Genomic DNA, 115,343 nt, shown 5'->3' on the forward strand with positions numbered 1-115,343 from the left:
CTACGTAAAAGATTTAAATCTGTGATATTTCCTTGTACAGCTTGTGTTACATAAGGTTCAACACGTTCGACATTATCCATATCTCTATCGACCGCAATAACGTCACAATCAAATTCATTTAATTCTTTCGCAATTGATGATCCGAAGACTCCAAGGCCTAATACACCGATTGTTTTTACTGACATTTTTTGTACTCCTATCCAATTAATATGGTTGTTTTAGCATATAATTGATCTTTTGTAAGCTTACTTTTTCTACTCAAACTCAATAGTATAGTAATAGGCCCAATTCTTCCGACAAACATTAAGATCATTAATACGACATGACTAATATGTGACAATTCTGGCGTTAGATTCACACTAACACCCACTGTTGCTAAAGCAGATACAGCTTCAAATAACAAATATAAGAAAGGTTGATCTTCTACTAGCATGAGTACACTTAAACCAACAAATAAAAACAAAAAAAAGGTTGCAACAACAACGATTGCGCGACGAATAATTTCTATTGGAATGGTATGATGTGCATAATTAACATGTTTTTGTCCCTTAACTTCACTAATAATCAATAAAGCCACTAATGCGAAGGTTGTGGTTTTGATCCCACCGGCAGCTCCACCAGGTGATCCGCCAATAAACATTGTACCTATGAAAAATAGTAAAGAAAAAGGTTCGATTAATTCGTAATCTAATGTAGCAAATCCAGCTGTTCGCATAGTAACTGTTTGGAAAAACGAAGTTAAGATTTTTTCTGGAATGGTAAAATTGCCAATAGAATTTGGATTGTTCCACTCAACTGCAAGAAAAACCACTGTTCCAATAATAATTAATGTCTACTGAATAATAAACTATGCTTATTCTGCTGCCTTTTACAACTAATGATTGATATAATAGATGCAAGGGTTTTTATAGGATGTTAAACAAAACCTTGCACTTTTACTGAAATGAGGACAGAAACATGTATAAATCACAACCGTATTCACAAATCGCTTTCGAAGACTTCAACCAACCAATGGGACTAAAAATGAACCCGAAAAATAGATGGATTGAAAAAGCGGAATGGATCCCTTGGGCTGAACTGGAAAAAGGCTATGCCAAGAACTTTCGCAATCAAAAAGGCAATGTCGCCAAACCGCTTCGTATGGCTCTGGGTGCCCTTTTGATTCAAATAGAATACGGTTATTCTGATGAAGAGACTGTCCTTCAGATCCAAGAAAACCCTTATCTTCAATTCTTTATCGGCTTGCCCGGCTATCAAGAGGAAAAACCATTCGACTCTTCGACGATGGTTTATTTTCGCAAACGCTTGGACGCTGTTACACTGACCGAGATCAATGAAAAAATTACTGAGTACGCCTTAGCCAAAGACAAAGAAAATCAAGATAACGATAACGACACTGATGACGATACAGATTCGAATGATTCAGGGAATGCCGGAACATTGATCTTAGATGCAACTTGTGCACCTCAAAAAATCAAGTATCCTACGGATACAGAACTGCTCAATGAAGCACGTACGCATGCAGAAAAGATGGTAGACGACATTTGTGAAACCAACGGATTCTCTAAGCCTCGTATGTATCGCAAGAAAGCTAGAAAAGACTATTTGTCAATTGTTCGCCGCAAAAGAAAGTCAGCCAAATGGTTGCGCCCTAAAATACGGAAGCTGCTTGGATATGTGCGCCGAGATATCGATTACATCAAAGGCTATCTCGAGCATGGAATCAAACTGAACGAGAAACAACAAAAAACATTCGAAGTTATTTGTCGTATCTATGACCAGCAGAAGGAAATGTTCGATAAAAAGACGCATTCCGTAAAAGACCGGATTGTCAGCTTTTCTCAACCATGGCTGCGACCTATTGTTCGAGGGAAAGCCAAAGCAAAAGTTGAATTCGGCGCGAAGTTAGATCTGAGTATCGATTCAAATGGGATGGCACGGATTGAAAAGACCAGTTTTGATGCCTACAATGAAGCTTCTGTGTTGGTTCAAGCTGTCCGCCGTTTCTACGATCGAAACGGACGTTATCCTGAGCGGGTTCTTGCCGACAAGATCTATCGAAATCGAGAAAACAGGTCTTACTGCAAAATACGAGGCATTCGCCTAGCCGGACCATCACTTGGTCGTCCAAAGAAAGACCAAACCAGAGACAAAGAAATCGAATATCGCGATAATGCAGATCGTGTAGAAGTTGAGCGCGGCTTCAGTTTACTGAAGCGTTGTTTCGGTATGGAAAATATCCGCACCAAACTCCGCGAAACTACCTTGACTACGATTGCCTTATCCGTCATTGCGATGAATGTAGATAACATTAATCGCAATCGCTTGCGCTCTTTTTTTGGACAACTGAAAAATCGGAAAAAAAGCTGTTTAGTTCTATTGAACTTTTCTCCATTTCAAATTAGCCCAATTGTTCAGTAGGCATTAATTAAACCGATTGTCATATTAATAGCTAAACGCGTATGTATTTTCAACATACGATATGAACGCTTCCAGCCACTTTTACATTTGTTTTTTAAAATTGACTGAACGTTATGAGTGACATCAAACCAGACTGAGAAGCCAATACCGCCTAAAATGATTAAAGCAGTCACTACTAGATTGACTAAAGGATCATGCACATACTCTTGTAAACTGTATGCTCCTAGATTATCAAAACCAGCATTACAAAACGATGAAACAGCTAAAAATAAAGAGATAAAAAGACCACTTGCAAAACCAAATTCCGGTACAAATTTAAAAGCTAAAAGAATCATACCTGTACATTCAATAATAGCAGTATACCTAATAATAGATGCCAGATAGGACTTAAAATCCCCTAATTCATCTCTATTAAGAGCTTCTTTAATGGCCATAGTATCTGAAAACCGCATCTTCCTTCCCATTCTAGTAAGGAATGTTGCTAGGATGGTCATTAAACCTAATCCACCTATTTGCATGAGGATAATACACACTACTTGTCCAAAAAATGTAAAAGAAGTTGCAACAGGTAGTGTAAATAAACCTGTCACACATACCATAGATACAGCTGTAAATAAATTGTCAAAGTAGGTTGTTTCTGAACTTTCAAGATTGCTTATAGGTAATGTCAATAATAATGATCCTATAAAAATAACAATTGCAAAACTAATAATTATTTTACCAGCTGGAGGTATTCTCCTAAGCTTTTTTAAAAACATTCCTTTTCTCCTCATAACTTTCTTAAATTATCATATACGAATGTATTATATTCTTTCTAAAATAAAAGTAAAGCAATTTTAAATTTTTAAAAAAAGTAAGATTGGCAAAAGCCACTCTTACACGTTTAATCATACGATTTATTATTCATAACCCTCTACAATCAATTGACAAATGCGATGACTTTCAAGAGAAGATTCCATACTTACTGGATTGACTTGATTTTCAATACCTGCTATCGTTGCACGAATCAGCGGAGCAAAACCTCTTTTTTCAAGAGTTTGATCCCAATCACCAAAGGGTACAATTTGCTTATATTCAGCAGTTTCAATTTCATAATCTGTTAAGTTAACTACTCGATGTGTTCCAGTTGGCGACTGAACTTCTACGGATTCGAAATTAGCACCAGAAATATAATTCATTGTTGCGATACACTCGGAATGTTCTGTAGTAAGATGTAAAACACATGTTTTCAACTCACCATTTTCTTCTTTAATGCTAAAGTGTGTTTGTGTAATGGGTTCATCCAATAAAAATAAAGCGGTGTCAACTACATGAATAAACAAATCATAAATCGCATATTTCACACTGCCTAAACTGTTTGGCTTTGTTTTTTGAACTAAAATCATATTTTTATTGGAAACTTCTTTAACTTTTTGAATCATCGGCGCGAATCGGCGATTAAAACCTGTAATCAATAACGTCTTTTTTTCTTTTGCCAATTCCATTAACGCTTTTACTTCTTCAAGATTTTCGCTGATTGGTTTATCCACATAAACATGGATGCCTTTTTCGATACATTCTCTGATAAGGGCTTCATGGGTATGAGTGGCCGTATGTATAAACACAGCTTCAATACCGCTGCTCAATAACTCATCTATTGAAGGATATAAATTTGATATCCGGTATTTTTTACCAAGTTTGGCTAACTTTTCTTGATCACGTGTAAATAAATGCCATTCTATATCCTTATCCATTGCCATCATTACTGGTAAATATGCTTTTTGAGAAATATTTCCTAATCCAATGATTCCAATTTTCATTTCCTTACCTTCTCTCTTATTTTCTTTTTTCACTACTTATCCTATCATATTATATGCAAGATTACTCTTTTTAAAATGCGCTATAGTTTACTATTTAGTTATCTTTTGTACAATAAAGATACGATGTTACATTAGGAGGAATCTATTGATGAAATTTATCTCATGGAATGTCAATGGTTTAAGAGCCATTGTAAAAAAAGGATTTATGGAAATTTTCAATGAATTAGATGCTGATTTCTTTTGTTTACAAGAAACTAAGCTTCAAGAAGGACAAATAGATCTAGAACTTCCAGGTTACTATGATTATTGGAATTATGCAGAAAAAAAGGGGTATTCTGGAACAGCTATCTTTACCAAACATAAACCATTAGCTGTGGCTTATGGCATTGGAAAACCCGAACACGATCAAGAAGGACGAGTAATCACATTAAGCTATCCTGATTACTATGTGGTTACTTGTTATACCCCTAATTCTAAAAGCGAACTGAAACGTTTAGAATACCGTATGCAATGGGAAGAAGATTTCCAACTGTACTTAAAAACATTAGATTCCGAAAAACCAGTTATTCTCTGCGGGGATCTAAATGTTGCTCACGAGAATATCGATTTAAAAAACTGGAAAACGAATCAATTAAGTGCGGGTTTTAGCAAAGAAGAACGCATGAAATTTTCGGCTTTATTAGATGCTGGATTTATTGATACTTTTCGCTACTTCTATCCTGATTTGGAAGGGGCTTATACATGGTGGAATTATCGATTTAATGCCCGTAAGACGAATGCCGGCTGGCGCATTGATTATTTCTGTGTCTCTAATCGCCTACAAGATCAGTTGCAAGAGGCACGGATTCTAGACGATATAGTTGGTTCAGATCATTGTCCTGTAGAATTAATTCTAAAAGAAAATAGATAAGCAATTTTTATGCAAAACCAAATACCATCATCTAAGAGAATTTTTTTGTTGCAAATTTTTTTTATAAACTATATACTAATTAAGATGAAATCGATAGTTTTTCATAAGGGAGTAACTGGCAGCAACAGCTGTGGCAACGTCACCAACAAGTAGATTTGCAACGATCTTCTGGTGTTGTCTTAAATAGTGAGACTTATGCACATTGTTCTCTATAAGGACAATCCTGCATAAGTCTCTTTTTTTATCGATTTTACTAACCATCAATTAAAGGAGGATATTGAGCGTACAAAAACAAGCTTAGCTAATGATTCGACTAGTTTTTTACAAGATCATTGCCAATCAACATAAAACTTGTTTGATGATAGTGAATATGCTACTATTTTTGGCAACTGTACTATACTGGTACTATAACGAAATTATTTTTATTAGTTCTTATTAACAACCGTTTTTACAGACAACTCTGATTGTCTGTTAGTAAACCGTCTAATTTTTTTTACGAAAGGGTGTATCACTTGGAAAATTATCAAAAAGACCAAGAAACAATATTATCAGAATTACAGACTTCACCAAAAGGCTTGCAGGATGCCGAAGTCAAAACACGTCAGGAACGTGATGGCTTAAATGAATTGAAGCAAAAAGCTAAAGATTCCGTTCTTAAATTATTTTTAGCAACTTTTAAAGACGCAATGGTTATCGTGCTATTAATAGTAGCCGTTATCCAAATGGCTTTAGGTTCAGTAGTTGAATCATTGATCATTTTTGCTGTTCTAATGATCAACTCTGTTATCAGTGTTATTCAAACTAAAAAAGCTGAAAGTTCACTTGATGCGTTGTCCAGTCTCTCTGCTCCTGAATCGAAAGTAATCCGTAATGGCGTTAAAGTAACCATTCCGGCAAAAGAACTTGTTGTAGGAGATATTGTTATCTTAGATGCTGGGGATTATGTTCCAGCGGATGGACGTTTACTAGAAGCAGGATCACTTCAAATCAATGAAGGAATGCTAACTGGTGAATCTGTTCCGGCAGACAAAGATATTGAGATTGTTGAAAAAGAAGTACCTGTTGGAGATCGTTCAAACATGGTTCATAGTGGAACTTTAGTTACCTATGGTCGTGGTCTTGTAGTTGTTACAGGTACAGGTAACAATACTGAAATCGGTCAAGTTGCTAGCTTAATAGACAACGCAGTAGCTAAACAAACACCATTGCAAAGAAAATTAGACGACTTTAGTAAAAAACTAGGATTTGGTATTCTTATTCTTTCCATTCTTATCTTTGCTATCCAAGCCGCTCGTATCTTCTTTGGTGGAGCAACAGATGTGAATACTGAATTATTGAATGCCTTTATGTTCGCTGTTGCGGTAGCCGTTGCTGCCATTCCTGAAGCATTACAATCTATCGTTACTATCGTTCTTTCTACTGGAACAAACAAAATGGCTAAGAAACATGCGATCATTCGTAAGCTTCCAGCAGTTGAAACATTAGGTTCAACAAGTGTTATTTGTACAGATAAAACCGGTACATTGACACAAAATAAAATGACGATAGTTGATTACTTTTTACCAAATGGACAAACAGGCGACTTCAATTCTACTCCTGATACATGGACTACTGATGAAGCTCGTTTAATGCAAATTGCTGTATTAGCAAATGATTCTAACATCAATGACCAAGGTCAAGAACTTGGTGACCCAACTGAAGTTGCTATGATTGCTTTCAGTAATAAAGTGAACAAACCTTACCATGAATTACGTAATGCTTACCCTAGATTAGCTGAATTGCCTTTTGATTCAGATCGTAAGCTAATGTCTACTGTTCATGTCATTGACGGCGAAAACCTTATGTTAACAAAAGGTGGCCCCGATGTAGTCTTTAACCGCAGTTCAAAAATCTTGATTGATGGAAAAGTCGTTCCTTTAACAGATGACAACCTAAAATCTTTAGCTGATCAAAATGAAATCTTTTCAGATCGTGCTTTGCGCGTATTGGCTTTTGCTTATAAACCTGTTTCAGAAGGAGAAAACATTACTTTTGAAGACGAAAACGATTTGATTCTAGTTGGTTTAGTTGCTATGATCGATCCGCCTCGTGAAGCTGTTTATGGCGCTGTAGAACAAGCTAAAAAAGCTGGTATCAAAACAGTTATGATTACCGGTGACCACAAAACAACTGCACGTGCAATTGCTCGTGATATCGGAATCTCAGAACCAGACGACATCGCTTTGACTGGTCAAGAATTAGACGCTCTAAGTGAAGACGAGTTAAATGCTAAACTAGAAAAAATTTCAGTTTATGCTCGTGTTTCTCCAGAAAATAAAATCAGAATCGTTCGCGCTTGGCAAAATAAAGACAAGATCTCTGCTATGACTGGTGATGGTGTAAATGATGCACCTGCACTGAAACAAGCAGATATCGGAATCGCAATGGGTAGCGGAACAGACGTAGCTAAAGATGCAGCTGCAATGGTATTGACGGATGATAACTTTGTTTCAATCATTAGTGCCGTTGAAGTTGGTCGTAATGTATTTGATAACATCAAAAAAGCAGTTGCTTACCTATTTGCTGGTAACCTTGGTGCTATTATCGCAATCATTGTTGCGTTACTAATGAACTGGGTTAACCCATTCACTGCTTTACAATTATTGTTCATCAACTTAGTTAATGACTCTATTCCTGCTATTGCCTTAGGAATGGAAAAAGGCGAACCAAATGTTATGGAACGTAAACCTAGAGATCCAAACGAAGGTATCTTCGCAGGTGACACTTTAAGATCTGTTCTTTATCGTGGTGTGCTTATCGGTATCGCAGTAGTTATCTCACAATTTATAGGATTAGGTTATTCAAACGAAATGAGTATTGCTATGGCCTTTACGACACTTATCTTGGCTCGTACTTTACAAACTTTCCCTGCACGTTCAAATACACAAACTTCTATTGGAGCAGGTTTCTTCTCTAATATGTACGCTATATATGCTGTTTTATTCTGTTCTGTTTTATATGGTGTGACAGTTCTTCCAGGTGTTCGTTCAATCTTTAATATCCCAAATAATTTTGGTTGGGAACAATGGGGAATTGCTGCAGGCTTAGCTTTAGCAGCTGTCATTTTAATGGAATTAGCGAAATTTATTCCTTCTAAAAAGGAAGTTTAAGACAAATATCTGAGTAAAGAAGAAGAAATCTTTTGTCTGTTGATAAAATCAGCAGCTAGAGATTTTCTTCTTTTTTAGGTTGTATGATAGTGTTGATGCATCAAGCTAAAATTTCTTCTGGAATGATCGGGTTTGCTTGTGTAGAGCCATGAGAACGTCTGAAGCCTGTAGTCTTCAGAGCTTTCAAGCCTCAAACAAAGCGTAACCGCTGAAGTGTCAACGCTCTGTAATTCGCATTGAATCTTTTATACGGCTACAAGCAACCCCTATTCCTCCAAAAATTTTGTATAATCAATTTTAGAAATCTGCCAACACTAAAAATTATAGGCCTCTTTTTTATTGAAATTTATCACTAGCAAATTTCATTTAAATCCTTTATACTATTAACCGAATGCTTGTTCGAGGAGGAAAAAACATGAACTTTGTTGCATTGGATTTTGAAACAGCTAGCCATCAACGCCATAGTGCTTGTTCAATTGCACTGACAGTTGTACGAAATAGTCAAATCGTTGATCATTATTACTCTCTCATTAAACCTGAAACTGAATTTTTTTGGCGTAATGTTCAAATTCATGGCATTACCAAAGAAGATGTCCAAACTGCTCCATCTTTTCCAGAGGTTTGGGAAACGATAAAACCTTTCTTCAAAGAAAATAAACTGATCGTTGCTCACAATCTTCCATTTGACCGTGGTGTGTTACAAGGCTGTCTTGATTATTATCAATTGCAACAACCTCATTTTCAAACACTTTGTACGGTCCAATCGAGTCGGAAATTGATCACAGAAATTCCTAATCATAAATTGAACACGGTTTGTGACCATTTAGGTATCCGTTTAGACAATCACCATAATGCACTTGAAGACAGCAATGCTTGTGCAACTATTCTGCTGTATTTAGAAGATCATTTTGGAACAGACCCTTTAAAAAAACTGGTTAAACATGTTTAATTTCAATTAGAGCTAATGGTTTAAACTATTTTCCAACCACAAAAAAAGCTTTGCAAAAGTTATCTTTTGCAAAGCTTTTTTAAATTTCTCCAATCATCATACTCATCAGACAAACATCCAAATAAACTCCATTATCTTTAACCCCTCTTGGCATGATTGCTTCAAGTTCAAAGCCCATTTTTTCATAAAGGCGGCGTGCTCGTTCATTGCGAGCTTGAACGGTTAGTTCTAATCGTTTTAAATTACTTGATGGACCCTTTGCCCATTCAATCAATTTCTCCATCATTGTGGTACCTAATCGTAACCCCCAATACTCTTGTGCAATTGAAATACTGATATCTCCAATATGATTCAATTTCGGTTGATCTTTTCCATGAATTTCAGCCATTCCTATGATTTCTTCTTTATCTAAAGCGACTAATAAAAAGGTTTTATCAGATTCTAGAATAGCTTCAATTTCTTTATATTCTGCTTCTATAGTTTTACTTGGTCCCTCGGCTCCCATTGTCATAAAACCCGTTTCGCTTGCAATTCGCTGCAAATGTTTCAGCACATTTTGGGCGTCTCCAGGGATAGCTTCTCGAAAAATTATCGTATCTCTCATTTACTGTCACTCTGATCTTCGTCAAACGAGCGAAGCAATTCTTCGTATCTTTTCCCAACAGGATCAAAAGTCAGCTCACGTTCCGTTAAGTCTTCTCCAACAGGAACAAGCTTGATTTGCAAATATTCTTGAGGTAAATCTTCTGGAATAAATGTTGCCCATTCAATAATGGAAACACCATCTCCTTCAAAATATTCTTCTAATCCTAAATCCATCCCACCTGTTTCTTCTAGTCGGTAGACATCCATATGGTACAAAGGCAACCTTCCTTCAAGGTATTCTCTGATAATGGTATATGTCGGACTTTTGATTACTTTGGTGATTCCAAGTCCTTCAGCTAACCCTTTTGTAAAAGTTGTTTTTCCAGCTCCAAGATTCCCTTCTAAAAGAATGACATCTCCTGGTTCAAGAAATTTTGCTAACTCTGCAGCTGCTGCTTTAGTTTCTTCTTCATTATGTGCTTTTAGTCGTTTCATGTTATTCTCCTCTATCCGTTTCTACTTACCTTTTATTGTAATTCAAGTATGTAAAAAAAGCTAAATAAAAAATCAATCAAACCATTATCTGTTTGATTGATTTTTTATTTCGTACATTTATTCACTACATACTGTTATTCGTTGATTAATAAATTGTTGATTTTCGATTTCATCCACTAGCGCAAGAGCAAAATCAGCGTAACTGATCTCACTTTCCCCTTTGCTATTGGTTAACAACTGATCTTGGCCTAATTGGTATTTTCCAGTCCGTTTGCCTTCAGGATTAAAAAATGCAGAAGGACTTAGATAAGTCCAATTGATATCTTCAGATAATTTTAACTGGTCAAAAGCTTTTCCCATATTCATTGCTGTAGGTTTAGCTTCTTCAGGAAAATCCGGAGTGTCCATTAAGCGTGTTTTAGTTGCGTCATCAACATACAAACTACCCGCTCCACCAACAACGATTAGGCGTGGCGTATCATGCCCTTGGATTAAGGATACAATATAAGATAAGCTTGTTTGATGCAATTCTTCTTTCCCTAGTGGGGCGTTAAATGCATCAACCACTACATCCAACTCTTTGATATCATCAAAATCTAAGTCATATAAATCTTTTTCAATATAATGACTATCTTTACTGTCTGTTAACTTTGAAGCGTTTCGAACCAAAGGAATGACTTCGTGCCCTCTAATCAAAGCCTCTGCTGAAATTTTCGAACCTGATTTACCTGTTGCACCGATAATTCCGATTTTCATATAAATTCCTCCTTGTGCTACTGATTGTTCTTATTTAATTATAATGAGAAAGCATCCGATTGAGCAACTATTCTCTCTTTATCAAAAAAAACATTAAAAATTACATACCAAAAAAAGCTGACTCGATTGAGTCAGCTTCATTTGGTTTTATTAATTCATTAAAGTTTGGTTAGCAGTAATGATTGCTAATTTGTAGACGTCTTCTTCGTTACAACCACGAGATAAATCTGAAATTGGTTTGTTTAACCCTTGCAAAATGGGTCCAATAGCTTCGAAATTACCAAAACGTTGTGCAATTTTGTAACCGATATTTCCTGATTGTAGTTCTGGGAAAACAAATACACTTGCTTGTCCAGCAACTTTTGAATCTGGAGCTTTTTGTTCAGCAACAGAAGCTACAAACGCAGCATCAAATTGCATTTCACCATCAATTTCGTATTGAGGAGCAAGTTCTTGAGCAATCTTAGCAGCTTCTGCTACTTTAGTTGCTTCTTCAGCAACAGCTGATCCTTTTGTTGAAAAGCTTAGCATTGCAACTTTTGGTTCAATCCCAAACATTTCTGCTGTTTTAGCACTTTCAACAGCTATTTCAGCTAATTCTTGAGCATTTGGGTTTACGTTGATTGCACAATCAGAGAACAAGTATTTTTCTTGTCCACGGCCACGCATCATGATAAATGCGCCACTTGTACGGCTGACGCCTGGTTTAGTTTTAATGATTTGTAATGCAGGACGAACTGTTTCACCTGTTGAATGGATTGCTCCACTTACTAAACCATCAACTAGTCCCATGTAAGTTAACATTGTACCAAAGTAATTTTCATCTTTTAATAATTGAATCGCTTTTTCTTCAGTAACTTTTCCTTTACGGCGTTCTACGAAAGCAGCAACCATTTCATTTAATTTATCATAATTAGCTGGATCAACAATTTCAATATTTTCTACATTAAAACCACGGTTTTTTGCAGCTTCTTTTACAACTTCAGGATTTCCAATTAATACCGGTTGAATTAAATCTTCAGATGCTAAACGAACTACAGCACCAAGTATACGAGGTTCCGATCCTTCTGGAAATACGATACGTACTTTTTTTCCTTTAATCTTTCCTGATAAACTTTCAATTAGTTCCACATTAACAACCTCCGCAATTTGTGATTATATATACATTGCTATCATACTCTTATTTTCATGAAAATGACAGTCTTTTGAGCTCAAAACCTATAAGTATTCCTTATTTAACTGATTCAGGCAATTGCCAGTTTATTGGCTCTTCGCCGAATTTGATTAATGCCTCATTCGCTTTGGAAAATGGCTTCGATCCAAAAAAACCACGATAAGCAGATAAAGGACTAGGATGAACTGAAGTTATCACGACGTGTTTTGATTCATCAATCAAGGCTCTCTTTTTTATCGAAGGATTGCCCCATAGAATAAAGACCATTGGTTGATCACGGTCACTTAATTTTTTTATAACGGCATCGGTTAGTGTCTCCCATCCCTTTCCTTTATGTGAATGAGCTTGTCCTTTACGCACTGTTAATACAGTATTTAACAATAGCACACCTTGTTTAGCCCATGATTCTAGATAACCATGATTTACAGGTGAGATTCCTAAATCACTTTCTAGTTCTTTATAGATATTAACTAGTGAAGGAGGAATCTTCACAGTTGGCAACACAGAAAAACTTAATCCATGAGCTTGATTTGGTCCGTGATAAGGGTCTTGCCCTAAAATAACTACTTTTACTTCATTATAAGGTGTCCATTCAAAAGCTTGCCAAATGTGATCCATCTCTGGATAAACGATTGTTTCTTGATATTCTTGAACAAGAAATTCTTTCAGTGAATGGTAAGATGGTGTGTTTGTTTGTTCTAGCAAAATTGGCAACCAATCATTTTTTACAGTTACACTCATGGTTATTTCTCCTTTGTCCCTTTAAAGGTACATTCTTTTTAGTTTACTTCTATCCTACAAGAATTAGGCGTTTCACACAACTCTGCTCTTCACCTGTTCCTTATTTCTTTTGGATAAATTTAAGAAGAAAAAGGCATTATGTGTTTATTTTATCTCTATTAATGGTAGACTTATTAAGACAAATGAATCTTGGGAGGAACCAAAAATGATAGAACTTATTGTATCTGATATGGATGGAACATTATTAAATGAAAAAATGAAAGTTTCTGAAACAAATGCCACTGCTATTAAAGCGGCTATGAAACAAGGAATCCATTTTATGGTTGCAACAGGACGCGGCTTTACTGAAGCTCATCCGTTGCTTGAAGAAGTGGGCATTAACTGTTCATTCATCACTCTAAATGGAGCTCAAGTATACAACGAAGAAGGTAAAGTAATCCAAAATATTGGAATTGATAAGAAAACTGTTCATGAAATCGTTGCTGAAATAAAGAAAAGAAATCTTTATTGTGAGATGACGACATCAAATGGAATTTATTCAGATAATAAAGCTAAACGTATTGAATCTGTGGCTTCTTTATTATACGAAACTAACCCGGATACGACTTACAAAATGGCTGTTGTTTTAGCAGCTGCCCGTTTAGAAATTATGAACATCAATTATGTTGAAGATTACGAACAACTTGTGCATGATGATTCCATTGAAATTTTAAAAGTCATTGCATTTAGTGATGAAGGCCGCAAAGTACTTGGCCCACTTACTGAGGACCTTGAAAAATCTGGAAATCTTGCTGTTACAGCTTCTTTTGTTAATAATATTGAAATCAATAACATTAACGCACAAAAAGGGATTGCTCTTGAAGAAGCTGCAAAAAAATTAAATATCCCACTTGAAAATATCATGACTCTTGGTGATAACTTTAATGATGTCTCTATGTTGAAAGTGGCTGGTTATAGTTTTGCTATGGAGAATGCTGAAGAAGAAGTTAAAACATATGCAAAATATCGCACAACTAGTAATAATAGCAATGGTGTAGCTCATGCCATTACATTGGCTTTAAACAACAACTTGGAATCAGCTAAGGCCCCAAGTATCATGGAAAACGCAGAATAAAGATGATCCATTCAATCATAGATTTGAAACGTAACAGTTTGCTTTCTTTTTTCGTTATTAGTAGTAGGCTTATATTTTTTTAGCCTACCTACTGAATGAAGGGAGAGACTAATATGGATGCAAGTACACAATGGTTTTCCGCTGTAATAGAAATGGTCGGTAACGTTGGTTTTCCTATCTTTATCGCTTTTTTTCTACTTCAGCGTATGGAAACCAAACTTGATGACGTTGTAAAAGCTCTAAACGAACTCAGCCAAGTGATCAAATCAGCTGCATAAAGAAAACTCACCGCCGTTTTTTTACGGTGGTTTTTTAGTTATGTATTCCGTTTCACTATTCTTTTTGGTATAATTAATACAGATATGTATCCGCTTAATTTATCATTAGAGGAGCGTTCATTATGGTACTTTTGTATATGAAACAAAAATACGTTTCCAAACAAGAAAAAATCCTCGTAAAAAATGAACAAGGCAAAGACATGTACCTGATTTCAGGTAGGTGGGGCAGAGTCGGTGACAAAATATCTTTATATGCTATAGATGGAACTTTGCTTGTAGAATTCAAACAAACCGTATTATCCTTATTTCCTAAATTTGATATTTATATACAAGACAAAAAAATAGGCTCTATAGTGAAGCATCGTACTTTAAAGACGGTTTACTTTAAAGTCACTCCATTAAATTGGATTGTAACTGGAGATTTTTATAATCATCATTATTTTGTACGCTACGAAAATCAGCTTGTTATGGAACTGGATAAAACTTATACATCTATTGGAGACTATTACAGATTGTCTATCTCAGAAGCCCAGTATGCACCCATTTGTTTGTGTATCGCTTTGATTGTTGATAACCTCACTCTAACACGTTTGCCTAAACCAGCTCTAAAGAAAGTTAGCCGAGCTCTCCAAACATTTTAACTTACAAAAAATGACTCTTCGTCAACTGGTGTTGATAGAAGAAAATAACATTTCTTCTGGAATAGACAGGATTTGCTTGTGGAGAGACATGGAATCGCCTGAAGCCTTAAACAAAACGTAATCGCAATTGATGAAGCATCAACGCTTTGTCATTCGCATTGAATTCAATGCAAGCTACAAGCAAACCCTATTCCTCCAGAAATAACGTGCCATTAATTTAACTAAGCTATCAACACTAAAAAGTTTAGAGCTCTAAAAAAAGCATTGATCTGGTATTTTTTTACAGATCAATGCTTTTTTCATTCACATTCCATTGCATATGATCGTACAAATGATCACCTAAAGTACATTCCCAAACTTTTTTAAAACCTATTTTAAGGTAAAGTTGTTGTGCCTTTTTATTTTGTTGATCACAATTCAATCCAATAATTTTTTCATTTTCTGCCATTGCATTAACAGGCAATGCCTCTATCAATTCTGTTGCCACACCTTGTCCTCTAAAATTCTCATCTGTTACTAAAGAATCTAAGTACCACTCTCCCTTAAGTGTTTCAGCATCATTAAATAGTGGTTCCATTATTCCGTATTCTTTTAATTTTTCATTTAATGGATCATCAATTACAGCTTCCAACTCGCCTTTGTAACCAAAACATACTCCTGCTCTTTTTCCATCACGGACACAGATAAATGCACGGCGGTAACTATAACGGTAATTTTTATTTTCCATAGCTTTTTTCATCCAATTTTTTAGGACATCAGAATCTATTTCTTTTAGCAATGGCAGCTCCATGTCTTCTAAAATAATCCATACCCATTCTATTAATTGATCGATATCTGAATGTTCAGCTTTTCGAATCATTTTCCTACCAGCTTTCTTTAACGTAATTTCATTTCTATCATAGCGAATGAGAGATGCCTATTCAACCATTTAATCTATTCTTAAAAACATTTCCATGTCAGAACATATCACACGAGAGTATTACGTTACTGTTGCAATCGAGTTAGAATTAAATTAAAATGATACCTTAGACAAGGAGGCTTATTAATGAATTTACGAAAAAAATCATTTTTTACACTTATGACAGCTTTACTACTGACAGTCATTTTCACCATACTACTGCCTAGTACAGCTGCTGCCCAAGAAACAAACAAAACCTATATTATTGGAACGGACGTTACTTTTGCTCCATTTGAATACAAAGACGTTGATGGAGAATACAAGGGAATTGATGTGGATTTATTAGATGCTATTGCCAAAGATCAAGGCTTCAATTATGAATTACGACCTTTAGGATTTAGTGCTGCACTGCAAGCTTTAGAGTCAAATCAAATAGACGGTATGATTGCTGGGATGAGCATTACACCTGAACGTCAAGAATCTTTTGACTTTTCTGATCCTTATTTTGAGAGCGGCGTTGTTATGGCTGTTTCTGAAACAAATGATGGCATCACTTCTTATGAAGATCTAGAAGGGAAAACAGTAGCTGTTAAGGTTGGTACAACTGGTGCTGCTTTTGCTGAGTCTATTCAAGAAGAATTCGGATTTGAATTAAATACTTTTGAAGATTCTGCAAATATGTATGAAGATGTTTTAACCGGAAACTCAGATGCTGCTTTTGAAGATTATCCTGTAATGGCTTATGCTATCCAATCTGGACTAGGACTAAAACTAACAATGGATCCTGAACCTGGAGATAATTATGGCTTTGCCGTAAATAAAGGACAAAATGCTGAGTTATTGGAAATGTTCAATAATGGATTAATAAATATTCGTGCTAATGGAACTTATGATGAAATAATGGATACTTACCTAGGTGATACATCTACCAAAAATGATTCAGCTAACCTTGGATTTTTTGGTTTGATCCAACAAAATGGCAGTGAATTATTAAAAGGACTAGGCAGAACATTACTATTAACCATTATCTCTTTTGCAATTGCTACGGTTTTTGGTGTTGTTTTAGGATTATTTAATGCTTCACCGAATAAAGTATTGAACTGGATAGCAACAATTTACGTCGATATTCTACGTGGTATACCTTTGATTGTATTAGCCTTTTTTATTTACTTCTCTATTCCTCAATTTTTGAGTATTCAAATACCCGCTTATATTGCTGGGGTAATTACGTTGAGCTTAAATACCACAGCTTATATTGCTGAATTGGTTCGTGGTGGTATCCAAGCAGTAGACACAGGTCAACTGGAAGCTTCAAGAAGTTTAGGTCTTACTTACAATACGTCTATGCGTAAAGTTGTTTTGCCACAAGCTGTTAAAATAATGATTCCATCTTTTATTAATCAGTTTGTCATTACTCTTAAAGATACCTCAATTCTATCTGTTATCGGTATTGTTGAATTGACTCAAACCGGAAAAATTATTATTGCTCGTACCTACTCTTCTGGAGATATGTGGTTGATTGTTGGACTGATGTATATTATCGTCATCACGATCCTAACGAAGTTTTCAAACTATATTGAAAGGAGAATATCAAATGACTAAAGTAAAAGTGGAACATCTAAAGAAAAATTTTGGAAGTTTAGAAGTTTTAAAAGACTTGAATGTTGAAGTTCAAGAAGGAGAAGTAGTTTGTATCATCGGACCTTCAGGATCTGGTAAAAGTACGTTTCTCCGCTGTATGAATGCTTTAGAAGAAATTACAGGTGGCAAAGTCATTATTGATGACTTTGATCTCACTGATCCAAAACAAGACATCAATAAAGTACGCGAAAACATTGGAATGGTTTTTCAAAATTTTAATTTGTTCCCTCATTTAACGGTTTTAGAAAATATTACGTTAGCACCAAGAGAACTAAAAAAGGATTCTACTGAAGCTATTAAAAACCGTGCACTAGAATTATTGGAAACCGTTGGACTTTCTGAAAAAGCAAATGATTACCCTAAATCATTATCTGGTGGACAAAAGCAACGTGTTGCGATTGCACGTGCTTTAGCAATGAATCCAGATATTATGTTGTTTGATGAACCTACAAGCGCTCTTGATCCAGAAATGGTTGGCGATGTGTTGGAAGTTATGCAAAAATTGGCAGATCAAGGTATGACTATGCTGGTGGTGACTCATGAAATGGGCTTCGCTAAAGAAGTAGCTGATCGCGTGATTTTCATGGATGGTGGATACATTGTTGAAGAAGGCAAACCTGAACAACTCTTTAACCATCCCCAACATGAACGAACAAAGAACTTTTTAGAGAAAATTTTAGTTTAAAAAAAAGATCTGCCATAAGAGTAAACTCTCATATGGCAGATCTTTTTTATTTTTATGCATTAACTATTTCATTTAATTCGTTTTCTTCATTCTTTTGGTTCTTTTTTTGTAAGAAATGCATTGTTACAATCAATAACCCATTGAAAAGAATAATGATTCCAATCATCACAACGTTCGCATGCCAATAAATGTCATTTCCTAAACCATCACTGATGGCTTGTCTAAACCCATAAACAGAATATGTCATTGGCAAGAATAAGTGAATAGATTGAAAGAACCCATTCGTCAATGGAATAGGGAATGTTCCGCCAGAGCCGCCTAATTGCAAGACAAGTAATATCATTGCTAAAAAGCGCCCAACATTATCTAGTGCGACTACTAAAGTTAACACGATAGACATAAAGGCTAAGGAAGTTAGCACGGCTAATAGGAAGAATTTCCCTATAAATAAAACTTCTAATCCGATCATTAATAAGATGCCACATTCTAATACAGCCATCAAGGTTGCTACAAGTATAGCTACAGAAACCTTGCTTAGCCACCACTCAAAACCGGATTTCCCTTCAAGTGCTCTCTTACGTACAGGATATATTGTAGTAAAGACAACTGCTCCAATATACAAGGCCATTGACATAATATATGGTGCTAATGCTGCACCATAATTTGGTACTTCACTATATTTTTCTTGTTTTAATTCGATTGGATTTGAAAACATATCCATTGTTTTATCCGTTGCGTCTACTTCATTAACTTTTGCGGAACCTTCCAATAAACTAGTTGATAGTTGGTTAGTTCCATCTTTTAACGTCTCGATTCCGTTGCCTAATGTTTGGGAACCACTGCTAAGGGCTTGTGACCCTTCTTTAAGCTGTGTTGAGCCATCTGCTAAGCTTGTGGCACCATTAGTTAAACTAGCCGAGTTTTCGTTCAAAAGAGACGCTCCCTGAGCTAATTGATTTGACCCACTGTTCAATTGATCGATTCCCGCAATTAGGTTTGGCAATTGAGAAGTTAGTTGTCCTATACCGCTGTTTAATTGTTCAGAACCTGTATTTAATGCTGTTGAATTTGCATTTAATTCATCTGCTCCAGTTTGCAAGGAGTTCACTCCATTTGTATAGTTTGTTACTCCTTCTACTAGACCATTCTCTCCTGATAAACCACTTTGAATGGCTACTAAGCCTTGGTTTAGTTCAGTCATCCCTTGAATAATTCCTTTATCTGAGTTGGTTCCTTGTCGTTCCAAAGCAGATTGAATGCCTGTTAAACCTGTAATCAACTCATTGATGGTTTGATTTGTTGCTGGCAATAGTTGGTTTGAACTTTGAGCTAATGTATCTACTTGCATTTTTAGTGCCGTTAATTGTTCCGTAAGCCCGCTAACGGCAGCTAATTCTGTCTGTAAATCGGTTAGCGAAGTACCCGTTTCATTTGCAGCTGCTGCTGTATCATTTATATCTTTACTTGCAACACCTATTTGATCTTTGATTGCAGTTATTTCAGTTTCTTTCTGATCAGATGTTGACTCTACTGCATTTACCAATTCATTTTGTTGTTCAGTAGTTAGACTATCGAATGCAGTTGTACTAGATAAAGCTGAAATAGTAGCATCATTATCTGCTTGAATCGTTCCTTCAAGTGCATTAACCTCAGACGTTAGTTTGGTTAAATCCTCTCCCGTTTTTCCGATATCTTGAGCAACTTCATTTAAACTTACACCAGATTGTTGCAGATTTGTTTGAATGCCACTAAAGTCAGTACCATCCGTCTGTCCGTTAAGAACAGCATCTAACTTTTGAATCCCATCGTTCATAGAAGACAAGTTTTCCATTAAAAATTGCAGCTGCTCAGCATTTTCATTAGATAAGCTACTATCTAATTCTGAGGAAAGCTGGTTCAAACCAGTTAACAATTGATCACTACCCGATTTAACTTGATCAACACCATTACTGACTTCAACTGTGCCTGCTTGTAAAGCCGAAGAGTTTTCGTTCAAGACTTTTGTTCCATCAGCAAGTTGTGAAACACCAGCAGTATAAGCTTTCAGTCCATTTGTGAGATCTGTTGAACCATTTTCTAAAAGAGATCCGCCATTTTCTAGTGGTTTTACTTTTGAAGATAATTGATTGATTCCTTTATTCAGTTGGTCTGCTCCATTGTTTACTTGAGACACACCAGCTGTATATTCTTTTAGTCCAACTTCCAACGTTTGTGTACCTTCTTCAAACGTTATTGTACTTGAAGACAATTTTTCCAAATTTTTTGTTAATTCTTGGCTTCCTTCGGCTAATTTTCCAGTTCCCTCATCAATTTCTCCTGCTCCTTCAGCCGCTTCTGAAAAACCTGTTCCAATTGTGCCTAATTGTTCAAAAATTGCTTCGGTATATGCTTTTGTTACATTAGCAGATACTTCTGCTTTAACATCTTTTGCAGCAGATTTACTAATGACTTCTCCAATATAATTTAATGACCCATTTGTTTCATAATCGATTATCATTTTTTTAGGATTCGTCTCCATCAACGTAGCAGCATCTGTTGAAAAATCGGTTGGCAATGTCATTACCATATAATACTCACGATTTTCTAAGCCCTTTTGCGCTTCTTCTTGAGACACAAAGTGCCAATCCAGTGCATCGTTCTTCTTGAGTTTATCAACAACATCAGAACCAATATCAAGCTGTGTTCCTTGATAGTCAACAGAGTGATCTAAATTAACTACAGCTACAGATAATTTATCTGTATTTCCATATGGATCCCAGTTAGATTTCAAAAAGAATCCAGCATACATAATAGGGATAAATAACATAACCATACAAGAGATCAGTAACATTTTATTAGAGACTAATTTCTTCCATTCCGTTTTTAACATGTCCATTTTACTTGTACATTCCTTTCAATATAAGACCATTTATTTTTTGTTCCAGTCAATATCAGGTATTTCACTTTTTCCTATTGATGACCAAATAAGTTGATCTAACGTCTGACGTTTTAGAAAATTTGTGTAGTGGTGATCTGCTTCTTCAAAAGTCGTTACTAAGGTTTTTTCTCCATTACTAGCTGGTTCGCCTATATCTGAGAAAACCTGGTTAATCATTCCAGAATTTGGATACGTAACAATCTTACCTTCTAATGCTTCAACAATTTCGAGTAAGTTTATTTTTTCAGGTTTTTTAGCTAATATAAAACCGCCATTGCTTCCAGGAATCGATGTTGCTAATCCACTAACAACTAACTTTCGAATAATTTTTCTGATATAAGAATGAGAGGTTCCTTTCAAACGACTATTTAATACATGCGAAGTGATTGGAATATAATTATCTTGAGTAGAAAGCATGGCTAATATACAGATTGCTTGTTCCAAACCTTTTGTTAACTTCATTGTTTCCCTTCTTTCTATTCCCTGTAGATTAATTGTGGACTTTAAATGTCCACGACGAATAATATACCTCTTTCTTTATAAAATTACAACTATTTTCTTCTTAAACTTTTGATTCTATAAAAAAGTGAATTTTGCTAGACAAGTTTAACAGTTCAAGCTATCCTAAGTGTAAAGAAATAAAGGAGTTGATCTGACATGTTTTTGGACATAACCGAGCTCGCTCAGCAAAAAATCAAACAGACCTGCTCTCATCACACAGGCCAATTGGTAATTTATTATGAATCTAGAATCGGCTGTACTTGTGGAAATAATGGTATTTTCTTATTAAAAATCACTCAGCAAAACGATTCAGAATTAGATGCAACTCTAGCCACTTCTTTAGGTGACTTACCTATTCAAGGGTGGAGCCTTCCTTTTTTAGATGAAAAGATGAAACTAGATTACAATGAAACAAAACATGCTCTTATTCTACGTAGCGATAGCGGTCTCATTAATGATAATGTATTAATTCTTAATGACAATAATCAATCTATTTCTTAAGTTTCTTAAACAGAACAGTAGACATCTCTCTGTTTTTCCTTTATACTTTACTTACTAAATAAAAGTGAATCGAAAATCGGAGGGATTTTATGTTTTTAACCGTAACTGAACCTGCAATAGAACGTATCAAAACGATCCAAGCACACTATCCAGGAAAATTGGCTTTATATTATAACCGTATCACTGGTGGATATGCTTGTGGAATTGTAGGAACCTTTTCGCTAAAATTGTTTACTAACCCTAATGAAGAATTGAATGCCACAATTGATTCAACGATTGGAAAAATAGCCGTTCAACAAGAACGTTTAACTGACTTAAAAGAAAATATTGTTTTGGATTACAAAAATTCAAAAAACAGTTTAATTTTAAGAAGTGACGCTGGATTAATAAACGATGACGTCACTGTTCTTGACAACGATAATAACAAGCTGTTTTAATCGTTATACTATTTAATTAAAACAAGGTAGCTCTTCGTCAATGGTGTTGAGAGAACAAAACAACATTTCTTCTGAAATAGACGGTTTTGCTTGTGGAGAGGCATGGAAACGTCTGAAGCCTGTAACCAATTTAACTAAGTTATCAACACTAAAAAATATAAAACAAAAAAAAGCTGAGACTAAGGATTGATTCCTTTTTCTCAGCTTTTTCTATTTTTTATTCTAGACCTTCTTTGATTCTCACAGCTGTTTTTAGCGGAATACCAAGACCGTTTATTTCTTCCACACTGGCTTCTTTTACATTTTTGACTGATTTGAAATGTTTTAAAACTTTTGTACGTGTTTTTGGTCCAACACCTTCGATACGGTCCAATTTAGAGGACAAACTATTTTTCCCACGTAATTGGCGATGAAAGGTGATTGCAAAACGGTGGACCTCATCTTGAATCCGTTGGACAAGGTAAAATGCTTGGCTAGTTGGTTTAAGCGTCACCTTTTGAAGTTCCTCTCCGAAAATAAGCGAAGAAGTTCTATGTTTATCATCTTTCACCATACCTGCTACTGGAATGGATAACCCAAGTTCATTTTCAAGGATATTAATCGCTCCATTAACTTGAATTTTCCCACCATCCATCAAAATCAAATCAGGCAATGGTTTACTCTCTTTTAAAAGCCTTGCATAGCGTCTTCGAATAACTTCTTCAGTTGTTGCTAATTCATTACTACCAGAAACACTTTTTATTTTGTATTTTCGATAATTACTTTTATCTGGCTTTCCATCCAAAAAGGAAACCATCGCCGAAACCGGGTTCGTCCCTTGAATGTTAGAGTGGTCAAAGGCTTCAATGCGACTGACTAAAGGTAAGTTTAACGCTTCTGACAATTCTTTGATTGCCCCAATTGTTTTACGGTCATCCATCTCAATCAATTGGAATTTTTCGTTTAACGATATTTCACTATTTTTTGTTGCTAAATCCAACATATCTTTTTTACGTCCTTGGATTGGAACTTTTACCGGAATTTCCAGTACTTCCGATAACGTTTTTGTATCTACACCATTTGGAACCAGTACTTCTTTAGGAAGCAGATGATTGTCTTCTTGATAAAATTGGACAATATAAGAAGCTAATTCTTCTTGAGGTGTATCGTAACAAGGAAAAATAGTTGCTTCTCGTTTGATTAACGTTGCTTGTCGAATAAAGAACACTTGAATGGAAATCCAGCCTTTATTCATGTAATAACTGAAAACATCTCTAGTCGTAAAGTCATTGGTAATAATATTTTGTCTTTCTACAGTTGTTTCAATGTATTGAATTTGATTACGGTATTCAGCTGCTCGTTCAAAAGCCAGTTCTTCAGCTGCCTGCATCATTTTATTTTTCAATATTTTTTTAATTTCTTTTACATCACCATTCAAGAACCGTCTGATTTTGTCGATTTGAGCATCATACTCTTCTTTAGGAATCTCATGATCACAAGGACCAATACATTGCCCAAGGTGGTAGTACAAACAAGCTCTCTTTTGATATCCATTGCATTTTCTCAATGGGTAAACTTTTTGGATAAACTGTTGAGTCTCACTCGCAGCATATACGTTTGGATAAGGGCCGAAATAATAACCTCCATCTCTCTTTACTTCAGATGTAATAATAAGTTGTGGGTCTTTTTCATTTGTAATTTTTAAATAAGGGTAACTTGTCCCTTGTTTTAATTTTATATTGTATTTTGGCAAGTGTTTCTTTATTAAGGTAATTTCAAGCAGTAAACACTCTTTATCCGTTGAAGTAATAATGGTTTCAAAATCAACAATTTCTTCAACCAATAGTTGGGTTTTCCCTTCATGCGTTCCTCTAAAATAAGAACGGACTCTTTTTTTCAAGTTTTTAGCTTTTCCGATATAAATAATTTCTTTTTCTTTATTTTTCATCAAGTAGCATCCTGGCAAATCAGGAAGCAACAGCAATTTATTATTGATATGTGTACTAACCATATTAACGATTCCCCTTATATTCTTCATTACTTTTTAGCGTAATTCTATAATCTTTATTCACTAGTTTACCATTAAACAGTAAAACAACGACAGAATTAATACCCTGTCGTTGTTTTTGTCATATTATTTTTTAGTAGAACTAAATAAAAACCAGTTGTTAAATGCACTGTAATCTGAGTAACCTACTAAAATATCTTGGTAAACGTATTTCTTTCCAAGCTTATGTTCACCTGATTTGTATTTCTCTTCAATATCTTGTGCCATGGCTTGATACAACTTTTCGATTTGTTCTCCGTCAAGTTGTCCATATTTATTTTCCCATAATTCTAAAAAAGCTTCTTCATCACTATCTAAATAAAAATCAATTTCGACTTGCTCCGCCACTTGTCTCACCTTTTTCTAAGAAAATCTTAATTTAAGATATTAATCGTAATTGTTTTTCTGCCGAAATTATTGGCTTGTTGAACGCTTGGGAAATGAATATCAATTTTATTTCCTTTTATTGCTCCGCCCGTATCGCCAGCGATAAATATTCCATATCCCGGTATTTCAACCATAGAACCTAAAGGTATGACTCTTGGATCTACTGCTATAACCATTGGATTGTTTTCTAGATTGATTCCTGTTGCTGTATGAGTACTTAAGTTAGCTTGTTTTGTTGAATAACCTGTTGCAGAAACGACGATTGATTTTCCTTTTGAAGACGTCTCTGTACTTTCAGCAGGTGTAGTTGTTGCTGTTGTTGCTGTTGTTTCTTTTTCAACAGTGGATTCTGTTTTTTGGGTTTCTGTTTGATTGTTTGAGGACTCAGTCGTAGTTGTTGTTACTACCGCTGCTTCTTTTTCTGTTTTTGTTGCAAGTGCTGCTTCAGCTGCTACTTTTTCTGCTGCCGCTTTTTCTTCTTTTGCCTTAGCCTCTTCTGCTGCTTTTTCTGCTGCTGCGGCAATTCTTGATTCTTCTAATTCACGTTGTTCATCTAACTCATTTAAAATTGTTTGATTTTCATCCATTGTTTTTTGAAGGCTAGCCACTTGTGTATCTAGGTCTTCTTTTTGTTCTTTAGCTTCTGCTGTTTGATTTTCCAATAAAGCTAAATCATTTTCTAATTCATCTTTTAAGTCTGCTAATTCTTGTTTTTCATCTTCAGCAATTTCCAATTGATCGTTTCCTGCTGATTGTAAAGTAACTAAAACATAAGCACGATTAAATAAGTCTGTAACACTTTCAGATTCAAATAATGACACGACTACGTTTTGATTTACTTCAGTTGTTTGCATCGATAAGATGCGTTCTTTTGCTTGATCTAATCGCTCTTTGACAACCTCTTCTTGTTCTGAAACTGTCTCACTTGTTGCTTGAACGGTCTCTTTTAAAACTTCAATTTGAGTAGTTAATTCTTCTAGCTCACTATTTTTTTCATTTACCTTTGTCAATGCTTTATTGATCTGACTATCAATTTCGGCCATTTCTTTTTCTTTTGTATTTTGTTGCGATTCAATCTCATCTAATGTCGCTGCAAAACCAATTGTCGGAATGACATTAACCAATAGTAAAGCCATCATAAGGCTGGAAACTAGTTTTTTTATTCTCACAAATTGACAACACCCTTCTCTTCTACATTTTAAACTCTCCAATGATTATAACCAATAAAACGCCTTGTTATATTTCTTTACGATTACTTTTTGTTACAAAATCTTTTTTTAGTGTGCTAAAATTGTAATAATCGTATTAGGAGGATGAAAAATGTCTAAAAAAATCTATTTTGCTAGTCCACTCTTCTCTGAGATGGAAAAAAGTTACAATGAAAAGCTTGTCCTTAGTATTCGAGAAACTTATCCAGAAATAGATGTCTATGTTCCTCAAGAACAAGGTGAAATAAATGATAAAAATGCTTATGCTGATTCGATGGCTATTGCTAAATATGATACTGAAGCATTGCTCGCTAGCCAATTAATGGTGGCTGTCTTAGACGGATCCACTATTGATGTCGGAGTTGCTACAGAAATTGGTGTTGCTTATCAAGCCGGAATTCCAATTATTGGTCTGTATACTGATTCTCGTCAACAAGGTGCTACTAATCTTCAAAAATTAGCTGCTTTACAAGAAGTTGCAGAATCTCAATTCTCTTATGTCAATCTTTACACGGTTGGACTTATAAAAATGAATGGCGCTATTTATAGCACTTCAGAAGATTTTATTACAGCAATCAAAGATTATTTGTAATTTTTTGTAACAAAAGAGCAATGGAAGCCGTCTGGTTTCCATTGCTCTTTTACATACTTTCTTTTAACTATCTTTTCTATATTAAAGAACCTTTGTTGTTGGTTCAGTAAACCAACTGATGAATAATCCAATTACAAAACCAACTGCTGCTGGAAGAACCCATCCCATTCCAATACTGAATAATGGAAGATACTCATTGCAAAATGCCAAAAATTCTTGTATTCCACCAACATTTTGAACATTTTTTGGTAATGCTTTGAATAGATCTGCTACACTTACCACTAAAGTAAATGCTGTCGTTGTCACATAGACTACTTGTCTATCCTTGAATAAAGGAGACAACAATGCTAATAAAATCAGTGTAATCGCTAATGGATATAAGAACATTAAGACTGGCAATGAATACGCAATAATATTTGTTAAGCCAACATTAGCAACTAATGTTGTTAAAACACTAAATACAATAACGTACGCTTTATAGCTGATTGACCGGGGAAACATTTCTTTAAATGTTTCTGCACAAGCTGTAATTAGTCCAATCGTTGTTTTTAAACAGGCGACTGTTACGATTACAGCCAGTAACACACTGCCAAAAGAGCCGAAGTAAAATTGAGAAATTTGTGTCAAGGCAATTCCACCATTTTCTGAAACTGGAAATTGTCCAACACTCATTGTGCCTAAATAAGCTAAGCTAGCATAAATGATTCCCATCAAAATAATGCTGATCAGCCCAGATTTGACTGTGTCTTTTGCTATCTCACTTGGTTTAGTTACGCCAAGGTTTTTAATCGTTTGAACAACGACTATCCCAAAGGCAAGAGAAGCTAATGCATCCATTGTGTTGTACCCTTCAAGAAATCCGCTAACAAAAGGTTGATTGACATAGTTACCAGTGATAGGTGCTTCTGCTATTCCTCCCATTGGACGAATAAATGCCGTTAAAATTAAAACACCTAAAAACACCAAAAAGATAGGATTCAATACTTTACCAACATATACCAAGATTTTCGTTGGCTTTAAAGAGAGAAATAATGCGACACCATAAAATAAAACAGAAAAAATTGCTAATCCTAATGTTTGATAGTTTGCACTGATGTAAGGTGTTATCCCGATTTCATAAGAAACCGTACTTAACCTTGGTAGCGCAAAAAATGGTCCAATTGTTAAATATAAAGCTACTGTCATAAAATAGCCATAATAAGGATGAATGCGACTAGCTAAATCAAATAACCCATTACTTTTGGAAAGCCCGATAGCAATTACGCCTAAGAATGGCAATCCTATCCCTGTGACCAAAAAACCTAATGTGGCCCAACTTACATTTGAACCTGCCACTTGCCCCATGTGAACGGGAAATATTAAATTACCAGCTCCAAAAAATAAACCAAACAACATGGATCCTATATAAAGATAGGAAGACAAAGTTAATCCTTTTTTCATAAAAAAACCGTCCTTTCTAACGTATCTGCGTTACACGTAACTTAAATAATAGCTTTTTTGACTCTCTCCTTCAAGTAAAATTCTTAATACGGTTGATTTTTACTAAAAAGATTCTTGATTGTCATGAAAAGACTGACAGCCAAGAATCTTTTTTAATCTCAGTCTATATGAAGAGATGTTTTCTTTTCTAAATAGTTCTGAAAAATAGTAAATACACTACAAATTACCCAATAAATTAAAGCAACTAAAATATACATGGTCATATAATCAAATTCTCGTCCCCAAACAATCTTGGCCTGTTGAAAAATTTCTGGAACAGTTATCATAGCCGCTAAAGACGTTCCTTTAATGAGGTCAAGTAAAACATTACTCATTGGCGGAATGGCGAGCCTCATTGCTTGAGGTATGATGACTTTCTTCATAATAAATGACCATTTTAACCCTAGAGCATTAGCGGCTTTCCATTGACCATGATCAATAGAATGCAAAGAAGAACGAATGATTTCCGCACTATATGCTGCAGAACTCAAGCTAAAACCAATGATAGCTGCGTTTACAGCTTTAAATTGAATGCCAATAAAAGGAAAACCAAAATATAAAACAAATAAAAAGACTAATGTAGGCGTCCCACGCATAAACGAAATATAGGTACGTGCAATCATACTTATTATTTTACTTGTGGACATACGCATGATAGCCAATAAAAATCCAATTGTCGTACCAAAAAACATACTAACCATTGAAATACCTAAAGTGTACCCTAAACCTTTTAAACTATAACCAAAGCTGTCTCGAAAATTTTGTTCTCACTCAACAATTTTTCTTTAACTCCAAAAAAAACTTGTTGCACCAATATTACTCAATGGTACTCAAAGCACATTATTGTTTTTTTAGATAATAATACAGTTCCAAAAAACTGTTGCACTATTTCAGCAATCAGTGTTTCTTAACATCAAAAAAAACACCCCTACTTGTAGCGAGGTGTTTCCCATAGTTATTTTAAAGCAATTTAGTATTGTTGATCGTAGTCAATCAAATTTACAGGCAATTTTTCTTCAGCTAAGTAAGCTTTTAGATTTTCTTCAAAGATAGCGAATAGACGTTTTTTGAACTGTTCTGCAATTCCAGTAATATGCGGAGTAATCAAAACATCTTCTCTATTCCATAGTGCGCTCTCTTCTGGTAAGGGTTCTGTCTCAAAAACATCTAAACCGGCGAAAGCTAACTGACCATTATCAAGAGCTGCTATTAAATCATCTGTTTTAACTGTTGGTCCTCTTCCAACATTGACGAAAAGAGTTCCTTCTTTCATTTGGGAGAAAGTATCTTGATTAAAAAAGTAATGCGTTTTATCCGTATGCGGTAAGATATTTATGACGATGTCCGCTTGTTTCACTTGGTCAACTAGTTCCGGCTGCTTAATTAATTGATCCATGTATTCAACATCTCTTCCACTGCGATTTACACCGATTGTTTTCATGTTAAATGCTTTTGCCAATCGTCCAACTTCCACGCCGATTTTTCCGGTTCCTACAATCATGATCGTTTTCCCATGCAATTCCATCAATTCATCTACTTGGTCCCATGTTTTAGTTTGTTGATCTTTAACTGCCTTTTGAATCCCTCTAGCGTAAGCCAACAGTATACCAAAAACTGATTCTGCAATTGGCACACTATGTATTCCGCTTCCATTAGTTAGTAAGATATTTTTTTGTTTTAGCTTTTCCAAATCAAGAAAATCGACACCCGCTGCTTTTCCTTGGGCCCACTTCAAGTGACTTTTTTCATTTTCTACTAATTCTTTTGAATATTGTCCTGTCCATCCATATATGATTTCAATAGATTCTAAAGAGATATCTTCCCAATCTGTTTCCCATCCTTTGATCAACTCATATTCTGGCGCTAGTTCTTTCAGCGCTTGAAGTTGTTCGGTTGTTGTTTCTTGTATCAGTAGAATACTTTTTTTAGTCATTTTAGTATCTCCTTTTCCCTTTTCTTTTTATTATCTCATTACAAAAAAAGATAGCAAAGAATTTCCCTTGTCTATTTTCATTTTCTGTTAAATTAAGCGTCTTAAATGGTACAATAGAATGAAAGATAGAGGTTTAGAACGGGGTGCTTGGATGGATAAAGAACATTTACTGATGACAAAAATAATTATTGAGGGTGATTTTCATGATTTCCAACTATACAGTGGGAAGTTTTATTTGTGGACCAATCAAAAGACCCTGAACATCTACAATTGGAACAAATGGATGCAACAATTAACTCTAATTGATCGCCCCATCTATTTGGAGCCACAACCCACTGAACAATTACGCGTTACATTAGATGACTTAGCCCCATTCTTAGAAAGAACCCTTTCCTTTTCTGAATCAATTTACGATAGTGCTTTATTTAATCATACCTTATATTTTTCAGATTATACTGGTTTTTATCGTTATTCTTTAGTAAGAAAAGACGCTGAAAAAATACGTATTTGGGAACAACCCGTCTACTCTATTTCCTTATCACCTAGAGGAAGAATGGCTTTATCTGCTGGAGAAGCTGGTCTTTTTGAATACTTGCTTTCTTCTTATTATTATTACGAGCAGCTTGAACGTCAAGTTGCAACACGTGTGTATCAACTCAATTCCTACTATGCTTCTCAAGCGATATGGGATCATCATGATCTTATTCAATCTGGTCGAAGTCAATCTGAATTAACGTACAAAACTCAATTTGATGAACAAAAAGGTCAATTGCACATTATGAATAGCCTACCCATGACGCAGCTAAGCGATTCTTTAACTAGTAGCGTACAAGAATATTTGCTACCTTTGTCTTTAAATCCGCCATCCATGCAAGATGGACTTTTATTTTCATTTGAAATGGATCAGCAAAATGTAAAAAAAAATCACTTATATCGCTCTAAGTCTGTTCGCTTAATAGAGGAGCTGCCAGCTTCTCTTAAAAGTTCATCCTATTCACCCGATTTTTTACTAGTGATCCCTGCTTCACCTGTTTTTAAAGTTATCTTACAAAATGAAGCGATATTAGAACTTCCCAGACAAGAGATCCAAAAATTTAGAATTTATAACCGAACACGACATTACCGCAATCAACTGCATGTTTTACTAGATGAGTCATTGACTTTATATCTTTTCACAGAAATTAATCGTTAAAAAGAGCCCCTAGATAGCTCTTCGTAAAATGGTGTTGAGAGAACAAAAAAATTTCTTCTGAAATGGACGGGTTTGCTTGTGGAGAGCCATGGGAACGTCTGAAGCCTGTAGTCTTCAGAGCTTTCAAGCCTCAAATAAAGCGTAATCGCTGAAGCGCTAACGCTTTTTAATTCGCATTGAATCCAATTCATGGCTACAAGCAAACCCTATTCCTCCAGAAATATGCTGTAACCAATTTAATTAAGCTATCAACACTAAAAAAGTATAGAGTCCTTAGTTGACCTAAGGACTCTATACTTTTTTTCATTAATCACTAAGCATCAAGTGGATCTTTACCTAAATAAGCTTGCAACATCCAAACCGTTTTATCTACACCTGATTTATACCCAATCAGCAAATCTTGTGTTGCGTCGTCTCCTGCTTCACCAGTGAGAACAATCCCTTTTGCTAATTTATCCCCAATGATTCTATAATCTGAAACCGTTGATGCTACCATTTCCTCAGCAGTTTCTTTTCCATCATATGGAGCTTCTTTAACTAAAGAATGTTCTAAAAATTCTCCCAAAGTTGCATAAGGTTTTCCACCTACTGCAATCAAACGTTCTGCTAATTCATCAAATTGTTCAGTTACTCCGTCATATAATTCTTCAAAGGTTTCATGCAATTTAAAAAAATGAGGACCTTTTACATAGAAGTGATGTTGATATAGCTTAATGTTAAAAACCCCATATGTTGCAACTAATTCATTTAACAATTCTTGTACTTCTGTTTGTTTTGCCACTATTCCATTCCTCCTGTTTGTTTTATTTATTAACTTATAGTTATTATAATCTAACTGAAATTTATAGTCTAGCATAACCCCCTATTTTTAAAAATTATTTGAACAATTGTTATTCATTAAATACGTAGACTATTTTACCCATTTAGATTGGTTTGTGGTCAATTTACGAATAAAAGAATCCCTAACATCGCATTTCATAATTATTTGTGCTAAAATGGTCAAGATATATAAAAGAATAGGGGTAAATAAATTAAATGATTACAGTAACTAATGTAAGTTTACAATTTTCAGATAGAAAATTGTTCGATGACGTAAATATAAAATTCATTCCCGGCAATTGTTATGGTCTCATTGGTGCAAATGGTGCAGGTAAGTCGACTTTCTTAAAAATATTAGCTGGTGAGATTCAACCTTCAACTGGTAATGTTTCTATGGGTCCCGATGAACGTTTGACTACTTTAAGTCAAAATCACTATGGTTTTGAAGATTATACTGTTTTAGAAACAGTTATTATGGGACACAAACGTTTATACGAAATAATGAAAGAAAAAGATGCTGTCTATATGAAAGCTGACTTCACGGATGCAGATGGTATTTTAGCTGCTGAACTAGAAGGCGAATTTGCTGAATTAGATGGTTGGGAAGCTGAACCTCAAGCCGCTGTTATGTTACAAGGTCTAGGAATTTCAGAAGCTATGCATGATAAAAAAATGAGTGAGTTAACAGAAGGTTTAAAAGTTAAAGTCTTGTTAGCACAAGCTTTATTCGGTAAGCCTGACGTTCTTCTATTGGATGAGCCTACCAATGGTTTAGACAAACAATCAATTGAATGGTTAGAAGAATTCTTAATTGATTTCCCTAATACTGTTATTGTTGTTTCCCATGACCGTCACTTCTTAAACAAAGTTTGTACTCATATGGCTGACGTTGACTTTAGTAAAATCAAGTTATATGTTGGAAACTATGACTTCTGGTTAGAATCTAGCCAATTAGCTTCTAAATTACAAGGTAATGTAAATGCTAAAAAAGAAGAGCAGATTAAAGAGCTACAAGCCTTTATTGCTCGATTTAGTGCAAATGCGTCTAAATCAAAACAAGCAACGTCTCGTAAAAAAATGTTAGAAAAAATCACATTAGATGATATTCAACCTTCTTCTCGTCGTTACCCATTCGTTGGGTTTACTCCTGATCGTGATATCGGAAATGACTTGCTACGTGTTGAAAACATTTCTAAGACCATCGATGGCAAAAAAATATTAGATAATATTACTTTTACATTGAATAAAGATGATAAAGTTGCCTTTACCAGTAAAAATGATATTTCGATTACAGTATTGTTTAAAATATTGATGGGTGAAATGGAACCTGATACAGGTACCTTCAAGTGGGGAGTAACGACTTCTCAATCTTATTTACCAAAAGATACAACTGATGAGTTTTTAAATGAAAGTTTAACTGTTGTTGACTGGTTACGTCAATTTGCTTCTGCTGAAGAAAATGACAATACATTCTTACGTAGCTTCTTAGGTCGTATGCTTTTCTCTGGTGAAGATGTACTGAAAGAAGTATCTGTTCTTTCCGGTGGAGAAAAAGTTCGTTGTATGTTATCTAAAATGATGTTGAGTAAATCAAACGTTTTAGTCATGGATGATCCTACAAATCACTTGGACTTAGAATCTATTACAGCTTTAAACGATGGCTTGATTGCTTTTAAAGGCTCAATATTATTTGGTTCACATGACCACCAATTTATCCAAACCATTGCAAATCGTATTATCGAAATTTCTCCAAATGGAGTTGTCGATCGCGCTGAAACAACTTATGATGATTTCTTAGATAATAAGTCTGTTAAAGAACAAATTTCAGCTTTATATGCTAACTAATTTAGTTCTCTATCACCTTAGACTGCTGGTGCTTCCTTTTTTATCAGGAACACTGCAGTCTATTTTTTCAGAGTTATTTAAAAGAGAAAAACTGCAATCCACAAGCTGACTTGTGGATTGCAGTTTTTTCTTTTATAAAAATGAATTATTCAGTTTCCATTTGTTTACAGATCACTTTATTTCTGCCTTGATCTTTCGCCAGATATAAGCAACGATCAGCTAATCGAAATAATTTTTTCATATCTTTAGTTTGTGTTGAAGCCGCTAACCCAATTGAAACAGTCAATTGAATACTATCACCATTTTCTAATAAAAAAAGTTTTTTTTCTACACTCTTCCTGATCTTTTCTGCTATCTCCTGTTGATCTGAATAAGACAAGTCATTAAGAATTAAGCAAAATTCTTCTCCACCTACACGGTAAATCATTTCATTATCAATAGCTTCAATTTTCAAAATAGTAGCTATTTGTCGTAAAACAAAGTTTCCATTAGAATGACCATAATTATCATTGATCCATTTAAAATAATCTATATCAATCATCATTAATGCAGTGGTAGCTATTTTTTTTTCTAACTGAACCATTTGCCATTTATTTTTAAATTCTCTCATATTATATAAACCAGTCAAAAAATCCATTCTTGCATGTTCTTGTTCATTTAAATAAAGAATGCGACTTGTTAACAAGTCTTCAATAAATGCAGTGACCATAATAATGACAAGGCTAGAAAGTACCAATAAGCCGATGTAAACCAAACTATTCAATAGTAAATCTTGATATAAAAAGTGTAAATTTAATACAATCGTAGAAACACAAATCGCATTTAGAATCAATAACACTCTATATTTGTTGTTCATTTTTTTAATTAAACTCTTATATACAATCGGCAAGAATAATCCTAAAAGAATGTACATCATCGCGGAACGGATTGAAGCAGGGTTGACGCCCATTAGAAAGCGAAAAAATACCATCAAAACGACTACTGGAAAAACGGACTTCTCACCAAAATAATAAATCAACAAAATTAGAATAATGTGTCTTAAGTCTAGTAATGCTTTATTAGGTAAATCAATTGAAAATAGCATTAACAAGAAGCTCGTTACACCAGCTACTCCAACCAATAGTATCTTTTCTTTTTTGTTTAGTGCAATATTTTTGTTATTTGGAATCAGTTTTATAAATATGTAAGATGCTGTACTAAGAATCGAAATGTTTGCGATCATATCTAAAATAATAGATGTCAGCATACAACACACCTCCATTAGGTTAGTTATAATAAATCAAAAATCTCTATTAATCTTTTTTTATTTTTTTAAGTCATTACGATATACTTTGAAGGTTTCCCAAAATAGTATCCTTGTTGAATGTCGATTCCATATTTTTTCATTTCATCACTTGTTTCGTAATCTTCAATTCCTTCTATGATGAAATCAAGGTGATAATCGACAGCCACTTGTTTCCAAGCAGATAAAAAATGACGAAGTGTTTCTTTATTTAAGTTTTTCTTATTGCATTTTACAATTGAAAATTTTATTTGTGTTAAATAAGAAGTGTACTTTAGCACTTCATCTAACGAATTTTTACCTGAACCAACGTCATCCATTGAAATACTATAGCCCATTGCTTTCATGGATGCAAAAGTAGTTTGAAATTGGTGTTCTAAAACTTCAGAGCTAAATTTTCCTATCGATTCCGAAAACATCGGAGCCTCTTCTGTTATTTCTATAATCAACTGCTCAACATATGGCTGAAATGTTTTAAAAAAATTATGGGTTTCTGGATATAATAATTGTCTTGGTGCAAAATTAACTGAAAAAATAACGTTTGGAAATAATTTCAATAATCTTATCAATTCCTCTTGAAACCATTCTAAAAAATAACTATGTGCTTCCTTATTATAAATAATTTTCTCCATTTGTTTTGCTGGATAGTAAGGATTTTTTTCTGTATTTCTTAATAAAATTTCATATCCAACGATTCGATTTTCTGATCTATCAACTTTAGGTTGGAAATAAAATTGGAACCCATCCATTTGAAGACCTCCCTTGACTACTTTATCTATCGATTATTTATGTAGAAAATTGAGTCTGGAATAAATAAGCACTTAACTATTCCATTATCCAGTATTTCTTTATATATAAAACTACCTTCAATTGTCGTACTGGTTACCAGTATACCATTTCGAAGGTAGTTTAAGTCGTTTCATGTTTACTCTAGTCAATAAACGCTCTAAAATAAATTCATCTTATTTTCTAGCTTTATGCACTTTTAATTTTTTCCCTTTAATCGTACGCTCTTGCATTTCTTCAATCACTAATGGGCCTTTTCCATTTAAAATATCGATATATGTGACATTCTCTTGAATGGTAATAATACCAATGTCGTCAGCATTAATTCCAGGTATTTTAGCAATGGTCCCAACAAAGTCGACTGCACGCATCTTTTTCTTTTTACCGCCATTAAAATAAACTTTAGTAATGCCGCGATTCAATTCTTTTGAACGGACTTGTTTCAATGGTGGACGTTCTTGCAATTTTTTATCGAAAGCAGATTTATGACTTTGGACTAATCGTGTAGTTGGCAAAGAAACTTCAATAACCGTCTGGCCAGCATACTCTTTCACTTCATTCCACCATTTTTCTTCTCTAGGTGTAACCAATGTCAAAGCCATTCCAGTTTTTCCAGCTCTACCTGTACGACCAGTACGATGCACAAAGCTTTCTTTTTCTACAGGTACGTCAAAATTGACTACATGGGTAACATTTTCAATATCAATTCCTCTGGCAGCAACATCCGTTGCCACTAAATAACGAAATCTTCCTTGTCTGAAATCATCCATAACTGAAAAACGATCCTCTTGAACCATTCCGCCATGAATTTTATCAATTGGCAATCCTGCTTTATTTAAAAATGTGTATAGGTTATTGACAGCTTCTTGAGTATTGCAAAAAATCATACAGGAATCTGGATTCTCCACCGTTAATAAATCAAGCAATTGTTGTTCTTTCTTGTCTTCTTGTACCTTGACACTTGATTGAATGATTTTAGGTTTTGATAATTCAGTTGTTTCGATAACAATAGACTGTTTATCCTGTTTCATATAAAAACTTGCTATTCTCTCAATTTCTTTTGGCATTGTTGCTGAGAACAGTAGTGTTTGACGTTCTGCAGGTAAAAAGTTGATAATCGCTTCTACTTGGTCCGCGAAGCCCATATTTAACATCTCATCAGCTTCATCTAAGACTAAGCAGTCAATTTTTTCTACTTTGAAAGTTCCTTTTTGTAAGTGATCTAATACACGACCAGGTGTACCTACAACAATATGGCTTTTTTGTTTTAACTCAGATTTCTGAGTGTCAAATGAGGCTTTACCATAGACTGCAGTAGCCTTTACTCTCTTTAAGCGACCGACATTCATTAGATCTTCTTTCACTTGAATGGCCAGTTCTCTTGTTGGAACTAAAACGAGCACTTGAGGTTTATTTTCTTCCCAATCGACTTTTTCACATAGCGGCACTCCATAACTAACTGTTTTTCCGCTTCCTGTTTGCGATTCTACAATAACATCTTTTCCTTCTAATGCTAACGGAATCACTTCTTCTTGAACTTTAGTAGGATGAAAATAACGTAAGCTTGTTAATGCAGCAACAATTTCATCACTAATTGCAAATTCTTCAAATGTTTTCTTTTTATTCATAATAACCTCTTTCAATTGTTCAGTTTCTATTAGTATAACAGCATATGCACAAAATTACTGTCTTTTAAAGAGATAATAGAGTAAAAATAATTAATTAGTGACCAGAATCTGAACTTTTGACTGTCCTTTCTCTATTGAGATCCGTATAAGAAAGTAAAAAAACGTGGTATACTACTAACAAAAATGATTGGTTTTTGTTTTATAGGAGGAATTATAGTGAAGACAATTCTTGTACTGCATACTGGCGGAACCATCTCAATGAGTGAAGATCAAACAACTGGAAAAGTATCACCAAACTCAGAAAACCCTTTAAATAAACGCGGTCATTTATTTGATCATGTGGCGAATATGATTGTCGAGGATTTTTTCCACTTACCCTCTCCGCATATGACACCTGATAAAATGCTTTTATTAAAAAATAGAATCCAACAAGCGATTGCTGCTAATGAAGCGGATGGAATCGTCATTACCCATGGAACAGATACATTGGAAGAAACAGCGTATTTTTTAAATCTGACACTAAAAACGACAATCCCGATTGTTGTAACAGGTGCTATGCGTTCAATCAATGAAGTCGGCTCTGATGGACTTTACAATTTCCAAAGTGCTATTTGGGTCGCTTTATCTGAAGAAGCTAAAGAGAAAGGTGTTTTGGTCGTGATGAATGATGAGATTCATACTGCACGATATGTGACCAAAACTCACACAAGTAATGTGGCTACTTTTCAAACACCTACATTCGGACCAATTGGATTGATTTCAAAAAATAAGGTACTCTTTTTTCAAAAATTAATCGAAGAAGAAGTTTATTCAATCGAGACGGTAGATAAAACTATTTTTCTATTGAAAGTTTACGCTGGAATGGACGGAACCTTATTTGATGCTATAAATCAACCTACTACTGATGGCCTTGTGATTGAAGCTTTAGGTGCTGGGAACCTACCACCGGCTACTTTACCTGCTCTGAATCGTTTGATAGCCAATCATATTCCTATAGTGCTTGTGTCACGCTCATTTAACGGTATTGCACAAGATGTTTACGATTATAAAGGCGGAGGCAAGCAGCTGAGAGAAGCTGGCGTTATTTTTGCAACTGGATTCTCAGGCCCTAAAGCACGTATTAAATTACAAGTGGTCTTAAGTCAAGGTGACTTATCTCGCTCACTTGAAGAATATTTTTAAGAAGAAACCGTTCAGTTAAACTGAACGGTTTTTTCCTTTTTTTAGTTACTCAATTGTTTTCCATTCAATACTGGCTTCACAATTTGTAACTCCTTCAGCCACTATACGATGGGCTGTGGTCATGTCGTTGTCTGTATTTTTTGTAGCGCTCATTTCACTGTGAATCAGTTGTCCATAATGAACTTCTTTTTCAAACTTGATTGTCATACGTTTTATTTCATGCGTTGTGAGAAACTCAAGATTTAATGTATCTATGGCCCACTCAATGTATTTAGAGTTGTTTACATGTCGGTTGCTATCAATGTCTAAGTATCTTACACGGTATTCTTTAGAGATCATATTTTCTTCATCGACTTTTATTGGCTTTGGACTGCGCACCAATTTCTTGGTAAATTCGGCTTCGTACGGTGCTACAATCTCATCTGGTACACGCGCCATCTTACGTTCTTTCACATTCATCAAAGCAAATGTGCTATTAACCGTCACACATAAATTGCCTTTTGTATCATATACTTTAAATATTCGGTAACAAAACAATTTATTGTAAGAGGTAGCTTGGGTTGTAATAGTGATTGTTTCATAAAAAGCCGGCATACGTTCAACTTTCACTTCATACTGAAGGATGATCCATGCTAACCCTTTCTCAGCTAAAACTTCGTCCCCTACTCCTAATAAATGGCTTTGCTCACCAGATACGTGAAGCATAATATTTAACAGCATAGAAAGTGTCATTTTTTGAGTTGTATCACACTCGTAATATTTAATTTGGTGCTCTTTTTCGTATATTTTCCCGCTCATTCAAAGTCCTCATTTCCTTTTAACATTCTCCTTTAAGGATAGCACATTTTTATTAAAAACACCTGAAAAATAAGGCATTCATTACCATTTTCGCTTCAACCTATTTTAAACATTGGAATTTTGAGCTAGAAAAAAGAGACTAAAAAAACTTAGTCCCTCCTTTTTACATTATTGGCTTTTTCGGTATTTTATTCGTTCATTTACTTGTGGATACACTTACCTTATTACATCTTTTTCAACAATTCAGCTTGAGTTGAATACAACTGGTAATACAATCCTTTTTCAGCCATTAACGCATCATGGCTACCTGATTCTTGAATTTTCTTATTTGCAATATAAAAAATACGCGAACTGTTTTTTATTGTTGACAGCCTATGTGCAATAATAAATGCTGTTCTGCCTTCCAATAAGCGATCTAAACCTTCTTGCAACAAGATTTCTGTTTGGGTATCAATACTGGAAGTGGCTTCATCTAATATGAGTACTTTAGGATCAGCTAGCAAGGTACGAGCAAATGAAATCAACTGTCTTTGTCCAGCAGATAATGTGCTGCCGCGTTCCTTGACAACGGTACGATAGCCATCTTTCAAAGCAATGATAAAGTCATGTGCTCGGACGATTTTTGCAGCACGTATGATTTCTTCTTCAGTAGCGTCTAACTTACCAAAACGAATATTTTCCAGAATGGTTCCAGAAAAGATAAATGTCTCTTGGAGCATCACGCCTATTTCATTTCTTAATGAATTTAAGGTTACTTTTCGAATATCGATCCCATCTACTAAAATTTCACCAGAATCTATATCGTAAAAACGAGTCATTAAATTAATAATAGTCGATTTACCAGCGCCAGTCGGACCAACTAGCGCAATAGTCTCTCCAGAACGAACTTGGAACGAAAGATCTTCAAAGATTGGTTGGTCCTTTTTATACCCGAATGTTACATCATTAAACACAACATATCCTTGGATAGGAGGCAATTCAAAGGCATTCGGTTCATCTTGAATTTCTGGTTCAATGTCCAGTAATTCAAAAATACGTTCCAAGTAAACCATACCCGTTACTAGACTGTTATAAAAATTACCAATATTGATCATGGGATTCCAAAAGTTATTAACATAACCAATAAAGGCAATCAATATACCGGTAGATACATCTATTCCTAGTCCATTTAATCCAACAAAATAAATAATTGAAATGGTTAGAGTAGCAATGTTTTGAATAAATGGCGCAAGCAAAAATTGAATTTTCACTGCATGCATCCAAGATGATCGCTGATCTTCACTCACTTCTGAAAAAATATCTCTATTAACATTTTCTCGCGTAAATGATTGGGTAACCTTGATTCCAGCAACACTTTCATGAATATAAGCATTTAATCCTGCTTGTTTGCTACTGACTTCTTCATATGCTTCACGTTGTTTTTTTTGAATCACTAAAGTTACAACAAATAAAACTGGCAGTAAGATAAAGCTATAAAGCGTTAATCGAACGTCCATGGTAAACATTATCGCTAATGTAACAACTAAACTCATGACGTCAGATAAGACATTGATTAAACCATTAGACAATAAATCACTTAGCGAATTAATGTAATTTACGACACGGGTAACGATTTTCCCATGAGGACGACTATCAAAGAAAGAAAATGGTAGCTTTTGCAAATGGACAAAAACATCGGTTCTCATATCCTTTAACACGTTTTGTCCCAATAAAGTGATGTTTCTTATCCGGTATCTTGAAGACCAGCCGCCAAATAACTGCGCCAACGAAAACAAAATAATGATCCACATCAATTGTGTTGTGTTTTTTGTAGGAATTGTTTCATCAATAACAATACTTGTAAAGTAAGGTCCTAAAACTAAAACAACATTCGAAACCAGAATCGCGAAAAAGAGTTTTAAAAATCCACTTTTATATGGTGCAAGATATTTACCGACTCTTTTTAATAGGTTCGTATTTTTTACTTGTTTATTCTTTTGTTCAATTGAACTTTCAGTCTGCTCCATTTGTTTCTACCTCCTCTTCATCAGATTGCCCTAATTGTTTCTGATAAATTCTATAGTAATAGCCTTTTTTATCTAGTAGAGAAGCATGATTTCCTCTTTCGATGATTTCTCCTTTAGATAAGATGATAATTTCATCAGCAGATTTTACAGAGGATATTCGATTAGCAATAATGAAAGTTGTTTTCTCCTTCATTATCTCGCCTAATCCCTGTTGGATTTTTACTTCTGTTTCCATATCTACAGCAGAAGTTGTATCATCTAAAATTAAAATAGACGGGTCCTTCATCAGCCCTCGTGCTAAAGATATTCTCTGCCGTTGTCCTCCAGATAATCCACTACCGCGTTCTCCTAAATACGTATTATACTTTTCAGGCATACCCTGGATAAATGGATCAGCATCTGCTACTCGTGCACTTTTTTGAACACGCTCGAGATCTGCTCCAGGAGTTCCAAATGAAATATTTTGTTGAATCGAATCGGAGAATAGGAAGACATCTTGCATAACAATTGCAATGTGACTTCTCAACTCTCTAACATTCCATTTTTTTGCATCTATTCCATCAATCAATACTCTTCCCTCAGTAGGGTCAAAGAAACGTGAGATAAGGTTAACCAAAGTTGATTTACCCGAACCTGTCTCTCCTAGAATCCCAATAGTCATACCTGGCTTAGCTTTTAATGAAATATGGCTCAAAACAAGGGTTTCAGGATCATCCGCAAAAGAAAATGAAACATCTTGAAATTCAACAATACCTTGAATGGTTTCAGCAGATTCCTTTTCTTCAATAGGAATCATCGGCTTAGCTGCTAACATTTCACGGATTTTATAAGAAGAAGCAATGAACCGTTGCAAGTCATTCACATACCAACCAACATTACGCATTGGTAAATTTAGCATCCATATAAAACCATTAAACGCAACCAAATCACCCAAACTCATAGACCCACTGATGACTAAAAATCCACCATATCCTATCGTAATGACTGATAAAAGACCTGCAAGTGTTTCTAATGGTGGTAAATAGGTTCTTGTTACATTAGCAGAATCCATATTTCGTTGTTTATAGTCTTCGTTATATTGATCAAATTTTTCTTTCTCATAATCTTCTCTTGCAAAAGCTTTAATCACTTTATTTCCACTAACATTCTCTTCAACCATTGAATTTAATCTCGAAAAACTTTCTCGAATTTCATAGTAAACAGCGTTGGCTTTTCCTGACAACAGAACCGTTAGTATCCCTATAAAAGGTGTAACAATTAATAATGCCAGCATTAATCGCCATTCTATGAATCCCATTACTATGATTGCTGAGACCAACAACAAAAGATTGTCTAGAACATTATAAGACAACCATGAAATGGCATGACGAATGGCATCCGTATCTCCAGACATCCGAGCCATAATATCTCCTACGCGTGTATTATTGAAAAAAGCAAAATCAAGTTCTTGAAGTTTTTTATACAAGGCTTCTCTCATTTGGTAGATAGCGTCTTGCCCTATCTGTTCAAACATAATCTGATACACATACCTTAATACTGTCCGCAACACTGTTGCGCCGACCATTAAGGCTAACAACGGAACTAAAAGATTGCTTTGTGCATCCACAATGACTCGATCGACAATTTCTCCCCCAATCAATGGGGAAACAATGTTTAGTACCGCGACAATGACCACCATAACTATTCCCACTAAAGCTTTTACCTTATTTGATTGGATGTACTGTGAAACCCACTTAATACTACTCATACAACAATGCCTCCTACTCTTACTTTTCATATACCAATAAGCAAGTATACTTTTCGTACAATTTATTTACTATTCGAGCTTCTAGTAACTAATTCATTTATTCTTTTCTATTATATTTGATTAGGAATATGAATACACTTATTCTGCTCACTAGTGTCGATTATGTACCTCTATTTTTTTAGTTGTATCACTATTCATTTACTGTCAAATGACCATTATTAACGAACACAACTAAACTCAAAAAAGTTGCACTGGCTACATCGAAATACGTAAAAAGGCTGGAATAGCATTCCAGCCTTTTTTCCATATAGTTAAATTCATTTGTCTAATTAAAGCAATTTGGTTTCTTTTTCCACTGGGAAGAATGTTTTTTCACGAATATCAAAATACTGTTCTCTAAACGGATGGTCAGAATCGGCATTCCAAGGTTTAGCATGTCCACAGAAATGAATAACAGCAGGATTTTCTCTTGCCTCATCCCATTTTAATTGTCCTTGTATGGTTGGGTGTTCTTTTTCCTGCAACATCATATACGTTTGTGCATTCCAACGCGGATCCAGTTCTAACCATCTATCATGTAAGATAGCATTTAATGCATCTTGGTCATGAAACCTTAATTTTTCAGGATTATTTTCAATGAAAGCTAAGACTTGTTCAGTTATTCCCTGTTCACGCCATTTTTCTAAATCCATAACCATAAGACCTGAGTTAAAATAAAGATCTGTTTCGCTCTCAATTCCCATTTTCTCTAATCGATTATGGAACCCAGCATCTTCAACTGCTCCTAGTAATTGATCTCCTAAATCAACTTTCCAAAGTGCTTCAATATCTTCTAGCGTAATCATATCGCAATCCATATAAATAGCACGCTTAGTTTCTTTTAACAGATTCGGTATTGAAATACGGTAGTAAGCCGTTTGTGGAATCCGATCGCTTTCTACTGCTCCTGAAAATTCAGCAGGATCAATTGTGACATAACTGATTCTTGCATTGTATTCCCCTACTGTGCGATTCAATAAAAATTTTGAACGAAGAGAAATATTATCATCAATCACATAAAAGTGAAAAGTTGTATGTGGTTGTTTCGTTGTTAATAGTGAAAGAAAGAGTGTTGCCAAGTGTGGTACAAATGCTTCATTGCTCGATGAGACAATTGAGATACTTTTTTGTTCAACCATTGGTAATTCCTCCTTAAATTTGTTTCGTACTTATCTTGTCTATGGTATCTAAAATGCACAAGACAAGTATCCATTTGTAGAAGAGCAACTCTTCTAATTGCATTATTTAGTCTAATTAACAGCATCTTTTTTAGTTGCTTCATCATAAAAAGGTGTTTTTTTTAATTCTTCTAAATATTTTTTTGTATACGGATGGTATTCATCAGAATTCCATGGTTTATCGTGTCCTGTGAAATGTATGATGGATGGTTGATTAACAGCTTCTTTATAAGCTTTAGCGTAATAATCATTCGGTGGTTGATGCCTTTCAAATACTAAGGAAGTTTGAGCATTCCATTTTGGATGAAGTGCATACCACTTCTCATAAAGAGTTCCGTTCAAGGCATCTTGATCATGATAGATAATCTTATCTGTTTGTTCTTCAAGAAACGTCAATGTTTTCTCAGTGATTTTTGCCTTCCGCCAATTAGGCAAATCCATTAACAACAGGCCAGAATTAAAGTAGTAATCTTCTGTTTCAATCCCTAATCTAGGATGCACCAAGGCTTGTCCAGGATCAATTACAGCACCAACAACTTTATCTCCTATATCCGTTTCATATAGTTTTGAAACATCATCTAATACTAAAACATCACTGTCGATATACAATACTTTTTCATAATGTTTATCTTCTAATAAATCAGGTAATGATATTCTATAGTAAGCTGTTTGTGTAATGTGGTCGCTCTCCATAACGTTGGCATACAATTCTGAATCCACTTCTAAATAATCAATTGTAGCCGTGTGATTGGAAATACTTTCTTCTAATTTTTCTTTACTCTCAGAAGTTATGTGATCATCAATAATGTAAAATGCTACGTCGTAATCACTGGAAAGATTGTCTAAAATTGTTTTTAGAGTGACACTTAGATAAGGTGCATAGTTATTATCTGCAGCACTTACAATCGGAATTAGTTTTCTTTCTCCCATTTCCAACCATCCTTTCTTTCAATTTATTAAATAAGCATGAGTATTTAATTAAGATTTGATTTCTGTCTATACAAAATTCTACCTCTTTATTCTTTCTTTTACAAACGATACGCCTTGATATAACAACGTTTACTTTAAAAATTTTTAAAAAAGCGTATTCAGCAATCGTTTTCATCCTCCTGTGACATACTTTCTTTGACTTTTAGTTTTTTAATACTATAGAAAAAAATATTTTTCATGTATACTAAAAACAAATTCAAAAATACATATTATTCTTTATTTGTAAAATTAGCTTGCCTAATTTGTCACGATAGTAAATGAAAGAGAAGAAGGTCTTATAATGAAAATTTACCTTATGTTAACCGATACAAACACTGTTTTTTCAAAAGCTATTAAATTGTACACAAAAGCAACGTATAATCATGCTTCCATTGCTTTGGAACCTTCATTATTAAAGCCTTACAGTTTTGGTCGTAAGTATGCGCATAACCCTTTTTGGGGTGGTTTTGTAGAAGAAGACTTGTCTCGTCACTATTTTTCAAGAGCCCAATGTGCTATTTATACATGTGAAGTATCCGAAGAACAATATAAAAATCTCGTTGAATTGCTGTCTTTTTATCATCAGACTAAAGATATTTACCGCTATAATTTAATTGGTTTAGTTACTTTAGCTTTAAATATTGATTTCGATAGGAACGACTCTTATTTTTGTTCACAATTTGTAGCATCCGTTCTTGACGAAAGTGGCATTCATACATTTGAAAAAGAGCCGCATTTTGTTACACCTGAAGATTTAAGTCAACTTTCTATATTTGAACAACTTTATTCGGGTTCGTTAATGGACTACCTTTTAATGGTTTCTGAAGAACAGACTAAACCTCAGTTATTATTATCATAAGTCTAATGAAAACAATATGAGAGTGGGACAAAAAGCGTTTAGACCCGAATCTTCTAACGCATACCTTATCTCTAAACGACTAAAGCCGCAAGAGCTAGGGCAACTGGAGAGAATAAGCGTAGTATGGTCATCGACCATCGAGCATGATATAGAAGCACTTTAAGCTTGCGCCTACGTGTATCATGTCTGTACGTAGCTAAAGCAACTGCAGCCATGACAAAGTGGATGCCGGGTCTGTTTTGGAGCATGTTTTAAAGTGAATAGTCGTGTATATAAATAAGAGGCTGGGATTTTGTCCCAGCCTCTTATTTCAGATTTTTATAGTAGCATGGCTTCCTCTAGAAGATTTTGTTACTTCAATATGAACGGGTATTCTCGTTTTCAACTCTTCAACATGAGAAATGATTCCTACTAATCGACCACGTTGATTTAATTCAAATAATGTTTCAATCGCACTATCTAATGAATCCACGTCTAGCGTTCCAAAACCCTCATCAATGAATAAAGTATCTACACTGACTCCTCCACTATGATTTTGAATTACATCACTTAAACCTAAGGCTAGTGCTAAAGACGCTTTAAAACTTTCTCCACCCGATAAGGTTTTAACGCTTCTTTTCATGCCAGTATAATTATCAAATACGTCTAGATCCAATCCCTTAGGTCCTGCACCTTTTGTTTTTTCTTTATTGCGGATAAGCGAGTAACGATTAGTCGTCATTTGAGTAAATCGTGTGTTCGCTGCTTCAATGATTTCTTCAAAATAAATCCCTAAAACATATCGCTCAAATGAAATATAATCTGTTTCTTTTGATCCATTGGCCATTTCAGATAACTCTTTGTACATTAGGTATTCCTCTTGTTGATCCTTTTTTGCATGATGGTTTAGTTGAATTTGAGAAAGAATCGATTGTACAGTTTTGTTCGTTCCAATCTGTTCATGTTGTTGTTCTTTCAACAATCTACTTTCACGTTCAATTTCTTGATTATCCAGTGTATACACTTCACAGGATTGAGTGGCGCCTTCTTTTTCAAGCAATCTTTTTTGTTCCTTGATATTTGTTTGATTCGTCCATTTCTTCTTATCAAAAGATTCTATTTCTTCTCCCCATTGTTGCTTAGTTTCTTGGTTTACTAAATAGCTTTCAAAAGTATCCTCTAAATGGTTTAACGCTAATCGTTGCTTAAATTTTTCTTCCATCTCAGACTCTCGTTCAAGTAGATTCTGTACTTGTTTTACTAAAGATTTCGTACTCGTCTGGTACTGGGTCAACATTTTTTCTAGCTGAATTTTCTTTTCTTGAGCTTCAATGTAGTCACTTTCAATTTGTGTGATTTCATTTGTTTTTTCTTCAATTTGTTTATGCAAAACTGATAAATCCGTTTCTGTTACAGTTTCATTTAACAACTCAATTTCGATTGTCAATTCATCGATTCGTTTTTTATTGTATTGAACCAGAGAGTGAAGTTTTTGACTAGTTGCTTCTTTTTCTTTTATTTGAAGTACTTTTTCTTGTTTATTCTTCTCGATTTCCCCTTCTGTATTTACTCTATTCTGCAAATCAGCTAATTCTGTTGTTAATTGCTGCTGTTGCTTATTTTCATCAGATACTTGGTGTTCAATTTTATTCAATTCTTCTTGTACGTCATTTTTTCGAATAGCTAAGTTTTCTTCACTAGAATGAATAGCTTTATTTAACCCTTGTAATTCAATAGAGATCCGATCAAACTTCATACTCGCTTCATTTTTTTGTATTTCCAACTCTTCTAGCATTTCTTTTGAAATCGTGTCTGATGACACTGTCGCAGGAGCGGGGTGATCAAGCGATCCACAAACAGGACATGCTTTATCTTCTTCTAAATCATTCGCTAGAACACCAGCGATATTTCGATTATAAATCAACCGTTGTTCTTGGTAGTGCCTTTCTATTTGAGTATATTGATTTTCTGTTTCTCTAAATTCATTCGCTTTAACTGCTTGTTTTTCTAAAAACACACTGAGCTCAATTAAAGACTCTTGGTGTTTTTTAGTTTCGTATTGTCTTTGCTGTAAATGACTTGCTTCGCGCTGTTTCTCCAACATGTCTATTTTTGCCTGCTGGATTTCTTTCAGTTCAAGTTCTTGTTTTTTTAATTGTTCTTCCACTGTATCGGCTTGGCTTTTCAGTAATTGAATCGCCTGTAGATGTTGTTCATTTTCTTTTTTTAAATCAGCTTGCCTACCATATTTGGCTGCTTGTTCACTCAGTAATTTTTCTTGTTCTTTCAATTGAATCAATGCTTCTCTCTGATTCGGCAATTGTTGATAAGCTATTTGTAAAGCCATATCATTTTTTCCTGTTTCATTTATTTGAGCTACTGTTTCAATTAACTTCTGTTGTTCTTCATATTCTTCTTTTTCAATGCCCTCTTTCTCATTAACGATTTTTTCCAGTTGCCGTTTTACTTCCAAACAATCTTCTGCTTTTTTTGTAAGCGCTAAATTCACACGTTTGGTTTCAATTATTTCTTTACTGTCATCCAATAAATTCTTTTCTTTTTCTAAAGAATCTACAACAGTTAACAACTCTATTTTTCGTTGATTCCTATGATATTTCTCATCTAATGTTGCGAGTTCTTTTTCAATGACTCCAATTTTTTTTTGATAACTTTCAACTACATGACCCAATTCCTTTATAATCGTTGGTATATCGAAGTATGCAACAGCTTCATTTAAAATGTCGTTAGAGTGCTCAGGAATCATTCCGACAAATTGTTGTAAAGTACTTTCACTTTGGTTGATTTCTTGTTTTAGTTCGCTGGCCTTTTCTTTTAAAATCGATTGAAATTCTTTGATATTATCTGTTTGGAAAATATTCCGAAAAATCTTTTCTTTATCTGCACTGTTAGATTCCAACATCTTTTTAAATTCGCCTTGAGGAAGCATAACGATTTGTTTGAATTGTTCGTACGATAATGACAGCAATTCCTGGATTTCTTTATTTGCTTCATTAATTTTGGTGGTAACTGTGCCATCATGATGAAATTCCACTTCTGAAGACCAGTTTTTCAACTTTCCATTTTTGCCAGGTCCCTTTTGTACTGGACTTCTTTTAATAAAATACTTTTTACCCGCTAGTTCAAATTCTAATTCTACAAAACAGAGCACTTCATCTGTAGCAAATTGTGATTTAAAGGAATCTTTTCCACGACTTGTTCCGCTCGCATCATCATATAAAGCGTAAGCAATAGCATCGAATAGCGTAGTTTTCCCTGCCCCAGTAGGACCACTTACTAAGAAGAGTGTTTGTTGATGAATTTGAGTAAAATCAATCACAACTTTTTCTTTATAAGGTCCAAAAGCATTCATAACTAATTTTAACGGTCTCATGTTACTCCCCACTCTCCATTTCATGCAAAATATTGTTAATGATACTTTTGTGTTCGACAGTTAACTCTTTTTCTTTGTAATGGGCATAAAAATCATCAAAAATATCTTGGACTGATAATTTTTTCAAGTGTTCTTGATGCATAATTGATGCATTTTCTTCGCGTTCTTTTCGAGCCGCATACTCCAAGCCCATCGCATTTGGATAACGACGGCGCAGTTGATTCATTGCATCCATAACGAAATTTTCATCCAGTAATTCAAAAAACACATAATCGTCTGAATGTTGTTCCATTAATGCAGCAAAAAAACCTTTTATGATACGCATATCTCGTTTAGGTTCAATATAAATTGGTTCAATCTCAACATGATTTTTTTCTAACGTCACTAGAGATACTTGTTTTTTGTGCACTGCTTCTGATTTCGAATACTTTAATATCGATCCGCTGTAACGGATACGATCATGCTTTACTTTTTGAGCCTTATGCAAATGGCCCAACGCTACATAATCAAAATCTTCAAATAGCTCTACACTTACGTATTCAGCCGTTCCAATACTTAAAGGTCGTTCTGAATCTGTTGTTTCAGAAGTATCATTGGTTAAATTAATGACGTATCCATGTGCGATCAAAACATTGATCTCTGAAAGGTCCATTTCTTTTTTGATAGCTTCTAGTTGAACCCTTGTGGCATCTTCTAGACTTTTGATTGACTCGTCTTGCAACAACTCTCTTATATAAGCATAATCTGCAAAAGGCAACAAATAAAAATTAACACCTTTAAGAGTTACTTTTCTTGTCACTTCTTTGACGGTTCCTTCAATGTAGAGCTGATTGGTTGCTAAAAGGTCTGCACCATATTCTACTCGTTCATTACTATCATGGTTGCCTGCTATGATCAAAACTGGAAGATCAACTTCTTGTATCAGTCTTGTTAAGACTTTATTCGCTAAGGCTACTGCTTCTTTTGATGGCATCGCACGGTCATATAGATCTCCCGCCATGATTAAAGCGTCAACCTGTATTGTTTTTAATTTTTCAATTAATTGATCAAGAAAATATTCTTGGTCTTCTAACATCGACATTTCATTGACAATTTTCCCAATGTGCCAGTCTGCTGTATGTAATAATCGCATAGGTTCTCTCCTTTGTTACATTCCTTTAAAAAATTTAGCTTATCACTTTTTTTGAACGTTCTTTTATCAAGAAGTATACTATGAATAGCTCACTGAGAACACCAGCTAATGAAACTTAACTAGCTATTCTCCTTTTTATGAACAAAAAAGGCGTTACTTATGCTATCATACTGGTAAACAATCATAAGGACTGAAACGCGATATGAAAAAAACTTTCGACTTGTACGAACATCTTGCTCAATATTATGAAACGGATCAGATGGGAATTATTCATCATTCAAATTATATCCGTTGGTTTGAAGAAGCTAGAACTAATTTATTAGATCAAATGGGCTTTGGCTACGATCAAATGGAAAAACTCGGAATTATTGTTCCTGTTTTAGAGATTGCATGTCTCTATAAATCAATGGTGCATTACAACGACCGTGTTTACATCATACCTAAGATTGAAGCCTTTAATGGCATTCGTTTAACGATCTCGTATCAAATTTTAGATAAGACTAACGGAGAATTGCGGACGACTGGGGAAAGCAAACATTGTTTCTTAGACAAGAAAAATCGACCTGTTTCTTTGAAAAAAAAACATCCGGAACTATTTGATTTATTCGATGGTTATTTAGGTGTTGATTTATCAAAATAAAATCAATTATAAAAAATAAACCCAAAAGACAAAGCTGTCTTTTGGGTTTATTTTTTATAACGAGCTTTTTTCCGTTATTGTTTTCTGAACTGGGATATCAAAAGGTTCTATTGGAAGAGCTGAGGTTACTTGCTCTGAGCAGATAAGTCCTATCGTATGATTCGGGAAGTCTTTCAAAAAACGATCATAGTACCCTCCACCAAAACCGACTCGGTAACCTTTCTCGTCAAAAATCAATCCTGGAACCAATACTAAATCAATCTCCGCTTTCTCTACTCTTTTGGTTTGTGCAGGTTTCGGTTCAATTAGATTATGAAAACCTTTTTCTAATTGTTCCGTACTTGTAAAGTCATAAAAAATCATGGCTTTATGCTCTGGAACACACTTTGGAGCACAAACTATTTTTCCTTCTTTCCAAGCTTTATTGATGATTCCCAATGTATTCCATTCAAATCCTTGGGAAAGCGTCACACCTATTCGCTTGGCTGATTTCCATTCGCTTGACCTAAATAAATTTTCTTCTAGTTTTAGTTCAATTTCTGCTTTTTCTTCAGCAGAAATACTATTGAGTAAAGAAATCATTTTTTTTCGTAATGCTTGTTTTTCTATTTTTTCTGTCATTAAATCCCTCTTTCTATTCTTAAACTTTTAGTACTTTTATGATTTATATGAACGACTGATTTTTTGGTAAACGTTGGTTGCAAGGATTGTTCCTTTTTCTAATAGCTGATTAGCCTCTTGGTTTAATGCTTCTTTTTTATATTTATTTTTCATTGAAGCCGTATTGATATAAACACTTAAACTAGCCCCTTCTAAAGCAGCTTTGCAAAAAACGATTCCAGTTCCAGCATCTGCAATCAGCATCGTATTTCCAATTTTTGATAGTTGCTCAAGCAATTCGATCGCTCTCAGAGCATTTTCCATTATTTCAATTGGAACGACTGAAGCTCCTACCAATGCTTCTTCTATTACGTTTTCTTTATACTCTATTTCGGATTGTGTTTCTTTAGGCAACTTGTAAGCTTGTGCTAGAGGATAAAAAGCCTCTGCATCTTTTTGAATCAACTCTTCTAATCTCAATTTAATTTGTTCTAATTCATCAACTATTTTTTCTACTTCAGTCTCAACGGCTTGATACTTTTTCTTTCCAATAGTAAAATTTCCAACCATACTCCCTAAAGCAGAACCTAATGCAGCCACTAAAGCCGCTGCACCACCTGCTCCAGGTGTAGATTTTTTCGCAGAAAGTTCAGTTAAAAAATGTTCAATCGTTTGCTCTTTCATTGTCATGATCTCCTTTCTTTAATGGTTAAAGAAAATTAAAATAATCCAATGATTCTTCCATCCGCTAACACGTCAATCGATTCGGCTGCCGGTATTTTTGGCAATCCTGGCATCGTCATAATATCACCCGTTAATACAACTATAAATCCTGCTCCAGCAGAAACTTTTACTTTTTTAATGGTCACAATAAACTCTTCCGGTCGGCCTAGTTTATTCTTGTCATCTGAGAAAGAATATTGTGTCTTTGCCATGCAGATAGGTAAGTTTCCGAATCCAAGAGCTTCTAGACGAGTAAGTTCTTTTTTCACTCCAGGAGCCAATACAATTCCTTCACCCCCATATACTTTTTGAACGACTTTAGTCATTTTATCTACCACCGAATCCTCTAACTCATAAGCAAAAGTTAACATACTTTTTTGTTCTGCCACATCAACAACTGCTCTAGCTAGATCTTGCCCGCCGTTACCACCGTTTTCCCAAACATCTGATAAAACCACATTTACTCCGAGTTCTTCACACTTTTCTTTCACTAATGCTAATTCTTTAGCGGTATCTGTTGGAAATTTATTGATGGCTACCACAGTTGGCATATTAAAAACAGTTTGCATATTTTCAATGTGCTTCATTAAATTAGGCAAACCTTTTTCAAGAACTAATACATTTTCTTCTTTTAATTCTTTTTTAGCCATTCCTCCATGCATTTTTAATGCTCTTACCGTTGCTACAACTACAACAGCTGCAGGCTCCAAACCAGATAAACGGCATTTAATATCCATGAATTTTTCAGCCCCTAAATCAGCACCAAATCCAGCTTCAGTAACAACATAATCGGCATATTTTAAAGCTAATTTTGTTGCTTTAATGCTGTTACATCCATGAGCGATATTGGCAAATGGTCCCCCATGAACAAACGCCGGTGTATGTTCCAATGTTTGAACCAAGTTTGGCTTTAACGCTTCTTTTAATAAGGCTGCCATAGCCCCATGTGCTTTCAAATCTCCTGCAGTAACCGGTTGTCCAGCTACACTGTAGCCTACAATAATTTGTTTTAACTTTTCTTTCATTTCTTCCATATCCATTGATAAACATAAGATAGCCATAATTTCTGAAGCTACCGTAATATCAAATCCATCTTCGCGTGGAACACCGTTCGTTTGGCCGTTTAATCCATCAACGATAAATCTCAATTGTCGATCATTCATGTCTACCACACGTTTCCATGTAATATTTCGTGTATCAATCGCTAGTGCATTTCCATGATGAATATGATTATCCAGCATAGCAGCTAATAAATTATTGGCTGCACTGATGGCATGGAAATCTCCTGTGAAATGCAAGTTTAAATCTTCCATGGGTACAACTTGAGCATATCCGCCTCCTGCTGCTCCACCTTTCATGCCAAAAACAGGTCCTAAAGACGGCTCTCTAAGCGCTACTGCAGCTTTTTTGCCTATTTTTTGAAGCCCATCTCCTAATCCAACTACTGTCGTTGTCTTTCCTTCTCCAGCTGGAGTTGGCGTGATAGCCGTTACAAGGATCAACTTACCATCTTTTTTAGTTTCTAAATCCGTTAATTCTAATTCATTGATTTTAGCTTTATATTTTCCATATTGTTCAATCGCTTTGTCATTGATTCCTAATTTTTCAGCAATTTCTACTATTGGTTTCATTGTCGTTTCTTGTGCAATCGTGACATCTGTTTTAAAATCCATATGTATTATCCCTCCAGCTAATCCTAAACTCGTTTTCTTATTCTTATATTACCATTTTTCTTAACCATTTCCTTTTAGAATTGTTTAATCTATTAACGGATTTCTTCTTTTTATTTCCTAATAAAAGAAAAAAACGCTTAGCTAATGTTAAGCTAGACGTTTTTTCTCATATTCGTATCCTTAATTATTCTTTTTTAAAATGTGTTTAAAGTAAATTTTATCCATGATAACTGCAATAGCATTATCTCCTGAAACGTTTGCTGCAGTCCCAAAACTATCTTGCGTTAAATACAATGTTATCAAAAGATTTCCCAATACACCTGTAGGATCTATACCAACCATTGTCATAAAAGGTAAAGCACTCATAATTGCTCCACCGGGTGCTCCAGGTGCTGCTACCATGGCTATACCCAACATCGCAATAAATCCTGCCATCATACCAAACTGCACCGGCATATTGTACATTAATAGGACTGCTGTCACACAAGAAATAACTGTTACAATACTTCCCAACAAATGAATCGTAGCACATAATGGGATGACAAATTCGCGAATTTGTGCCGATACACCATTTTTTTTAGCCACTTCTAAATTCACTGGAATAGTTGCTGCAGAGGACTGAGTTCCAATTGCTGTTATATAACCAGGAATTTGGTTTTTAATTAATATTAAGGGATTTTTCTTTGTATAAAGTCCAGCAATCACAAAAAAGAGTGACACAAGGATGAGTTGTAAACCAATCACAATTACAAATACTTTCCAAAAGACCGAAAGAATTGAAAATACGCTTCCTGTATAACTCAAATTTGCAAAATTACCAAATATAAAAATTGGCAATCCTGGAATAATTAGCGAATTAAGTAGTTTACTGATAATCAAACTAAATTCACTAAAAAAGTTGTACATAGTGTCTCCTTTACCTTGTCCTCTTAACCAAGAGATACAAATCCCGATCATGAAGGAAAAAACAATGGCTGAAGTCACATCCATAATAGGCTCTATAGGAATGGAAAATAGTGGGTCAAGGCTGGATTTTTCACCGATACCTTCAGCACTTAATCCACTATCAATAAATAGTGGAAAGACATTCACAGCTATAAAATAAGCAATAAAACCAGCAATTAAGGTTGAAGAATAGGCCATCAATGTGGTTATTCCCAACAGCTTTCCTGCTCCTTGTGTAAGATCTGCAATACCCACTACCACAAAACCAATGATCATCAATGGGATAATAAAACTTAGTAAACTACTAAATAGAGCAGAAATCGTAACGGGTATTTGAATAATGAAATTCGGCAAAAAAGCCAATTGTCCAAAAATAATACCTAAAATAATGGCTATTAGCAATTTTGTTACTAATCCTAATTTGATTCTTTTCATCTTTTTCCACTCCTTTTATAAAATAAAAAAAGAATTTACTTTTTTCATAAATTCTTCCTTCACTATCCTACCACATTTTTCTATTTCTAACTATTTTTTTAATTAAAAAAATAGTTAGAAATAGAATCAGTCTTCTTACTTATTAAGCTATAAAAAAACAGCTGATACAAATTCGGCAATTACCGAATCTATACCAGCCAATGGCTATTTTATTAAGAATTAGTTTACGGATTGTATAGTTTTTTCTTCTTTAAGTACACCATCTTCAATTCGATAAACGCGGTCACAATATTTCAGCATGCGTTCATCATGAGTAACCATAATAGCAGCTTTATTACGAGATTTCACTTCTTTTGCAATCAACTGGACGACTTCATGAGCACGTGCAGTATCTAAATTAGCTGTAGGCTCATCTGCTAAAATAACGTCAGGACCATTCATAAAGGAACGCGCAATTGCTACACGCTGCCTTTCACCGCCAGATAACTTATCTGGAAATTTCCCCAGTTTATTGTCTAATCCTAAATCAGTTAAGAGTTCTCTTGCTATTTTTTTCATCTCTTCAGTAATGGAACCTTTCATTTTTACGACAACTAATAATTGATCTAGTACAGTCAAATACGGAATCAAATTTGACGTTTGTAGTATAAAACCAATTTGTTCCAAACGAACTTGTGCTAACTCTTTTTCATTCAAAGAGGATATTGCTCTATCTTTAATAAATACTTCTCCTTCAGAAGGTTTCAATAAAGCTCCTGCAATTGCTAAAAAGGTACTCTTTCCTGAACCAGATGGTCCAATAATAGCTACAAACTCTCCTTTATCCACAGTCATTGAAACCTGATTCAAAGCAATTGTTTCATTTTCACTATCTTGATAACGTTTTGTGACATTTTTCAATTGAATACCAGACATTATTCCAACCTCCCTAATGCTGTTAAAGGATCAATTTTAGAAATCTTGATCACAGAAAATAGCGAACTTAAGACACTTATCGCTAGTAAAACGATACTATAAATGATGACCATAGGGAGTTTTAAGTTAAACGGCATACCCTCTGGTAATACTGCAGCAGTAAGATATGTCAGCCCAATTCCTACTAAAATACTGACAGCTGATAAAACGAATACTTGTGAGATAACTGTTTTAATAACAAATCCGTTGCTTCCTCCAATGGCTTTTAACACACCGAATTGCTGCGTTTTTTGATTGGTTAAAACATAAAAGAACACCCCAATAATAAAAGCTGAAATAATAATTAAAAACCACAGCATCATCATGATTGTGCCATTTTCAGCTGTATACCCAGGAACTGCATTTACAGCCTCATCTTTTGTCCCTATCTCAACCCCGTCAATTGTTTCAGTTACTGCTTCCACATCTACATCCGTTCCTTGAAGTAAAATGCCGTTAACTGGATTTTCTATACCATTATCTGAGCCAGGTGCAGCATACTTAATGGCACGAAATTTATCCAACTGTGCAAAAATAACCGGCTGATGATTTAAAGTTTCATTTTGGACAAAACCAATAATCTCCACTTCTTCATTAGATCCATTGATTGCTAACTGATCACCTAAGGAAAAACCGTCTTCTTTCAGCGACTCATCTACAATTACGCCATTTGAATTGCTGTTTATTAGTGCTTTTCCAGAACTGACAGCGGGCTCCATAAATGATCCAGGCTGAATACCCGCTATAAGGACATCCGTCTTTGTTGCATTCTCTTCATCACTGGAAGCAGAACGTATAGAAGCCGAAACCGTTCCCATTGAAGCGACAGCCTCCACTCCTTTTTCGTCTAACAATTGTTCCTCCAAATTTTCAGAAAGAATTGACTTGGAAAAGCTAAAATCCGTTTCCTTTTCAAAAACAATGTAATCTGCCTTCGAATATTTCAACGTCGAAGTTGCTAAATCAGATAACCCTGTTCCAAGACCAGATAATACAAACACAAGCCACGAAATAAATACTATAATTAAACCAATCATAATAAATCTTCCTTTGGAGTGTTTTAGTTCCTTCAGTGCTAAAAACATTTATCCTACCCCATTTCTTTAAGTACTTATCTTTACAAAGAGTAGTATACAACAAAGTGACACTAGTGTCACTTTGAAATGTCAAAAACACCATTTTTAATGATCATCTTGATAAAATAAGCCCTTTCTTGGGAACTTAAATTAGAACGATCGGGTATGTTAATGCTATGAAAAATAATACCCACAATTAAACTATCGGGTATGTCTTTTTTTATGTGACCATTTGTTTTACCAGTCTGGATAAATTGTTGAATATAGTTAAAAAATTGTCCATGGACCTCTCCAGAAACAGTTTCTTTTTGTTTTTGTTTTTCAGTACTGATAATCATTTTGTCATGTGGAAGAGCATTTGAAATCAAATGTGCTTCTCGATACTTAAAAATCAACTCGAATAATTGATCAAATCGATCTGAATAGTCCAAAGACCAGTTTATTTGATTGAACTCTTCCATCATTTGTTTCATCTGTCCTACTAAGTAATCACTAATAAGTTCATCCTTATTCGTATAGTATTTATAAATAGCCGCTCTTGAAACTTTTAATGATTTGGCTAGCAAACTAAACGAAAATTTTTCATAACCTTCTTTTATCAGAAGATTATGTGTCTGCAAATAAATATCATCTGTTGAAAATTTCTTTTCTCTTGCCACCAAAATCACTCCTCATTTTTTCTTTTCTACTGTAGATTATAGCATGTTTTATTTTGCTACAAAGCAAAAAACAAGGGTCTGAAGTTTCTTTTCTTCAAACCCTTGCTCTTTATTTTTATTTTACCAAAGCTAAAGCACCCATTGGATCCCAGGGTTCTAATGCGATAACAGGCTGTTCTAAAGCTTTCAACCATTTTTCAGGAATATATTTTTTATCTACTGCAATTTGATAGTTAAATTCTTCAAACCATTTATCACTCATAGAATAAATTCCCTTTTTACCTGATTTTTCTCCCCAACTGTTTTCAACTTTCCACGTTAGCGGCTGACCTTGTTCGTCTAAATCTACTCCCACAAATACCATTGCATGAGTCAATAAGCTATCGCTATAATCTAAGCGTTGCGCTTTTGTTAATCCGCTACCCTCACCTAGTGTCAATTCATAATTGTAACTGTGCTCATCCATTATTCCACTATCTCTTACCAACATTTTGCCCACATCACAGCCAAACCAGACTGGTTGAGCGTCTTTAATTGAAGCAACAGCAGCTTCTTTTAGTACTTGGATTGGAACATTGATGTATTGAATCGGTTTTGCTTCTTTAACGGTACCTAAATACTTCACAGTGTAGGCTCTTCCAAATGGTTTATCTTCGGTTGGTGCATTTAGCAAGCTGACTAAACTTGTTAAATCCCAACCGACGTATTCTTTAAAAAAGTTTTGTGGAGTGATTTCATTGATACGGCAGTATTCACCCTCTTTGTTGCGATAGGTGTACGTAAATGACTCAGGAACTTCGCCCAATGCTTTTACTAGCACAGTATAAATGAAATACAACATCGTTTCCTTATTCTCTGTTAATTCGTTTAGTGAAGATCCCGCTTTATGATCTTCACGTAATTGACAAGCAAATTCTCTAAGTTTAGAGGTTAGTACTGAGTTTAATTTTCTTGTATTAGAAGAATGAAACGTTTCGGGCATAACAGATTTAGGAACCGCACCGTATTTTTCTAATAATCCAGAAAACATATCCCATTGTCCGCCATCTTGAACTGGATCCATCAATAGATGAGAAACGATTCTAGAATTTTGCGGTTCGTCTAGTGTTTCTAAAATACTGTCTAAGAAATAATTGGCTTTTTCGAGTTTATCCCAAAATAACGTATAATTTTGTGAAAACTCAAAACTATCCATATCTAATTTCTCCATTGTATCTACACGAGCCGTATTTAAAGCTGCAAACATCCAACAGCGGCCACTGGATTGTTGATTTGTTATTGCGCCACGTTTGGTTTCGTTTGAGAACTCAAAAGGATGTCTTCTTAAAACATTATTATCTAAAGAAGCGTCATCAATACCAACTTTTGCTATGGCTCCTTTAATCACCTGATTTGTACTATTTGCATCAAACCGTGCTTTAAACTCTGTTAACAATTCGTTATCGATTCCCATCTTCATTCCCCCTAATTTATTACTTAAAAGGATACTCTTCTTTGGTTTATCTAGCAAGTTGATTCATTTATTCTTTCTTTTCTGATTAGGAGGGGCTCCACTCTTCCAATAAACACCTCTTGATGGAAGAGTGGAGCGGAAAACTGTCTTCACTCATCCATGAGAGGCCTCTTGATGGACAAGTGAAACAAAAAAAGCGTCTCACTTGTCCATCAAAGTTGGTTTCACGTAAAAGTGAACAAAAAAACCTCACTCTTCCATAGAAAAGCGAGGTTTCAATCTGCCAACATTAAACATTATAGGGTCTTTAGTTACTACTCGTTATCGTATAATTTGTATCGCTTAATGCTTGGTCAAAAACTGTTTCATCAATTTCATTTGAACTTTCAACAATCGCTTGTTTCGTCTCTAAATCAACAACTACACGTTCAACGCCTTCAACTGATTGAAATTTTTCAACTACTGTACTGGCACAACCTTCACATTTCATGCCTTCTATCGTTAATTCTTTTTTCATTTCTTATCACTCCGTTTCAATAATTATAGTTTCACTTTATTCTTTTTAACCTAGGGTTTGAATCTCTTTAAACGCAGTGCATTGATCAATACGGATACTGAACTGGAACTCATTGCTGCCCCAGCCAACATCGGGTTTAACAATGGACCTCCAAAAATGTGGAGTAGTCCCATAGCAATAGGAATACCTAAAACATTGTACCCAAATGCCCAAAATAGGTTTTCTTTGATATTTTTGATGGTTGCTTTACTCAGTTCCACGGCTGTCGGTACATCCATCAAATCACTTCTCATCAGTACAATGTCTGCAGATTCCATAGCCACATCTGTACCTGTTCCAATGGCAATACCAATATCAGCTTGGGCTAAAGCAGGAGCATCATTGATACCATCACCCACCATAGCGACTGTTTTTCCTTCAGCTTGTAATTTTTTTACCTCGCTTGCTTTTTGTTCCGGTAACACTTCGCTTAACACACGGTCAATCCCTACTTGTTTCGCAATAGCTTCAGCAGTCCGTTTATTGTCACCAGTAATCATGGCTACCTCTAATCCCATCTTATGCAATTTTTCAATGGCATTCAAGCTATTCGCTTTTACTGTATCTGCAACGGCAATCATTCCCGCCATTTGACCATCTTTAGCAATATACATTGGGGTTTTACCTTCGCTTGCTAACGTATTGGAAATGGACTCTACTGCATCGAGTGAGATACCGCGGTCGATCATTAATTTTTTATTTCCTAATAAGAGAGATTGATTCTCTATTGTTACTTCAATTCCATGTCCAGGCAAAGCATTAAATGTTTGCGTTTTAAGAAGGGTCAATTTTTTATTTTCTGCCCCGTGAACAATTGCTTCTCCCAACGGATGTTCAGAACCTTTTTCAGCAGAGGCTGCAAGAATCAATAATTTCTCTTCTGATAATTCACTAACGGTTACAATATCTGTTACTTCAGGTTTTCCTTCAGTCAGTGTGCCCGTTTTATCAAAAATAATCGTGTCAATTTTATGTGTTTTTTCTAGTGCCCCGCCACTTTTAATTAAAACGCCATATTCGGCTCCTTTTCCAGTACCGACCATGATAGCAGTAGGTGTCGCTAATCCTAGCGCACACGGACAGGCAATAACCAATACCGAAATTGCGATTGTCAGAGAAAATACTCCTGATTCTCCAGCTAGATACCAAGCTATTCCTGATAGAATAGCTAATACGATAACAATTGGGACAAAGTATCCAGAAATGATATCGGCGAGTTTTGCGATAGGAGCTTTTGAACCTTGCGCATCTTCAACCAACTTAATGATTTGAGATAAGGCTGTATCTTTACCAACTTTTGTAGCTTTGTATTGAATTGTTCCATTTTTATTGATACTTGCTCCAATTATCGCATCGCCAGTAGTTTTTTCAACGGGTATACTTTCTCCAGTCAACATAGCTTCATCAACTGACGTCATGCCTTCGACCACTACTCCATCGACGGGCATTTTTTCACCTGGTTTCACGATAATCAAATCATCTACTTGTACTTCGTCGACTGCTACTTCTACCTCTTGTCCATTTCGCATCAGTCTAGCTTCTTTTGGAGCAAGACCCATTAGTTTTTTAATTGCTTCAGAAGTTTTCCCTTTTGAAAGAGCTTCAAAGTATTTCCCAAGTGTGATCAACGTCAAAATAACTGCCGCAGATTCATAATAAAGATCCATAGCTAAGCCAACATTTCCCATCCATATGCCTATAGTTGCAGCTAAGCTGTATACAAATGCAGCACTCGTTCCTAAAGCAACAAGCGAATCCATATTGGGATGCCCTTTGAATAAAGCTTTGAATCCGACTTTAAAAAATTCTCTCCCGAGAACGACAACTGGTAAAGTCAAAATCAGTTGAGTAAAAGAAAAAGTGCCAGCATGCATCATAGGATCAATCACTTCAGGTAATGGCATTCCTAACATATGGCCCATTGAGATATACACTAAGGGGACCGTAAAAACAGCTGAAATCCAAAACCGCTGCCACATCTCTTTTATGTGTTGTGCTTTTTTTTCACGATCCATGTCTAGCGCATCGGCTGATTCAATTTCTTCATGAGCTTCATAACCAGATTCTTTTACGGCATTTGTAATATCCGCGCTACTCCTAATTGATCTGGATCATATTGGATACTCATTTTTTCAGTAGCTAAATTCACACTCACATTCGCTACTCCTTGTAATTTACCAGTTGCTTTTTCAATTGTTTGAGCACAGGATGCACAAGTCATCCCTTCAATTACAAAAGTTTTCTGTTTTGTATCCGTTACAGCTTTGTATCCTGATTGATTTACGGCTTCTTGGATATCTTTATCTGTCAGAATTGCTTCATCGTATTGTATATGCATTTTTCAGTAGCTAAATTTACACTAGCTTCTTTGACTCCTGGTAATTTCTTAGTCGCTTTTTCAACAGTCTGAGCACAGGATGCACAACTCATTCCTTCAATGGTAAATGATTTCTCAGTCAATTCGATTCACTCCTTTTTTATGAATGGCTATGTTGGCAGTCACATTGTCCAGGTATACAGTCACATGGAACGCTGTCAACAGCTTCTTCTTTTTTTTGTTGTATGAGTTCTTCTAGCATTTGAACATCTGCATGACTCAATGTGGCTTCACGGATAAGTTCAGCAAGGGTTGTTCCAACTTTTCGATTGCACATCTGATCAAAAAAATTAGTTGTCTTACTTTTAAAACTTTCTTCTTCACTAATGACCGGACTATACAAATACTTGTTTCCAATCGCTTCGGTCTTTAAAATTCCTTTTTCAACTAAACGACCAATCAATGTTTTTATGGTTGCTTGTTTCCAATTCATCTTTTCTTTTACTATTTCGGTAATTTCTTTACTGGTTACCGTATGATTTGTCCAAACTACTCGCATGATTTCCCATTCAGCATCAGAGATAGTTGGTTGAATTTTATTCGTCATACAGAGTTCCTCCTTTTCGACTACATTTGTAATCATTTCTACATTTTTAGTTTACAACTGTAATCGTTTATTGTCAACTAGTATGTTTCAAATTTCCTATAACAAAAAATCCACTCATTCTAATTTTAGTAGAATGAGTGGATTTTATTGTCTTGTGTTCTTGCGATTAAGCACTCGTTCAAAACGTGGACGATTGTACCGTTGCACAAGAATAATCGGTACATTAAATAGTAGCGCATAAATGACCATGATCCATCCAAGCCATACAGGATTCCATAAAAAAAAGAGAACAGAAGGAAGAATGGAAAGCCAGTGAGTAAGTTCAGCTCGTTTTGTTTCAAGTATAAATGTTTCAAGATAATTTGCTTCTTTTTGCTGCAGATTTTTTTTATAAAAACCCTTTTTTAGTATTCTTGTACCGTCAGGAATAATTTTCGCCCAATTTTTTATATCGAAATGTGTCTGCCAAAATTGCCCTTCATTTTCCCACTTTCTTGCTGGATAGATAAAGGTTTGCTTTTGAAAATAACGTTCTGGTAAAGACAACGTAAAAAAAGAAATGCTTATTTGAAAAAATGCCCATGCAAAACTGTCAATAATGATGGTCCATACCATTGGAAATTCTATGAGTTGCATTGGCCTAAACCTCCAATTTTCGTCCACTCCAAGTAACTCTGTGGAGTACTTTTGTCAAAAAGAGCGACCAAACAAATAAAACGATAAAAAACAAAAAGAATAGCGGGTAACCAAATAAGATTAATAGACTGAATTGGCCAAAACGACGAGCAAGCCAATAGAATTGTACGGCATAAACTATACAAACTAAACTGGCGATAATCAGTAAACTAGTGTCATTTGCCAGTAAAGCTACGAGTAAAGAACCGAATGTAAAAAATGCTCCGCTAATCCAAAACGAAATCAATCCTGTCACTAGGGGATGGGTAGACTGAGCCGCTGTGCCAAAACTTTTTGTCCATCCTTCGACCAATTGCTTGATTCCTTCAGGATACATTTGAAACTTGATTAATCCCTGTCCCCCATAACAGCGAACTGGAAAGTTGTTTTCCCTAAATTTTCCGCCTAGAGCAAGATCATCCATAATAGCTCCTTGAATAGCTTTATGTCCTCCAATAATAAGATACTCCTCTTTTGTACATAGCATACAAGGTCCAAACGAACCTGCTGTTTCAATTTTAGTGCCCAGCGGTGTAAATACATTCATCCCGGCCATTAAAATAATATTAAATACAGCAGATAAATTTTCATACCGTTTTGTTATCACATGAAAGGGTTGGAATGAGAGAATGCCAGTTGCACCAACCGATTGATAAGTCATCAATAGCTGTTCCAAGCTGAATTTAGTTTCAAAGAATGTATCTGCATCTAAGAATAACAACCAATCTCCTTTTGCTTCCTTTGCCCCACTCCAACAAGCAGCTGATTTTCCCGTCCATTTATCACTTTGTTTCTTTTTAATAATTTTAGCACCCTGTTGTTGAGCAACAGCGATTGTCCGGTCAGAAGACTCATCATCTACAACAATGACTTCTATCGGTTGGCATGATTGATGGTTTAATGATGCCAGCAATACAGGCAACCGATATTCCTCATTTCTCGCAGGAATAATAATCGAAACTGTTTTTTTCACACTAACTTTACCAGCGTATTTAATAGCTAAAGGAACGTTCCAAAGCATTAAAAAGCCACTGAGCACTGAAATAAAACTTACTAACACAACTATGAACAACATCATTGCTCCTCCTAAAATAACCAGCGTCTCCATTTACGAAGCAGATTTAAATCATTAGACTGATAAGGTGGATATTGTTTTTGGCTGTTAAATGGCAAAAGATGAGTATAGATTGTTCGTTCATAACTAAATGTCTCTAAGCTGGCTGTGCCATGATAGCGTCCAAATCCACTAGCCCCTACTCCGCCAAATGAACTATCTGAACTGATTGCGTGTAGAATCACTTGATTCAGACTAAAAGCTCCTGAACGTAATTTAGTTTTAACGTACTCAATGGTTCTTTTATTTTTACTGAAAATATATATGACAAGCGGATCATCCGTTCGTTTCAGTTCATGTACTAATTTTGACAAGTTAGTATATGGGATGACTGGCAAAACTGGACCAAATATTTCTTCGTAAAGAATTGAACTGCGCGCTGTTATATCTGTCAATACTGTTGGCTCAATACTTTTTTGTGTAGCGTCAACTTTTCCGCCGTAATAAATACTTCCTTGTTTCAAAAAATCGACTATCTTTTCAAATTGTTTTTCATGAGGCATTCGCCCAATCGTTTCCTCTTCAAGCGGATGCAGACCGTAAAACTGTTTGATTTGTTCCACTGCCATTTGAAGAAACTGCTGGTAAACGGTTTGATGAACATAAACAGTATCTGGAGCGATACAACTTTGACCAGCATTTAAGAATTTGCCCCATATGATTCGTTGTACCACTGCTTTTGTTAAATTAGTCTCATCAACAATACAAGGATTTTTACCACCTAACTCCAACACAACAGGGATTTGTTTTTTAGCAGCTGCACGATGCACGATGTTTCCTACTTTTTTGCTTCCTGTAAAAGAAATAAAATCCCAAGGTAGTTCTAACAATTCAGTAGCCACTGTGGCGTCTCCGTTCACAACCACCAAAACATCTGGCGAAAAGTAAGCACTTATTAACTCCGCTAGAAGCTTGGCTGTCTCTGGAGCAAATTCAGAGGGTTTGATAAAGCAACTATTTCCTGCTGCAAGAGCTCCAATTACAGGCATAAGCGCTAATTGCAAAGGGTAATTCCATGGGCTAATAACCAATATTGAGCCATAAGGATGATGTTCAACTGTTGTTTTACTCACGGAACTTAATTTAATATGGCGTTTATGCTTAGGTTTCTGCCATTTGTTTAAACAATGTTTCATAAAATCAATTTCTTGAAGCAAAACTGCCAATTCAGAAGCATACGCTTCTTCTGCAGATTTTCCTAGATCTTTATATAATGCAGTGAGCAATTCGGTTTCATTTTCCGTTAACAACAACTGCAAAACCTCTAAAAGTCGTTTTCGCTCAGCTGTCTGTAACTGATCGCTATCCGCTACACAATTTTTTTGATGCTGTTGAGTAATGGACCAGTTTATCTTATTGTCGCTAACGCCAGCTTTAGTTACCATCTTGTTGGTCCCTTTGAACGATCTTATCTCTCACTTGTTGTCCACTCATCGTAACCATTGGCATACCTCCACCGGGGTTTACAGTTCCGCCTACAAAATAAAGGTTGTCATATCGTTCACTATGTTTAGCATGTTTGAAACCGTGATTTTTCTTGCGGTTAGAAACGGTTCCGTAAATGGAACCTTTGTGAGATCCATAAGTTTTTTCAATATCATCTGGTGTCCAAAGGTCTTCTGTCACAATATGCTTCCGTAAATCAGTCAATCCCATCTTTTCTAACTTGATCAATACACGTTCACGGAGTAAAAGATACTCTTCATGAGTGAATGGCTCCTCTTGAATATAGGGAATATGAGGCAAAATTTTAATATTTTCATGTCCTGGTTTTGATTGAGCTTTATCTGTTTTGTTCACATTTACTAAATAAATAGTCGGGTCTTCAGGTAATTTATGCTGATTGAAGACGGTATCAAAATGATTGGCTGGATCAGCTGAGAAAAAGAAATTATGATGAGCAAGTTGCGGATATTCTCTGTCCACTCCAAGATGTATCACCAATCCCGAACTTGAAGGTTCAAAACGTTTTTCTAATTTTTCAATAAAAGCAGGTTCCTCATGTAGTAATTTTTGATAAGCCGGAATAACTTCCATATTAGAAATATAATAGTCGGCTTTTCTTAGAGAGCCATCTGCAAGCTCTACAGCACTGATTTGGTTTTGTTCGTCCTTGATAAAGGATGTAACACCCAGACCAGTATGCAGTTCTATACCTATCTCAGTTGCTAGTTTAACTAACCCTTCAGCGATTTTATGCATACCTCCTGGAACATACCATACACCCTGAGCATGTTGCATATAAATCATCATATTTAGTACAGCTGGTGCATCGTACGGGGAAGAACCAACGTATTTAATAAAATAAGCCAACATATCGCGCACTTTTTGATTACTGATTCTTTTTTCAATGGCCTCGTACATGGATGAAAAGTAATCAAAGTCTTTCATCGAACCAAGTAAGCCATGCTCACGGAAAATTTCTCCTGTTTTGTCTAACCCTTTTTCAAAATACCCTTTTTCAGTTGCATCGTATAATTTTTTAGCATACTCTAAAAATTCTGCGTATTCTTTCATATCTTTTTCACTTAACTCACTATTTTTGTTGCTCATTTTTTCTAAATCGCTGTACAAATCAATAACCGAATTGTCTGGAAAAAAAGACCTCCACTGATGGTCCAGTTGAATAATCGATATGTAGTCAGCCATTTTGCGATTGCTTCCTGTAAATAACTTTTCGAATACGTGTGGCATCGTTAAAATGGACGGACCTAAATCAAACCCAAAACCATCTTGCTCCAATCGATTTAATTTACCTCCAAGATGATGATTTTTTTCATAAAGCGATACAGCATATCCACTTTGCGCTAGTGAAATTGCCGCTGAAAGGCCTCCTAGCCCTCCACCTATAATGATAACTGTTTTCTTTTGGTTTGACATCATTTACCCACCCCTTATGTAGTTTAGTATAACGAATAGACAAGAAAAGTCCTAAACTAAAGCTATACAGCTTATTGGTCAAGGACAAATTCTTATTTTATTGATCGGTAAATACGCTGCATTTCTAATGGCGTTACATAATTACGCTTAGTAAAGCAATCATACTTATTCTTGCGTACAGCATTCAGTAGACCACGGTAAATCGCTGACGAAAGTTTGACAGGCAATCGACTATCTTCATCAAAATAGCGAAAGCCCTCTTCAACGTCATCATACAGATATTCTGCACGTTGAGCTATTTTTTCCCAAATACGAATAAAATTAGCGTTGATTATTTTATGTTCTAGGTCTTTTTTTGTATAGTTTTCAGCGGCCAATTCAGCAATTGGCAGATAAACGCGATCAATTTTTTGAAAATCTTCACCGATATCTCTTAATATGTTTGTCAACTGCATAGCAATTCCTAAATTAATCGCTAACTGAGTGAGGTCTTGATGCGATTTTGAAGCCAAAACAGGCAACAACATTAATCCAACTGATCCAGCAACATAATAGCTGTAGGTTTCTAATTCTGATAGATCTTTTGGTTCAGCAAAATTTATATCCATTTTTTGTCCTATTAATTGATCATAAAAGGGCTCAACAGATAGGTCATAACGTTCAAAAACATCTGTTAACGCACGCCAAATGGGGTGATCAATAGGATTTCCTTGTTCGAATAAAGACAATTCTTTTTCTAAATTCGCTACTGCCAAAAGTTGTTCTTCTTTTGTGTCAATTAAGTCTACACTATCATCAGCCTTTCGACAAAAAGCATAAATGGCAAAGATAGCTTGTGCTTTGGCTTTCGGTAACTGTGAAAAAGCATAATAAAAACTTTTGGAATGGTGTTTAATAATCTCTTCGCAGTACTGATAATCTTGTTTTATAGTTTCTTGTCTATTCGCTTCCATATCCAGGCCTCCCATAGTATTGATTAAGTTTCATACAGTATTGAACTATGCTTTAACGCCACGATCATCTAAAATCAATTCTTCGGTAGCTATTTTTGCAGACATCAATACGATTGGCACTCCTGCTCCAGGGTGTGTACTGCTTCCAGCAAAGTAGAGATTCTCACAATTTTTAGCTTTAGCTTGCGGACGAAAATGATTACTTTGTAATAAATTAGGTCTCAGTCCAAAACAAGCACCATTGTACGCATTAAATTTTTCTTTGAAATCAATAGGTGTCATATAGCTTTCCGATAAAATCTCATTCTCAACGTTTTCAAAACCTTTAAGTCGTTTCAACGAATTTAAAACTTCTGATCGGTAATGTTGGATCGTTTCTTCAGTCCACTCGTAATCTGCAATAGATAAATCAGAAACAGGGACTAATAGATAAAGTCCATCTTTTCCTTCTGGAGCCATTGATTGATCCATTTTTGAACCCATATAGAGATAGTAAGAAGGATTATCTAGCAACTTACCAGCAAAAATATCTTCAAGATTTTTATCTAAATCCTCAGCAAACACAAAATTATGCAACTGATCAACACCTTCGTATTTACGATCCATACCTAAATACATGATAAAACAAGAACAAGAATATTTCATACTATCCACTTTTTTATCTGTGTATTTCCCTTTAGCCGCAGTGTTTTGCACCAAATTTTTTATAGCGTATGGGAAATCAGCATTACAAACAACATAATCCGCAAGAATCTCTTTATCGCGTAATAAAATTCCATACGCTTGTTTATCTTCAATCAAGATTTTTTCTACTGGGGAATTGTAATGAACTTTTCCACCCAATTCTAAAAATAAGCGCTCCATAGATTTGGCCATCGTATACATACCACCTTCAATAAACCAAACACCATAAAGCAGTTCGATCATAGGAATAATGGTGTAAAGAGAAGGTCCGTTAACCGGCGAAACTCCTATGTATAAGGTTTGAAAGCTAAGCATTTGCTGCAATCGTTTATCTTTTACAAATTTACCAATGGAATGATTCGCGCTATCAAATGTTTTTAATTTCAAAGCTTGTTTAATCATAAACGGGTTATAAAAATCCAATGCATTACGGAAAGGACGTTGTAAAAAATGGTCTTTTGCTACAATAAAACGACTATAAATATCTTGAAGATAATTCAAGAAACCCTTCGCATCTTCATCACTGATTCCTTCTAGCGACTCCATTAACGTGACCAAATCAGAAGAGACATTAAATCTATCTTTTTCTTCAGTTCCAAAAAAAGCCGTATACATCGGATCCAATCTTTTCATTGGAATATAGTCATCCGGATTTCTTCCTGCTAATTCAAAAACTTCTCGATAGATTTGTGGCATCATAACGATACTAGGTCCTAAATCAAATGTATAGCCATCCTTTTTAATTTGATGCATTTTCCCACCAGGTATGGCTTCTTTTTCATAAATTTCTACTTCATATCCTTCGTGTTGCAAACGTATAGCGCTCGCTAAACCAGCTACACCTGCTCCGATTACGGCAATCTTTTTCATTAAACATCCCTCTTTTCCTATTTTGTGCAAATGAATTCGTTCAATTTAATGATCTTTTTCTTCTAATTTGTCGAATTCATTATTCAAAGATTTCAATCCTCTGGTAAATGCTTCATTGCTTATGTCTGTCATATTGCAATGCTTGACCTCATTTAAAATCGCTTTTGAAATGGCTTTTTTAGATTGCAGGCTTTTTTCTGTTAGGGTAACGATTACTGCACGTTTGTCCATATCAGATGCTACTTTTTCAATCCAGCCTTGTACTTTCAATCGATTAAGGATGGGATTAAGGGTACCTATACTCATACCTATGCGGTCGCTAATGTTTTTAATAAATACATGGTCTTCATCCCACAATGCTAGTAAAACCAAGTATTGTGGAAAAGTTAGTCCAAAAGGTTTTAGTGCTCTTCCGTACATTCTTGAAAATCCATTTGAAGCTTTGTATACTTCAAAACAAAGTTGGTCTTCTAAAGACCGAGCAAATATTGTTTCGTCCATGTAAATCTCCCCTTTCATCTAACTGACCTATTTCGGCTTGAACAAGCATCAATTAGGTTCTCTCAGTGTTAAAACACCATCTTTCATGACATACACTTTATCACAATAACTGATCAAGCGTTCATCATGGGTCACCATTATTGTTGCTTTCTTTTTATTTTTTGTTTCACGTGCTAAAATTTCAACTACTTCAAACGCTTTCTCAGAATCTAAACTAGCAGTTGGCTCATCTGCTAAAATAACTGACGGATCATGATACAAAGCCCTAGCGATGGCTACTCGTTGTCGTTCCCCACCTGATAAATCACTCGGATATTTATCTTTTAAATCGAGAATACCTAATTCTTTTAATAAGTCATTTTGTTTTTGGATATCTACTTTTGATTTTTCAACTTTATTAACTAAATTTAATTGATCTTTTACAGTTAAAAAAGGGACTAGATTGGATGCCTGTAAAATAAATCCAATTTCTTTAAATCGTAAAGCAGCTCGTTTTTTTTCAGTAACAGCGCTAAATGGTTTTTCGTTAATCTCAACAGTACCTTTTGAGGGTTGTTGCAAACCTCCGATGATCGTCAATAGTGTACTCTTACCCGAACCGCTTGGACCAATAATAGCAACAAACTCTCCTTCTCCTATTGAAAAAGAGGTATCTTTCAATGCCTCTATTCGTTTATGCCCCTCACCAAATGAGCGGCTTACGTTATCTAATTCAATTAGTTTCATCTTAGTCTTCCTCCTTTATCCAATTGCTTCTAATGGGTCAATTTTAACAACAGTACGTACTGAAAACAAAGCTCCTAGAACCGCTACAACGATCAATAAAGTAGTGATTCCTGCAATAAACAACCAATTGGTGCTATAAGGGACTGCTGCCGGTAGAACAAATGACGTGATAACGGTTAAAATCAAACCGATTCCAACTCCAATGGCAGATAATAAAAATGTTTGTGCTACAACCGACTTGGCTATATAACCTGAAGAAATCCCTTGAGCTTTCATAACGCCAAACATGCTTGTCTTTTGCAGAGTCAACACATAAATAAAAATCCCAATGACAACTGCTGCTATAACAATCAAGAACCCAATCATTAATCCAAAGGTTAAAACTTGTGCGCTATACCCAGGTATCTTAAAGATATAATCTCCAATGGAGTAGGCCACCAAGTCATCAGAGTCTGCAACAACATCCTTTAAAGATTTTGAAGAATCGCGAACCACTACTGCGTTGATTCGGCCGTTTTCTGAATTATCTGACGCTTCAAATCTTACTTCTTGGTAAGAAGCAATTGTCGTATACAACACCGGTGCCACATTAAATTTAGCATTTTCAGTAAAACCGACTACTTCTACTTCTTTATCGCTTCCAGCAAGTTGAACGGTGTCTCCTAACTTAATACCTTCTTCTTCTTTTAAACTGATGTCAGCTACCACTTCATCATCATTTTCGAACGTGCGGCCATCTATGACTTCAGGCATAATGAACTCATCTGGATCAATACCGAAAAAGGTCGCATTTATTTTTGATGACTCACCAGTTTCCCCTTTTTTTCTAATGACACTAGGTGCTAATCCTAACAAAGCTGTTTCATCTGCCGTAACTTCTTCTGCTTGTTTGATTGTCATCATTGACATATTGATGTTGGTATTTGACTCATCTGTCAAAACAATGGCGTCCGCTTCCCATTTATCTACACTTGTACGATTATCTTGAGCTAATCCATAGGCCAATCCAGTTAAAAAATAAACTAAATAAGAAACCAAGATCATAACCCCAATAATCAATGCAAATCTAGTTTTTGAATGCTTTATTTCTTTCCATGCTAAAAACATGTTATATCCCCCTTTTAAAATTGCTTGTTCTTTCTAGAATAACAAGCACAGTGATCTATTTTATTTTGTTAGAACCTTTTACATCTTACACGATATAGTATAACGAGAATAAACTTTATTGTAAACTTATCACGCTTATTCTCTGAAGAAAGTTTACTATTTTCAACTGTATCATTTAATGTGCTGTTCTTTTAACAGCTGGATAAAACGATCCGTAAAATGAGCTGTGAAGCCCCATAATGTACGATTATTGACTGTATAGAAAGGTACTGTATGCTTTTCTTGCTTCCAGTTGTATTTTTTTCCACCAGGAATTCGATCAAATGGAAAATTCTCTTCGTGTTCTAACTTCACATGTACCTCGTAATAAATTGGATCATGTGTTAAAAAATAACTCACTGGTACCGTGTATACTTCTTCCACTTCTTCATTAAACTGAATGTCTTCTACTTTTATATTTTTTAGTTCCCCTACGAAAGATTTTATGATGACGCGCTCATTAACAATGTAATCCATTTCTCCTAATATATGGATGGAGTCTCTAGAAAGGGATAATTCTTCCATCGTTTCGCGAATGGCAGCTGCTTCATAAGTCTCTCCTTTTTCTACTCTTCCACCTGGAAAAGAGGTTTCGCCTGGTTGAGAAATAGTCTTGCTGCGTACTTCAAATAAAAGATGCAACTCACCGTTTAGTTTTATTAATGGAATCAATACAGCGAAATGCCGTTGGTAAGTAAGGGGTTTTGCATGATAGTTTTCTAGCAATCCTTTGATTTCATCTAACACTATTATTCCTCCTTTATTTGCTCCACTTTAACCTTCATTATAAGGAATCAAACGGTCATACACTAATCTTATTCTTGCTAATCGTACAGTAAGTTCATTACAATAGAAGAAAACAAGCGACTTATTCGTTCAAGCAAAAGGGAGTTTAATTATGGAACAAGTAGAAGAGAACTTTTATTTTATAAACGATCAAAAGATACCCACCGAACAAAATGCTCTATTTGACGAGCTAGAAGGAAAAAACATTTATGAAGTTATCCGTGTTCAACAAGGCATTCCTCTTTTTCTAGAAGATCATTTGGAACGTTTTAGAGCTTCAGCAGTTGCTACAGGTTTACAGTTAAACGACTCCGATACCGTTTTAACAAAACGTATTTACCACTTGGTTTCATTGAATCACGTCGTTAATAAAAATATCAAACTCATTTTAAATGCTACAAAAGGATTATTAATTTTTTTCACGACGTCTATTTACCCTCCACAAGACTACTATCTCAATGGTATGCATACCACGTTATTAAAACTAGAACGAACAGATCCTAATGTTAAAGTATTGCGTACAGACTACCAGAAAGCTGTTTTAGCTGAACGTAAAAAGCAGCGCGCTCATGAGGTATTGCTCGTTGATCAAACAGATCATGTGACTGAAGGCAGTCGATCAAATTTATTTATTGTAAAAAACAATATCCTTTATACTTCTCCAGCTAAAAATGTTTTGCTTGGTATTGTTCGAAAAAAAACATTAGAATTATGTACCAACTTAAATTTTACTGTTAGAGAAGAAACGATTGCCGTTTCAAAACTACCTGAAATTGACGGAGCTTTTATAACAGGTACGGGAAACAATATCTTACCTATCAATTCAATAGGGGAATTACCTTTACATTCTACCACCAATTCGATCATTAAAACGCTGATGACAGAATATGCTCATCTTGTCGAGACCTATATCATAGAACATCAACCTACTCATTTGTAACCCTCAAAAAAAGAAACAAAAAATCCGAGATTTAAAATGTGATCTCGGATTTCTTGTCTCTAAAAAGTTTAGGCTCTATACTTTTTAGTGTTGATAGCTTAGTTAAATTAATGGCACGAAAATTCTGGAGGAATAGGTTTTGCTTGTAGCCATGCACAGGACTCAATGCGAATTACAAAGCGTTATTGCTTCAGCGATTATGCTTTATTTGAGGCTTGAAAGCTCTGAAGACTACAGGCTTCAGACGTTCCCATGGCTCTCCACAAGCAAAGCCGTCTATTCCAGAAGAATTTTTTTCTTCTATTCAACACCATTTTGCCGAAGAGTCTAAGTTTATGAGGAATAGGTTTCTATTCTTTCTTCACTGATGTGCCCGATTTTCTTTTAAATATTGCGCTTTTTTTATTACTTTAAAAACTGTGTCTATTGTAAAAATAGCCAAAGCAATCATCCCTGCTACTTGGATAGTATTTTGAAGATGGCCTTGTGCCAAATCGGTATTTCCTTGAATAAATTCATAAACCGTTAAGTACATCCCTGAACCTGGTACTAATGGGAAAAAACCCGGTAAGAAAAAGATAGTTACTGGGACTTTAAACATACGCGAAAAAATATGCGATTGAGTAGAAATCACTAATCCTGATATGTATGTTGACATTACAGATCCTAATGTTTCAAGACAAACCAGATAAACTCCCCAACCAACAGCTCCTACTACAGCTGTTGCAAAAATATGTTTTTTTGGCGATTCTAAGCTAATTGCTGCTGCAGCGACTGCTAAAAAAGCTCCAATGACTTGGCTGATCAAAATAGCACACCTCCAATAAGTACTAACCCTATCGCAACTCCTAAAGCAATTGATAGAGCCGTAACAAAGGCTTCTAAAGCTTTAGCACCGCCAGACATGTAGTCTCCTTGTAAAGTATCTCGTATGGCATTTGTAATAGCCGTTCCTGGAACTAAAGGCATTATCGTACCCGTTATAACGACACTTATCATAAGCGTTGGAAAAATAAACAGCTGCATTAATCCAGCCCCGACAGATATAACAGCAGAAGATAGAACATTTCGAACAAAAGAGCCCATATCTAACTTCTTTTCACCTTTTAAGATCAGTGCCAATAATGCACCATTTATTCCAGCAGCCAGTATTTCAAAAAGTCCTCCACCTAAAAGCAAAGCAAACGAAGCCGTCAAAGCGGTTGTAGCAATATCCTTATAGATGGATTTATAGTGGGCTTTCTTAATAGCTTGCAAAGCTATGTAGGCTTCTGAAATCGTGATTTCATCATTAGTCAGTTTCCTTGAGATTGTATTTACACTGGCAATGTTAGTTAAATTCGTATCTCGTACACTGATTCGTTTCACAATCGTAATTGGATCTTCCAAGCTAGGGTCATCTAGCGTAGCGACCAATCCAGTAGCAATAGCAAATGCTTCAGTTGTTTCAAACTTTGACGTTTTTAAAATATGGTTCATCGTATCCTCTACACGATACGTTTCAGCGTTACTTTCTAGCATAATTTTCCCTGCAAGTATGGCGACATCCATTAGTGTTTTGTAATCCATGCTATCCTCTCTTCCTTTCCCACAATGGCCAACAGCTTTCTTTAAACCACAGTTTTCTCTGTACATGCAAATTTCAATTTAGTATAGCACAGTTTATTAACCCAATTGAACCTTTCAATTCTTTCTCCTATTCTTTTAACCTTTTTAACAAAAAGCCCTCCATTTTTCCGTACAAAAAAAGAGCAAAAAAAGCTGCTCTTTTTTTATTTATTCAGTCTTGCTCATTTACTGTGCTTCATTCAACATTCCTCGAACTTTTGTCATCTCTTTTGCTAATTTTTGATACACAGGAATAATTTTTTTGTAGTCTGTTGCCGTTTGTTCGTTATACTGTATGCTGATTTTTGATTCAACTGTATCTTCTATGAGCTCTTTCTCCTCATAGCTAACTACTGTTTCAATCACTTCTTCCGTTCCTTTACCAATCAAGATCGCACCTAAACAAGAGCTCTCAAAACTAGTTGGCTGTTGCATCGTTCTTCCAAATATATCTGCTATCATTTGTTTCCAGAGTGGAGAATTTAAAAAACCGCCCGTTACATTTATGGTTTTAGATGGACCGCCAACCTCTTGAATGATTTGCCAAACATCGTAAAGATTAAAGAGTACGCCTTCCATAGCTGCACGTACCATATGTCCAGTAGTGTGTCTAGAAGCCAATCCGATAAAGCTACCCGTAGCTTCCGACTCCCATAAAGGGGCACGTTCGCCATTTAAATAAGGTAAAAAGAATAAGCCTTCTGCACCAGGTTTTATTGTTTCAGCAAATCGATTAAGCTGTTCTAGTCTTGTTTCGATACCATTGTCCATTATTTTGCTGCCTTCAGGGTATAGAATTGACGTCAGCCATGACATGACATTTCCACCATTGTTTACGGCCCCGCCGATAACCCAACGGTCTTTCGACAAATAGTAACAAAAGGTTCTGCCTTCTGCATCCAATACAATATGATTGGTAACCATTCGAATAGCTCCACTAGTACCAATTGTAATCGCCGTTTCCCCTGGATCCATTGCCCCAACACCAAGATTTGATAAACAACCATCACTGGCCCCAATGACCAAGTTTGTTGTAGAATCAATAGCCATTTCTTCAGCATAGCGTTCTTGAATTTTATTCCATCTATAGGAAACATCTACAGGTTCAGATAAAAGTGACTCCTCAATCCCAAGAAGTTGCAGAATATCTTTATCCCATGTCAATTCATGAATATTGAATAATCCTGTTGCTGAAGCAATCGAGTAATCAATTTTGTATTCTCCAGTCAAATGAAATAAAATATATTCTTTAATCCCAATAATTTTCTTAGCTTTTTTTAAAATAGCAGGATGAGATTCTTTCAGCCACAAAACTTTGCTGAATGGGCTCATAGAATGAACTGGAGTCCCGGTTTTTTTATATAAGTCTTTCCAATCCGTTGTTTCTTTTAAGTGAGCAACTAGTTCTGCTGGACGATTGTCCGCCCAAATGATGCAGTTGGTCAACAATTCATCTTGTTCATCTACGACAATGACACTGTGCATAGCACTTGAAAAAGAGATGAAATCAACTAGATGGCTGATTCCTTTATCTTTTTCCATCAATGTCCGTATAACTGAAAGTACAGCTTGAAAAATCACTTTTGGATCTTGTTCGGCCATACCTACATCAGTTTGATGAATAGCATATCCTACATAAGTACTGTCTATTACTTGAAGATTTTCTTGGTATAAGACGGCTTTTGTGCTTGTTGTCCCAATATCTACTCCAATTGTATATCTTTGCTGCCTTACCATTCACTAATCCTCCTTGCATTGAATCGACTATCTCCGAATGCATTGCCTAATCATGCGACCATTTTTCTTCAAAATAAAAATTCCCTCAGCTATAATCATGTCGTTTGGCAGCAATTTTGTCAACTTTTTTTATAAAGAAAACAAGTGCATTGAAACACTGGATTTCCAGTTAATTTTTCATCAACTAAAAAAGCAAGAAAGGTGAATGCAGGTCACTTTTCTTGCCTTTTATTTGTTAAACTTTTTTTAGTTTAATTCTGGCCAGAACCCTTTGTTTGCTACAATTAAATCATCTAATAGATTTTTGGCCACTTCTGCATTTGGAACGATTTTTGATAGACTTAATGCTTGCCATAATTTTTGATAGCTTCCTTCAATATAAGCTTCAACAACCATTTTTTCAGCTGTAACTTGTTGCAGCATCAATGCCCTTTCAAAATTCGGAATCTTCCCTTGAGCTAATGGTTCTGGGCCATCGCTGCCCACAATACAAGGAACTTCTACCATAGCGTCATCATCAAAGTTGGCGATAGCGCCATTATTTTCGACAATCAGCAACATCCGTTCATGTGTGTTGAAGGCAATCGCACGAGCTAAGTCAACAATAAAAGAAGCGTGGCTGTCAATGTGGAAACCGCTATTTTCAGCAGTCCCTTTTTCAATAATTCCTCTAGCAGCTGTAAATACTTCTTTTTCACGTCCAGCCATGACTTCGTTTGCGCGAGTAAATGCTGGATTTGAATGAGCGACTTCATAATCTGGATAGAAATAGTATTTCAAATACGTATTTGGTAAGAAACGCGGTTCAATCGCCAATAAATCTTTTGCTTTTTTATGAGTAGCTTGCCAACTTTCGTCCATATGTTGCGTGTCCACTTCTACTTGAGTCAAGTAACCATTCTCAGCAACGTATTCTTTGATTTCATCTAAATATTCATGACCAGTGGCAATATCTTTCACGCTAGTCCACCAACCAAAGTGATTTAAACCAAAGTAACGAACTTCTAATTCGTCAGGGGTTTTGCCGATGATTTGAGACATTCTTCTCAACGTTCCAACAGGCATATCGCAAATATTCAATACTTTTGAATTTGGACGCATCACACGGCAAGCTTCCGCTACAATTGCAGCTGGATTTGAATAGTTTAACATCCAAGCATCTGGAGAATAGTTTTCCATATGATCGATAATTTCCATCATTCCCGTAATGCTGCGCATCCCGTAAGCGATTCCCCCTGGTCCACAAGTTTCTTGACCAACGATCCCATATTTCAAAGGAATTTTTTCATCTTGTTCTCTCATGGCGTATTTCCCAACACGAATATGGGCCATCACAAAATCCACATCTGTAAAAGCCGTTTCGGGATCTGTTGTGTGTGAGAATTTTACTTGAGGAGCTTGTTCTTTTAAGAGGATTTCTAATGCATCTCCTAAAATAGCCTGTCTCTCACCATCATTATCGTATAGTTTCAATTCTCTAATGGGGAAACGATCCATATTATCCAATAACATCATAACAATTCCTGGCGTAAACGTACTTCCGCCTCCTGCAATTACAATTGAGAATTCTTTCATTTTTAATGACTTCCTTTCAGTTTATCCATTTAGTTTATTCTTCTGATTCTCTGCCTAAATAGTGATCGACAGCTTTTCTGACACTATTAACTTGCAAGCCGTAAACAACGTGAACATTGTGGTCTTTAATGATGACCCCGCTTGCCCCTGTATCATTTTTCAACGCTAATTCATCAACTTTATCTGGCTGATGCAAGGTTAACCTCAATCGTGTATAACAATTGGTTACTGTATTGATATTTTCTGGTCCTCCTAAAGCTGCAACAATCGTGCTTGCTAAACCTTTTTCTTCTTGAGGTACGTTTTCTTTAGCAGGTACATTTTTAGTTTTATTTTCATTGTACTCATTCTTAGAATAAAGTTTTGTTTCCTGACCAGTATCTTCACGACCGATTGTTTTATATTTGAATGTTGTGATCAAGAAACGGAAAGTAAAGTAGTAGATAGCGAAGAATACGAGTCCTACTAAGATATACATTGGCCATCCGGTTTTCTCAATTCCCAAAGGTACATTGTACAATAAGAAATCAATAAACCCGTTTGGTCCGATAGCCCGAACATTCAATAAGTTTAATACAACCATACTTAATCCACTTAATACTGCATGGACAACAAACAACAATGGTGCTACAAACATAAACGAAAATTCAATGGGCTCTGTTACTCCTGCTACAAATGATGTCACTACTGCAGGAATTAAAATGGCTTTTGCCTTATTTTTATTTTCAGGACTTGCTGTTTGGTACATTGCTAGACAAGCACCAATCAAACCGAACATTTTAGAAATCCCACGTGCATCCCAAATCACGCTTGGAGATAAAATACTGACACTAGGATCTGCAATTTCAGCGAAGTAAATGTTTCTTGCTCCTTCAAAAATCTGTCCACCGACTTCTTGAATACCTCCAAGTGAAGTATATAAGAAAGGTGTATAAACCAAATGATGAAGTCCAGTTGGAATCAATAATCGTTCTAACATTCCATATAAGAAAATCCCAAAATTTCCACTTTGATTGATCAATGTTCCTAAACTATTGATGCCGCTTTGGAAAAATGGCCAAATATAAGTGAATGCAATCGCCAATAATACAACTACTGGAATCAATAGAATAAATACAAAACGAGTACCTCCATAAATCTGGAATGCATTATTAAATTCTTTCTCACAAAATTTATTGTGTACAAGTGCTGTTACTACCCCTAATATAATGCCTAGAAAAACACCCATATCCAGAACTTGAACACCCAATACCATCGTTTGTCCCGTTCCTTGTAACGATTCTCCTTCGAATAATAACCCGCTGATTTCCATAAATTTGTTCATGGCATTAATAAAGACTAAGTAACCTAAAACTGCTGTAAATCCCGCTTCCGATTTTTTCTTATTCGCTAGTCCCACTGCTAGGCCAATACAGAAGATTAAGCCTAAATTATTTAAAATGGATACTAAAGAACCCGATAAAATCGTTCCAAATCCCATTGTGATTGGATTATCCAAAAAGGGAACGGTTTCAATTAGCTTTGCATTTGTAAATAAATTACCGATTGCAATTAAAATCCCTGCAATGGGTAGAATTAATACCGGGATAAACATAGCTTTGGAAAAACGCTGCATACCATCCATCAACTTCTCTTTCATATCCTTTACCTCCACGTTTTATGGTTTCATTTCTTTTGATAAATTTAGTTTATCTTGAAAGCGGTTTATTGTATAGCTTTTTGGGTACATAAAAAACGTGTTTCGCACTTTAGAAACACGTTTCACTCATTCACATTTTTTTGTAATCCCTCAAGATAGGTTTTGAAAATAAACTCCACTAACATCAACAGTCTAGGGAAAAAGCTATTCGGCAGCATATTGCGATCATCGAGTTTATTATTGTCATTAATTTTAAAGTTCAAATCAGATAGCTCTGCTGCTCGATTAGTTGTCTCCTTTGTAAACGTGATCGTAAATATCCCTTGATCCTTTGCTATCAGTAATTTATCAATCACTTGTTGTGTTTCCCCAGATTTCGAGATCACAATAAAGGCATCAATATCTTCTAGGTTATTTTCAAATACCCCTATCGAGTCCGTCCCAGTTGCTATAACTGTTTTTTTACCTAAAACCAACAATTTTTTATACAAATACTCTGCTGCTATTGCCGAAAAACCCGTTGCGTAAATAAAAATGTATTTTTGTTTCAAATACAAAGCTTTTTGAATAAACTGGTTAATATCTTCTCTACTGTTTTCTTTAAAAAAGTCTTTCTGACTGATACGCAAAAAGTCTTCATCACTGTCCGAAGGGTGATCACCTGTCTTCTTAACCATTGGCAACAATTGGTAGTACAAATCAATAAAACCCGTGTAACCCATTTTTTTGGATAGCCGAATAATGGTTGAAGGAGAAGTAAAGTTGTCTTTAGCAATCTCACGCACACCTCTTGCCAACACATCATCGATATTCTCAATAATATAATGCAAAATTTTTATATCCAATTCGGATAGATTCTTTCCTTGAATTAATTTGCTGATATCATTCACTTTTCTTTCCTCCTATCCATCCGGTTAACACTCCTTTTCTACTGCATCAAGCCACATTTTCGCAATCAGCTCGTGACCTTTTTGTGTAGGATGCACTCCATCTTCTCCTGTTAGTAAAGCAACACCTTGCTTGATTCCAATAGCATTCAATAAGCCATCTAGTGGAATTAAATCAGCTTGAAATTCATAAGCAAGTTTACGTACCACTTGAATGCGCGGATCTAAATCACTACGCCACATTTCACGATTAATTGGATAAGGTAGAACAAAAGGCTCCATTAAAATAATCTGGCGGACAGAATTTTCTACCAATGTTGTTAATAAAGTGCGGTATAGCTGCTCAAATTGTTGCAGATCTTCTTGACTGCCAAACTGATCTTGTCCTACTGCATGCCACGTATCATTGATTCCAATCAAAATAGATACAACTGTTGGATTTAAAGAAAGACAATCCGCTTCCCAACGCGCAGCCATGTCCTTCAACTTATCTCCTCCAATTCCTCGATTAGAAAAAGACAGCTCTAATTCAGCATACCGTTCCTTTAAAGCAGTCGCTATCATTAGCGGATACCCTTGACCTAAATCTACAGCATTCGTTCTATCACGACCAACATCTGTAACGCTGTCCCCGATAAATAAAATAGAGTCTTTAAAATTTAACTTCATAAATAAGATTCCTTCCTTTCATATGTACACATCGACCGTAACCGCATCCAATTCAATACATAACAATTTTAAACTGTTGTCTCTTTATAACTTTAGTTTACCTTTATTTTTTTAAACCAGCAATTCAAACGTTAATTTTTAAGCTAAATAATGCAAACAGCAAGAAGTAATTTTATTTAAAAAGTCGTTAAATTAGCTTTTCTTACTTTTCTTTGTTAAACTGTATTGTAAGGGTTTTAAAATTACTTTCTAGTCTAATGCTAGTTAAGTGAATGTAAGCCACTCATCACCATAGTTTGAAAGGGGAAAATAATATGAAAGTCAATGCTACTTTAAGAACAGAGGTCGGATCTTCAGCGGCTAATCGTGCAAGAAGAGAAAAAAAAGTTACAGCCGTCGTTAATGGAAAAGGTATCACAAGTACTGCAGTATTATTAGACAGCAAAGAATTAGATAACGTTTTAAAAACATTAGGTAAAAATGCTATCTTTGATGTTGCCGTTCAAGATGGTGAAACTCATCAAGTGATTATCAAAGAGATTCAAAATGCAACTCTTGTAAACCAAATTTTAGACGTTGAATTACAAGTTATTCAAAAAGGAGAAAAATTAACGGTTACTGTTCCAATTAATGTTTTGAATGCTGAAAATGTTAAACGCGGTATTGTTTCTCAAACATTAAATGAATTAGAAATCGAAACTCTTCCAACGAATATCCCAACTGAATTTACTGTTGACGTTAGCGCATTAGAAATTGGTGACGCATTAACTGTTTCAGATATTACAGTTGACAAAGCAATCACAGTATTAAGTGATGCTGAACAATCTGTTGTGAGCGTATTGCCTCCATCAGTTGAAGAGCCTGAAACAGCTGTTGAAGCTGTTGAACCTGAATTGATTGGTGAAAAAGAAGAAGCAAAATAATTGTTCTTGACCAATTGATAAATGAAAAATCTAGCAAAAACCTTCCATCTATTGCTCTAAGAGCTTTGGATGGAAGGTTTTTTAGTTATCTTGATCATAAAAATAAGTTCAAGTATAAGAATAGAATATGGTAAACTTTGGATAAGAGAGAATCACAAGGAGAATACTAAGATGGATAAAACCTATTTAAATAAATTTTATAAAATGAACCATATTGAAAGACTGAATGCTCTTGTTGCTTCAGGCAGCCTGACTTCAGATGACTTGTTGCTAACCAAAGGTCTACTCTTAACAGATGAGTTGGCCGATAATATGATTGAAAACCATTTAGTTAATTATGAATTGCCGTTAGGAGTCGCTTTAAACTTTTTAATCGATGAAAAGGACTACATCATACCAATGGCTATCGAAGAGCCATCTGTCATTGCTGCCGCTAGTGCCGGAGCAAAAATCATTGCTCAATCAGGCGGTTTTAAAACCATTATTTCAGAACGCATTATGATTGGACAAGTTGCCTTAAAAGATGTTCCCGATATTCCTTTTGCCAAAAGCAATTTGATTCAACACAAAAATGATATTCTAAAAAAAGCTAATGATGCTCACCCTTCTATCGTTAAACGAGGAGGCGGCGCAACAGATATGTTCATTCGTGTAATCGAAGCAGATGCTGACGCTGGAACACCGGAGTTTTTAATGGTTCATTTGCACGTATCTACACTTGAAGCTATGGGCGCCAATATTATCAACACTATGATGGAAGGCATTACAGTCTATCTTGAAGAGTTAACAAAAGGATCCGCTTTGATGAGTATCCTGTCTAACTACGCGACAGAATGTCTGGCTAGTGCAACTTGCCGAATACCCGTAGACCTTTTGAAAAAAAATGATTATTCCGGTGAAGAAGTTCGTGACCGTTTGATTGAAGCTGGTCAATTAGCTTATGTTGACCCTTACCGAGCAGTTACTCATAATAAAGGTATCATGAATGGTATTGATGCCGTGGTTTTAGCATCTGGCAACGACTGGCGTGCTATTTCTGCTGGTGCACATGCTTATGCCTCGCGCAGTGGACAATACCGTGCTCTTTCTACCTGGAAAAAAGCTGAAAATGGCGATCTGATTGGTCAATTAACGGTGCCTCTGCCTGTTGGCTCAGTTGGTGGATCGATTTCCATCCATCCAGCTGCTCAGTTCAGCAAACGCTTATTGGGCTATCCATCAGCTAAAGAGTTAGAATCCATCATCGTTTCCGTAGGTCTGGCTCAAAATTTTTCCGCTCTTAAAGCTCTCGTGACTGAAGGCATCCAAAAAGGGCATATGGGCCTGCAAGCTCGTTCTTTGGCTATCAGTGCTGGAGCAATGGGTGTAGACATTGAAAAAGTCGCTAAGCTGTTAAAATCAGCTGAAAACATGAATCTGTCTACCGCCAAAGCTCTACTTAAAGAGATCAAAACATAATTAACAGAAATACTTAAAATGATGTCTGAAACTCATGCTATTAAAAAGAACCAACTTTTCCATGGAAGAGTTGGTTCTTTTTAATAGTTCACTCTTTCGTGAAGATCATTTTCATGGAAGAGTGGCTCTCCGTTTGAAACAAACTCTTCCATGAAGATGTGTTCCATGGACAAGTGAGGCAGCTTTTCCCCTCAACTCTTCCGTCAAAGCCTATTTCATGGAAAAGTGGCTCATCACACCAATTAATCTAGTAAAAAAAACTCATTTTCACCTCTGATGAACGTTATCATCAAGGATGGAAACAAGTTTTTTTATTGGGATCATTTCTCACTAATCTTAGTGTGTTTTATTTACATATTGACGCATATTGTCTTTCATACCCGCCAAATAAATAGTAGCTGGATCTTTTGTAGCGTCAAATGTTGCAGTAGATCCATCGACTGGAATTGTTTGTTGGAAAACTTCCTCGTACTCTTCAATCGAAATTTCTGTTCTTGAAGCGAATAATTCAGCATGACTCTTGGTTTGTAAGTAGTCACGATAGTTCGGTTGCAAAATACCTGTGAAGAACTCCCCTACTGCACCTGAACCGTAACTATATAAGCCAATTCTAGAACCCTCTTTCAATTGTTCGCTTTGTTCAAGTAAAGAAACCAAGCTTAAGTAAAGCGACCCTGTATAAATGTTTCCAATATTGCGATTATACGTTGTGCTTGATTGATAATTAGCCAACAACTTTTCTTGAGTAGCTTCATCCGCTTCTTCTATTACAGTTCTCAAAGCTTTAAGACCCATTTTAGTATATGGCAAATGGAAACAGATGGCTTCAAAATTATTTAACTCTAAACCAGATTTGTTTTTGTATTGTTCCCAAACTGTTGTAAAAAAGTGAATGTATTGTTCATTGGAGAATTTCCCGTCAACAAAAGCTGTATCTGAATAAACCGGACGCCAAAAATCCATAATATCCGCTGTTAAGTAGGCACTTTTATTTTCTAATGCCATAATTTTTGGTTCAGCACTGATGACCATGGCTACCGCGCCAGCTCCTTGAGTAGATTCTCCAGAAGTATTTAATCCATAACGCGCAATATCTGATCCCAACACCAACACTCTGCTCTCTGGATTTAAAGCGATATGTCCTTTTGCCATTTGAATTCCTGCAGTAGCTCCATAACAAGCTTGCTTCACTTCAATAGAACGTGCATTTGGATTTAATCCTAACAAATGGTGCACATATACCGCGCCTGATTTTGAATTGTCGATGCCTGATTCTGTACCAAAAATAACAAAATCAATTTTTCCTCTATCCGTCTCGTCTAGTATCATTAATGCTGCATTTGCTGCTAATGTTACTGGGTCTTGTGTGATTGGAGCAATAGCCATTTTTTCTTGGCCAATCCCGATAGTAAATTTTTCCGGCTCTACATTTCTAGCTACTGCCAATTTGTTCATATCTACGTACATATGTGGTGCAAAAAAACCAATTTTGTCTATTCCAATTTTCAAAAGAAAGGACCCCTTTTTTATTTAATGACTTCTCATATACAGCTTTACATTTAATTTACAGCTGCCTATTAACCTGTTCTATTCAGTATTCTAATAAATGATAAGTTATTCATAGTTAAAAAACAACTGTTTGCTTCTAATCTAAAGAGAAGCTTAAGAATCTAATCACTAGGTAAACAAAGATTTAATCTAAATCCAATTTAATTTAAGATCTTTCGATTCCTTTTTCACTTAATTGAGTACATAATTGATTCAAATTACCCGCTGTTGAAACGTCTTTAATAAAATTCTTTGAAATTCTTATGGATAACAAAAAAAATGGTAATCTGTTAATACTAGATTACCATTTTTATTCTTATTAATTGTTTGTGTTAGTCGTTAGTTATCTGATTTGTGTTTTATCTGGAACTTCAAAAACACTATTTTTAATGATGTCTTGGTACCAAAAAGCCGATTTTTTTAATGATCGGTCTCTGTCATTGTCTAAATCGATTCTGACTAATCCATAACGATTTTTGAATGCATTCATAGGAGATACACAATCGGTAAATGCCCATAACATATACCCTTTACAGTTTGATCCAGCTTCAGTTACCTCAATCAAACTATTCAAATGCTCTGTAATAAACTCGATGCGGTAATCGTCTTGTACGACTCCATTGCTGTCCATAAACCGCTCTTCATCTTCAATACCCATCCCATTTTCTGTGACCATCCACGGAATATTTCCGTACTCATTTTTTATACGCATGCCGAAATCAAACATCATTTGAGGATAAATTTCCCATCCTCTAGACTTGTTCATTTTTCGACCTGGCAATTCAAAATGATCATAGTAGAACGCTGGATGGAAAGGTGTTTGCTCATTCCATTGGTAGCTTGGTGCCTTCACACGATTTGGATAATACAAATTGATTCCTAAATAGTCTACCGTATTTTGCGCGATAATAGCCAACTCTTCAGTTGTATGATCAAATAAGATACCGTGTTTTTCTAGTAATGGGAACAATTCTTCAGGATACGTTCCTTTTACCAATGGATCTAAATAAATGCGGTTAAAAAATAAATCATACATCTCAGCTGCTTTTTTGTCTGCCTCTGAAGAAGATCTTGGATACGTTACTTCTGGATTTAACACAATACCGATTTGGCCATCGTAATTATTTCTATGATACATTTCGACAACTTTTGCGGTCGCCAAAACTTTATGGTAATTCCATTGCATCCATTTTTTTGTGTTTTGCTCATGTGGATACCGAATAGCGTCTAAGTAAGTACGTGTTTGGATAACGACAGGTTCATTAAAGGTAAACCAGTATTTTACACGGTCTGCATATCGATCAAAAACGATTTCCGCATATTGTGCAAACAGATCAACTACTTTTTTAGAACTCCAACCATCATATTTTTCTAGCAAATAAGTCGGCAATTCATAATGTTCCAGGCACAACATCGGTACTACACCAGCTTCAATCAAGCTATCTATATAACGGCCAACAAATGAAGCGTAGTCCTCGTCAACTTCCAAAGTTTCATAATTCGTAAAAAATCTTGACCAGTTTATTGAAGTACGAAAATGGGTTAATCCAATTTCTTTCATTAGATCAATATCATCTTGATAGCGTTCATAAAAATTAGTTGCGACTCCTGGACCGAAACCTTCATGCCAGACATGTCTTTCATTTTTATACCATGTATCAAGATATGAATCCTGTCCTTCTTTTTTGCCTTTCCATCCCTCTGTTTGCCATGCGGATGACCCAGCACCAATAATAAAATCCTTTGGAATTTGCTTTTGCACTTTTATACTCTCCTTCACTTATAGATTTAGTTTGACCTTCTGTTAAACAGTTTTACGCATTCGACAGACAATAAAAAGGGTTGTATGACAAATAGCGTTGGTTGTATCAAACTAAGATTTCTTCTGGAATGAACGGGTTTGCTTGTATAGAGCCATGAGACCGCCTGAAGCTTATAATCTTCAGGCTTTCAAGCCTCAAACAAAGCGTAACCGCTGAAGCGCCAACGCTCTGTAATTCGCATTGAATCTTTTACACGGCTACAAGCAACCCCTATTCCTCCAAAAATTTTGTATAATCAATTTTAGAAATCTACCAACACTAAAAATTATAGACCCATAAAAAGCCATAAAATGAAATCTTTATGACTTTTTATGACTTGCTATGAACTTGCATTTAGTCTAATGATACTCCTGCAAGTTTTTTATATACGTCAACAACTTCAGACGCCATATCTCTAAATGTTATAGCATTCATCAAATGGTCTTGGCTATGCACAGCTAATAAAGAAACGGTTAGCTCTTCACCAGAAGCTTCTTGCGTCAATAAACTCGTTTGAGCATGGTGAGCTTCCACTAAAGATTTATCTGCTGCATCTAATTTTTCAGCTGCTAATGCAAAATTATCTGTTTTTGCAGCATGGATTGCTTCCATTGCATCACTTTTAGCGTTTCCTCCATGAATAATTAACCCCATGATTGTTTCTATATTTATTGTTTGTCCCACTTTAAAAACTTCCTTTCATAATCCTTACAGATTAATTCATTAATTTAAGAGCTTGATCCAACACATTTTCGCCATTCATTTTACCGTAATCCTGCATATTGATAATGTCTAATGGAATATTTTTTCCAGCTAATTTCTTTTCAAATTGACCTTTCATGAATCGAACTTGTGGTCCTAATAACATAACGTCAATATTTTTGTTTTCAATATTTCTATCTGCTTCTGCTGCTGATACTGCAAAAATTTCTGTATCCATTTCGCGAGCTTTTGAAGCCGCTTGCATCTTAGTTACTAATAAACTTGTACTCATACCTGCTGAACATACTAACATAATTGTTTTTTCTGCCATTATTTATCACTCCATTAAGTTATTTGCTTTACACTTACTATAATGCAATTATCGTGCCAATATTGTAGAATGTAAACACATTCAGAAAGCCTTTTCTTTACTCATCGTAACTTACACACTACAAATAAAAAATACACACTATTTTAGTGTGTATTTTTAAATAGGCAATTTTACTTGATTTTCAATAATCATTTGTGCAATATACGCAATCTCATCCTCTGGAATAGCCATTTGATAGTGTTTTTCTAAGGGAATAAGAGTTACTTTGATGACATCCATCGTCATCCGATTCTTTTTGGCGTATACTTCTAATCCATGAAATTCGCGAACAATTGTACCTGTTTGCAACCCTTCAATCAAAAACGCCAAATGCAGCAACATACCCGTTTCCACGCCTGCTGGAATCATAACATTCAATTGATTTTTTATTTGTCGGATTAGTTTTTGCAAAAAGTGCATGAGTTGTTGGATAGACCCTACTTTTTTTAAAGTACCCGTTAACGATTGGATGATTTCGTTTATGGGAAGTTCTTCTTCTAGTTGATTGCTTAGCAACAGTAATTTTTCATCATTAAATATATCATAGGTGGTATAAAAAGGAATATTCTGATAGTCGAATTCAACAGTGCCTACTATTGCTTTGATATCATATGTCTCCATCAATTGATCAATGCGTTGCTTGAATGCTTCACGGTGTAAAAATTGCAAAGGAATAATTTTCACTTTTGTAGAATCCACTACTGGAAGAATACGTTGTTCTAGCTTTTTAGCTACTCCTTCTCCCGTAAAACAGGTAACTAATATGGCTTTCTTTTTCTTTGTATCCACTAGAGTTAGTTGTTTTGTACTGCTTTTTAATACCGTTTGACAACTTTGGTACATTTCCTCCAACGTACGGCCGATACTTGCCATTCTTACAGCTTCCAATACGACTAAAGTACTCACCATAGGGAGTGTTTTAACTCGTAAATTTAAATCTTCTGCTAGCATATTTCCAAAAGTATTTAGTGAACCCATATCCGTTAAAATCAATAATCCTTGTTGGTATGCTTCTTTATTTTCCTCAATCGTTTGACGTACTAGCTGGTACATTTCTTGAACTTTCATAGTCAATGGCATATTGACAGCTACGCCAACTGTTGTTTCTAATAATTCTTTTACGGTTTCCAACATGCTGCTTGCCGTTGTTTTCCCATGCATCAAAACCATAACTGCTGTCATTTCTTCTTGTTTTTGAGCCACTTCAACTTCTTCTTGTTTCGTTAAAAACAACGTGATAAACCCAATTTCTTCAAATGGAATTTCCACAGAATAGGTTTCTTCAATCATAGCTGAAAGATCGATCGCTATTTGAAATTCTTTCGAGTAGTTCTTTCGAATCTCATTCAAATTTGGAAAATCAATTCGTTGGTTTTCCTCTATTCGCTCAAGAGCACTTTGCAGATGTAGAGCAAAAGCAAATTCCATTTTAGTAGAATAGGTACGATCCAACCGTTCTTTAGCAAGCGAATACATTTGTTCAACTAATTCTTTTAATACTGGATCAATAATGTGTTTGCGTACATCAGATGTGGTCGAAAGAGTTTTGACGTATTCATTAAAATATGTTTTCTGTTCTTTATGTCCTAATCCGTCCAAATGATAATTTTCTAAAAGATTCTCATTTGTCGTTTTCAATAGATTCTTTTCTATCAATGGTACAATTGCTTTTTCCTTCTGCTGATAAACTAAAGAGTCAGTTGAATCCGTTATTGGCATGTACGTAAACTCTGCTTGGTCTAGCTGAATCAATCGTTCCACTTGCTTAGGCAATTCTTTTATCGATAATAGCCCTTTTTGGACTTTTAGAGGCAAGTCTTTTTGATTAATTTTTAAAGACTGTCTGTTTTCCATTCGAACATTTAAGAAAGCTTTGGCACAGACTAATTTTAAATCTCGTTGAAATTGACCAATATTTCCTTCTGGTTGATACAACATAAAGGCTAATAAAGCTTCTCTTTCAATGATGATTTTTTGTTTAAGACGTTGCGCTTCTTGTTTCAAAAAATTGTCTATCAACTCATACCGTTCTTCAATTGTGCGTTCACTTAACTCAGGTAAGGTGATAGCCATTGGGATTCTACGTGTGAACGTTGACAATAATACATTCGATTTTTCTGTTGTTGCTCCAATAATCAATACATTTGCATGGTGTGTTTCATTGCTTTCTCCTAAAGGACGATAAATCCCTTTGTCAATGAATGTGAACAACATTTCTTGACCTTCAGGTGGCAATCGGTGAATCTCATCTAAAAATAAAATGCCGTTATCAGCTTGGTGAATAAGACCAGTCCGATCTTGGGTAGCACCAGTATAAGACCCTTTTTTCACACCAAAAATATGCCCAAAAAGCAATTGTGGATTTTGGGCATAGTCTGCACAGTTATACGTTACGAATGGAGCATCTTTAGACAACGCTCTCGATTCAATCGCAAATTGGTACATACATTCTGCAAATAGCGATTTTCCTGTTCCGGTTTGACCAAAAATAATCGTATGCAATCCATTGGGGGGGTATAATATTGCCGCTTTTGCTTGTTGGACTACTTCTTTTAGAGAAGCTTCATAGCCTATCAAACGAGAAAAAGCATTCATTTTAGAGTATTCTTCTTGCTCATTTTCGTTAACCGCTATTGATTGATACAACACTGGACGTCCAGTTATCTTTTCTAGCTGATTTTCTTTATACAGTTCATTCAAGTAACGGCTAACATTTGCGCGGTCCAATGATAAAGCTAAGGCAATATCTTTGGCTGTGACTCCTTTATTTATTTCATTCAAATAGTCTAATACTATTTTTTTACGATTATTGGTCACTTTTCCTCCCCCTTACTTTGAGAGTTCTATTCTTTTAAAATTTTTGATTCATATCGATAAACGTAAAACTACGTGTATCATAACGATGACGACTACGTGAGTGCTCAAAAGGGCGACCATCTTTTAAGTACACGATTTGTTCGACCTCTAATACGGGATCATGAACACCACAATTCAAATACTCTTGGTCGTATTTAGAGGACTTATCTGCACGAATTTTACGAAACGCTCCACTAAAGGTTATATTTAAGTCTTCATGAAGGTATTTATAGATGGAACCTTTAATGATGTCTTCCGTTAACCCAACTGCCAAATCCGTTGGCATACATGTATGTTCTAAAACATATGGCTTATCATCAAGAATTCTTAGCCTAATTAGATTATATACTGGCATACTCTTTTCAATCATCAAATGTTCCATCATTTCTTCACTAGGGAATTCAACTGTAAATTTAATGATTTTACTTTCTAACTTATGGCCTTGCATCTGTTTTGTTAAACCATCGTATTCATTAACAGCGGCATTTTTTTCATTTAAAGGAGAATTTTTCATCACAAAAGTTCCAGCACCACGTTGACGATAAATTAACCCTTCCATGGCTAAAATATCTAGTGCTTTTTTTATAGTCATTCTACTCACTTTAAATTCTTCTGATAGGGTTACTTGATCTGGGATAAGAGATTCCACTTTATATTCGCCATTTGTAATGCGATTTCTTATTTCATTTGCTATCGCTTCATACTTTACCATTGTGGTACCTCCTTGTTCTTGTGCTCACAATCATCATAGCTTAATTAAAATCATAAGACTAGCCTTATGATAAAAAAAGGACTGATTCCCTTCAAAATTTAATCTAAAAAAAGAACTTACCTAAAGAGGCAAGTTCTTTTTTATTCGTTGTTTTATGCCTTTTTATCTCTTATTAATCAGCCATAGAAACAGTGTTTAGATTTACTTTATCAACTAATTTAAGGAACGGGAACCAAATTACTCCGATAAGAGCCATATCAATAACTTGAAGTACTCCACCCATTACTGAACTTGTAGCCATGATTCCATTAATAACAACTGGGATTGTCCATGGTACTGTAACCCCTGTTGGGATTGGGAATATTCCCGTAGACATCATAGCATAGTTGAATGCTGTTGTTACCAATGGAGCAAGAATCCAAGGAATAAAGATAGAAGCATTTAATACTAACGGCATTCCGAAAATCAATGGTTCATTAACGTTAAAGATTGCAGGTCCTAAAGCTAAGCGACCGATTTCTTTATTTTGTTTGCTCTTCATAATGAAGGCTAACAATAATACAACGATTAATGTACTACCAGATCCACCCATACCAACAGTGTAAATTTCCATAAATGGTTTAGTTACAATATGTGGTAAAGCATCACCAGCTTTGTAAGCATCAAGGTTTTCTAACGCTAATGTGTTCCAGATTGGGTCCATTACTGAGTTAACAATAATTTGACCATGTAATCCAAAGAACCATAGGAATTGAACAAAGAATACTGCGATCAATGTAGCTGGTAATCCACTACCAAGAGCTGTTAAAGGCTGTTGAATAGCTGTATAAACAACATCATGTAAGTTCGTTTCGAAGAATCCAATAACTGCTGCATTAAGCAATAAGAAAGTTGTTAAAGTAATAATAGCAGGTAATAAGGCTGCAAATGAATTTGCAACTGCCGGTGGAACACCATCGGGCATTTTAATAACAATACCTTTTTTTACAACACGTGTATATATCTCAGCTGCAATAAAGGCTGCGATCATACCAATGAACATTCCTTTTGCACCAAGACGGTCTAGAGCTAACACACCAGGTACTGCTTCTCCTGATTCAGTTAACATTGAGAACGGTGTCAAAATCAAGTAAGAAGCTAATGATACCGCTCCACCGAAGATACCTTCGACATCATATGATTTACTTAAATAATAACCGATACCAAACGTAACAAAAATGGTCATAATTGACATTGTAGCATTTTGCCCATTACCGAACAAGTTTCCCAAAGTACCTTTAGTAGCATCACTGAAAAATGGCAAGTTATTTAATACAACTACAATCGAACCAAACATGGTAATTGGAAAAGCAAGCATAAATGCGTCACGTAAAACTTTAAGGTAACGATTTTCGCCTAATTTTCCGGCAATAGGAAGTAATTTTTCACCAAGCATATCAATAAATCCATTCACTGGTATTCCTCTTTTCTGTTCTTATTTTCTAAATGAAATAAATACGTAACACTTTGTAAAACAAACTAAAAATAGGCCTCTTTTTAGTTTCATCAATTAATTGAAATCGATTACATATGAATAATATCATTTTTATTTTTATATGTCTAGTCTTTTATTTAAAAAAACTGAACTTATTTAAAAAAAGTGCAATTCCCTTTTGGAAACTGCACTTTTTTATCTGTTAGTTAATCAAAACCATTAGCATCAGATATTTCTTTAAACCAACGCCCACTCTTCTTCACTGTTCTTTTTCCTTCATTTTCAATATCAACAGCTATGAATCCATAACGGTTTTTATAAGCATTTGTCCATGACCAGTTATCCATACATGTCCACATATGGTAACCTTGTACATTGCTGCCTTCTTGGATTGCTTGATGCATATATATTAGATGATCTTTTACAAATTCGATACGGTAATCATCTTTTATACTTCCATCAGGATTAATATAAGCTTCTTCACCTTCTACACCCATTCCATTTTCAGAAATGTAGCAACGAATATTACCATAGTTTTCTCTCAAGTTCGTTAAAATATCGTAAACCCCTTTTTCGTAAATCTCCCATCCACGGTATGGATTCATTTTACGATCAGGTTTGATGTAATTGTCAAAATAATCATCCGGCATAGGACCATCAGCAAGTTTTTCTGATGATTCTTTCGCTTTGATTCGACGAGGTTGGTAATAGTTAACACCTAACAAATCGACCGTATTATTTTTGATTGTTTCTAAATCGCCTTCTTCGATAACTGGTAAATGATCGATTTCTTTCAACAATTCAACTAAATCTGTTGGGAATTCCCCTTTAACTGAAGGATCTAAGAATGAACGATTAAAGAATGCATCAGCAAGTTTTGCTGCTTTTACATCTTCAGGATTGGTTTCATCTCTTGGATAACTTGGTGTTAAGTTTAAAATGATCCCAATTTCTCCGTCTAAGTTCATTTCATGATAAACTTTAATCGCTTTAGCACTTGAAAGCACTTCATGATAAGCCACTTGAACAGCTTTTTTCATATTCACTTCATTGGGATAATGGAATTGGTATAAGTATCCACCTTCAACTGGTACGATAGGTTCATTATGTGTAAACCATTTTTTAACTCGATCACCAAATAATTCGAAACATTTTTCAGCAAATTCTACATAAGCATCTACTGTTTTTCTATTTAACCAACCGCCTTTTTCTTGCAACTTCATAGGCATATCAAAGTGGTATAAGTTAATAAAGGGTTCAATATCATTTGCAAGTAATTCATTGATTACATCATTATAAAATTCAACAGCTTTTTGATTGACTTCTCCTGTGCCATTCGGAATTAAACGGCTCCATTGAATAGAAGTTCTAAATGTTGTATGCCCTGTTTCTTTCATTAATTGAATATCTTCTTTATATTTTTCATAAAAGTAAGAAGTTTTCTCTGGTCCTACTTGGTTAAAGAATTTTTCTGGTTCTTCACGGTACCAATGATCCCAAATATTATCCCCTTTGTTATCGCCTTCAAAAACGCCTTCTGTTTGCGGTCCACTAGCTGCAGATCCCCACCAGAATCCTTCTGGAAATTCGTACTTCATTATGTCAAACACTCCTTTTTTTATCTTCACAACCAGACTAATTGTCTAGTCTTTTACATAAAACAAGTATACATTTATAAAAGGAATATTACAAGATGTTAGCGCTATATTTTAAAAATAAAAAGCGAAAATACCCATCAAGGTTAATTTCGCTTTTTATACCTATTAGAAATAAATTTTACTCGGAATTCTTTTTTCAAATACAGTTATCCCATCAAATCCAACTTCTTTTGCCATCTCAATAGCTATTTCTTGATTTGACCCTACTGTTTCTGAAAAATGCGAATCCGATCCTATCGTTAAAATCTTTCCTTCTAATGAATGATATAACCGTAAAACTTCCATTGAAGGTAACGTTTCATGTAAAGCTTTTTTTGCTAATCCAGATGTGTTGATTTCAATTCCAATACCACGTTCAATCGCTTTGCGTAATATTTGTTCGATAATAGGTTTGTAAGTAATGAAATCATAATTGCCCTCCGACTCTACTGCATAACGCTTAATTAAGTCTAAATGTGCAATCACATCAATATCAGCTTCAGCAACCATTGCATAAACTTCTTCGAAATACTGTTGATAGATTTCTTCCTTCGTTTTATTTACCATGAATGTGCGTAATTTTTCTTCTTTGATATTATGAACTGAACCCATAATAAAATCGAGTTCCAAGTAAGTTAGCGCTTCTTTGTATTCTTCTTTCATCAAATGCGGTTCGCATAATTCAATCCCAGCTTTTATCACTAATTCGTCCCCGAATAATTCACGACATTCTTCTAACTGAGAAAAATAGCGGTTAAACTTCATATGACCATACGTTGGGGCTTTAGGGTTTACGGAAAAATGCTCAGTAAAACAAATTTCATCCAATCCAATTCTTATGGCTTGTTTACAAACTTCATTCATTTGTGCTTGAGAATCAAATGAATTGTCTGTGTGATGATGGTAATCTGCAAGATACATGGATTGTGACTCCTTAATTTAATTTATTCTCAAAAAATAAGATAACCCAATTAATAAGGGCTATCTTATTTTAATTTACTTTCATCTTTTTATCCACCTAATGTAATATCTTGATCTTGGTACCATTGCAGTGCTGCATGAACTTGATTGAGATTGTAATCCGGCCACATTTCTTCAGCTACATAAAAATCTGAGTAGATCGATTGGATTGGTAAGAATCCACTTAATCTTCTTCTGCCGCCCCAACGTATGATAAGATCCATTCTTGAGATATCTGAAGATGCAATATTTTTTGTAAAATCTTGCTTAGAATCAAAATCGCTTTTTTTTATGCCATAGTTTAAATCCCAATTCCAGCCATAATTCACTAAAAAGTTGATTTTCATTAATCCTTTTCCGAATTTAGTCCGTTTAGTATAGGGGAGTAATTCTTTTGGAAACAGTGGGGAATTAGTATTTCCAACAACCAGCAGATCAGCATCTCTGTCTTTCAATTTATTGACTGCATCTACGCAAGCCTTTTGGAAAGCTTTCGTTTGTTCAGCTGGACGTTTGGTATTGTCTACAGTAAAACCATAAAAGGTCATTTCTTCGATACCTAATTCTAAACAAAGATGATACAATTCTAATCCAGGTTCTATACCAAATTTGTAACCTTCTTGCTTTTTAAAACCATTTTCTTGAGCCCATCGTCTATTACCATCTGGAATAATACCAATATGTTTAGGCAGACGTTTGTATGTTGCCATTTGATTTCCCCCTTTAACTCATCCTCTTATTATTGTAACTGAATTCGTGCTAAATGAATAATAAATTACTTTATTCTATAAAAAAACCTCTCAAAAAAATTTCTTTTGAGAGGTTTTTTATTTAACTCTTATCTTTCACTATAAATGAACGAAGAGTATATCCAGTGATGGTCTTTTCTACTTTTTTATTTAAATACTTAAAGTTAAATGAATGGCTCGTTTCGTTTGTAAAATATCTTAACGTAAACACTTCTTCTCCTTTATTCAAAAACATCTCTACCATTGAACTTTCAATCAACAACCGTAATTCTATCAAATCATTTGTTAAAAAGGTTGTTCTTTCTTCTTTATTATTTGTCAGCCAATTTGTTCGAATAACGGTTATTTTTTTGTTTACTGCTCGATAGTGGATCTCAATTTCATTTCTTAAATGGATAACAAAATCCGTTGCTGCAGAACTCCACTCAATAAGAATATCTTGTTGGAGTGAAGTTAACATAATGCTTTCATCTTGGATACTTTTGCTTACTACAGGATTTGGTTCTCTTAAATGAGTTGTTTCAGCAATAGGGTATTGGATAAGTTTTCCGTTTTCATATTTTACCTCTCGCGGAATCGACAAGGCATGCAACCAGCCGTTCTTTCTAGTAGGCACAGCTGCTTCTACTTCTGGTTCCATCACACCTACCCATCCATATAGAATCGTACGTCCAGCGTGATCATTAAAGGTTTGTGGCGCATAAAATTCAAAACCATGATCCAGTTCTTTAAAGGGTTGATCATCCTTTACAAATTTACCATCATGCAATTTCCCTGTAAAATAACCAGATTGGTAAATATTATTGTATTTTTCTCCTGCCGCTTTTAAACCTTGCGGAGAAAATGAAAATACATCTTTATCAGTAAATTTTAAGATATCAGGGCACTCCCACATGTACCCTAATGAGAGTGGTTCATCCAACAACGATCCAGTTAGAGTCCAGTCGATTAAATTAGTAGATTGGTACATTAATGCATCACCCGTTAAGGTTTCTTCTTTTTGTGCTCCTAAGATCATCCACCAGTTGCCATCTATTCCTTGCCAAACTTTTGGATCTCTAACATGAGCAGTATAACCTTTTATTGGGTGCTCTAAAACTGGTCCCTTCTTCTCAAAATGGATACCATCTTCTGAAATAGCTAAGCATTGATAGCTTTTGCGTTCTCCATCTTCTCCTCGAACGTTTCCAGTGTAGAATAGATACAATTTTTCTTCAAAAACAACGGCACTACCAGAGTAGCATCCGTCTTTATCATACCAATCAATAGGTTTCAGCGCTGGCTGATAAGTCTCCCAACGGATAAAATCTTTCGTTGTCATATGTCCCCAACTTTTTGACTGGTGTGTTGTATCCGTTTGATTCCATTGATAGAAGACATGATAAACACCTTTGTAATGAACGAGTCCGTTTGGATCATTTAGCAATCCATGAGGTGGCCGAATATGATAGGCCAACTCATATTGCTCCATTTTATTGTTTTGTTCCATAAATCTATACGTCCTTTCAGCCTTCAATTTCTTCTCTCATTTTATCACTGTAACCAAATAAATAAGTTAATGTAAATGCCACCGCGATCGCGATAACGTTACCCAAAATATACAGAAGAATTTGGTCATTCAAGTAAAGCAATGTTCCTGGAATAACGGTTAGAGACATACCGGTTGCTTCCAATCCAACTAAGTCTCCAAAGAAACCACCGACTCCACCACCAACTAGTCCAAAGACAAAAGGTTTAACGTAACGTAAATTTACCCCGAATACAGCTGGCTCCGTTATCCCTAAGAAAGCAGATAAAGTAGATGGGTATGCTAATGCTTTTAATTTTTTAGATTTTGTTTTCATCGCTACTGCTAATGTTGCTCCACCTTGTGCTGCAACACTGGCTGTAATAATTCCGTTATACGGATTCACACCCGTGTTTGCTAATAATTGAATTTCTAAGAAATTGAAGAGGTGATGAATTCCGGTTACAACAATCAATTGATTTATTGCACCTAGGACTAAACCAGCCAAACCAAATGGCAATCCTAATATCCAAATGGTTGCATTTAGTACAACTTCTTCTAAAGAATGGAAGACCGGTCCGATAACAAATAACGATAAGATACTCATGATCAATAATGTCGCAAATGGCGTAATCAATAAATCTAATGTTTCAGGTACATATTTCCGAAGCCATCTTTCCAACTTTGCACCTACAAAACCAGCAATAAAGGCCGGCAATACTGTTCCTTGGTAACCAACGACTGGAATAAACCCAAACATCGTAATAGGATCAGCTGTTCCTCCTGCTACAGCATAAGCATTTGGCAATACAGGATTAACAAGCATTAGTCCTAATACAATACCAATAACGGGAGAACCACCGAATACTTTAAATGAAGACCAAGCAACTAGTGCTGGTAAGAACGCAAATGCTGTATCCGTTAACACTTCAGTGTATAATAAAAAATTAGGGCTAATATCTGCTGGTACCATTCCAAAAACGGCTAAAACTTGTTCTTGTGTTAACAATCCTCGTAATCCCATAAACAATCCGGTTGCAACTAAGACAGGAACAATAGGAACAAACACATCACCAAATGTACGAATTATTCGTTGGAATAAATTCCCTTGTTTTTTTGTTTCTTGTTTCATTTCACCCGTTGATCCTTCATTGACACCTAAACCAACAACTTCTTCATAAACTTTATTAACGGTACCGGTTCCAAAAATGATTTGAAATTGTCCTGAATTGTAAAATGCACCTTTTACTTTTTCAATGCCTTCTACTGTATTCTTATCTATTTTATTTTCATCGTTTACCATAATCCTTAATCTAGTTGCACAATGAGCTACAGAACGAATGTTTTCTTTTCCACCAACTGCTGCAATAACTTCTTTTGCTATTTCTTTATTATTCGACATGACTTTTCCTCCTTCTCTTTTTTGGAACCGGTTTCTATTTTTAGTTTAACCGATTTCATTTAATTTGTCTACAAAATTACTTTATACTTTTAAATACTTGATAGTGCTCTAATTCTATTTTTTTATAGTGATGTATTTATCAAAAAAACAACCCTATCTCCGTTTATCTAAGATAGGATTGGTTTTAGTTTATATTTCACTTTATTTTTTTAGATAACACTTTAAAACCATAAGGCTCTAAAGTAACTTCACCAGATAAACTAGTGCCATTCAAATGATCATTTACTGTTTCTGTTAAGCTAATTTTTTGTTCTTTTTCTGAAAAATTCATTACAAATGTAATATCTTCTTCTTCAGTTTGACGAGTTTGAACGGATACTCCTTTATCATGCTGAATGAATAATTTTGGTTTCAAATTCAGCTCTTCTATTATTTGACCGTAAAAGTCTTCATAAAAACTATGCTCTAATCGCCCACCAATATAGTATGCTTCACCTTTTCCATAAGCATGCTTCGTAATAGCTGGAGTATGAGCATAAAAATCTTCCTGATAAGTGCCTATAACCGTTGCATCCTCAACCTCTATTATAGTAGCGTACTCTTTTAAAAGATAATTTTCCCCTTTATATTGAATTTCATTTTTATCTGTAGGATAAAGTGTATCAGTTTCCAAAGGTTTCATTCCAAAAATTTCCTGTAATTGCTCAGGCCAACCTCCTAAGTAAGCTAAATCATGCTCATCAACCAAACCAGTCATATAGCCTGAAACGAGAATTCCTCCATTTGAGACAAATGATTTTAACTGGTTGATGGTTTCTTCACTCATTAAATACAACATGGGTACTACCAATAATTTATAAGCTGAAAAATCTTGTTCTTTTGTGATCACATCAACGGGAATATCTCTTTCCCAAAATGAGTGATATTGTTTTTGGATAGTTTGTGGATATCGTTTTGTTTCTAATCCAAAACCTTGTGCATGATCTAATGCCCAATTGCTTTCCCAATCATATAAAAAAGCAACTTCCGCTGAACGCGTACTGCCTACAACATTGTCTAATTTTTTGAGAATTGCTCCTACATCTGATACATCTTTAAACACTCTATTTTCTGGACTTCTATCGTGATCTACAACTGCTCCATGAAATTTTTCTGAAGATCCTCTTGATTTACGCCATTGAAAATACATAATGCTATCTGATCCATGAGCTAGCATTTGCATAGAAGACAGTAAATGCATCCCTGGTCTTTTGGTTTTATTTACTGGGTGCCAATTTACACCACTTGGAGTGGATTCCAGTAGAATGAAAGGCTGTTGTTTCAAACTTCTGTATAAATCATCAATAAAGGCCACTTTTGAAGCTAGTTCAGCAGTACTTTCCCAGTCGTTATGCCAAGCAGGATAAGCATCCCAACTGATAACATCAACATGTTTAGCAAACTTACTGTAATCTAAGCTTTGGAATGGAATCAGATCAGTAGTGTCTGCCATAAAGTTTGTTGTTATCGGAATTTCAGGCGTCAGCTTTCTCATAGGAACAATTTCATTTTCATAAAAATCGATTGTTTGGTCTGTAACAAATCGACGCCAATCTAGGTTTAATCCATGTACTGCATCTTCTCCAATAGGGGAAGGAGATTGTATTTGAGACCAGCTAGTAAATGTATGGCTCCAAAAAGGGCCCCACCAAGCGTCATTTAATGCTTTTAAGTCTCCATTGTATTCTTTCTTCAGCCACTCTCTAAACGCTTCTTGACAGAGATTACAATGGCACTCTCCCCCATATTCATTGGATATATGCCACATAATCAATGCTGGGTGATCTCCATACCGTTCAGCCAGCTTTTGATTCATTTTTTGTGTTTTCTCTCTATAAACCTTTGAACTAAAACAGTGATTGTGTCTTGCTCCTTGAAGTTGTTTTTGGCGATTTTCATTTACTCGTAATACTTCAGGATATTTTTCTGACATCCAAGCAGGACGCGCTCCGCTTGGTGTTGCTAAAATAATATTGCCTCCGTTTTGATGAATATCCTCAATGATCTTATCCATCCATTCAAAAGTATACGTGTCTTCTTCAGGTTCCAAAGCACTCCATGCAAATATACCAATAGAATACGTATTCGTATTTGCTAACTTCATTAAAGTTAAATCCTCTGCTAAAATATCTGGATAGTCCAACCATTGATCTGGATTATAATCCCCTCCATGCAGTAAAAAATTTGCTTTAGTTACTTGCTTTTTCGTTCGCTCATTCATATACCTACCGCTCCTTTCTGATTAACAGACCTAATTTTAGTATGTGTAAGTTTTTATTTTGCTTAAATCTCTACTATCCTTTTGTTCCTCCAGCAGTTAAACCAGCAACAAAGTTTTTTTGCAATAGAACAAAGATAATCGCTACTGGGATACTAATCAATATAGCTCCAGCGGCAAAGGTTGTATAGCTTCCTCCTTGCACGTCTTTTACTAAGTTAAATAATCCAATTGGAAGAGTATACGATTCCGTACTCCTCAAGATTACTGAAGACAATACAAAGTCTCCCAACGGTCCAGTAAATCCATTCATTGCAACTACTGCTAACATTGGTTTTGCTAGTGGCATGATTATTTGTAAAAATATTCGAGTAGGACCTGCGCCATCCATTCGGGCACTTTCATCTAAATCAATTGGAATGGAATCCATGTATCCTTTCATTAGATAAGTATTCATTGGGATTTGCCCTCCTGTATATAGAATGATTAGCAACCAATGACTGTTCATTAATCCTAGCATTTGAGCTAATACATATAGGGCAACCAAAGCTGAAAATTGGGGAATCATTTGTAATAATAGAAAAAGCGTTAAGCCATTCTTTCTTCCTTTAAATCGAAATCTTGAAAAAGCATAACCTGTAAACGAAACACTGATAACCGTAAAAATCATAGTAAAAACACTAATTTTCATTAAATTCATATACCACTGTACATAAGGTAAATTTTTGTTTCCCATAAATAACTCTCTATAATGATCTAAAGTTGGATTTTTTGGAATTAGAGTTGTACTCACTAGACTATTTCCGGGATTAAAACTCGCTCCAACTGTCCAAAGCAATGGATAGATAATCGCTATCATTACAATAGCTAAAATTAAATACGTAAAAAATAAACGAGTGAATTTTTGTCTTTTTGCATTACTCATAGTTATTCGCCTCCCTTGAATGAACTAGTTCGTCTAAATTGCCACAACGCAATCGTAATAACGAAGACAGAGAGTAAAATCGTTAGTGCAGCAGCCAAAGAATATTGGCTAGATTGCATAGTTAATTTATAGATCCAAGAGACTAAAATATCTGTTCCCCCTGCAGTTGAACCTGGAACTGCTGGTCCACCACCATTAAAGAGATAGATAATATTGAAGTTATTGAAGTTAAATGTGTATTGCGTAATAATAATTGGAGCGATAGAAGTCAATAGTAATGGCAAGGTAATGTGTTTAAATTTACCAAAAGATGAGGCTCCATCAATCGTAGCTGCTTCATACAGATCTTCTGGAATAGATTGAAGCACACCTGTAGTCACAACAAAAATATATGGAGATCCTAGCCAACCTTGCATCATTAGGAGCGCGATCCTTGTCCAGTTCGCATTTGTCATCCAAGGAATAGCATCAAGTCCTAAACCAGCTAGAATAGTCGTATTGATTGCTCCGAAGCTATCATTGAACATTCCAGCAAAAATCAAAATAGTTACAAACCCCGGTACTGCCCATGGCAACACTAGTACTGTTCGAATGATTTTTTTAAAACGTAAATCTTTTTGATTGACTAGAACAGCCATAAATATCCCTATTGATACTTGCAAAGTTGAAGCAACAACAGTCCATACAATTGTCCATCCTAAAACATCTATAAAAGTCGAACGCCAAATATCAACGGTAAAAATGTTTTTAAACGTGTCTAATCCTACCCATTGAACTAAATTTGCCGGTGGTGAATTATACAAATTGTAGTTTGTAAAAGCTAATGCAAAACTAAATAAAATTGGAAAGATAACAGCGAAAATTAAGACGAATAAAGCTGGTCCACTGATAACATACGGATATCCTTGATCAATCAACTGATGATATTGTTCTTTGATTGAATTTAATGGCATTTTTTCATCGCGTAATTTTCCATTTGTATAGGCGTCTTTTAGATTTATGTAGTACAATGCAACGCCAAATACCGTTACTATAATGGCAATAATACCCTCAGCTAAAAGAAAAATAGAGTTATCTCGAGGTACTTCAGTTCCTAATGTAAACAATCCCCAAAATCCCATATTCAATAAATCTGCAAAAGCTACACCAAAGGCAATTGCACCAATTAAAAATACTAAGCCTTTAACAATCTGTTTGTTATAAAATTGACCTATTCCTGGAATAATGGATAACGTTGTAGCTACTTTTCGGTGTTCCAATATTTTCACCCTCTTTTATTATTAAAATAAAAAAATGGGACAACTCTTCTTCAATTAGAAAAGTTTATTTTTCCATCCCATTTTTCTACTGTTAATTTAATTGTTAATTCCCGCTATGGTTTGCTTCTATTTGTCCTTTTATCGTTTCAACTGCTTGTGTTAGAGCTTCTTTAGGTTTAGATTTTCCAGTTGCAATGGTTTGTAGAGCTGAATCTACAGGTGTCCAAACTTCATTCATTTCAGGAATACTTGGTGTTAATTCTGAATATTGAGATTGTTCTGCCACTGCTTGCGAACTTTCATTTTCTAATACTTTAGGATCAGTAGCTAAAGACTGCACAGCAGGTACTTCTAACGTTTTCTCATAGCGAACTTTTGAATTTTCTTCATTTGCTAGGAATGTTACAAATTCTTGTGCTAATTCTGCATTTTCAGAATATGAACTAACGTTATAGCTCTTCACTCCAATAAATGAACTCATATTTTCACCATTTGAAAGTTTAGGTAATGCCATTACACCATAGTTAATTCCAGCATCTTTATATGGCCCTAAATTCCAAGGTCCTGAGATAACAGCAGCTGCCTTTCCTTCTGAGAAAAGAGAATCTAAAACGCTAATTCCTTGTTCTCCGATTAAACCTGCTGGAAATAACCCTTCACTATAGAATTTTTGAATCTGTTCTGCTCCTTCAATTGCTCCCTCATTGTTTATACCGATATCAGACACATCATAATTTCCATCGGCATCTTGTCCAAAGACATAACTTCCATAGCCTCCTAAAACACTTTGTGCATAATAAATTTGATCCCACAAAGCTAGCAATCCATAGTTATCTCCTTTTGTTAATTCCTTAGACAAATCATACCAACCATCTATATCAGTTGGAACATCTTCTTCAGCAATGATATCTTTATTATAATAAAGAATAGTCGTTTCAACTGCTTTAGGTAATCCATACACTTTACCTTCTACAATTTGTGATTGCATAGCTGCTTCTGTGTAAAGAGATTGAATATCTTCTCCAACTTCTAACTCTTTTAACAATCCTTCAGTTACCAAAGTCCCTACTTGATCTCCTGGAATAGTAACAACGTCAGGACCCGTTCCTGCTGGTCCATCTAGACGTAAATCTTCATTTTGAGAAGCATATGCTTTTTCTACTACTTCAATTTTCACATCATTTTCTTCTTCAAATTTTGCAACAGCTTCTTCAATACCTTCGGACTTTTCTATATCTTCCCAAATAAGTAAATCATAATCATTATTATTTTTATTAGTTGTATCTGATTCAGTACCTGCACTTTCACTTGGCCCACAACCAGCTAACGTTAACCCCAGTGTAATAGCTCCAATTAAACTAATAAATTTTTTATACTTTCCCATCTTTAAACACTCCCTCAACCATTTTTTAAAACGGTTTACATCTAAAAAAAGTGCAACCGCTTTCTGAAGATAATATATCACAAATCATAAAAATAGTAAATAAAATATTTTACTATTTTACAAATTAATTTTAGTAAAACATTTTCACAAAAAAATAACCTGTTATTCTTTTTAAAGTAAAGAGAATAACGGGCTTAAAAGTGACTGTTAGGTGCTTTTTCGAATAATTAAATTTGCGCCTAAAATAACAGTTTTTACAATTCGGCGTTTTTCTATAATTCGTTCTAATAATAGTTCAATAGCATTTTTGCACATCTCATGAGTATCTATGGCATAGGTAGTTAATGGAGGTGAAATATATTTTGTTACACTGATATTATTCATACTAATCATGCTCACACGATCAGGAACAGCTACCCCAATTTCATTTAATGCTTGTAGACAACCAACAGCAATTGGATCTGCCGCAACAAAAAATGCAGTAGGCAAGTTATCTCCAAGTTCATTGATTGCTTGATTCATTAGTTCATAACCTGATGCTACAGAGAATCTACGTTTACTAAAGATATATTCTTCATTTAATAAGTTTTTATTCTCTAAATAACGTCTAAATTTCCGTTCTCGAATATCCATTTCATCTTCATCTGTATCAGGATTATGATAATTTCCACCTATAAACCCAATTTCTGTATGACCTTTATCAATGAAGAAGTCAATTGCTCGTTCAGTTATACGTATAAGATCTGGCCGGACCGAATCGTAATGATCAGGATCTGGGGCAGTATCCACAAATACACCACAAGATGTCAATTTCCTTAAGTAAGCTAGTTCTTTAGAAGAAAATCCACCTATAGCTATAAAACCTTCAATATTAGTTGGTATACTTTTGATTCCTTCAGTAATCTTATAAGTTGTCAGTTCAATATTGTTTTTTTTAGCTAGTGTTTCAATTTCTAAACGTATTTGTTTAAAATAAACATCTTCCAGTTCTTCTTTATCTGTCAGCCAATAAAGAAAAGCGATGTTCTTTACTTGGGGTTGCACTATTTTTTTTCGGTAATTTAATTTATCAGCTGCTTCAAATATTTTTTCTCTCGTTTCATCCCCAACAGATAATTTTGGGTCATTGTTTAATACCCGCGAAACAGTGGCGATAGAATATCCGGATTCCAGTGCAACATCTTTTATAGTCGCCATTTCTTTCACACTCCTGATTTCTTAATTGTATCTCCTATCAGTATAGCCTAAAGATAAGAGATTTCAAACAAAATGATAGCAGACGGCGTTTTTTTAGTAAATTTTTTCACTAAAAAAACACTAATTAAACTTTATACAATAATATTAATTTCATTTCAATTCATAAACGAAAATAAAAACTCCTCAATAAAAAATTAAGGAGTTTTTATTAATGGAATAGTCGACTCTCTAGCAATCAACTGATTGGGCAGTTCAATAGTGATCACTTTATCTTCACCTTCAATTAAATCAATGAGGTTTGCCACTGAAACTGAACCTAATTCTTCATATGGGTATTTTACAGTTGTAATAGTTGGTGTAACAATCGATGTAACTTCGTAACCACCAAATCCAGACAATGAGAAGTCTTCTGGAATCGTTAATCCTAATGTGTGCGCAGCTTTCATAACGGCTAATGCGATATTGTCAGTTGCACACAAAATATAGGTCGCCGTTGTTTCTGTCAATACACTCATCGCCTTCTCATAAGCTTTTGAAAAGGAAAAACTTATTTCAACTACTTCGACAGTCGTCTCAAGAGAGCCTTTCAACGCATCTAAAACGCCTTTCGATCTCAACTGTCCTACTGCCTCATCTTCTTCAAGAACGGTAAAGTACAAAAAGTTTTTGTGCCCTAAATTAGTTGCATAATTTCCCATTTTAAACCCAGCTTCATACTCTTGATGAACAATCGTATTTAATCCATCTGCAGATTGACCCAGTAGCAAAACGGGAATATTGACATCTGCGATTGCTTTTCTATGTGCTTGAGTCACAACCGTCGCCAATAAAATGATGCCATCTACTTTTTGTTTAGCCAAAGTATAAATATTTTCAACTTCATGTTCAACACTTTGGTTTGTATTTGTAATAATTAATTGATAGTTTTTAATTCTTAATTCTTCATCTATACTCGCTAATATCGTATTTGTTGCAAAGGAATCTAGTCGAGGAATGATGGTACCTATCATCTTTGTTTTTTTCGCTTTTAAACTCTGTGCAAAAGTATTCGGTGCATATCCGGTTTCACTAACGATTTGATCTAACTTGGCTTTCGTTTTTTTACTAACGGATCCGCCGTTCAAATACCTGGAAACTGTACTTTTAGCTACCCCTGCTTTATGAGCGATATCTTTTATGGTCACCATCTTATCACCTTAAGTCTCTTTGATCTTTACTCATTATTTTTCTTCAATAGCCATCAATAAGCAACCCGTTATTCCTGCATTATCTTCAAGTTCTGGAGTTACAATGTACTCATCTAAAGAAGGAGTCGCAACATAACCAGCCATCAATTGAGTAAATTGTTCTTTAATCATAGAAAGCAATTGAGTTTGTTTCATAACCCCTCCGCCCAAAACAATTTTTTCAGAGCTAAGAATCAATGTATAATTCACTAGAGCTTGTGCTAAATAGAACGCTTCTATCTCCCAGACTTTTTTATCTTCTGCTAACTCATGTCCTTTTTTTCCATAGCGTTTTTCAATAGCTGGGCCTGCAGCAACACCTTCCAAACAATTCCCATGATAAGGACAAACGCCTTCAAAATCATCATCAGGGTGCATGCGGACTAAAAGGTGTCCCATTTCAGGATGACCAAAACCGCTTAGTACTTTCCCATCAACAACAGCTCCGCCGCCGATTCCGGTACCAACTGTCAGGTAAAGACAGCTTTCCATTCCTTGCGCGCTTCCTTTTTTAAGTTCTCCGTAAGCGGCTGCATTTACATCTGTCGTCCAAGCAACTGGAATACCATATCTCTGTTTAACTGATCCTAAGAAGTCAAAATTCTTCCATGCCATTTTTGGAGTTGAAGTTACATATCCATATGTAGCTGATTTTTCATTAACATCAATTGGTCCAAAAGATCCAATTCCAATAGAAGTTAATGTGTATTGATCAAAAAAGTCAAAAACTTGTTTAAGGGTTTCTTCTGGTGTAGTAGTGGGAATACTTACACGTTCTTTTATCTCTAACTGTTTATCGCTTACTGCACAGACAAATTTTGTTCCGCCTGCTTCAATTGCACCATACATCATACTTTTTCCTCCTAATGGATCTTCATAATAATTTTAGAAAAGGTTTTCTTAACCACCATATTACCACAGAATTTTTAAGAGTACTAGACGAGGAAACAATCTTTACCTGTGCAAAAATCAAGCCTCAAAAAAAAGCTCTTCAAAGTTGTTGCCATCTTTAAGAGCTCAATAATTTTTAGTGTGGATAGCTTAACTACATTAATGATACGAAATTTTTAGAGGAATAGACTTTGCTTGTAGCTTGCATTGAATTCAATGCGAATTATAAAGCGTTAGCGCTTCAGCGATTACGCTTTATTTGAGGCTTGAAAGTCTGAAGACGTCCTTGGCTTCAGATGGTTCCATGGCTCTCCACAAGCAAAATCGTCCATTCCAGAAGAAATTTATTTTATTCTGTTAACACTATTTGTTGAATTTCCTTTTTAAGAGCTTTATAACTACTAGCTATACACTGTTTAAATCAGTGTTAGTAGATTCCCTATTTATTCTGTATAAGAATTGAAATAAACTAGGTCTTTAAATACGAAAAGCTTGTGTTCGTATTCTAATTTTTCCATTTCTTTTAATTTTTTTATCGTGTTTCCTACCGTTTCTCTTGAACATCCGCTCATGTTTGCTATTTCATTAATCGTAATTGGATAAGGTATGTTGACCATTGTTGGATTTGTATAGTCTCCCAGCTCTTTCATTAAATAATTTAATGCTTTAATGATTCGATTTGTAGCATTTGATACAACCATATATTGTAGCCTTTTTTCGTGAGTTTCAAGAATCTTAGATAATTTATGATAGAAAAAAATCATTTGTTTAGGATTTTTTTCTATTAGACTTTCGAAAAGAGTTGTTGGAATATAATACAGCTCTATATCTGTCACAGCATACGCAGAATAATGATAAACCTCATCAGAAAACATTCCGCCATAGGGGAACAATGTTTCCTTTTTCACATAGTCGGTGTACGTATAAAAAGCACTTTCATCATATTTCTCAAGTCTAACCAAACCGCTGATTAAATAAAATATTTTTTCGCGGATGTCCTCTTCGTCAAAAAGAACTTGCCCTTTTTTATACTTACGCAGATACATATTTTTTCGGAGAAGATTAAATTCTGGATCAGTAAATTCTGAAAAAATAGGCTTGTATCGTAGTTCATATAAGTTGATTACCTTTTTTTGAATGGTTGTCATCAAAACACTCCTATTCATACTATTCGTCCTTAAACACTTATCGATAGCTAACTTATTCACAACATAAGTATAACATAAAAGCAAACAGAGCCTTCTGATTAAAGGCTCTGTTTGCATTATTATGTGTTTATTTTAATAGCGCTTACATTATTTTGTAATAATTGTTCCAGCTCCTTCTGTTAAAACATATTCGATATTTTCTAAAGATGTAACAATTGCTTTTCCATTTTTTGAATTTTCTACAAACGCAATTGCAGCCTCTACTTTAGGGAGCATACTTCCTGCAGCAAATTGATGCTCAGCAATATAGCCTTTCATTTCTGTAACCGTAACTTCATTTAGTTGTTTTTGATTGGGTTGATTGTAATTGATATAGATATTATTGACACCCGTCAACACAACCAGTAAGTCTGCTTGTATCAACTCTGCTAGTTTTTGAGAGGCAAAATCTTTATCGATTACAGCTTCAACACCTCTTAGCTCGTTGCCTTTTTTTACGACTGGAATACCACCTCCACCAACCGTTATTGGAATGACTCCATTTTCGACTAATTGATTGATCACAATATGCTCATTAATACTGATTGGTTTTGGAGAAGGAACTACTTTTCGCCAGCCTCTTCCAGAATCTTCTTTAAAAACAGCTTGAGATCGTTCCATTTCTGATTCAGCTTCTTCTTTAGACAGGAATGGTCCAACTGGTTTACTTGGCTGCTCAAAGGCAGGGTCTGTCTCATCAACAATGACTTGAGTAATCAATGAGACTACTTGTTTATCTATGTTCCGTTTCCCTAAGGCCCGCCCAAGTGCATTTTGCATCCAGTACCCAATACTTCCTTGTGTCATAGCTACACAAGTATCTAATGGCATAGCTGGATTATGAGGTGTATCTCCTGCAATCTGTTGCAATAATAAATTCCCTACTTGTGGTCCGTTGCCATGTGAAATAACCAAGTCATCACCATTCTCAATAAATTTCACCAAATATTCCGCTGTTTTTTCAAGCGCTTGTTGTTGTGCTTGCGCACTTGCATCATTTGACAAAATCGCATTCCCACCTAAAGCAACAACGATTTTTCTTTTTGCCATCATTAGCACACTCCTCTACATATTACTGATATCAATTGAACCATTTGCAATCTGTATAATCGCTAGTATAAAAAGAAGCACAATAACTGCTGCCGCTATCCATTCACTCTTAGTAAATATTTTTTCTTTATTTTCTTTTTGTACCCAAGCATAAATAATGATTCCTGGTGCGTACAATAACATGGTCAGCAATAAATAATCCACTCCACCTGCATAAATCAACCAAACAGCATAAATACTAGCCACTATTCCAATAAAAATATTTTGATTCCGTCGTTTTGTGCCATTTTTTTCCATTACCGACAGTTTTAATTGATAAAATGCTGTAAATGCATAAGGAATTAAAATGGCTGATGAAGCCAATGAAAAAGCGAAATTATAAGCTCTTGAACTGATTAAAAAAGTAAACAAGAACAATTGAATTAGTATATTTGTAAACAATAATGAATTAACGGGTGCACCATTTTTATTTTCTTTAATAAAAAATTTAGGGAAGGCACCTTGTTTCGCTGCTTGAAATGGCAATTCAGCTGCAAACATAGTCCAAGCAAGCCAAGCGCCCGACACAGAAATGATTACACCAATATTGATCAACACCGCGCCCCACTTGCCAACGACACTTTCTAACAAATAAGCCATTGCAGGTTGAGGCAAGTCGGCTAATTCAGGTCTAGTTAAAACGGCCATTGATAAAATTGTTGTGAGTAGGTAAATGGCAATCACGGTTACTAAACCGATAATAGTCGCTTTACCAACATCAGATTTGCGCTTAGCTCGACCGGAGAAGACAACTGCTCCCTCAATACCAATAAATACCCATACTGTAACTAACATCGTACCTTGAACTTGATCCATAACTTCTTTAAATGAAAAATTCCCAGAAATCGTTCCCCAAAAATCAGCTGTAAAAACATCTAATTTAAAGGCTACAAACATGGCTACAAAAAAGATGGCTAACGGAATCAATTTTGCTGCTGTGACGATTGCATTGATAAAGGAAGCCGTTTCAACTCCTTTTAATATAAGTGCATGAACCAACCATAGCATGACAGACGCGCCAATAACCGAAGCTAAGTTCTGACCGTCTCCAAATACAGGAAAAAAATAACCAATTGAGCTGAATAATAACGTCCCATAAGCAACATTTCCTAGGAACGCTGACAACCAATAACCCCAAGCTGAGTTGAATCCCATATATTTTCCGAATCCTTCTTTAGCGTAACTATAAATCCCAGCATCCAAGTCAGGGCGCTTAGCAGATAAATTTTGAAAGCAAAATGCCAAGAAACCCATTCCTACGCCGGCTATAATCCAACCAATGATTACCGGACCTACAGAAGCTTCTACAGCCATATCGGACATTAAATTAAAAATTCCACCACCAATAATGGAACCTACAACTAAAGCAATTAAAGGAACCAAGCCTACTTTTTTATCTTCCACGATTTTTCCTCCTCAGTTTTAACGACTTTACTGTGTAGCCTAAACTAAAGTGTGGCTTTCGATTGCTCATATGAACACAAGTATAAGAACTCTCTCTTCTCATACTTGCGGATTCATACAATTTATTTTGTGAACTAGACTTTAGGAATGAACAAGTTTCCTAGTGTTGCAGCCATAATAGCTTTGATAGAGTGCATCCGATTTTCAGCTTGCTCAAACTGACGTGCATGTTTGCTTCTGAATGCTTCATCCGTAATTTCCATCGCATCAATATGGTGTTTTGCTTTTACATCTCTTCCATAGTCAGTATTGGTATCATGAAAGGCTGGCAGACAGTGTAGAATAATCATGTCATCTTTGCCAGTTGCACGAACCATATCCATATTTAACTGGTAAGGAGTCAGTAACTCAATCCGTTCTGCAAACTTATCTTCTTCACCCATAGATACCCATACATCGGTGTATAACACATCTGCCCCTTTAACGCCTTCTGCAACATCTTTTGTAATCATCAGCTTGCTACCAGATTGATCAGCAAACGTTTGAGCCATATCGACTAATTCTTTTTCTGGGAATAAAGATTCAGGTGAGACGATTCGAATGTTCACACCTAAAATCGCACCTGTAACCAACAAGCTGTTTGCCATATTATTACGCCCGTCTCCAACATATGTCAGAGTGATACCTTCAAGCCGACCGAAGTTCTCTTTCACCGTCAAAAAGTCTGCGATCATTTGCGTTGGATGCCATTCATCCGTCAATCCATTCCATACGGGAACACCTGAAAATTCTGCTAATTGTTCTACGGTACTTTGTTTGAACCCGCGAAATTCAATTCCATCAAACATACTTCCGAGTACTCGTGCTGTATCTTCAACAGATTCTTTCTTTCCTAACTGGATATCATTTTTCCCGAGATACTCAGGATGTGCGCCTAAGTCAATCGCAGCCGTCGTAAAAGCAGCCCGCGTACGTGTAGAAGCTTTTTCAAACAATAAGGCAATGTTTTTCCCTTCTAAATAATGATGTGGGATTCCTTTCTTTTTCAGCTCTTTTAAATGCGCGGATAAGTCGATTAAATACATCAATTCATCTTTTGTAAAATCTTTTTCAGCTAACAAACTACGTCCTTGAAATACTTGTTTTGTCATTACCTATTCCTCCATATACTTCTGTCTGATTTTTAAAACCATTCTTATTATTTTGGTAAATCTTCCCGAATCAAAGGCATGCTCATGCATCGTGGACCACCGCGACCTCTAGACAGTTCACTGGAAGCAATCTCAATTACTTCAACTCCGTGACTTCTTAACAAGGCATTCGAAACATAGTTGCGATCATAAGTGA

Annotated in this window: 98 protein-coding genes and 3 pseudogenes (2 of these 101 cut by a window edge); 20 read left to right on the plus strand and 81 right to left on the minus strand. The window is 35.3% G+C overall.

Annotation, left to right across the window (positions count from 1 at the left end):
* A protein-coding gene (locus tag BLT48_RS06105) for a potassium channel family protein (protein WP_035020123.1) crosses the window boundary here: on the minus strand, positions 1-185 show its 5' end (the start). It extends 487 nt beyond the left edge of the window; 185 of the gene's 672 nt are visible here — the first part of the coding sequence; the start codon lies at positions 183-185; its stop codon lies beyond the left edge, outside the window.
* Between the two features lie 11 nt (positions 186-196).
* Positions 197-811 (minus strand): potassium transporter TrkG, encoded by a 615-nt coding sequence (locus BLT48_RS06110; protein ID WP_244885805.1) that lies wholly within the window; start codon positions 809-811, stop codon positions 197-199.
* 146 nt (positions 812-957) lie between these two features.
* On the opposite strand from BLT48_RS06110, the gene BLT48_RS06115 reads away from it, so the two are divergent.
* The gene (locus BLT48_RS06115) at positions 958-2,421 is read left to right on the plus strand and encodes an IS5 family transposase (RefSeq protein ID WP_226776547.1); all 1,464 of its coding nucleotides are present in this window, start codon (positions 958-960) and stop codon (positions 2,419-2,421) included.
* On the opposite strand, the gene BLT48_RS06120 is transcribed toward BLT48_RS06115, so the two are convergent.
* Both BLT48_RS06120 and BLT48_RS06125 read right to left on the minus strand, forming a co-directional pair.
* The gene (locus tag BLT48_RS06120) at positions 2,415-3,179 is read right to left on the minus strand and encodes a potassium transporter TrkG (RefSeq protein ID WP_226776588.1); all 765 of its coding nucleotides are present in this window, start codon (positions 3,177-3,179) and stop codon (positions 2,415-2,417) included. The two genes, BLT48_RS06115 and BLT48_RS06120, sit on opposite strands and share 7 nt — an antisense overlap.
* 141 nt (positions 3,180-3,320) lie before the next feature.
* Positions 3,321-4,220 carry a Gfo/Idh/MocA family protein gene (locus BLT48_RS06125; RefSeq protein ID WP_035020125.1) on the minus strand — a complete coding sequence of 300 codons (900 nt, stop codon included), beginning with the start codon at positions 4,218-4,220 and terminating at the stop codon, positions 3,321-3,323.
* Between the two features lie 148 nt (positions 4,221-4,368).
* Here BLT48_RS06125 and BLT48_RS06130 point away from each other — a divergent pair, with 148 nt between their 5' ends.
* The 3 genes from BLT48_RS06130 to BLT48_RS06140 all read left to right on the plus strand — a co-directional run bounded on the left by BLT48_RS06130 (position 4,369) and on the right by BLT48_RS06140 (position 9,228).
* On the plus strand, positions 4,369-5,130 hold the full coding sequence (locus BLT48_RS06130; RefSeq protein WP_035020127.1) for an exodeoxyribonuclease III: 762 nt from the start codon (positions 4,369-4,371) through the stop codon (positions 5,128-5,130).
* 512 nt (positions 5,131-5,642) lie between these two features.
* On the plus strand, positions 5,643-8,279 hold the full coding sequence (locus tag BLT48_RS06135; RefSeq protein WP_089976248.1) for a cation-translocating P-type ATPase: 2,637 nt from the start codon (positions 5,643-5,645) through the stop codon (positions 8,277-8,279).
* Between the two features lie 415 nt (positions 8,280-8,694).
* Positions 8,695-9,228, plus strand: coding sequence for a 3'-5' exonuclease (locus BLT48_RS06140; protein ID WP_089976252.1), 534 nt, complete (start codon positions 8,695-8,697; stop codon positions 9,226-9,228).
* A gap of 79 nt (positions 9,229-9,307) precedes the next feature.
* On the opposite strand, the gene BLT48_RS06145 is transcribed toward BLT48_RS06140, so the two are convergent.
* The 5 genes from BLT48_RS06145 to BLT48_RS06165 all read right to left on the minus strand — a co-directional run bounded on the left by BLT48_RS06145 (position 9,308) and on the right by BLT48_RS06165 (position 12,979).
* Positions 9,308-9,832 (minus strand): GNAT family N-acetyltransferase, encoded by a 525-nt coding sequence (locus BLT48_RS06145; RefSeq protein ID WP_035020133.1) that lies wholly within the window; start codon positions 9,830-9,832, stop codon positions 9,308-9,310.
* Complete coding sequence (gene tsaE, locus BLT48_RS06150; protein ID WP_035020134.1) at positions 9,829-10,308, minus strand: tRNA (adenosine(37)-N6)-threonylcarbamoyltransferase complex ATPase subunit type 1 TsaE; 480 nt, start codon at positions 10,306-10,308, stop codon at positions 9,829-9,831. Before tsaE ends, BLT48_RS06145 begins: the two co-directional genes overlap by 4 nt.
* Positions 10,309-10,425: 117 nt before the next feature.
* The gene (locus BLT48_RS06155) at positions 10,426-11,064 is read right to left on the minus strand and encodes an NAD(P)-dependent oxidoreductase (protein ID WP_035020135.1); all 639 of its coding nucleotides are present in this window, start codon (positions 11,062-11,064) and stop codon (positions 10,426-10,428) included.
* Positions 11,065-11,214: 150 nt separating this feature from the next.
* On the minus strand, positions 11,215-12,195 hold the full coding sequence (gene pta / locus BLT48_RS06160; protein ID WP_035020136.1) for a phosphate acetyltransferase: 981 nt from the start codon (positions 12,193-12,195) through the stop codon (positions 11,215-11,217).
* A 100-nt stretch (positions 12,196-12,295) separates the two neighbouring features.
* Positions 12,296-12,979, minus strand: a complete 684-nt coding sequence (locus BLT48_RS06165; protein WP_089976257.1) for a uracil-DNA glycosylase — start codon at positions 12,977-12,979, stop codon at positions 12,296-12,298.
* 205 nt (positions 12,980-13,184) lie between these two features.
* On the opposite strand from BLT48_RS06165, the gene BLT48_RS06170 reads away from it, so the two are divergent.
* The 3 genes from BLT48_RS06170 to BLT48_RS06180 all read left to right on the plus strand — a co-directional run bounded on the left by BLT48_RS06170 (position 13,185) and on the right by BLT48_RS06180 (position 15,012).
* Entirely contained in the window at positions 13,185-14,093 is a 909-nt protein-coding gene (locus tag BLT48_RS06170) for a Cof-type HAD-IIB family hydrolase (RefSeq protein WP_035020138.1), read from the plus strand.
* Between the two features lie 113 nt (positions 14,094-14,206).
* Positions 14,207-14,371 (plus strand): YvrJ family protein, encoded by a 165-nt coding sequence (locus BLT48_RS06175; protein WP_226776587.1) that lies wholly within the window; start codon positions 14,207-14,209, stop codon positions 14,369-14,371.
* 122 nt (positions 14,372-14,493) lie between these two features.
* Positions 14,494-15,012, plus strand: coding sequence for an LURP-one-related/scramblase family protein (locus tag BLT48_RS06180; protein ID WP_089976260.1), 519 nt, complete (start codon positions 14,494-14,496; stop codon positions 15,010-15,012).
* Positions 15,013-15,292: 280 nt separating this feature from the next.
* On the opposite strand, the gene BLT48_RS06185 is transcribed toward BLT48_RS06180, so the two are convergent.
* Entirely contained in the window at positions 15,293-15,871 is a 579-nt protein-coding gene (locus BLT48_RS06185) for a GNAT family N-acetyltransferase (RefSeq protein ID WP_035020141.1), read from the minus strand.
* Positions 15,872-16,057: 186 nt separating this feature from the next.
* Between BLT48_RS06185 and BLT48_RS06190 the strand changes: the two genes are divergently transcribed.
* Complete coding sequence (locus BLT48_RS06190) at positions 16,058-17,512, plus strand: amino acid ABC transporter substrate-binding protein/permease (protein ID WP_035020142.1); 1,455 nt, start codon at positions 16,058-16,060, stop codon at positions 17,510-17,512.
* Positions 17,505-18,236 (plus strand): amino acid ABC transporter ATP-binding protein, encoded by a 732-nt coding sequence (locus BLT48_RS06195; protein WP_035020144.1) that lies wholly within the window; start codon positions 17,505-17,507, stop codon positions 18,234-18,236. The genes BLT48_RS06190 and BLT48_RS06195 overlap by 8 nt, the downstream gene beginning before the upstream one ends.
* Before the next feature lie 52 nt (positions 18,237-18,288).
* On the opposite strand, the gene BLT48_RS06200 is transcribed toward BLT48_RS06195, so the two are convergent.
* Complete coding sequence (locus BLT48_RS06200; protein WP_089976264.1) at positions 18,289-21,111, minus strand: YhgE/Pip domain-containing protein; 2,823 nt, start codon at positions 21,109-21,111, stop codon at positions 18,289-18,291.
* A 33-nt stretch (positions 21,112-21,144) separates the two neighbouring features.
* Complete coding sequence (locus BLT48_RS06205) at positions 21,145-21,615, minus strand: Rrf2 family transcriptional regulator (RefSeq protein WP_089976267.1); 471 nt, start codon at positions 21,613-21,615, stop codon at positions 21,145-21,147.
* Between the two features lie 195 nt (positions 21,616-21,810).
* Between BLT48_RS06205 and BLT48_RS06210 the strand changes: the two genes are divergently transcribed.
* Both BLT48_RS06210 and BLT48_RS06215 read left to right on the plus strand, forming a co-directional pair.
* Positions 21,811-22,155, plus strand: a complete 345-nt coding sequence (locus BLT48_RS06210; protein ID WP_035020149.1) for an iron-sulfur cluster biosynthesis family protein — start codon at positions 21,811-21,813, stop codon at positions 22,153-22,155.
* A gap of 89 nt (positions 22,156-22,244) precedes the next feature.
* A complete protein-coding gene (locus BLT48_RS06215; RefSeq protein WP_035020151.1) occupies positions 22,245-22,592 on the plus strand; it encodes an iron-sulfur cluster biosynthesis family protein in 348 nt (115 codons plus the stop codon).
* A gap of 217 nt (positions 22,593-22,809) precedes the next feature.
* Here BLT48_RS06215 and uvrC read toward each other — a convergent pair whose 3' ends face one another.
* The 3 genes from uvrC to BLT48_RS06230 form a co-directional block, all read right to left on the minus strand.
* The gene (gene uvrC / locus BLT48_RS06220) at positions 22,810-24,582 is read right to left on the minus strand and encodes an excinuclease ABC subunit UvrC (protein ID WP_035020153.1); all 1,773 of its coding nucleotides are present in this window, start codon (positions 24,580-24,582) and stop codon (positions 22,810-22,812) included.
* Between the two features lie 123 nt (positions 24,583-24,705).
* Positions 24,706-24,966 (minus strand): hypothetical protein, encoded by a 261-nt coding sequence (locus BLT48_RS06225; protein ID WP_035020154.1) that lies wholly within the window; start codon positions 24,964-24,966, stop codon positions 24,706-24,708.
* 26 nt (positions 24,967-24,992) lie between these two features.
* The gene (locus tag BLT48_RS06230; RefSeq protein WP_226776586.1) at positions 24,993-26,174 is read right to left on the minus strand and encodes a 3D domain-containing protein; all 1,182 of its coding nucleotides are present in this window, start codon (positions 26,172-26,174) and stop codon (positions 24,993-24,995) included.
* Between the two features lie 151 nt (positions 26,175-26,325).
* Between BLT48_RS06230 and BLT48_RS06235 the strand changes: the two genes are divergently transcribed.
* Positions 26,326-26,805 (plus strand): nucleoside 2-deoxyribosyltransferase, encoded by a 480-nt coding sequence (locus BLT48_RS06235; RefSeq protein WP_035020155.1) that lies wholly within the window; start codon positions 26,326-26,328, stop codon positions 26,803-26,805.
* 81 nt (positions 26,806-26,886) lie between these two features.
* On the opposite strand, the gene brnQ is transcribed toward BLT48_RS06235, so the two are convergent.
* The 3 genes and pseudogenes from brnQ to BLT48_RS06250 form a co-directional block, all read right to left on the minus strand.
* A complete protein-coding gene (gene brnQ / locus BLT48_RS06240; protein ID WP_035020156.1) occupies positions 26,887-28,245 on the minus strand; it encodes a branched-chain amino acid transport system II carrier protein in 1,359 nt (452 codons plus the stop codon).
* 158 nt (positions 28,246-28,403) lie between these two features.
* Positions 28,404-29,048: pseudogene (locus BLT48_RS06245) on the minus strand (amino acid ABC transporter permease); the annotation flags it as partial.
* A 206-nt stretch (positions 29,049-29,254) separates the two neighbouring features.
* Positions 29,255-30,217: a phosphoglycerate dehydrogenase gene (locus BLT48_RS06250; RefSeq protein ID WP_035020157.1), complete on the minus strand. Its 963-nt coding sequence runs from the start codon at positions 30,215-30,217 to the stop codon at positions 29,255-29,257.
* A gap of 118 nt (positions 30,218-30,335) precedes the next feature.
* Between BLT48_RS06250 and BLT48_RS06255 the strand changes: the two genes are divergently transcribed.
* The gene (locus BLT48_RS06255; protein ID WP_089976270.1) at positions 30,336-31,409 is read left to right on the plus strand and encodes a hypothetical protein; all 1,074 of its coding nucleotides are present in this window, start codon (positions 30,336-30,338) and stop codon (positions 31,407-31,409) included.
* A gap of 313 nt (positions 31,410-31,722) precedes the next feature.
* Here the strand turns inward: BLT48_RS06255 and BLT48_RS06265 are convergent, their stop codons facing one another.
* Entirely contained in the window at positions 31,723-32,190 is a 468-nt protein-coding gene (locus BLT48_RS06265) for a Dps family protein (RefSeq protein WP_089976278.1), read from the minus strand.
* A 254-nt stretch (positions 32,191-32,444) separates the two neighbouring features.
* Between BLT48_RS06265 and BLT48_RS06270 the strand changes: the two genes are divergently transcribed.
* Entirely contained in the window at positions 32,445-34,073 is a 1,629-nt protein-coding gene (locus BLT48_RS06270) for an ABC-F family ATP-binding cassette domain-containing protein (RefSeq protein WP_089976281.1), read from the plus strand.
* Between the two features lie 145 nt (positions 34,074-34,218).
* On the opposite strand, the gene BLT48_RS06275 is transcribed toward BLT48_RS06270, so the two are convergent.
* From BLT48_RS06275 to BLT48_RS06285, 3 genes are all read right to left on the minus strand, one after another.
* Positions 34,219-35,319 carry a GGDEF domain-containing protein gene (locus BLT48_RS06275; RefSeq protein WP_089976284.1) on the minus strand — a complete coding sequence of 367 codons (1,101 nt, stop codon included), beginning with the start codon at positions 35,317-35,319 and terminating at the stop codon, positions 34,219-34,221.
* 65 nt (positions 35,320-35,384) lie between these two features.
* A complete protein-coding gene (locus BLT48_RS06280) occupies positions 35,385-36,104 on the minus strand; it encodes an EAL domain-containing protein (RefSeq protein WP_035020165.1) in 720 nt (239 codons plus the stop codon).
* A 213-nt stretch (positions 36,105-36,317) separates the two neighbouring features.
* Positions 36,318-37,769: a DEAD/DEAH box helicase gene (locus BLT48_RS06285; RefSeq protein ID WP_089976287.1), complete on the minus strand. Its 1,452-nt coding sequence runs from the start codon at positions 37,767-37,769 to the stop codon at positions 36,318-36,320.
* Between the two features lie 216 nt (positions 37,770-37,985).
* Between BLT48_RS06285 and BLT48_RS06290 the strand changes: the two genes are divergently transcribed.
* Entirely contained in the window at positions 37,986-38,951 is a 966-nt protein-coding gene (locus tag BLT48_RS06290; RefSeq protein WP_089976290.1) for an asparaginase, read from the plus strand.
* Positions 38,952-38,996: 45 nt separating this feature from the next.
* On the opposite strand, the gene BLT48_RS06295 is transcribed toward BLT48_RS06290, so the two are convergent.
* The 5 genes from BLT48_RS06295 to BLT48_RS06315 all read right to left on the minus strand — a co-directional run bounded on the left by BLT48_RS06295 (position 38,997) and on the right by BLT48_RS06315 (position 45,649).
* A complete protein-coding gene (locus BLT48_RS06295) occupies positions 38,997-39,749 on the minus strand; it encodes an acyl-[acyl-carrier-protein] thioesterase (RefSeq protein ID WP_089976293.1) in 753 nt (250 codons plus the stop codon).
* A 224-nt stretch (positions 39,750-39,973) separates the two neighbouring features.
* Positions 39,974-41,755, minus strand: a complete 1,782-nt coding sequence (locus BLT48_RS06300; RefSeq protein ID WP_089976297.1) for an ABC transporter ATP-binding protein — start codon at positions 41,753-41,755, stop codon at positions 39,974-39,976.
* Positions 41,742-43,502: an ABC transporter ATP-binding protein gene (locus BLT48_RS06305; RefSeq protein ID WP_089976300.1), complete on the minus strand. Its 1,761-nt coding sequence runs from the start codon at positions 43,500-43,502 to the stop codon at positions 41,742-41,744. The genes BLT48_RS06300 and BLT48_RS06305 overlap by 14 nt, the downstream gene beginning before the upstream one ends.
* 329 nt (positions 43,503-43,831) lie before the next feature.
* Complete coding sequence (locus tag BLT48_RS06310; RefSeq protein WP_035020176.1) at positions 43,832-44,680, minus strand: glycosyltransferase family 8 protein; 849 nt, start codon at positions 44,678-44,680, stop codon at positions 43,832-43,834.
* Positions 44,681-44,791: 111 nt separating this feature from the next.
* Positions 44,792-45,649, minus strand: coding sequence for a glycosyltransferase family 8 protein (locus tag BLT48_RS06315; RefSeq protein WP_035020178.1), 858 nt, complete (start codon positions 45,647-45,649; stop codon positions 44,792-44,794).
* A gap of 340 nt (positions 45,650-45,989) precedes the next feature.
* Between BLT48_RS06315 and BLT48_RS06320 the strand changes: the two genes are divergently transcribed.
* Positions 45,990-46,547 (plus strand): hypothetical protein, encoded by a 558-nt coding sequence (locus tag BLT48_RS06320; RefSeq protein WP_089976303.1) that lies wholly within the window; start codon positions 45,990-45,992, stop codon positions 46,545-46,547.
* 310 nt (positions 46,548-46,857) lie between these two features.
* Here BLT48_RS06320 and BLT48_RS06325 read toward each other — a convergent pair whose 3' ends face one another.
* Positions 46,858-49,917 (minus strand): AAA family ATPase, encoded by a 3,060-nt coding sequence (locus BLT48_RS06325; RefSeq protein ID WP_035020182.1) that lies wholly within the window; start codon positions 49,915-49,917, stop codon positions 46,858-46,860.
* A gap of 1 nt (position 49,918) precedes the next feature.
* Entirely contained in the window at positions 49,919-51,049 is a 1,131-nt protein-coding gene (locus tag BLT48_RS06330; protein ID WP_089976307.1) for an exonuclease SbcCD subunit D, read from the minus strand.
* A gap of 202 nt (positions 51,050-51,251) precedes the next feature.
* Between BLT48_RS06330 and BLT48_RS06335 the strand changes: the two genes are divergently transcribed.
* Complete coding sequence (locus tag BLT48_RS06335; protein WP_035020185.1) at positions 51,252-51,689, plus strand: acyl-CoA thioesterase; 438 nt, start codon at positions 51,252-51,254, stop codon at positions 51,687-51,689.
* Between the two features lie 54 nt (positions 51,690-51,743).
* On the opposite strand, the gene BLT48_RS06340 is transcribed toward BLT48_RS06335, so the two are convergent.
* From BLT48_RS06340 to BLT48_RS06440, 21 genes and pseudogenes are all read right to left on the minus strand, one after another.
* The gene (locus BLT48_RS06340) at positions 51,744-52,310 is read right to left on the minus strand and encodes a 5-formyltetrahydrofolate cyclo-ligase (protein WP_035020186.1); all 567 of its coding nucleotides are present in this window, start codon (positions 52,308-52,310) and stop codon (positions 51,744-51,746) included.
* Between the two features lie 36 nt (positions 52,311-52,346).
* Positions 52,347-52,973 carry a cyclodeaminase/cyclohydrolase family protein gene (locus BLT48_RS06345; RefSeq protein WP_035020187.1) on the minus strand — a complete coding sequence of 209 codons (627 nt, stop codon included), beginning with the start codon at positions 52,971-52,973 and terminating at the stop codon, positions 52,347-52,349.
* A 35-nt stretch (positions 52,974-53,008) separates the two neighbouring features.
* A complete protein-coding gene (locus BLT48_RS06350; RefSeq protein ID WP_089976311.1) occupies positions 53,009-54,685 on the minus strand; it encodes a formate--tetrahydrofolate ligase in 1,677 nt (558 codons plus the stop codon).
* 180 nt (positions 54,686-54,865) lie between these two features.
* A complete protein-coding gene (locus tag BLT48_RS06355; RefSeq protein WP_089976314.1) occupies positions 54,866-56,065 on the minus strand; it encodes a dicarboxylate/amino acid:cation symporter in 1,200 nt (399 codons plus the stop codon).
* 219 nt (positions 56,066-56,284) lie between these two features.
* Positions 56,285-56,980, minus strand: a complete 696-nt coding sequence (locus tag BLT48_RS06360; RefSeq protein ID WP_035020190.1) for an ABC transporter ATP-binding protein — start codon at positions 56,978-56,980, stop codon at positions 56,285-56,287.
* Positions 56,980-58,056 carry an ABC transporter permease gene (locus BLT48_RS06365; RefSeq protein WP_226776581.1) on the minus strand — a complete coding sequence of 359 codons (1,077 nt, stop codon included), beginning with the start codon at positions 58,054-58,056 and terminating at the stop codon, positions 56,980-56,982. The genes BLT48_RS06360 and BLT48_RS06365 overlap by 1 nt, the downstream gene beginning before the upstream one ends.
* A 116-nt stretch (positions 58,057-58,172) precedes the next feature.
* Positions 58,173-58,754: a TetR/AcrR family transcriptional regulator gene (locus BLT48_RS06370; RefSeq protein ID WP_089976316.1), complete on the minus strand. Its 582-nt coding sequence runs from the start codon at positions 58,752-58,754 to the stop codon at positions 58,173-58,175.
* Between the two features lie 115 nt (positions 58,755-58,869).
* Positions 58,870-60,207, minus strand: a complete 1,338-nt coding sequence (locus BLT48_RS06375; protein WP_089976318.1) for a C1 family peptidase — start codon at positions 60,205-60,207, stop codon at positions 58,870-58,872.
* A 307-nt stretch (positions 60,208-60,514) separates the two neighbouring features.
* Positions 60,515-60,724 carry a heavy-metal-associated domain-containing protein gene (locus BLT48_RS06380; protein WP_035020195.1) on the minus strand — a complete coding sequence of 70 codons (210 nt, stop codon included), beginning with the start codon at positions 60,722-60,724 and terminating at the stop codon, positions 60,515-60,517.
* Positions 60,725-60,774: 50 nt separating this feature from the next.
* Positions 60,775-63,193 (minus strand): annotated as a pseudogene (locus tag BLT48_RS06385) (heavy metal translocating P-type ATPase).
* Positions 63,194-63,240: 47 nt separating this feature from the next.
* Complete coding sequence (locus BLT48_RS06390) at positions 63,241-63,687, minus strand: CopY/TcrY family copper transport repressor (protein WP_035020196.1); 447 nt, start codon at positions 63,685-63,687, stop codon at positions 63,241-63,243.
* Positions 63,688-63,831: 144 nt separating this feature from the next.
* Positions 63,832-64,323, minus strand: a complete 492-nt coding sequence (locus BLT48_RS06395; protein ID WP_244885807.1) for a glycosyl-4,4'-diaponeurosporenoate acyltransferase CrtO family protein — start codon at positions 64,321-64,323, stop codon at positions 63,832-63,834.
* A gap of 4 nt (positions 64,324-64,327) precedes the next feature.
* Positions 64,328-65,437: a glycosyltransferase gene (locus tag BLT48_RS06400; protein WP_244885808.1), complete on the minus strand. Its 1,110-nt coding sequence runs from the start codon at positions 65,435-65,437 to the stop codon at positions 64,328-64,330.
* Between the two features lie 11 nt (positions 65,438-65,448).
* Positions 65,449-66,861 (minus strand): aldehyde dehydrogenase family protein, encoded by a 1,413-nt coding sequence (locus tag BLT48_RS06405; protein ID WP_089976324.1) that lies wholly within the window; start codon positions 66,859-66,861, stop codon positions 65,449-65,451.
* The gene (locus BLT48_RS06410; RefSeq protein WP_089978681.1) at positions 66,851-68,356 is read right to left on the minus strand and encodes a phytoene desaturase family protein; all 1,506 of its coding nucleotides are present in this window, start codon (positions 68,354-68,356) and stop codon (positions 66,851-66,853) included. The genes BLT48_RS06405 and BLT48_RS06410 overlap by 11 nt, the downstream gene beginning before the upstream one ends.
* A gap of 92 nt (positions 68,357-68,448) precedes the next feature.
* On the minus strand, positions 68,449-69,309 hold the full coding sequence (locus BLT48_RS06415; protein WP_226776579.1) for a phytoene/squalene synthase family protein: 861 nt from the start codon (positions 69,307-69,309) through the stop codon (positions 68,449-68,451).
* 45 nt (positions 69,310-69,354) lie between these two features.
* Positions 69,355-70,863 (minus strand): phytoene desaturase family protein, encoded by a 1,509-nt coding sequence (locus BLT48_RS06420; protein WP_089976330.1) that lies wholly within the window; start codon positions 70,861-70,863, stop codon positions 69,355-69,357.
* Positions 70,864-70,908: 45 nt separating this feature from the next.
* On the minus strand, positions 70,909-71,364 hold the full coding sequence (locus BLT48_RS06425) for a MarR family winged helix-turn-helix transcriptional regulator (protein ID WP_089976333.1): 456 nt from the start codon (positions 71,362-71,364) through the stop codon (positions 70,909-70,911).
* A 48-nt stretch (positions 71,365-71,412) separates the two neighbouring features.
* The gene (locus BLT48_RS06430) at positions 71,413-72,090 is read right to left on the minus strand and encodes an ABC transporter ATP-binding protein (protein WP_089976336.1); all 678 of its coding nucleotides are present in this window, start codon (positions 72,088-72,090) and stop codon (positions 71,413-71,415) included.
* 15 nt (positions 72,091-72,105) lie between these two features.
* Positions 72,106-73,197: an ABC transporter permease gene (locus tag BLT48_RS06435; RefSeq protein WP_089976340.1), complete on the minus strand. Its 1,092-nt coding sequence runs from the start codon at positions 73,195-73,197 to the stop codon at positions 72,106-72,108.
* A gap of 171 nt (positions 73,198-73,368) precedes the next feature.
* Positions 73,369-73,983 (minus strand): NUDIX hydrolase, encoded by a 615-nt coding sequence (locus BLT48_RS06440; protein ID WP_089976344.1) that lies wholly within the window; start codon positions 73,981-73,983, stop codon positions 73,369-73,371.
* Between the two features lie 151 nt (positions 73,984-74,134).
* Here BLT48_RS06440 and BLT48_RS06445 point away from each other — a divergent pair, with 151 nt between their 5' ends.
* Positions 74,135-74,962: an aminotransferase class IV gene (locus BLT48_RS06445; protein WP_089976347.1), complete on the plus strand. Its 828-nt coding sequence runs from the start codon at positions 74,135-74,137 to the stop codon at positions 74,960-74,962.
* 361 nt (positions 74,963-75,323) lie between these two features.
* Here the strand turns inward: BLT48_RS06445 and BLT48_RS06450 are convergent, their stop codons facing one another.
* The 7 genes from BLT48_RS06450 to BLT48_RS06480 form a co-directional block, all read right to left on the minus strand.
* Entirely contained in the window at positions 75,324-75,770 is a 447-nt protein-coding gene (locus BLT48_RS06450) for a threonine/serine exporter family protein (RefSeq protein WP_089976351.1), read from the minus strand.
* Entirely contained in the window at positions 75,767-76,531 is a 765-nt protein-coding gene (locus tag BLT48_RS06455; RefSeq protein ID WP_089976355.1) for a threonine/serine exporter family protein, read from the minus strand. Before BLT48_RS06455 ends, BLT48_RS06450 begins: the two co-directional genes overlap by 4 nt.
* Positions 76,532-76,756: 225 nt before the next feature.
* Positions 76,757-78,307, minus strand: a complete 1,551-nt coding sequence (locus BLT48_RS06460) for a gluconokinase (protein WP_089976359.1) — start codon at positions 78,305-78,307, stop codon at positions 76,757-76,759.
* 246 nt (positions 78,308-78,553) lie between these two features.
* On the minus strand, positions 78,554-79,882 hold the full coding sequence (locus BLT48_RS06465; RefSeq protein ID WP_089976363.1) for a 6-phospho-alpha-glucosidase: 1,329 nt from the start codon (positions 79,880-79,882) through the stop codon (positions 78,554-78,556).
* A 34-nt stretch (positions 79,883-79,916) separates the two neighbouring features.
* Complete coding sequence (locus BLT48_RS06470) at positions 79,917-81,521, minus strand: PTS transporter subunit EIIC (protein WP_089976367.1); 1,605 nt, start codon at positions 81,519-81,521, stop codon at positions 79,917-79,919.
* 122 nt (positions 81,522-81,643) lie between these two features.
* Entirely contained in the window at positions 81,644-82,411 is a 768-nt protein-coding gene (locus tag BLT48_RS06475; protein WP_089976371.1) for a MurR/RpiR family transcriptional regulator, read from the minus strand.
* Positions 82,412-82,435: 24 nt separating this feature from the next.
* A complete protein-coding gene (locus BLT48_RS06480; RefSeq protein ID WP_089976376.1) occupies positions 82,436-83,077 on the minus strand; it encodes an SGNH/GDSL hydrolase family protein in 642 nt (213 codons plus the stop codon).
* Between the two features lie 314 nt (positions 83,078-83,391).
* Here BLT48_RS06480 and BLT48_RS06485 point away from each other — a divergent pair, with 314 nt between their 5' ends.
* Complete coding sequence (locus BLT48_RS06485) at positions 83,392-84,000, plus strand: 50S ribosomal protein L25 (protein WP_035020225.1); 609 nt, start codon at positions 83,392-83,394, stop codon at positions 83,998-84,000.
* A gap of 171 nt (positions 84,001-84,171) precedes the next feature.
* Positions 84,172-85,458 (plus strand): hydroxymethylglutaryl-CoA reductase, degradative, encoded by a 1,287-nt coding sequence (locus BLT48_RS06490; RefSeq protein WP_089976380.1) that lies wholly within the window; start codon positions 84,172-84,174, stop codon positions 85,456-85,458.
* 336 nt (positions 85,459-85,794) lie between these two features.
* Here BLT48_RS06490 and BLT48_RS06495 read toward each other — a convergent pair whose 3' ends face one another.
* The 24 genes and pseudogenes from BLT48_RS06495 to arcA all read right to left on the minus strand — a co-directional run.
* A complete protein-coding gene (locus tag BLT48_RS06495; protein WP_089976384.1) occupies positions 85,795-86,967 on the minus strand; it encodes a hydroxymethylglutaryl-CoA synthase in 1,173 nt (390 codons plus the stop codon).
* A gap of 382 nt (positions 86,968-87,349) precedes the next feature.
* Positions 87,350-88,768: a glycoside hydrolase family 1 protein gene (locus BLT48_RS06500; RefSeq protein ID WP_089976388.1), complete on the minus strand. Its 1,419-nt coding sequence runs from the start codon at positions 88,766-88,768 to the stop codon at positions 87,350-87,352.
* A gap of 394 nt (positions 88,769-89,162) precedes the next feature.
* A complete protein-coding gene (locus BLT48_RS06505) occupies positions 89,163-89,492 on the minus strand; it encodes a PTS lactose/cellobiose transporter subunit IIA (RefSeq protein ID WP_089976391.1) in 330 nt (109 codons plus the stop codon).
* A 31-nt stretch (positions 89,493-89,523) separates the two neighbouring features.
* On the minus strand, positions 89,524-89,841 hold the full coding sequence (locus BLT48_RS06510) for a PTS sugar transporter subunit IIB (RefSeq protein ID WP_035020233.1): 318 nt from the start codon (positions 89,839-89,841) through the stop codon (positions 89,524-89,526).
* A gap of 156 nt (positions 89,842-89,997) precedes the next feature.
* Positions 89,998-92,697: a sigma-54-dependent transcriptional regulator gene (locus tag BLT48_RS06515; RefSeq protein ID WP_089976394.1), complete on the minus strand. Its 2,700-nt coding sequence runs from the start codon at positions 92,695-92,697 to the stop codon at positions 89,998-90,000.
* Between the two features lie 34 nt (positions 92,698-92,731).
* Positions 92,732-93,448, minus strand: coding sequence for a GntR family transcriptional regulator (locus BLT48_RS06520; protein ID WP_035020237.1), 717 nt, complete (start codon positions 93,446-93,448; stop codon positions 92,732-92,734).
* A 172-nt stretch (positions 93,449-93,620) separates the two neighbouring features.
* A complete protein-coding gene (gene celB, locus BLT48_RS06525; protein WP_035020238.1) occupies positions 93,621-94,901 on the minus strand; it encodes a PTS cellobiose transporter subunit IIC in 1,281 nt (426 codons plus the stop codon).
* A 227-nt stretch (positions 94,902-95,128) separates the two neighbouring features.
* Complete coding sequence (locus BLT48_RS06530) at positions 95,129-96,523, minus strand: glycoside hydrolase family 1 protein (protein WP_089978683.1); 1,395 nt, start codon at positions 96,521-96,523, stop codon at positions 95,129-95,131.
* Between the two features lie 162 nt (positions 96,524-96,685).
* The gene (locus tag BLT48_RS06535; protein ID WP_089976397.1) at positions 96,686-97,480 is read right to left on the minus strand and encodes a histidinol-phosphatase HisJ family protein; all 795 of its coding nucleotides are present in this window, start codon (positions 97,478-97,480) and stop codon (positions 96,686-96,688) included.
* An 89-nt stretch (positions 97,481-97,569) separates the two neighbouring features.
* Complete coding sequence (locus BLT48_RS06540; protein WP_089976401.1) at positions 97,570-98,229, minus strand: undecaprenyl diphosphate synthase family protein; 660 nt, start codon at positions 98,227-98,229, stop codon at positions 97,570-97,572.
* Between the two features lie 121 nt (positions 98,230-98,350).
* On the minus strand, positions 98,351-99,757 hold the full coding sequence (locus BLT48_RS06545) for a glycoside hydrolase family 32 protein (RefSeq protein WP_089976404.1): 1,407 nt from the start codon (positions 99,755-99,757) through the stop codon (positions 98,351-98,353).
* 40 nt (positions 99,758-99,797) lie between these two features.
* Positions 99,798-101,177 (minus strand): annotated as a pseudogene (locus BLT48_RS06550) (sucrose-specific PTS transporter subunit IIBC); the annotation flags it as partial.
* A 196-nt stretch (positions 101,178-101,373) separates the two neighbouring features.
* Complete coding sequence (locus BLT48_RS06555; protein WP_089976412.1) at positions 101,374-103,437, minus strand: beta-galactosidase; 2,064 nt, start codon at positions 103,435-103,437, stop codon at positions 101,374-101,376.
* Between the two features lie 73 nt (positions 103,438-103,510).
* Positions 103,511-104,359: a galactooligosaccharide ABC transporter permease GanQ gene (ganQ, locus tag BLT48_RS06560; RefSeq protein ID WP_089976416.1), complete on the minus strand. Its 849-nt coding sequence runs from the start codon at positions 104,357-104,359 to the stop codon at positions 103,511-103,513.
* 2 nt (positions 104,360-104,361) lie between these two features.
* Positions 104,362-105,627, minus strand: a complete 1,266-nt coding sequence (locus BLT48_RS06565; protein ID WP_280513125.1) for a carbohydrate ABC transporter permease — start codon at positions 105,625-105,627, stop codon at positions 104,362-104,364.
* Positions 105,628-105,721: 94 nt separating this feature from the next.
* Complete coding sequence (ganS, locus tag BLT48_RS06570) at positions 105,722-107,002, minus strand: galactooligosaccharide ABC transporter substrate-binding protein GanS (RefSeq protein WP_089976421.1); 1,281 nt, start codon at positions 107,000-107,002, stop codon at positions 105,722-105,724.
* Positions 107,003-107,209: 207 nt separating this feature from the next.
* Positions 107,210-108,199 carry a LacI family DNA-binding transcriptional regulator gene (locus tag BLT48_RS06575; RefSeq protein ID WP_089976424.1) on the minus strand — a complete coding sequence of 330 codons (990 nt, stop codon included), beginning with the start codon at positions 108,197-108,199 and terminating at the stop codon, positions 107,210-107,212.
* Between the two features lie 194 nt (positions 108,200-108,393).
* On the minus strand, positions 108,394-109,386 hold the full coding sequence (locus BLT48_RS06580) for a LacI family DNA-binding transcriptional regulator (protein WP_089976426.1): 993 nt from the start codon (positions 109,384-109,386) through the stop codon (positions 108,394-108,396).
* 33 nt (positions 109,387-109,419) lie between these two features.
* On the minus strand, positions 109,420-110,277 hold the full coding sequence (locus tag BLT48_RS06585) for an ROK family protein (protein WP_089976430.1): 858 nt from the start codon (positions 110,275-110,277) through the stop codon (positions 109,420-109,422).
* A 482-nt stretch (positions 110,278-110,759) separates the two neighbouring features.
* Positions 110,760-111,482, minus strand: coding sequence for a Crp/Fnr family transcriptional regulator (locus tag BLT48_RS06590; protein ID WP_226776578.1), 723 nt, complete (start codon positions 111,480-111,482; stop codon positions 110,760-110,762).
* A gap of 129 nt (positions 111,483-111,611) precedes the next feature.
* On the minus strand, positions 111,612-112,553 hold the full coding sequence (arcC, locus tag BLT48_RS06595; protein ID WP_089978685.1) for a carbamate kinase: 942 nt from the start codon (positions 112,551-112,553) through the stop codon (positions 111,612-111,614).
* A 15-nt stretch (positions 112,554-112,568) separates the two neighbouring features.
* Positions 112,569-113,996, minus strand: a complete 1,428-nt coding sequence (arcD, locus tag BLT48_RS06600; protein WP_218123359.1) for an arginine-ornithine antiporter — start codon at positions 113,994-113,996, stop codon at positions 112,569-112,571.
* Positions 113,997-114,130: 134 nt separating this feature from the next.
* Complete coding sequence (gene argF, locus BLT48_RS06605) at positions 114,131-115,147, minus strand: ornithine carbamoyltransferase (protein ID WP_089976437.1); 1,017 nt, start codon at positions 115,145-115,147, stop codon at positions 114,131-114,133.
* Between the two features lie 47 nt (positions 115,148-115,194).
* Positions 115,195-115,343: the final stretch of an arginine deiminase gene (gene arcA / locus BLT48_RS06610; RefSeq protein ID WP_089976440.1), read on the minus strand. 1,090 nt of this gene lie beyond the right edge of the window; 149 of the gene's 1,239 nt are visible here — the last part of the coding sequence; its start codon lies beyond the right edge, outside the window; it ends in the stop codon at positions 115,195-115,197.

Origin of the sequence: Carnobacterium viridans (assembly GCF_900102725.1) — a bacterium.
Lineage (GTDB): Bacteria > Bacillota > Bacilli > Lactobacillales > Carnobacteriaceae > Carnobacterium_B > Carnobacterium_B viridans.

Excerpts from the sequence above, each read along its gene's own strand:
- BLT48_RS06445 (WP_089976347.1), top strand. The coding sequence starts at position 74,135 with ATGGAACAAGTAGAAGAGAACTTTTATTTTATAAACGATCAAAAGATA.
- BLT48_RS06175 (WP_226776587.1), top strand. The coding sequence starts at position 14,207 with ATGGATGCAAGTACACAATGGTTTTCCGCTGTAATAGAAATGGTCGGT.
- BLT48_RS06485 (WP_035020225.1), top strand. The coding sequence starts at position 83,392 with ATGAAAGTCAATGCTACTTTAAGAACAGAGGTCGGATCTTCAGCGGCT.
- BLT48_RS06180 (WP_089976260.1), top strand. The coding sequence starts at position 14,494 with ATGGTACTTTTGTATATGAAACAAAAATACGTTTCCAAACAAGAAAAA.
- BLT48_RS06365 (WP_226776581.1), bottom strand. The coding sequence starts at position 58,056 with ATGATTGGTTTAATTATAGTATTTATTTCGTGGCTTGTGTTTGTATTA.
- BLT48_RS06400 (WP_244885808.1), bottom strand. The coding sequence starts at position 65,437 with ATGTTGTTCATAGTTGTGTTAGTAAGTTTTATTTCAGTGCTCAGTGGC.
- BLT48_RS06460 (WP_089976359.1), bottom strand. The coding sequence starts at position 78,307 with ATGGTAAGGCAGCAAAGATATACAATTGGAGTAGATATTGGGACAACA.
- BLT48_RS06125 (WP_035020125.1), bottom strand. The coding sequence starts at position 4,220 with ATGAAAATTGGAATCATTGGATTAGGAAATATTTCTCAAAAAGCATAT.
- tsaE (WP_035020134.1), bottom strand. The coding sequence starts at position 10,308 with ATGAAACGACTAAAAGCACATAATGAAGAAGAAACTAAAGCAGCAGCT.
- BLT48_RS06480 (WP_089976376.1), bottom strand. The coding sequence starts at position 83,077 with ATGAAGTTAAATTTTAAAGACTCTATTTTATTTATCGGGGACAGCGTT.
- BLT48_RS06145 (WP_035020133.1), bottom strand. The coding sequence starts at position 9,832 with ATGAGAGATACGATAATTTTTCGAGAAGCTATCCCTGGAGACGCCCAA.
- uvrC (WP_035020153.1), bottom strand. The coding sequence starts at position 24,582 with ATGGTTAGTACACATATCAATAATAAATTGCTGTTGCTTCCTGATTTG.
- BLT48_RS06255 (WP_089976270.1), top strand. The coding sequence starts at position 30,336 with ATGAAAGATAGAGGTTTAGAACGGGGTGCTTGGATGGATAAAGAACAT.
- BLT48_RS06115 (WP_226776547.1), top strand. The coding sequence starts at position 958 with ATGTATAAATCACAACCGTATTCACAAATCGCTTTCGAAGACTTCAAC.
- BLT48_RS06375 (WP_089976318.1), bottom strand. The coding sequence starts at position 60,207 with ATGGGAATCGATAACGAATTGTTAACAGAGTTTAAAGCACGGTTTGAT.
- BLT48_RS06195 (WP_035020144.1), top strand. The coding sequence starts at position 17,505 with ATGACTAAAGTAAAAGTGGAACATCTAAAGAAAAATTTTGGAAGTTTA.
- BLT48_RS06435 (WP_089976340.1), bottom strand. The coding sequence starts at position 73,197 with ATGTTTTTAGCATGGAAAGAAATAAAGCATTCAAAAACTAGATTTGCA.
- ganS (WP_089976421.1), bottom strand. The coding sequence starts at position 107,002 with ATGGGAAAGTATAAAAAATTTATTAGTTTAATTGGAGCTATTACACTG.
- arcC (WP_089978685.1), bottom strand. The coding sequence starts at position 112,553 with ATGGCAAAAAGAAAAATCGTTGTTGCTTTAGGTGGGAATGCGATTTTG.
- BLT48_RS06575 (WP_089976424.1), bottom strand. The coding sequence starts at position 108,199 with ATGGCGACTATAAAAGATGTTGCACTGGAATCCGGATATTCTATCGCC.
- BLT48_RS06465 (WP_089976363.1), bottom strand. The coding sequence starts at position 79,882 with ATGAAAGAATTCTCAATTGTAATTGCAGGAGGCGGAAGTACGTTTACG.
- BLT48_RS06430 (WP_089976336.1), bottom strand. The coding sequence starts at position 72,090 with ATGAAACTAATTGAATTAGATAACGTAAGCCGCTCATTTGGTGAGGGG.
- BLT48_RS06410 (WP_089978681.1), bottom strand. The coding sequence starts at position 68,356 with ATGTCAAACCAAAAGAAAACAGTTATCATTATAGGTGGAGGGCTAGGA.
- BLT48_RS06295 (WP_089976293.1), bottom strand. The coding sequence starts at position 39,749 with ATGAGCGGGAAAATATACGAAAAAGAGCACCAAATTAAATATTACGAG.
- BLT48_RS06520 (WP_035020237.1), bottom strand. The coding sequence starts at position 93,448 with ATGGTAAAGTATGAAGCGATAGCAAATGAAATAAGAAATCGCATTACA.
- BLT48_RS06415 (WP_226776579.1), bottom strand. The coding sequence starts at position 69,309 with ATGGAAGCGAATAGACAAGAAACTATAAAACAAGATTATCAGTACTGC.
- BLT48_RS06455 (WP_089976355.1), bottom strand. The coding sequence starts at position 76,531 with ATGGATTACAAAACACTAATGGATGTCGCCATACTTGCAGGGAAAATT.
- BLT48_RS06285 (WP_089976287.1), bottom strand. The coding sequence starts at position 37,769 with ATGAATAAAAAGAAAACATTTGAAGAATTTGCAATTAGTGATGAAATT.
- BLT48_RS06355 (WP_089976314.1), bottom strand. The coding sequence starts at position 56,065 with ATGAAAAGAATCAAATTAGGATTAGTAACAAAATTGCTAATAGCCATT.
- BLT48_RS06345 (WP_035020187.1), bottom strand. The coding sequence starts at position 52,973 with ATGAAAGAGCAAACGATTGAACATTTTTTAACTGAACTTTCTGCGAAA.
- BLT48_RS06205 (WP_089976267.1), bottom strand. The coding sequence starts at position 21,615 with ATGAAGTTAACAAAAGGTTTGGAACAAGCAATCTGTATATTAGCCATG.
- BLT48_RS06300 (WP_089976297.1), bottom strand. The coding sequence starts at position 41,755 with ATGGAGCAGACTGAAAGTTCAATTGAACAAAAGAATAAACAAGTAAAA.
- BLT48_RS06545 (WP_089976404.1), bottom strand. The coding sequence starts at position 99,757 with ATGGAACAAAACAATAAAATGGAGCAATATGAGTTGGCCTATCATATT.
- BLT48_RS06155 (WP_035020135.1), bottom strand. The coding sequence starts at position 11,064 with ATGAAAATCGGAATTATCGGTGCAACAGGTAAATCAGGTTCGAAAATT.
- BLT48_RS06310 (WP_035020176.1), bottom strand. The coding sequence starts at position 44,680 with ATGGTTGAACAAAAAAGTATCTCAATTGTCTCATCGAGCAATGAAGCA.
- BLT48_RS06535 (WP_089976397.1), bottom strand. The coding sequence starts at position 97,480 with ATGTATCTTGCAGATTACCATCATCACACAGACAATTCATTTGATTCT.
- argF (WP_089976437.1), bottom strand. The coding sequence starts at position 115,147 with ATGACAAAACAAGTATTTCAAGGACGTAGTTTGTTAGCTGAAAAAGAT.
- BLT48_RS06580 (WP_089976426.1), bottom strand. The coding sequence starts at position 109,386 with ATGGTGACCATAAAAGATATCGCTCATAAAGCAGGGGTAGCTAAAAGT.
- BLT48_RS06200 (WP_089976264.1), bottom strand. The coding sequence starts at position 21,111 with ATGGACATGTTAAAAACGGAATGGAAGAAATTAGTCTCTAATAAAATG.
- BLT48_RS06140 (WP_089976252.1), top strand. The coding sequence starts at position 8,695 with ATGAACTTTGTTGCATTGGATTTTGAAACAGCTAGCCATCAACGCCAT.
- BLT48_RS06590 (WP_226776578.1), bottom strand. The coding sequence starts at position 111,482 with ATGAATAGGAGTGTTTTGATGACAACCATTCAAAAAAAGGTAATCAAC.
- BLT48_RS06340 (WP_035020186.1), bottom strand. The coding sequence starts at position 52,310 with ATGACAGAAAAAATAGAAAAACAAGCATTACGAAAAAAAATGATTTCT.
- ganQ (WP_089976416.1), bottom strand. The coding sequence starts at position 104,359 with ATGAGTAATGCAAAAAGACAAAAATTCACTCGTTTATTTTTTACGTAT.
- BLT48_RS06585 (WP_089976430.1), bottom strand. The coding sequence starts at position 110,277 with ATGATGTATGGTGCAATTGAAGCAGGCGGAACAAAATTTGTCTGTGCA.
- BLT48_RS06390 (WP_035020196.1), bottom strand. The coding sequence starts at position 63,687 with ATGACGAATAAAATTCAACCAACTATCTCTGATGCTGAATGGGAAATC.
- BLT48_RS06540 (WP_089976401.1), bottom strand. The coding sequence starts at position 98,229 with ATGGCAACATACAAACGTCTGCCTAAACATATTGGTATTATTCCAGAT.
- BLT48_RS06420 (WP_089976330.1), bottom strand. The coding sequence starts at position 70,863 with ATGAAAAAGATTGCCGTAATCGGAGCAGGTGTAGCTGGTTTAGCGAGC.
- BLT48_RS06280 (WP_035020165.1), bottom strand. The coding sequence starts at position 36,104 with ATGGATGGGTTCCAATTTTATTTCCAACCTAAAGTTGATAGATCAGAA.
- BLT48_RS06330 (WP_089976307.1), bottom strand. The coding sequence starts at position 51,049 with ATGCGATTATTACATACAGCAGACTGGCACATTGGGAAAATTGTCAAT.
- BLT48_RS06360 (WP_035020190.1), bottom strand. The coding sequence starts at position 56,980 with ATGTCTGGTATTCAATTGAAAAATGTCACAAAACGTTATCAAGATAGT.
- BLT48_RS06335 (WP_035020185.1), top strand. The coding sequence starts at position 51,252 with ATGAAAAAAACTTTCGACTTGTACGAACATCTTGCTCAATATTATGAA.
- BLT48_RS06120 (WP_226776588.1), bottom strand. The coding sequence starts at position 3,179 with ATGTTTTTAAAAAAGCTTAGGAGAATACCTCCAGCTGGTAAAATAATT.
- BLT48_RS06130 (WP_035020127.1), top strand. The coding sequence starts at position 4,369 with ATGAAATTTATCTCATGGAATGTCAATGGTTTAAGAGCCATTGTAAAA.
- BLT48_RS06210 (WP_035020149.1), top strand. The coding sequence starts at position 21,811 with ATGTTTTTGGACATAACCGAGCTCGCTCAGCAAAAAATCAAACAGACC.
- BLT48_RS06490 (WP_089976380.1), top strand. The coding sequence starts at position 84,172 with ATGGATAAAACCTATTTAAATAAATTTTATAAAATGAACCATATTGAA.
- BLT48_RS06425 (WP_089976333.1), bottom strand. The coding sequence starts at position 71,364 with ATGGACGAAACAATATTTGCTCGGTCTTTAGAAGACCAACTTTGTTTT.
- BLT48_RS06215 (WP_035020151.1), top strand. The coding sequence starts at position 22,245 with ATGTTTTTAACCGTAACTGAACCTGCAATAGAACGTATCAAAACGATC.
- BLT48_RS06320 (WP_089976303.1), top strand. The coding sequence starts at position 45,990 with ATGAAAATTTACCTTATGTTAACCGATACAAACACTGTTTTTTCAAAA.
- BLT48_RS06350 (WP_089976311.1), bottom strand. The coding sequence starts at position 54,685 with ATGGATTTTAAAACAGATGTCACGATTGCACAAGAAACGACAATGAAA.
- BLT48_RS06235 (WP_035020155.1), top strand. The coding sequence starts at position 26,326 with ATGTCTAAAAAAATCTATTTTGCTAGTCCACTCTTCTCTGAGATGGAA.
- brnQ (WP_035020156.1), bottom strand. The coding sequence starts at position 28,245 with ATGAAAAAAGGATTAACTTTGTCTTCCTATCTTTATATAGGATCCATG.
- BLT48_RS06165 (WP_089976257.1), bottom strand. The coding sequence starts at position 12,979 with ATGAGTGTAACTGTAAAAAATGATTGGTTGCCAATTTTGCTAGAACAA.
- BLT48_RS06315 (WP_035020178.1), bottom strand. The coding sequence starts at position 45,649 with ATGGGAGAAAGAAAACTAATTCCGATTGTAAGTGCTGCAGATAATAAC.
- BLT48_RS06250 (WP_035020157.1), bottom strand. The coding sequence starts at position 30,217 with ATGACTAAAAAAAGTATTCTACTGATACAAGAAACAACAACCGAACAA.
- BLT48_RS06275 (WP_089976284.1), bottom strand. The coding sequence starts at position 35,319 with ATGCTGACATCTATTATTTTAGATATGATCGCAAACATTTCGATTCTT.
- BLT48_RS06470 (WP_089976367.1), bottom strand. The coding sequence starts at position 81,521 with ATGAAAGAGAAGTTGATGGATGGTATGCAGCGTTTTTCCAAAGCTATG.
- BLT48_RS06405 (WP_089976324.1), bottom strand. The coding sequence starts at position 66,861 with ATGGTAACTAAAGCTGGCGTTAGCGACAATAAGATAAACTGGTCCATT.
- BLT48_RS06190 (WP_035020142.1), top strand. The coding sequence starts at position 16,058 with ATGAATTTACGAAAAAAATCATTTTTTACACTTATGACAGCTTTACTA.
- BLT48_RS06170 (WP_035020138.1), top strand. The coding sequence starts at position 13,185 with ATGATAGAACTTATTGTATCTGATATGGATGGAACATTATTAAATGAA.
- BLT48_RS06395 (WP_244885807.1), bottom strand. The coding sequence starts at position 64,323 with ATGCAACTCATAGAATTTCCAATGGTATGGACCATCATTATTGACAGT.
- BLT48_RS06185 (WP_035020141.1), bottom strand. The coding sequence starts at position 15,871 with ATGATTCGAAAAGCTGAACATTCAGATATCGATCAATTAATAGAATGG.
- BLT48_RS06555 (WP_089976412.1), bottom strand. The coding sequence starts at position 103,437 with ATGAATGAGCGAACGAAAAAGCAAGTAACTAAAGCAAATTTTTTACTG.
- BLT48_RS06510 (WP_035020233.1), bottom strand. The coding sequence starts at position 89,841 with ATGGCAGAAAAAACAATTATGTTAGTATGTTCAGCAGGTATGAGTACA.
- BLT48_RS06270 (WP_089976281.1), top strand. The coding sequence starts at position 32,445 with ATGATTACAGTAACTAATGTAAGTTTACAATTTTCAGATAGAAAATTG.
- BLT48_RS06325 (WP_035020182.1), bottom strand. The coding sequence starts at position 49,917 with ATGAGACCGTTAAAATTAGTTATGAATGCTTTTGGACCTTATAAAGAA.
- BLT48_RS06305 (WP_089976300.1), bottom strand. The coding sequence starts at position 43,502 with ATGAGTAGTATTAAGTGGGTTTCACAGTACATCCAATCAAATAAGGTA.
- BLT48_RS06380 (WP_035020195.1), bottom strand. The coding sequence starts at position 60,724 with ATGAAAAAAGAATTAACGATAGAAGGCATGAAATGTGAAGGTTGTGCC.